This is a genomic window from Vibrio mediterranei (assembly GCF_900088415.1).
GTDB classification, from domain to species: Bacteria; Pseudomonadota; Gammaproteobacteria; order Enterobacterales; family Vibrionaceae; genus Vibrio; species Vibrio mediterranei.
Genome location: NZ_FLLQ01000007.1, coordinates 1 through 115343, shown reverse-complemented (window position 1 = coordinate 115343; position 115343 = coordinate 1). Strand labels below are relative to the sequence as shown.

122 protein-coding genes and 1 pseudogene (1 of these 123 running past the window's edge) are annotated in these 115343 nt (G+C 42.8%); 72 read left to right on the top strand and 51 right to left on the bottom strand.

Going from position 1 to position 115343, the window contains the following annotated elements; translation table 11 throughout:
* The 6 genes from VME0621_RS19245 to VME0621_RS19225 all read right to left on the bottom strand — a co-directional run.
* Positions 1-146 carry the start of a mechanosensitive ion channel domain-containing protein gene (locus VME0621_RS19245; RefSeq protein ID WP_062459610.1) on the bottom strand. The gene continues 1528 nt to the left of window position 1, outside the view, so only the first 146 of its 1674 coding nucleotides appear in the window; the start codon lies at positions 144-146; its stop codon lies off the left edge, out of view.
* A gap of 29 nt (positions 147-175) precedes the next feature.
* On the bottom strand, positions 176-340 hold the full coding sequence (locus tag VME0621_RS26710; protein ID WP_006070692.1) for a hypothetical protein: 165 nt from the start codon (positions 338-340) through the stop codon (positions 176-178).
* 263 nt (positions 341-603) lie between these two features.
* On the bottom strand, positions 604-960 hold the full coding sequence (hpf, locus tag VME0621_RS19240) for a ribosome hibernation-promoting factor, HPF/YfiA family (protein WP_006070691.1): 357 nt from the start codon (positions 958-960) through the stop codon (positions 604-606).
* Between the two features lie 95 nt (positions 961-1055).
* Entirely contained in the window at positions 1056-2336 is a 1281-nt protein-coding gene (locus VME0621_RS19235) for an MATE family efflux transporter (RefSeq protein ID WP_062459820.1), read from the bottom strand.
* Positions 2337-2529: 193 nt separating this feature from the next.
* Positions 2530-4446, bottom strand: a complete 1917-nt coding sequence (locus VME0621_RS19230) for a monovalent cation:proton antiporter-2 (CPA2) family protein (RefSeq protein ID WP_062459612.1) — start codon at positions 4444-4446, stop codon at positions 2530-2532.
* On the bottom strand, positions 4443-5081 hold the full coding sequence (locus tag VME0621_RS19225; protein ID WP_006070688.1) for an NAD(P)H-dependent oxidoreductase: 639 nt from the start codon (positions 5079-5081) through the stop codon (positions 4443-4445). The genes VME0621_RS19230 and VME0621_RS19225 overlap by 4 nt, the downstream gene beginning before the upstream one ends.
* Positions 5082-5245: 164 nt before the next feature.
* Here VME0621_RS19225 and VME0621_RS19220 point away from each other — a divergent pair, with 164 nt between their 5' ends.
* From VME0621_RS19220 to ihfA, 6 genes are all read left to right on the top strand, one after another.
* Complete coding sequence (locus VME0621_RS19220) at positions 5246-5722, top strand: GNAT family N-acetyltransferase (protein WP_062459615.1); 477 nt, start codon at positions 5246-5248, stop codon at positions 5720-5722.
* Positions 5715-6194 carry a GNAT family N-acetyltransferase gene (locus tag VME0621_RS19215; protein ID WP_081836378.1) on the top strand — a complete coding sequence of 160 codons (480 nt, stop codon included), beginning with the start codon at positions 5715-5717 and terminating at the stop codon, positions 6192-6194. Before VME0621_RS19220 ends, VME0621_RS19215 begins: the two co-directional genes overlap by 8 nt.
* 66 nt (positions 6195-6260) lie before the next feature.
* Positions 6261-6956, top strand: a complete 696-nt coding sequence (locus VME0621_RS19210) for a class I SAM-dependent DNA methyltransferase (RefSeq protein WP_062459618.1) — start codon at positions 6261-6263, stop codon at positions 6954-6956.
* A gap of 192 nt (positions 6957-7148) precedes the next feature.
* Entirely contained in the window at positions 7149-8132 is a 984-nt protein-coding gene (gene pheS / locus VME0621_RS19205; RefSeq protein ID WP_006070684.1) for a phenylalanine--tRNA ligase subunit alpha, read from the top strand.
* 18 nt (positions 8133-8150) lie between these two features.
* On the top strand, positions 8151-10538 hold the full coding sequence (gene pheT, locus VME0621_RS19200) for a phenylalanine--tRNA ligase subunit beta (RefSeq protein ID WP_062459621.1): 2388 nt from the start codon (positions 8151-8153) through the stop codon (positions 10536-10538).
* A gap of 521 nt (positions 10539-11059) precedes the next feature.
* Positions 11060-11353, top strand: coding sequence for an integration host factor subunit alpha (ihfA, locus tag VME0621_RS19195; protein WP_006074250.1), 294 nt, complete (start codon positions 11060-11062; stop codon positions 11351-11353).
* A gap of 95 nt (positions 11354-11448) precedes the next feature.
* Here ihfA and VME0621_RS19190 read toward each other — a convergent pair whose 3' ends face one another.
* A complete protein-coding gene (locus tag VME0621_RS19190; RefSeq protein ID WP_062459624.1) occupies positions 11449-12225 on the bottom strand; it encodes a RelA/SpoT domain-containing protein in 777 nt (258 codons plus the stop codon).
* Positions 12226-12455: 230 nt separating this feature from the next.
* On the opposite strand from VME0621_RS19190, the gene VME0621_RS19185 reads away from it, so the two are divergent.
* A complete protein-coding gene (locus VME0621_RS19185) occupies positions 12456-13109 on the top strand; it encodes a thiopurine S-methyltransferase (RefSeq protein WP_038230379.1) in 654 nt (217 codons plus the stop codon).
* A 108-nt stretch (positions 13110-13217) separates the two neighbouring features.
* On the opposite strand, the gene VME0621_RS19180 is transcribed toward VME0621_RS19185, so the two are convergent.
* From VME0621_RS19180 to ppsA, 3 genes are all read right to left on the bottom strand, one after another.
* The gene (locus VME0621_RS19180; RefSeq protein ID WP_062459627.1) at positions 13218-13589 is read right to left on the bottom strand and encodes a SpoIIAA family protein; all 372 of its coding nucleotides are present in this window, start codon (positions 13587-13589) and stop codon (positions 13218-13220) included.
* Positions 13590-13621: 32 nt separating this feature from the next.
* Positions 13622-14320, bottom strand: a complete 699-nt coding sequence (locus tag VME0621_RS19175) for a toxin-antitoxin system YwqK family antitoxin (RefSeq protein ID WP_006074245.1) — start codon at positions 14318-14320, stop codon at positions 13622-13624.
* A gap of 218 nt (positions 14321-14538) precedes the next feature.
* The gene (ppsA, locus tag VME0621_RS19170) at positions 14539-16932 is read right to left on the bottom strand and encodes a phosphoenolpyruvate synthase (RefSeq protein ID WP_062459630.1); all 2394 of its coding nucleotides are present in this window, start codon (positions 16930-16932) and stop codon (positions 14539-14541) included.
* 154 nt (positions 16933-17086) lie between these two features.
* Here ppsA and ppsR point away from each other — a divergent pair, with 154 nt between their 5' ends.
* Positions 17087-17920, top strand: coding sequence for a posphoenolpyruvate synthetase regulatory kinase/phosphorylase PpsR (gene ppsR / locus VME0621_RS19165; protein WP_062459633.1), 834 nt, complete (start codon positions 17087-17089; stop codon positions 17918-17920).
* 79 nt (positions 17921-17999) lie between these two features.
* Positions 18000-18641: a TPR domain-containing protein gene (locus VME0621_RS19160; protein WP_062459636.1), complete on the top strand. Its 642-nt coding sequence runs from the start codon at positions 18000-18002 to the stop codon at positions 18639-18641.
* A 25-nt stretch (positions 18642-18666) separates the two neighbouring features.
* Here VME0621_RS19160 and VME0621_RS19155 read toward each other — a convergent pair whose 3' ends face one another.
* Both VME0621_RS19155 and VME0621_RS19150 read right to left on the bottom strand, forming a co-directional pair.
* Positions 18667-19728 (bottom strand): 3-oxoacyl-ACP synthase III family protein, encoded by a 1062-nt coding sequence (locus VME0621_RS19155; RefSeq protein ID WP_062459639.1) that lies wholly within the window; start codon positions 19726-19728, stop codon positions 18667-18669.
* Between the two features lie 3 nt (positions 19729-19731).
* A complete protein-coding gene (locus tag VME0621_RS19150; RefSeq protein ID WP_062459642.1) occupies positions 19732-20418 on the bottom strand; it encodes a hypothetical protein in 687 nt (228 codons plus the stop codon).
* 187 nt (positions 20419-20605) lie between these two features.
* Between VME0621_RS19150 and VME0621_RS19145 the strand changes: the two genes are divergently transcribed.
* Positions 20606-21394: a ferredoxin--NADP reductase gene (locus VME0621_RS19145; RefSeq protein ID WP_062459645.1), complete on the top strand. Its 789-nt coding sequence runs from the start codon at positions 20606-20608 to the stop codon at positions 21392-21394.
* A 3-nt stretch (positions 21395-21397) separates the two neighbouring features.
* Here VME0621_RS19145 and VME0621_RS19140 read toward each other — a convergent pair whose 3' ends face one another.
* Both VME0621_RS19140 and nrfA read right to left on the bottom strand, forming a co-directional pair.
* Positions 21398-21829, bottom strand: a complete 432-nt coding sequence (locus VME0621_RS19140; RefSeq protein ID WP_062459648.1) for a hypothetical protein — start codon at positions 21827-21829, stop codon at positions 21398-21400.
* A 117-nt stretch (positions 21830-21946) separates the two neighbouring features.
* Complete coding sequence (gene nrfA, locus VME0621_RS19135; RefSeq protein WP_006074229.1) at positions 21947-23362, bottom strand: ammonia-forming nitrite reductase cytochrome c552 subunit; 1416 nt, start codon at positions 23360-23362, stop codon at positions 21947-21949.
* A gap of 495 nt (positions 23363-23857) precedes the next feature.
* On the opposite strand from nrfA, the gene nrfB reads away from it, so the two are divergent.
* From nrfB to VME0621_RS19065, 14 genes are all read left to right on the top strand, one after another.
* Positions 23858-24451, top strand: a complete 594-nt coding sequence (nrfB, locus tag VME0621_RS19130; protein ID WP_062459651.1) for a cytochrome c nitrite reductase pentaheme subunit — start codon at positions 23858-23860, stop codon at positions 24449-24451.
* Between the two features lies 1 nt (position 24452).
* Positions 24453-25139 carry a cytochrome c nitrite reductase Fe-S protein gene (nrfC, locus tag VME0621_RS19125; RefSeq protein ID WP_062459653.1) on the top strand — a complete coding sequence of 229 codons (687 nt, stop codon included), beginning with the start codon at positions 24453-24455 and terminating at the stop codon, positions 25137-25139.
* A 1-nt stretch (position 25140) separates the two neighbouring features.
* The gene (nrfD, locus tag VME0621_RS19120; RefSeq protein ID WP_006074224.1) at positions 25141-26097 is read left to right on the top strand and encodes a cytochrome c nitrite reductase subunit NrfD; all 957 of its coding nucleotides are present in this window, start codon (positions 25141-25143) and stop codon (positions 26095-26097) included.
* A 119-nt stretch (positions 26098-26216) separates the two neighbouring features.
* Positions 26217-28187 carry a heme lyase CcmF/NrfE family subunit gene (locus VME0621_RS19115; RefSeq protein ID WP_062459656.1) on the top strand — a complete coding sequence of 657 codons (1971 nt, stop codon included), beginning with the start codon at positions 26217-26219 and terminating at the stop codon, positions 28185-28187.
* Positions 28177-28593 carry a cytochrome c-type biogenesis protein gene (locus VME0621_RS19110; protein WP_006074220.1) on the top strand — a complete coding sequence of 139 codons (417 nt, stop codon included), beginning with the start codon at positions 28177-28179 and terminating at the stop codon, positions 28591-28593. Before VME0621_RS19115 ends, VME0621_RS19110 begins: the two co-directional genes overlap by 11 nt.
* Before the next feature lie 71 nt (positions 28594-28664).
* A complete protein-coding gene (locus VME0621_RS19105) occupies positions 28665-29084 on the top strand; it encodes a GNAT family N-acetyltransferase (protein WP_062459659.1) in 420 nt (139 codons plus the stop codon).
* The gene (locus VME0621_RS19100) at positions 29077-29565 is read left to right on the top strand and encodes a GNAT family N-acetyltransferase (RefSeq protein ID WP_062459662.1); all 489 of its coding nucleotides are present in this window, start codon (positions 29077-29079) and stop codon (positions 29563-29565) included. Before VME0621_RS19105 ends, VME0621_RS19100 begins: the two co-directional genes overlap by 8 nt.
* A complete protein-coding gene (locus VME0621_RS19095; RefSeq protein WP_006074215.1) occupies positions 29555-30022 on the top strand; it encodes an ASCH domain-containing protein in 468 nt (155 codons plus the stop codon). The genes VME0621_RS19100 and VME0621_RS19095 overlap by 11 nt, the downstream gene beginning before the upstream one ends.
* A gap of 6 nt (positions 30023-30028) precedes the next feature.
* Positions 30029-30556 carry a GNAT family N-acetyltransferase gene (locus tag VME0621_RS19090; protein WP_006074213.1) on the top strand — a complete coding sequence of 176 codons (528 nt, stop codon included), beginning with the start codon at positions 30029-30031 and terminating at the stop codon, positions 30554-30556.
* Position 30557: 1 nt separating this feature from the next.
* Positions 30558-31046 (top strand): GNAT family N-acetyltransferase, encoded by a 489-nt coding sequence (locus tag VME0621_RS19085; protein ID WP_006074211.1) that lies wholly within the window; start codon positions 30558-30560, stop codon positions 31044-31046.
* Positions 31047-31173: 127 nt separating this feature from the next.
* On the top strand, positions 31174-33075 hold the full coding sequence (locus VME0621_RS19080) for an alpha/beta fold hydrolase (protein WP_062459665.1): 1902 nt from the start codon (positions 31174-31176) through the stop codon (positions 33073-33075).
* Positions 33076-33121: 46 nt separating this feature from the next.
* Positions 33122-33541 carry a DUF1801 domain-containing protein gene (locus VME0621_RS19075; RefSeq protein ID WP_062459668.1) on the top strand — a complete coding sequence of 140 codons (420 nt, stop codon included), beginning with the start codon at positions 33122-33124 and terminating at the stop codon, positions 33539-33541.
* Positions 33542-33612: 71 nt separating this feature from the next.
* Positions 33613-34029 carry a GNAT family N-acetyltransferase gene (locus tag VME0621_RS19070; protein ID WP_062459672.1) on the top strand — a complete coding sequence of 139 codons (417 nt, stop codon included), beginning with the start codon at positions 33613-33615 and terminating at the stop codon, positions 34027-34029.
* A 24-nt stretch (positions 34030-34053) separates the two neighbouring features.
* Positions 34054-34800: a phosphotransferase enzyme family protein gene (locus VME0621_RS19065; RefSeq protein ID WP_062459675.1), complete on the top strand. Its 747-nt coding sequence runs from the start codon at positions 34054-34056 to the stop codon at positions 34798-34800.
* A 6-nt stretch (positions 34801-34806) separates the two neighbouring features.
* Here the strand turns inward: VME0621_RS19065 and VME0621_RS19060 are convergent, their stop codons facing one another.
* Positions 34807-35364, bottom strand: coding sequence for a lipid-binding SYLF domain-containing protein (locus VME0621_RS19060; RefSeq protein WP_062459678.1), 558 nt, complete (start codon positions 35362-35364; stop codon positions 34807-34809).
* 328 nt (positions 35365-35692) lie between these two features.
* Between VME0621_RS19060 and VME0621_RS19055 the strand changes: the two genes are divergently transcribed.
* The 5 genes from VME0621_RS19055 (at position 35693) to arfB (VME0621_RS19040) (ending at position 38616) form a co-directional block, all read left to right on the top strand.
* Entirely contained in the window at positions 35693-37384 is a 1692-nt protein-coding gene (locus VME0621_RS19055) for a mechanosensitive ion channel family protein (protein ID WP_006074200.1), read from the top strand.
* Positions 37385-37496: 112 nt separating this feature from the next.
* Positions 37497-37697: a hypothetical protein gene (locus VME0621_RS19050; protein ID WP_062459680.1), complete on the top strand. Its 201-nt coding sequence runs from the start codon at positions 37497-37499 to the stop codon at positions 37695-37697.
* Positions 37698-37771: 74 nt separating this feature from the next.
* Complete coding sequence (locus tag VME0621_RS19045; RefSeq protein WP_006074197.1) at positions 37772-38068, top strand: Dabb family protein; 297 nt, start codon at positions 37772-37774, stop codon at positions 38066-38068.
* 7 nt (positions 38069-38075) lie between these two features.
* Positions 38076-38213 (top strand): hypothetical protein, encoded by a 138-nt coding sequence (locus VME0621_RS26705; protein ID WP_370736780.1) that lies wholly within the window; start codon positions 38076-38078, stop codon positions 38211-38213.
* The gene (arfB, locus tag VME0621_RS19040; RefSeq protein WP_062459683.1) at positions 38206-38616 is read left to right on the top strand and encodes an alternative ribosome rescue aminoacyl-tRNA hydrolase ArfB; all 411 of its coding nucleotides are present in this window, start codon (positions 38206-38208) and stop codon (positions 38614-38616) included. Before VME0621_RS26705 ends, arfB (VME0621_RS19040) begins: the two co-directional genes overlap by 8 nt.
* A 530-nt stretch (positions 38617-39146) precedes the next feature.
* On the opposite strand, the gene VME0621_RS19035 is transcribed toward arfB (VME0621_RS19040), so the two are convergent.
* The 6 genes from VME0621_RS19035 to VME0621_RS26695 form a co-directional block, all read right to left on the bottom strand.
* Complete coding sequence (locus VME0621_RS19035; protein WP_062459689.1) at positions 39147-39491, bottom strand: hypothetical protein; 345 nt, start codon at positions 39489-39491, stop codon at positions 39147-39149.
* 9 nt (positions 39492-39500) lie between these two features.
* Positions 39501-39668: a hypothetical protein gene (locus tag VME0621_RS26700; protein ID WP_156750282.1), complete on the bottom strand. Its 168-nt coding sequence runs from the start codon at positions 39666-39668 to the stop codon at positions 39501-39503.
* The gene (locus tag VME0621_RS19030; RefSeq protein ID WP_062459691.1) at positions 39668-39964 is read right to left on the bottom strand and encodes a hypothetical protein; all 297 of its coding nucleotides are present in this window, start codon (positions 39962-39964) and stop codon (positions 39668-39670) included. Before VME0621_RS19030 ends, VME0621_RS26700 begins: the two co-directional genes overlap by 1 nt.
* Before the next feature lie 64 nt (positions 39965-40028).
* Positions 40029-40610, bottom strand: coding sequence for a hypothetical protein (locus VME0621_RS19025; protein ID WP_062459694.1), 582 nt, complete (start codon positions 40608-40610; stop codon positions 40029-40031).
* Positions 40607-41596, bottom strand: coding sequence for an AAA family ATPase (locus VME0621_RS19020; protein WP_062459697.1), 990 nt, complete (start codon positions 41594-41596; stop codon positions 40607-40609). The genes VME0621_RS19025 and VME0621_RS19020 overlap by 4 nt, the downstream gene beginning before the upstream one ends.
* The gene (locus VME0621_RS26695) at positions 41574-41726 is read right to left on the bottom strand and encodes a hypothetical protein (protein WP_156750281.1); all 153 of its coding nucleotides are present in this window, start codon (positions 41724-41726) and stop codon (positions 41574-41576) included. Before VME0621_RS26695 ends, VME0621_RS19020 begins: the two co-directional genes overlap by 23 nt.
* A gap of 308 nt (positions 41727-42034) precedes the next feature.
* On the opposite strand from VME0621_RS26695, the gene VME0621_RS19015 reads away from it, so the two are divergent.
* Together VME0621_RS19015 and VME0621_RS19010 are read left to right on the top strand one after the other, a co-directional pair.
* Positions 42035-42769 (top strand): hypothetical protein, encoded by a 735-nt coding sequence (locus VME0621_RS19015; protein ID WP_062459700.1) that lies wholly within the window; start codon positions 42035-42037, stop codon positions 42767-42769.
* A gap of 118 nt (positions 42770-42887) precedes the next feature.
* A complete protein-coding gene (locus VME0621_RS19010; protein ID WP_062459703.1) occupies positions 42888-43427 on the top strand; it encodes a recombinase family protein in 540 nt (179 codons plus the stop codon).
* Here VME0621_RS19010 and VME0621_RS19005 read toward each other — a convergent pair.
* Positions 43424-44698, bottom strand: coding sequence for a hypothetical protein (locus VME0621_RS19005; RefSeq protein WP_062459706.1), 1275 nt, complete (start codon positions 44696-44698; stop codon positions 43424-43426). The genes VME0621_RS19010 and VME0621_RS19005 overlap by 4 nt on opposite strands.
* Positions 44699-44860: 162 nt before the next feature.
* On the opposite strand from VME0621_RS19005, the gene VME0621_RS19000 reads away from it, so the two are divergent.
* Together VME0621_RS19000 and VME0621_RS18995 are read left to right on the top strand one after the other, a co-directional pair.
* Complete coding sequence (locus VME0621_RS19000; protein WP_062459710.1) at positions 44861-45403, top strand: hypothetical protein; 543 nt, start codon at positions 44861-44863, stop codon at positions 45401-45403.
* Positions 45379-45687, top strand: a complete 309-nt coding sequence (locus VME0621_RS18995) for a hypothetical protein (protein WP_062459713.1) — start codon at positions 45379-45381, stop codon at positions 45685-45687. Before VME0621_RS19000 ends, VME0621_RS18995 begins: the two co-directional genes overlap by 25 nt.
* A gap of 88 nt (positions 45688-45775) precedes the next feature.
* Here the strand turns inward: VME0621_RS18995 and VME0621_RS18990 are convergent, their stop codons facing one another.
* The 3 genes from VME0621_RS18990 to VME0621_RS18980 all read right to left on the bottom strand — a co-directional run bounded on the left by VME0621_RS18990 (position 45776) and on the right by VME0621_RS18980 (position 48701).
* Positions 45776-46144 (bottom strand): hypothetical protein, encoded by a 369-nt coding sequence (locus tag VME0621_RS18990; RefSeq protein WP_062459716.1) that lies wholly within the window; start codon positions 46142-46144, stop codon positions 45776-45778.
* Positions 46145-46385: 241 nt separating this feature from the next.
* Entirely contained in the window at positions 46386-46949 is a 564-nt protein-coding gene (locus VME0621_RS18985) for a hypothetical protein (protein WP_062459719.1), read from the bottom strand.
* Positions 46950-47057: 108 nt separating this feature from the next.
* Entirely contained in the window at positions 47058-48701 is a 1644-nt protein-coding gene (locus tag VME0621_RS18980) for a recombinase family protein (RefSeq protein ID WP_062459721.1), read from the bottom strand.
* A 68-nt stretch (positions 48702-48769) separates the two neighbouring features.
* On the opposite strand from VME0621_RS18980, the gene arfB (VME0621_RS18975) reads away from it, so the two are divergent.
* From arfB (VME0621_RS18975) to VME0621_RS26920, 9 genes and pseudogenes are all read left to right on the top strand, one after another.
* Positions 48770-49135: an alternative ribosome rescue aminoacyl-tRNA hydrolase ArfB gene (arfB, locus tag VME0621_RS18975; RefSeq protein WP_062459724.1), complete on the top strand. Its 366-nt coding sequence runs from the start codon at positions 48770-48772 to the stop codon at positions 49133-49135.
* A gap of 19 nt (positions 49136-49154) precedes the next feature.
* On the top strand, positions 49155-49616 hold the full coding sequence (locus VME0621_RS18970; protein WP_062459727.1) for a GNAT family N-acetyltransferase: 462 nt from the start codon (positions 49155-49157) through the stop codon (positions 49614-49616).
* Positions 49617-49728: 112 nt separating this feature from the next.
* Complete coding sequence (locus tag VME0621_RS18965) at positions 49729-49998, top strand: hypothetical protein (protein WP_231892973.1); 270 nt, start codon at positions 49729-49731, stop codon at positions 49996-49998.
* Positions 49999-50019: 21 nt separating this feature from the next.
* Positions 50020-50433, top strand: coding sequence for a GNAT family N-acetyltransferase (locus tag VME0621_RS18960; protein WP_038222917.1), 414 nt, complete (start codon positions 50020-50022; stop codon positions 50431-50433).
* Positions 50434-50553: 120 nt separating this feature from the next.
* A complete protein-coding gene (locus VME0621_RS18955) occupies positions 50554-50745 on the top strand; it encodes a CPXCG motif-containing cysteine-rich protein (protein WP_006074186.1) in 192 nt (63 codons plus the stop codon).
* A gap of 65 nt (positions 50746-50810) precedes the next feature.
* Entirely contained in the window at positions 50811-51413 is a 603-nt protein-coding gene (locus tag VME0621_RS18950) for a LysE/ArgO family amino acid transporter (protein ID WP_062459732.1), read from the top strand.
* A gap of 38 nt (positions 51414-51451) precedes the next feature.
* Positions 51452-51820 carry a GFA family protein gene (locus VME0621_RS26310; protein ID WP_082795522.1) on the top strand — a complete coding sequence of 123 codons (369 nt, stop codon included), beginning with the start codon at positions 51452-51454 and terminating at the stop codon, positions 51818-51820.
* A gap of 12 nt (positions 51821-51832) precedes the next feature.
* Positions 51833-52399: pseudogene (locus tag VME0621_RS26925) on the top strand (GNAT family N-acetyltransferase); the annotation flags it as partial.
* Positions 52385-52873 (top strand): HAD family hydrolase, encoded by a 489-nt coding sequence (locus tag VME0621_RS26920; protein ID WP_370736783.1) that lies wholly within the window; start codon positions 52385-52387, stop codon positions 52871-52873. The pseudogene VME0621_RS26925 and the gene VME0621_RS26920, both read left to right, overlap by 15 nt.
* Positions 52874-52877: 4 nt before the next feature.
* Here VME0621_RS26920 and VME0621_RS18940 read toward each other — a convergent pair whose 3' ends face one another.
* Positions 52878-53744, bottom strand: a complete 867-nt coding sequence (locus tag VME0621_RS18940) for a fructosamine kinase family protein (protein WP_006074178.1) — start codon at positions 53742-53744, stop codon at positions 52878-52880.
* Positions 53745-53922: 178 nt separating this feature from the next.
* On the opposite strand from VME0621_RS18940, the gene VME0621_RS18935 reads away from it, so the two are divergent.
* A complete protein-coding gene (locus VME0621_RS18935; RefSeq protein ID WP_006074176.1) occupies positions 53923-54267 on the top strand; it encodes a DUF3802 family protein in 345 nt (114 codons plus the stop codon).
* A gap of 64 nt (positions 54268-54331) precedes the next feature.
* Here the strand turns inward: VME0621_RS18935 and VME0621_RS18930 are convergent, their stop codons facing one another.
* Positions 54332-54793 (bottom strand): NlpC/P60 family protein, encoded by a 462-nt coding sequence (locus VME0621_RS18930; RefSeq protein WP_062459735.1) that lies wholly within the window; start codon positions 54791-54793, stop codon positions 54332-54334.
* A 145-nt stretch (positions 54794-54938) separates the two neighbouring features.
* Between VME0621_RS18930 and VME0621_RS18925 the strand changes: the two genes are divergently transcribed.
* The gene (locus VME0621_RS18925; protein ID WP_062459737.1) at positions 54939-56978 is read left to right on the top strand and encodes a methyl-accepting chemotaxis protein; all 2040 of its coding nucleotides are present in this window, start codon (positions 54939-54941) and stop codon (positions 56976-56978) included.
* 2 nt (positions 56979-56980) lie between these two features.
* Here the strand turns inward: VME0621_RS18925 and VME0621_RS18920 are convergent, their stop codons facing one another.
* Positions 56981-57793, bottom strand: coding sequence for a sterol desaturase family protein (locus tag VME0621_RS18920; RefSeq protein ID WP_062459740.1), 813 nt, complete (start codon positions 57791-57793; stop codon positions 56981-56983).
* Positions 57794-57861: 68 nt separating this feature from the next.
* Between VME0621_RS18920 and VME0621_RS18915 the strand changes: the two genes are divergently transcribed.
* Positions 57862-58608, top strand: a complete 747-nt coding sequence (locus VME0621_RS18915; RefSeq protein ID WP_172427886.1) for a tRNA-uridine aminocarboxypropyltransferase — start codon at positions 57862-57864, stop codon at positions 58606-58608.
* 151 nt (positions 58609-58759) lie between these two features.
* Positions 58760-59668: an N-acetylglucosamine kinase gene (nagK, locus tag VME0621_RS18910; protein ID WP_006074168.1), complete on the top strand. Its 909-nt coding sequence runs from the start codon at positions 58760-58762 to the stop codon at positions 59666-59668.
* A 66-nt stretch (positions 59669-59734) separates the two neighbouring features.
* Here the strand turns inward: nagK and yegS are convergent, their stop codons facing one another.
* Positions 59735-60637, bottom strand: coding sequence for a lipid kinase YegS (yegS, locus tag VME0621_RS18905; protein WP_062459741.1), 903 nt, complete (start codon positions 60635-60637; stop codon positions 59735-59737).
* A gap of 45 nt (positions 60638-60682) precedes the next feature.
* Positions 60683-61486, bottom strand: a complete 804-nt coding sequence (locus tag VME0621_RS18900) for a Cof-type HAD-IIB family hydrolase (RefSeq protein WP_006074164.1) — start codon at positions 61484-61486, stop codon at positions 60683-60685.
* Positions 61487-61634: 148 nt separating this feature from the next.
* On the opposite strand from VME0621_RS18900, the gene queE reads away from it, so the two are divergent.
* Positions 61635-62315: a 7-carboxy-7-deazaguanine synthase QueE gene (gene queE / locus VME0621_RS18895; protein ID WP_062459744.1), complete on the top strand. Its 681-nt coding sequence runs from the start codon at positions 61635-61637 to the stop codon at positions 62313-62315.
* 17 nt (positions 62316-62332) lie between these two features.
* Positions 62333-63019 carry a 7-cyano-7-deazaguanine synthase QueC gene (queC, locus tag VME0621_RS18890; RefSeq protein ID WP_062459747.1) on the top strand — a complete coding sequence of 229 codons (687 nt, stop codon included), beginning with the start codon at positions 62333-62335 and terminating at the stop codon, positions 63017-63019.
* Positions 63020-63052: 33 nt separating this feature from the next.
* On the opposite strand, the gene VME0621_RS18885 is transcribed toward queC, so the two are convergent.
* The 4 genes from VME0621_RS18885 to VME0621_RS18870 form a co-directional block, all read right to left on the bottom strand.
* Complete coding sequence (locus VME0621_RS18885; protein ID WP_062459750.1) at positions 63053-63412, bottom strand: DUF2750 domain-containing protein; 360 nt, start codon at positions 63410-63412, stop codon at positions 63053-63055.
* Positions 63413-63533: 121 nt separating this feature from the next.
* Complete coding sequence (locus VME0621_RS18880; RefSeq protein ID WP_006074157.1) at positions 63534-64157, bottom strand: OmpA family protein; 624 nt, start codon at positions 64155-64157, stop codon at positions 63534-63536.
* Position 64158: 1 nt separating this feature from the next.
* Complete coding sequence (locus tag VME0621_RS18875; RefSeq protein ID WP_062459753.1) at positions 64159-65478, bottom strand: TolC family outer membrane protein; 1320 nt, start codon at positions 65476-65478, stop codon at positions 64159-64161.
* A gap of 384 nt (positions 65479-65862) precedes the next feature.
* Complete coding sequence (locus tag VME0621_RS18870) at positions 65863-67053, bottom strand: class I SAM-dependent methyltransferase (protein ID WP_062459756.1); 1191 nt, start codon at positions 67051-67053, stop codon at positions 65863-65865.
* A gap of 150 nt (positions 67054-67203) precedes the next feature.
* On the opposite strand from VME0621_RS18870, the gene yccX reads away from it, so the two are divergent.
* Positions 67204-67479: an acylphosphatase gene (gene yccX / locus VME0621_RS18865; protein WP_062459759.1), complete on the top strand. Its 276-nt coding sequence runs from the start codon at positions 67204-67206 to the stop codon at positions 67477-67479.
* Between the two features lie 4 nt (positions 67480-67483).
* Here yccX and VME0621_RS18860 read toward each other — a convergent pair whose 3' ends face one another.
* The 6 genes from VME0621_RS18860 to VME0621_RS18835 all read right to left on the bottom strand — a co-directional run bounded on the left by VME0621_RS18860 (position 67484) and on the right by VME0621_RS18835 (position 73012).
* Positions 67484-67813, bottom strand: coding sequence for a TusE/DsrC/DsvC family sulfur relay protein (locus tag VME0621_RS18860; protein WP_062459762.1), 330 nt, complete (start codon positions 67811-67813; stop codon positions 67484-67486).
* Between the two features lie 147 nt (positions 67814-67960).
* Positions 67961-68623 carry a Bax inhibitor-1 family protein gene (locus tag VME0621_RS18855; RefSeq protein WP_038230452.1) on the bottom strand — a complete coding sequence of 221 codons (663 nt, stop codon included), beginning with the start codon at positions 68621-68623 and terminating at the stop codon, positions 67961-67963.
* Between the two features lie 217 nt (positions 68624-68840).
* Entirely contained in the window at positions 68841-69590 is a 750-nt protein-coding gene (locus VME0621_RS18850) for an amino acid ABC transporter ATP-binding protein (protein WP_031496112.1), read from the bottom strand.
* Between the two features lie 21 nt (positions 69591-69611).
* Entirely contained in the window at positions 69612-70709 is a 1098-nt protein-coding gene (locus VME0621_RS18845; protein ID WP_062459765.1) for an amino acid ABC transporter permease, read from the bottom strand.
* A 1-nt stretch (position 70710) separates the two neighbouring features.
* Positions 70711-71913 (bottom strand): amino acid ABC transporter permease, encoded by a 1203-nt coding sequence (locus VME0621_RS18840; protein ID WP_006074561.1) that lies wholly within the window; start codon positions 71911-71913, stop codon positions 70711-70713.
* Positions 71914-71983: 70 nt separating this feature from the next.
* Positions 71984-73012, bottom strand: coding sequence for an amino acid ABC transporter substrate-binding protein (locus tag VME0621_RS18835; protein WP_006074559.1), 1029 nt, complete (start codon positions 73010-73012; stop codon positions 71984-71986).
* A 457-nt stretch (positions 73013-73469) separates the two neighbouring features.
* Here VME0621_RS18835 and VME0621_RS18830 point away from each other — a divergent pair, with 457 nt between their 5' ends.
* Positions 73470-74408, top strand: coding sequence for a siroheme synthase (locus tag VME0621_RS18830; RefSeq protein ID WP_062459768.1), 939 nt, complete (start codon positions 73470-73472; stop codon positions 74406-74408).
* 41 nt (positions 74409-74449) lie between these two features.
* Here the strand turns inward: VME0621_RS18830 and VME0621_RS18825 are convergent, their stop codons facing one another.
* On the bottom strand, positions 74450-74932 hold the full coding sequence (locus VME0621_RS18825; protein WP_038230458.1) for a YajQ family cyclic di-GMP-binding protein: 483 nt from the start codon (positions 74930-74932) through the stop codon (positions 74450-74452).
* 1 nt (position 74933) lies between these two features.
* The gene (locus VME0621_RS18820) at positions 74934-75998 is read right to left on the bottom strand and encodes a 3-deoxy-7-phosphoheptulonate synthase (protein ID WP_038230460.1); all 1065 of its coding nucleotides are present in this window, start codon (positions 75996-75998) and stop codon (positions 74934-74936) included.
* Between the two features lie 261 nt (positions 75999-76259).
* On the opposite strand from VME0621_RS18820, the gene VME0621_RS18815 reads away from it, so the two are divergent.
* Together VME0621_RS18815 and VME0621_RS18810 are read left to right on the top strand one after the other, a co-directional pair.
* Positions 76260-77171, top strand: a complete 912-nt coding sequence (locus VME0621_RS18815) for a putative PEP-binding protein (protein ID WP_062459771.1) — start codon at positions 76260-76262, stop codon at positions 77169-77171.
* A gap of 128 nt (positions 77172-77299) precedes the next feature.
* Positions 77300-77779, top strand: coding sequence for a PaaI family thioesterase (locus VME0621_RS18810; protein WP_062459774.1), 480 nt, complete (start codon positions 77300-77302; stop codon positions 77777-77779).
* Positions 77780-77817: 38 nt separating this feature from the next.
* Here the strand turns inward: VME0621_RS18810 and VME0621_RS18805 are convergent, their stop codons facing one another.
* Entirely contained in the window at positions 77818-79167 is a 1350-nt protein-coding gene (locus VME0621_RS18805) for a hypothetical protein (protein ID WP_062459777.1), read from the bottom strand.
* 112 nt (positions 79168-79279) lie between these two features.
* Between VME0621_RS18805 and VME0621_RS18800 the strand changes: the two genes are divergently transcribed.
* The gene (locus tag VME0621_RS18800; protein ID WP_038230470.1) at positions 79280-80119 is read left to right on the top strand and encodes a CvfB family protein; all 840 of its coding nucleotides are present in this window, start codon (positions 79280-79282) and stop codon (positions 80117-80119) included.
* Between the two features lie 282 nt (positions 80120-80401).
* Here the strand turns inward: VME0621_RS18800 and rsmF are convergent, their stop codons facing one another.
* The 4 genes from rsmF to VME0621_RS18780 all read right to left on the bottom strand — a co-directional run bounded on the left by rsmF (position 80402) and on the right by VME0621_RS18780 (position 87664).
* Entirely contained in the window at positions 80402-81820 is a 1419-nt protein-coding gene (gene rsmF / locus VME0621_RS18795; protein WP_062459780.1) for a 16S rRNA (cytosine(1407)-C(5))-methyltransferase RsmF, read from the bottom strand.
* A 112-nt stretch (positions 81821-81932) separates the two neighbouring features.
* A complete protein-coding gene (locus tag VME0621_RS18790; RefSeq protein ID WP_062459783.1) occupies positions 81933-84569 on the bottom strand; it encodes a PqiB family protein in 2637 nt (878 codons plus the stop codon).
* 8 nt (positions 84570-84577) lie between these two features.
* Positions 84578-85828, bottom strand: a complete 1251-nt coding sequence (locus VME0621_RS18785) for a paraquat-inducible protein A (RefSeq protein ID WP_062459786.1) — start codon at positions 85826-85828, stop codon at positions 84578-84580.
* 39 nt (positions 85829-85867) lie between these two features.
* Positions 85868-87664, bottom strand: a complete 1797-nt coding sequence (locus tag VME0621_RS18780) for an ABC transporter ATP-binding protein (protein ID WP_062459789.1) — start codon at positions 87662-87664, stop codon at positions 85868-85870.
* A gap of 83 nt (positions 87665-87747) precedes the next feature.
* On the opposite strand from VME0621_RS18780, the gene msrC reads away from it, so the two are divergent.
* The 14 genes from msrC to rmf all read left to right on the top strand — a co-directional run bounded on the left by msrC (position 87748) and on the right by rmf (position 108970).
* Complete coding sequence (gene msrC / locus VME0621_RS18775) at positions 87748-88221, top strand: free L-methionine (R)-S-oxide reductase MsrC (protein WP_006074540.1); 474 nt, start codon at positions 87748-87750, stop codon at positions 88219-88221.
* A 98-nt stretch (positions 88222-88319) separates the two neighbouring features.
* A complete protein-coding gene (proQ, locus tag VME0621_RS18770) occupies positions 88320-88949 on the top strand; it encodes an RNA chaperone ProQ (RefSeq protein ID WP_006074539.1) in 630 nt (209 codons plus the stop codon).
* 17 nt (positions 88950-88966) lie between these two features.
* A complete protein-coding gene (prc, locus tag VME0621_RS18765; protein ID WP_062459792.1) occupies positions 88967-90970 on the top strand; it encodes a carboxy terminal-processing peptidase in 2004 nt (667 codons plus the stop codon).
* Positions 90971-91135: 165 nt separating this feature from the next.
* Positions 91136-91798 carry a hypothetical protein gene (locus VME0621_RS18760; protein ID WP_038230483.1) on the top strand — a complete coding sequence of 221 codons (663 nt, stop codon included), beginning with the start codon at positions 91136-91138 and terminating at the stop codon, positions 91796-91798.
* Between the two features lie 139 nt (positions 91799-91937).
* Positions 91938-94547: an aminopeptidase N gene (pepN, locus tag VME0621_RS18755; RefSeq protein WP_062459795.1), complete on the top strand. Its 2610-nt coding sequence runs from the start codon at positions 91938-91940 to the stop codon at positions 94545-94547.
* Positions 94548-94643: 96 nt separating this feature from the next.
* Complete coding sequence (locus tag VME0621_RS26305) at positions 94644-94862, top strand: DUF2835 domain-containing protein (RefSeq protein WP_082795523.1); 219 nt, start codon at positions 94644-94646, stop codon at positions 94860-94862.
* 157 nt (positions 94863-95019) lie between these two features.
* Complete coding sequence (locus VME0621_RS18750; protein ID WP_062459798.1) at positions 95020-99864, top strand: NAD-glutamate dehydrogenase; 4845 nt, start codon at positions 95020-95022, stop codon at positions 99862-99864.
* 213 nt (positions 99865-100077) lie between these two features.
* Positions 100078-101088, top strand: coding sequence for a quinone-dependent dihydroorotate dehydrogenase (pyrD, locus tag VME0621_RS18745; RefSeq protein WP_062459801.1), 1011 nt, complete (start codon positions 100078-100080; stop codon positions 101086-101088).
* Between the two features lie 159 nt (positions 101089-101247).
* Positions 101248-101793, top strand: coding sequence for a cell division protein ZapC (locus VME0621_RS18740; protein ID WP_038230493.1), 546 nt, complete (start codon positions 101248-101250; stop codon positions 101791-101793).
* A gap of 569 nt (positions 101794-102362) precedes the next feature.
* Positions 102363-104486, top strand: a complete 2124-nt coding sequence (gene rlmKL / locus VME0621_RS18735) for a bifunctional 23S rRNA (guanine(2069)-N(7))-methyltransferase RlmK/23S rRNA (guanine(2445)-N(2))-methyltransferase RlmL (RefSeq protein ID WP_062459807.1) — start codon at positions 102363-102365, stop codon at positions 104484-104486.
* Between the two features lie 6 nt (positions 104487-104492).
* On the top strand, positions 104493-104744 hold the full coding sequence (locus tag VME0621_RS18730) for a glutaredoxin family protein (RefSeq protein WP_081411582.1): 252 nt from the start codon (positions 104493-104495) through the stop codon (positions 104742-104744).
* A complete protein-coding gene (locus VME0621_RS18725) occupies positions 104722-106644 on the top strand; it encodes an ABC transporter ATP-binding protein (protein WP_062459809.1) in 1923 nt (640 codons plus the stop codon). The genes VME0621_RS18730 and VME0621_RS18725 overlap by 23 nt, the downstream gene beginning before the upstream one ends.
* A gap of 5 nt (positions 106645-106649) precedes the next feature.
* Complete coding sequence (locus VME0621_RS18720; protein WP_062459811.1) at positions 106650-108632, top strand: DUF3466 family protein; 1983 nt, start codon at positions 106650-106652, stop codon at positions 108630-108632.
* Positions 108633-108796: 164 nt separating this feature from the next.
* A complete protein-coding gene (rmf, locus tag VME0621_RS18715) occupies positions 108797-108970 on the top strand; it encodes a ribosome modulation factor (RefSeq protein WP_006075701.1) in 174 nt (57 codons plus the stop codon).
* Positions 108971-109104: 134 nt separating this feature from the next.
* On the opposite strand, the gene fabA is transcribed toward rmf, so the two are convergent.
* Together fabA and VME0621_RS18705 are read right to left on the bottom strand one after the other, a co-directional pair.
* A complete protein-coding gene (fabA, locus tag VME0621_RS18710) occupies positions 109105-109623 on the bottom strand; it encodes a bifunctional 3-hydroxydecanoyl-ACP dehydratase/trans-2-decenoyl-ACP isomerase (RefSeq protein ID WP_038230501.1) in 519 nt (172 codons plus the stop codon).
* A 71-nt stretch (positions 109624-109694) separates the two neighbouring features.
* Positions 109695-111332 carry a S16 family serine protease gene (locus tag VME0621_RS18705; RefSeq protein ID WP_062459813.1) on the bottom strand — a complete coding sequence of 546 codons (1638 nt, stop codon included), beginning with the start codon at positions 111330-111332 and terminating at the stop codon, positions 109695-109697.
* 171 nt (positions 111333-111503) lie between these two features.
* Between VME0621_RS18705 and matP the strand changes: the two genes are divergently transcribed.
* Together matP and VME0621_RS18695 are read left to right on the top strand one after the other, a co-directional pair.
* The gene (matP, locus tag VME0621_RS18700) at positions 111504-111953 is read left to right on the top strand and encodes a macrodomain Ter protein MatP (RefSeq protein WP_006075455.1); all 450 of its coding nucleotides are present in this window, start codon (positions 111504-111506) and stop codon (positions 111951-111953) included.
* A gap of 23 nt (positions 111954-111976) precedes the next feature.
* Positions 111977-112288, top strand: a complete 312-nt coding sequence (locus VME0621_RS18695; protein WP_006075456.1) for a DUF3634 family protein — start codon at positions 111977-111979, stop codon at positions 112286-112288.
* 100 nt (positions 112289-112388) lie between these two features.
* On the opposite strand, the gene VME0621_RS18690 is transcribed toward VME0621_RS18695, so the two are convergent.
* A complete protein-coding gene (locus VME0621_RS18690) occupies positions 112389-112640 on the bottom strand; it encodes a hypothetical protein (RefSeq protein WP_062459815.1) in 252 nt (83 codons plus the stop codon).
* 753 nt (positions 112641-113393) lie between these two features.
* Complete coding sequence (locus tag VME0621_RS18685) at positions 113394-113915, bottom strand: helix-turn-helix domain-containing protein (protein WP_062459817.1); 522 nt, start codon at positions 113913-113915, stop codon at positions 113394-113396.
* Between the two features lie 101 nt (positions 113916-114016).
* On the opposite strand from VME0621_RS18685, the gene VME0621_RS27020 reads away from it, so the two are divergent.
* The 3 genes from VME0621_RS27020 to VME0621_RS18675 all read left to right on the top strand — a co-directional run bounded on the left by VME0621_RS27020 (position 114017) and on the right by VME0621_RS18675 (position 114910).
* Positions 114017-114142, top strand: coding sequence for a hypothetical protein (locus tag VME0621_RS27020; protein WP_269452524.1), 126 nt, complete (start codon positions 114017-114019; stop codon positions 114140-114142).
* Positions 114143-114259: 117 nt separating this feature from the next.
* On the top strand, positions 114260-114472 hold the full coding sequence (locus VME0621_RS18680; RefSeq protein WP_062463941.1) for a hypothetical protein: 213 nt from the start codon (positions 114260-114262) through the stop codon (positions 114470-114472).
* A gap of 102 nt (positions 114473-114574) precedes the next feature.
* Positions 114575-114910 carry a hypothetical protein gene (locus tag VME0621_RS18675; protein WP_062463943.1) on the top strand — a complete coding sequence of 112 codons (336 nt, stop codon included), beginning with the start codon at positions 114575-114577 and terminating at the stop codon, positions 114908-114910.
* The last annotated feature ends 433 nt before the right edge of the window (positions 114911-115343 follow it).

Here is a 115343-nt window from a genome sequence, read left to right as displayed (position 1 = left end):
GTATTTATGTCCTGTTGAAGTGCATCCATTTGCGCGAAGAGTGGGCTTGCAGTACCTACAGATGTGGCATGTCTATCTTCGGCTAGCGTAACAGGAGAGGCACATCCAATTGCCAATGCTAAAACAAGAGTTAATTTGCTTTTCATTCGCTGTCTCTGGTTGAGTTGATGTTGGATTATCGCTTAGCGATCCATGAGTAGGTTTTTTTAGCAAGCCATACTCCGGCTTTGGCTATCGCTGTGATTAGCGTAAAAAGAAAGGAAGCAATAGATGAGATTAACTCCCCTGTGCCAACCATCAGTTTGTAAGTGTCAGTGTGTTGAAATTCTCTATATGTCATATCGTGCCTCCTAAAGCGTTAAGCACATAGTAATGACAACGCATTATTGAATTTGTCATTTTGCGCCATTGTGGTCAGAAAGGAGCGAACTTTAGAGAAATGCTGAGCTGGGTTCGATATTGTTGGCAATAAAGCAGATATTTAGAATAGAAAAGTCAGTGTAAAAATTTATGAATAGGAATGGATAAGTTATTGAACTGCAATAAGCTTTCGAGTTAAAGCCGGCTAAGAGCCGGCTTTTTAGGTTGTATTTAAAGGGTAGGCTAAGTGAGTTTCATTTCTTGAATGATGTCTGACGCGATCTCTGGTTTGGTGCTCGTCGGTTTGGCGTGCAAGTCAGTTTTTAGTTGTCCTTTTCGGTTTCGCAAACCTGCTTCAAGCTTCTTCAACGCTGCGGAAATGGCTGGGTACATAATATCGTGGGTGGCTTTAGCTGATACTCTCACACCCTCATAATTGGTGAAAATTTCCACTTCGTGTTGGCCATGCTCTTTCTTGATAATGATGTCACAGCTGATCAACTGAGGAAAGTGAGCTGATACTTTGTCAAATTTGTTTTCAATCTCTTGACGAGACTCTTCGCCAATTGAAACGTGGTGGGTCTGAACGTTTATTTTCATTAATTGTACCTCTCCTTTCACTACGTCTTTTAAACGTAGCAAAGGAGGGCTATTTTGACAAAAATAGTTAGTACAAATGGAATAGAAATTGAGCCTTATTTAGAAAGGGACTTTTCTAATTGCGTTAAAGAATAACTGTATGTGAACCAAGCGCTTAGACCCGCAAGGACATTTCCGACCAAAGCGCCCCAAAAGAGTCCTTCGATTCCTCCAAACTGTGACCCTAACCACAAGCAAGGCAAGAAGAACGCAAATAAACGAAGCGCTGAAATGGTCAAAGCGGTTTTTGCTTTGCCAAGCGCATTGGATATAGACACCATTAACATACAGATGCCCAAAGGCCCAAGGCTGAAAGGGACTAAAATAAGATGATAATTGAGGATCTGTTGTACATTGTCTTCGCTGGTCATCAGTATTGATAAGTGACCTGCAAACAAGTAAGTGATAATGGCGACTAAGAGTTGGAACGCAAGAATATAACTTACGGCAAGGTTGACGAGTTTTTTGATATCTGTAAGGTTTTTAGCCCCCAATAGCTTACCGACCATAGGCGGCATAGACATGGTCAAAGCTAATACGGTTACAATGGCAAAAAACTCGTAACGAGAGCCCAGTGCCCATGCAGCTACTGCAGCAGTACCAAATGTTGCGAGTAGTTTAGTAGCCAACATCGAGGAAAGCGGGGGAAGTAATTGACTGACCATCGCGGGTGCCATAATTTTCCATATCGACTTCAAACTGTTTACTACATTGACATCTTTCCAATCAAACGATGCCCAATTCTTATTGACCACTTTCGGTGCGACGAAAGCGATACCAATACCAAAGGCGACGATAGTCGCGATTGCCGCGCCATTGATACCCAAATCAAAGGTAAAGATAAACAGTGGATCGAGAATTAAGTTAATGATACTCGTGGCGACCATCATCATTCCTGGTAGAACCGTATTACCATTAGCGCGACAGACGCTGTAGTAGAAGTACAGCACCGCACCAACCCAAGAGCTTAGAAGCCAATAAGGCCAATAGCTGTCAATTACTGGATAGACAGATTCGGGTGCACTTAACAAGGCGAGGATTGGGTGTCGAATTAGCCAAATGAGTACGCCAATTGCCGCAACGCATAAGCTACCGAAAACAAGGATCAACCCCCCTAATTGTTTTGCGTAAGACTCGTCATTGGCCCCCAAAGCACGAGAAATGATTGCCGTTGTAGCGATACCAAGGCCTACTTGGATACCAATAATGACCATTTGCATCGGCAGTGTAAAACCTTGAGCAGCGAGAGGTAATACGCCTAGTTGTCCGATAAAGGCACTATCGACTAATTGAAAGCTCATAAGGGACAACACTCCCAGCACCATAGGAAGGGTCATGTTGAACAATTGTTTGGCTAACTGTTTTGAATCTTTATCCACGTTGTTCTCTTTATTTGTGCCTATTTACTTATCATTGTGTACTTGCGAAAAAGGAAAGACGGACTAAATGCCCGTCTCTGTTAACATCATAGCTTTTGAGCCCATTAGTTACAGGGGGCTAAACAAAGCAAAGATTAATGTTACTTACGCTTTATTCCTCGAACTTATCCGCATAACCTTTTGGAGGTGGTGTCCATCCACGCTCGCGAGAATGTTTGTCATTTCGATCGACTTGCATGGCATCCTTTATGAAGCCTTCCAATTCAATGAATAAGTCACGGTAGTTGTTATCGTAGCGTTCTTCACCATCAGCACCGTCTGCCCAAGCTTTATATAGACGGTCGGATTGTTTGTCTTCAATCGTCTTATAGATGGATTTCTGCTGTTCAATAAAGAATGGGTGAAAGCCAAGACATTTCATGGTTTTAGCACCAAGCTCTAAAGCTGAATGGTAGGTTTCAGACTCTATATAATCTGCGCCGGCTTGCCTTAGTTGGTAACCGTGCCCTCTGTCGAATGCTCGAGTAAGAATTTTGACGTGAGGGTACGTATGTTTAACGTATTTTACAAGCTCAACATTGGTTTCTTGATTATCAATAGCAATAACAAGCAGTTTCACATCTTCGATTCCTGCAGTATGCAGGATATCTGGCTTGGACGCGTCACCAAAATAAGCTTTGGTGCCAATTTGGCGCATGTTATCGACTTGTTCAGCACGTACGTCTAGTACCACCGTCTTCACATCATTGGCGACCAAAAGACGATTGACGATTTGCCCAAAGCGGCCAATACCCGCAATCAAGACAGTGCCTCGCTCTGCAACTGTGTCGGCCTCACGATCATTACTGTCTTTCTCAAATTTAGGCAAGATGACTTTATCAAACAGAATAAACAGACCAGGAGTTAAGAACATAGATAAAGCAACAACCAGTGATAGTGTTTGGGCGATATCGGTAGGCAATACATGATTCTGAACCGAGAAGCTTAACAGAACAAAACCAAACTCACCGGCTTGAGCAAGACTCAAGGTAAATAACCATCGGGCACTATCTTTGATCTTGAAAATCATCGCGAGTACGTACAGTACTGCTGCTTTTAGGAGCATTACACCCAAAGTTAAACCGATAATGACAAAGAAATCGTCAAATAGGATACCGAAGTTAATACCTGCGCCAACGGTAATAAAGAACAGGCCTAGGAGAAGCCCTTTAAAAGGATCAATATTTGACTCCAGCTCATGTCTAAACTCACTGTTTGCCAATACGACACCTGCCAGAAATGTACCAAGGGCAGGAGATAGACCGACCAAGCTCATTAAGGCTGCAATACCAATAACAAGCATAAGGGCAGTAGCTGTAAAGATTTCTCTTAATCCAGATGATGCGACGAACCTAAACAAAGGTCTACTAAGATAATGACCACCAACGACGACCACCGCAATTGACGCAGTAATGACTAATCCATAAGCCCACCCTGGAAGCCCAGCTACCAAGCTTAATTCGTCATGATGCTCAGCCGCTTGCGCCGCGGCATTTTGCGCTTGTTCAACTAGTTCTGGCAAGGCGAGTAAGGGAATGAACGCCAACATTGGAATTACGGCAATGTCTTGAAATAGCAAGACTGAAAATGCACTCTGGCCACCTTCTGTTTTCGACAGTCCTTTTTCATTAAAGGTTTGCAGAACAATTGCAGTCGAAGAAAGAGCAAAAATAAGGCCAATAGTCAGCGCAACGCTCCAGCTTTGTCCGAGCATCAGTGCTATTCCCATAACCGCTGCTGCTGTGCCACCAACTTGAATGCCACCAAGACCGATAAGTTTATGACGCATGCCCCAAAGCATCTTAGGTTCTAGTTCTAGGCCAACTAAGAACAGCATCATAACGACACCAAACTCAGCGAAATGTTGAATGGTAGTAGTTTCTTCGCCCACGAGGCCAATAATAGGTCCAATAACCACCCCAGCAATGAGGTAACCAAGTACAGATCCCAAACCTAAGCGCTTAGCAATAGGTACTGCGATGACGGCGGCTATAAGATAAACGAAAGCCTGGAGAAAGTAACCGGTCATGATGCGTCCTTATCTGATTCGATAGCCTGTTCTTGTGGCCAATAATGGTTAAGTTTTTCGAGAGGTTTTGCTCGTTCGATATCGAACTCGCTGGTAACAAGCAGGTTTAAAAGCGTTTTCCAACGCTCTCTATGCTCCGGTATACGTCGCTCTTCTTGAGCTGTACGTGAACCAAAAAGGCAGAAAGGCGGTAAATAGGTCATGCCCGTCAAACTAGCAGTCTGTTCTAATGGTTGGAGTAGTTCTCTAATAGTGAAATGGTTGTAGCCTTCTGTTTGATAAGCATCTGCCTTACCGCCAGCAGAGATTGCACATAAAAAAGTCTTACCATGCAGTGCTGTGCCATCTTGCCCATAAGCAAACCCATACTCTAATACCAAGTCTTGCCATTCTTTAAGGATAGAAGGCGTTGAGTACCAATAGAGAGGGAATTGAAAAATAACAATATCGTGATCAATTAATCGTTGTTGCTCTCTATCGATATTAATGTTGTAAGTTGGGTACTCATAATACAGATCGACCGCGGTGACTCCTTTAATGGATTGGGCATCTCTAAACATGGGAGCATTGACCTCTGAACGTCTCTGAGATGGATGTGCGTACAGCACCAGCACTTTGTTATTTTTTTCGGGCATAATGGCTTCCGGATAGCTTCATCTATGAGTTTTAATATCTAGTACACAAAAAGATATTTTTCAATTGGTTACAGTCTAGTAACCTTAACATTGAACCCCGTTAAACATCTTTAGCTTGCTACTATTAATTGCGAGAATTAACGGTCACATAAAGGAGTCTAGATATGCGATTGTCGGTTAGAGCAGCGACGCAAGACGATGCAAATGAGTTATTGGAATTATATCGGCAAACAATTCGCACTGTAAATCGCAATGATTACAATGAGATGCAGATTAGAGTATGGGCTCGTGATGAGTTAGAGACATCCGCTTTTGAAGCGTATATTGCTCGATGTAAGCCTTTTGTGGTGACAAACCAAACTCAGATACTGGGTTATAGTGATTTACAAGCCGATGGATTAATAGACCATTTCTATTGTCACCACCAAGCACAAAGGCAAGGGGTAGGGAGTGTGTTGATGCAGACCATTATGAATAAAGCGCGAGAAGCTGATATTTGTAGGCTGTATTCCTATGTGAGCATTACAGCAAAGCCGTTTTTCCTTCATTTTGGCTTTAACGTAGTGCGACCAAACCAAGCTGACATTCGTGGCGTCGTGTTAGATAACTATCTGATGGAAAGAGTATTAAAAGATGAATAACTCTATGTTTGAAGTGAAAGAGATTGCTCAAGAACAGTTACCGTTGGATATTTTGTTATTGGCTGACCCAGAGGAAGCCGCAATTAACGTTTATCGAGGCCGATGTCATGCTTTTGCTGTGTTTATGCAAGATAGGTTGATTGGGGCAACGTTAATTGAAGTGGATAAGGTTAATGGTAAAGCTGAACTGTTCAATATCGCAACCTACCCAGAGTACCATGGCAAAGGATTTGGCGGAGTTCTACTTGATGAAACATTAGCGAAGTTAGCGAGCCGAGGTATTAGAATTGTCGAATTAGGAACAGGTACATTTGGTTATCAACTCTCGTTTTATCAAAAGCACGGCTTTCGAGTAGAGAGAGTGATTAAAGACTTCTTTCTCGATAATTATGATGAACCGATCTTCGAACACGGTATTCAACACAAAGACATGTTACGCCTAGTTTGGCGAGCAGAAGAGATTGACGAGTAGTTATAGTAACGGTAGATTGCGCGACCCGAATGTGGAATTAATGGTTTGATAGTTGGAGGTATTTATATGGGTGAAATGTATACAAAACATGCAGAAAAGTACGCAGATGCGATTGAAAATAACGCGTATAACGGCCTTTATGAGCGTCCTTCAACACTAGCTTTGGTGGGTGAGGTAAACAACAAAGCGGTATTGGACCTAGGGTGTGGTCCTGGTGTTTATGCGCAGCACTTTGTTAATCAGGGGGCGAAAGTAACCGCTGTCGATCTCTCGGAACAAATGGTTCAAATTACTAAACAAAAACTAGGTGACGCTGTAACATGCTATGCGCAAGATCTATCTGATGGACTTCCTAAAGAAGCCGACGATAGTTATGATTTTGTTGTTTGCCCTTTAATGGTGCACTACCTTGAAGATTTGGTACCTCTTTTTAAAGAGGTACATCGTGTACTCAAACAAGGTGGACAGTTCATTTTCTCTACCCATCACCCACTTGTTGATTTTGAAGATAACGCTTTTAACAACTATTTTGCAGTAGAGCGTATCACCGAAGATTGGAATACCGTTGGCGAACCCGTAGAGGTTTCATTCTTTAGACGTTCGTTTACTAACTTGTTTGATAGCTTAGCTGAAAGTGGTTTTACTCTCGACAAGTTTTCCGAAGGTCAACCTGATCCCGCGATGAAAGAAGTATCACCTGAGACATTTGATAAACTTTCGCGTCGTCCAAACTTCATTTTTATTCGCGCAAACGCGAATTAACCATTGCCGAATATCGGCAAATGGTCATCGTTTCCGGTGTGATTTCTGCTAAAAGGGCAAAAAACGAGTTTTTTTTGCCCAATAACCCGTTCAAATTACAAATCAATTTGGCATTAGCGGCGGGTTTTATTAGTATGTACAGCTATCAAAAAACACCCTTATGGATACTACCGGACGGTAGACGAGGAAACGATGCAACATCTAGAAGAGATCATTGCTAACGCGAGCGCAGCGATTGAAGCTGCAGACTCGCTAGTCGCACTTGACGAAGTGCGTGTTCAGTATCTAGGTAAGAAAGGTGAGCTAACTGCTCAACTTCAAAGCCTAGGTAAACTACCACCAGAAGAACGCCGCAGTGCTGGTCAAGAGATCAACAAAGCAAAAGGCGTAGTTCAACAAACGATCGCTGCTCGTAAAGATGCACTACAACGTGCTGAACTTGAAGCAAAACTTGCAGCAGAGACAATCGACGTTACACTACCAGGTCGTCGTATCGAGAACGGTGGTCTACACCCAGTTACTCGTACTGTTGAGCGTATTGAACAGTTCTTTGGTGAGCTAGGCTTTAACACTGAGTCTGGTCCAGAAATCGAAGATGCATTCCACAACTTCGATGCACTAAACATCGCAGAAGACCACCCAGCTCGTACTGACCACGATACTTTCTTCTTCAACCCAGATTTGATGCTACGTACTCACACGTCAGGCGTTCAAATTCGTACGATGGAAAATGGTAAACCACCATTCCGCTTCATCGCACCTGGTCGTGTTTATCGTAACGACTATGACCAAACTCATACACCAATGTTCCACCAAGTGGAAGGGATGCTAGTTGACGAGAATGTAAACTTCGCTCAGCTAAAGGGCATTCTGCATGACTTCCTATGCAACTTCTTCGAAGAGGAAGTTGAAGTTCGTTTCCGTCCATCTTATTTCCCATTCACCGAGCCTTCTGCTGAAGTAGACGTAAAAGGCAAGAACGGCAAGTGGCTTGAAGTTCTTGGCTGCGGCATGGTTCACCCGAACGTACTTCGTGCTGTTGGCATTGACCCTGAGAAATACTCTGGCTTCGCGTTTGGTATGGGCGTAGAGCGTCTGACAATGTTACGTTACGGCGTAAATGACCTGCGTGCGTTCTTCGAGAACGACCTTCGTTTCCTAAAACAGTTCAAGTAATCCAGAGGGTTCATCACAATGAAATTCAGCGAATCATGGCTTCGTGAGTGGGTAAGTCCTTCGGTTACGACTGACGAGCTTACGCACCAAATTACAATGGCTGGTCTTGAGGTAGACGACGTACTACCAGTAGCTGGCTCTTTCACTGGCGTTAAAGTAGGTAAAGTGGTTGAGTGTGGTCAACACCCAGACGCAGATAAACTACGTGTAACAAAAGTTGATGTTGGCGCAGAAGAACTGCTAGACATCGTTTGTGGCGCTCCTAACTGTCGTGAAGGTCTTAAAGTAGCAGTAGCAACCGTTGGTGCTGTCCTTCCAGGCGATTTTAAAATCAAGAAAGCGAAATTACGTGGTCAGCCTTCACACGGCATGCTTTGCTCATTCACTGAGTTGGGTATCGACGTTGAGTCTGACGGTATCATGGAACTTGCAGAAGACGCTGTTATCGGTACTGATTTCCGCGACTTCCTAGGTCTTGATGACGTAACGGTAGACGTAGACCTAACAGCTAACCGTGCAGACTGCTTCAGCATTCGTGGTTTAGCTCGTGAAGTAGGTGTTCTAAATCGTGCTGACGTGACAGAGCCAGCAGTAAACGCGGTTGAAGCGTCTATTGCAGATGTTGCTTCTATCGAAGTGAAAGCGCCAGCAGCGTGTCCTCGCTACCTAGGTCGTATCGTTAAGAACGTGAACGTTCAAGCTGAAACGCCACTGTGGATGCAAGAAAAACTGCGCCGTTGTGGTATTCGTTCAATCGATCCAGTCGTTGACATCACTAACTACGTTCTACTAGAGCAAGGCCAACCAATGCATGCATTCGATCTAGCGAAGATCGAAGGTGGCATCGTGGTACGTATGGCGGAACAAGGCGAGAAGCTAACACTTTTAGACGGTACTGAAGCAGAGCTTAACGCAGATACTCTAGTTGTTGCTGATCACAATAAAGCACTGGCAATTGCTGGTATCTTTGGTGGTGAAGAGTCTGGTGTTACCTCTGAAACTAAAGACGTTCTACTAGAATGTGCATTCTTCGCACCTGACCACATCCGTGGTCGTGCTCGTAGCTACGGTCTTCACACCGATTCTTCAATGCGTTTTGAACGTGGTGTGGATTTCGCACTTCAGACAGGTGCAATGGAGCGTGCAACAGAACTTCTTGTTGAAATCTGTGGCGGTGAAGTAGCACCAGTTGTTGGTGTAGAGTCAGAAGCTGACCTGCCAAAAGCAAACACAGTAGCACTGCGTCGCACTAAGCTAGATGCGCTACTTGGCCATCACATTGAAGATGCGGACGTTGTTGAAATCCTTGAGCGCTTAGGCTTGACTGTTGAAGCATCAGAGTCTGGTTGGACGGCAACAGCACCAACATGGCGTTTCGATATCGCTATCGAGCAGGACCTGATTGAAGAAGTTGGTCGTATCTACGGTTACGACAATATTCCAAACCAGCACCCAGCAGCAGCACTTAAGATGCACAACCATGTTGAAGCGGATCTGCCTCTCAAGCGTGTTCGTAACCTGCTTGTTGACCGCGGTTATCAAGAAGCCATCACTTATAGCTTCGTTGAACCAGAGCAGCAAAAGCTAATCGTTCCTGACGTCGAGCCACTCGTCTTGCCATTCCCAATTTCTGCGGAAATGTCAGCAATGCGTCTTGGGTTGATTCAGGGCCTACTTAACACGGTTGTTCACAACCAGAAGCGTCAGCAGCCACGTGTTCGCCTATTTGAGTACGGTTTACGTTTCATCCCTTGTGAAACTGCAGAAAACGGTATGCGCCAAGAGCCAATGCTTGCTGGTGTTATTGCTGGCACACGCAGCGAAGAGCATTGGGACATTGAAACTAACACAGTTGACTTCTTTGACCTTAAAGGCGACCTAGAAGCGATCCTAGAACTGTCAGCAAACGAGAAAGCATACTCATTTGCTGCAGCGAAACACCCAGCGCTTCACCCAGGTCAGTCTGCGGCAATCGTCGTAGATGGCAAAGAAGTTGGTGTAATTGGTACTGTTCACCCAGAGCTTGAGCGTAAATTTGGTCTTAATGGCCGTACTATCGTGTTCGAAATTGAATGGTCTGCAATTAACTCTAAAGTGATTCCAGAAGCGGTACAGCTTTCTAAGTTCCCTTCAAACCGTCGTGATATTGCAGTTGTTGTTGATGAAGCTGTAGCTTCAGGTGACATCGTTGCTGCGTGTCTAGAACAGGGTGGTGAGTTCTTGAAAGACGCTAAACTGTTCGATGTATACGTTGGTAAAGGTGTTGAAGAAGGCAAGAAGAGTCTTGCCATCGCACTAACGTTGCAATCAGTTGAACGTACTCTAGAAGACGCAGATATCGCTGGTGCGGTAGATACAATCGTTGCTCACGTATCTGAGAAGTTTGGTGCTTCACTGCGTGACTAATTATTAGTTATTCACTTAGCTAAGTGTTCGAAAAGCGAGTCAATTTAATTGGCTCGCTTTTTTTTGTTTAATCACATAGAACTGATGCAACCTAAAAATATAGCTCTTTATACACTAGATTGTATAACTTTCTGTCGAGCGGGTTAAACGTGTTTCATATTGGCTGGTATCTGCAACTTACTGTTTTTATAAGATAAATGCTGTAAAACTGTGGTCTGCGTTAGGTATTTTGTAATTTGTTGTTATTTTATTTATATCTGATATATCGAAGATAATTGAAATATATGACTGTGGTTGGGCTCTGTGTGCTGTTGAAACTTTTGTTTTGTGCTATTAAAACGGTAACTTGCTAATAGATAAGAAAATATCCTGACATTTCCATGATATAAAAAAGTTGGCGAAAATCAGAAGGTTGGCTTACACTTTTCAAAGTTAGACCGTTATGTTGTTGATTGGTCAAACGAAATGTTTAGCGCTATCGCTGTGATAGTAAGGTTTAAATTAGCTTTGAGGGGAGTTTTATGGCGCTCACAAAAGCCGATCTGGCTGAGAACCTATTTGAGAAACTCGGATTCAGTAAAAGGGATGCCAAGGAAACGGTAGAAGTATTTTTTGAAGAAATCAGAAAATCACTCGAAAGTGGCGAACAGGTAAAACTGTCGGGTTTTGGTAATTTTGACTTGAGAGACAAGAATGAACGTCCTGGTCGAAATCCTAAGACTGGTGAAGATATTCCAATTTCTGCTCGACGCGTAGTTACATTCCGTCCCGGCCAAAAACTGAAGGCACGAGTCGAGAACATCAAAGTAGATTAAGTTCTTACTTTAGAAAACAAAAAGACCACAATATGTGGTCTTTTTGTTTTTTTGTCGATGAATTTACTCGTTAAAGAGTCAAGACTAAAGCGACACTATGCCGCTTTAATATTGGTAGTAATGTATGGCTGCCACGCATTTTGATAAAGCTCTAGAGATTGTCTTCTTAAGCTGGTGATTTGCGCAGTTTCAATATCGTTTAAGCTACGATCTTGTGAGGCTGCGTTGCGCTCGATGCCTTGAATTATCTCATAAAGATCATGCTCTGGACCGCTTTTCACGTCGGCAATGGCTTTCAAGTGAAGCTGAACTTCTGCAATGATTCCGGTCTTTGGAAGTTGAACCAAAATATTCAAGTCACGGTAGCCAGAAGGCGCAGGACTCTTGAAGCGGTTTTTAACACGAACGACTTTGGCTTCGCGATTGAGAGCTTCATAAGCACCAACAAGACCTTCAACATCATCGGCTACGATTGTGCCACGAGCTAAGTCGGTGATTTGATTTACTTCACCATTAAGTTCAGTACGGATTTTTTCCTGTGCACGGTCATAAGATTTCACGCCTGCGAAATAAGCGTCGGTACCAGTAAGTAGGGCGGTAGTTTTACACAGCGACTCTAATTCGTGCTGCGCTTGGTGGGCTTTGCTATACAAGATATCAAAGTCAGAGTGAGGTTGAAGTGCGTTGCTGTTAACAGCATCGATGCCATATAAGCCACTTAGGCTATGTTTGAATACAGATGGACAAACTTCGTTCTGTTCTTGGTTTCCTTTTGAAGTAGTTGAATCGGATTGATTAAGCGTTGCCGCAAATGCAGGTGCGCGGCTGAGTACCAATAGCATTAGTGCTGCGGTACGAAGAAACATGCTCATTCTCTCTCCTAGTTACGTTACGAAAACGGTATGCAAAAAGGACGATAACGTTCAGGAGTTGCACTACCTATAGTATGGGGACTAACTTACCGAACCCAACCTAAAAACACGAAACAGTGTCTGATGTGTGACCTAAGTCTCGCAATAAAGTTACCTTCAGAGGCATGACTTTTTGTCCTCATTCTGTAAACTCTACGTTAATGATTATCCATACCGAATATGAACGATAAATGAACGATTTTGAATTGTGGCATGATAAATGGGCATCGAATAAAATTGGCTTTCATCTGGAAGATGTGAACCCGTTGCTTATCAAATACTGGAACCAAGTAAAACCAAACCGCACTGATGGTGTGTTTGTGCCGCTTTGTGGTAAATCTGAGGACCTTGTTTGGCTAGCACAACGCCACGATAGCGTTCAAGGTGTAGAGCTCAGTCAGATCGCTGTACGTGCCTTTTTTGCCGAGCATTTCTATACGCCAATGGTCACTCCAATTAATGGCCAATTTGAGTTGTATCAGTTTGACGAGTTAGATATTTACGTAGGTGACTATTTCACAGCTCCTATACGACCTGTAGAGCTTATCTATGACCGTGCTGCACTCATCGCGATGCCGGAAGAATTAAGAGCCTTATACGTCGAGAACTTGAAGCGCTCTCTAATGCCAGGTGGTCGAATCCTATTGATTACACTTGATTATGTCCAAGCTGAAATGTCCGGGCCTCCGTTTAGTGTTCCGTCGAGTGAAGTAAAGGCGTACTTTGGTGAAGAATACCGTTTAACGTTGTTGGAACGGGATGAGGCAGACGATAATCATCGTCGCATAAAACAAGGCTTAACTCGATTTGCTGAAGAGGTTTGGCTTATTGAGCACCTAGATTAATGAGTGCAAGCAGTTTGCAGTTTAGCCTGACCAAGAAAACCAGACCCTAAGGATCTGGCTTTCTTATATACTGTCTGTGGACTTTCAATGATCTTATGTTGAACGCGACTACTTGGGAGCTTGAATCCAGTTCCAAGCTTGTTCAAAGTCGGCTGAGGCGAATGCTTTTTCTTGAATATCAAACATTCGAGCGATAATAGCATCCGCATTCACCAACCAAGTAATAACCTTGCTGTCAGCAACGATTGCTACTTTTTCGATTCGTTTTAGATTTGTCAGTGTCCAGACAATGTCCTTAAATCCTGCCGCAAGCGACCAATTAGCACTTTCATCAAGTATTGCCATCACACTTATTCTTTCATGTTCTGCCAATAGCTTGTCTACCTCAGCGATAATGTGTTTTTCTTGCACTAAATCGACGTTGTCATCAAATTCAATGACCAGTATATCTGGGCGTGGTGATGGTAGGGTAGTGAACATAAGCATCTCCTTCGAAAGGCTAAACTGACGGACTAGGATTTATTATCAAACCAATGCTGTTCAGAAACCATCTTGTTATCTTTGACGGTTACTTCATATTGTTTCTGTCCATCAGGTGCGTATTTGGTCACGATGCCATCATTGATGTCTCCTTGATCGTAAGTTGCTTCGTAAGCTTTGTTTCCATTTGGATAGTAGCTAATGGCTAGACCGTCTTTCTTGCCTGAATCATAGTTTTCAACTGATCGTGGTTGGCCATTCTCATACCAAGAAGATAACTTACCTTGCAGTTCGCCATCATCATACTTCGCTGAGACAAGTTTTTGACCATTATAGGACCACTCATCGAAAGCGCCATTTAATACGCCTCCTTTGTATTCAGCATCGACTTTCAACTGTCCATTTTCATACCACTGTTTCCAATCTCCGTCTGCGAGACCATCTTTGTAATTGATAGTAGAAGAGACTTGGCCATTTGGATAGTAAGTGGTTTCTGCACCTACGGCTTTACCGTTAGCAAATCGGACATGAAGTGCGTTTTGCCCGGAGTTATATTTGCGTGTAAGTTCACCGGTGAAAGGTGTGGTTTCGTTTACTTGGTAAGCGATACCGTTTCTAACTTGAACGTAGTCAACGGAATTTTCAGTATCTTGGGCAGTTGACTCGGTGGCATAAGCACCAACAGATACACAGGTAAGTACACCCGCAACAATTGCAATGGATTTTCTCATAGCGTTACCTCATATGTAGAGCTTTGGTCTGCCTATCCAGAATAGGCTTGAGATAGCGCAATTAAAAAGTGAAAAAGTCGACAAGTATTATTGCAAAAATAAAACGGAACCTTTGGTTAAAACACGTGACTAACGTGCTCAAAACTAATCAAAACAGGCGTTCTGCTAACAAAAAAGCCAGAGCAAACGGCTCTGGCTTAGTCATAACGTGCAGCTATTTATTGCTTAGCAACATTACCCAATTTCAACCAGGTATCAATAACAGTATCTGGGTTCAGGGATACTGAGCTGATGCCTTGTTCCATTAGCCATTCTGCTAAATCGTCATGGTCGGAAGGACCTTGACCACAGATGCCGACATATTTGCCAGCTTGTGTTGCTGCATCGATAGCCATTTTCAACATCGCTTTGACTGCTGGGTTACGTTCGTCAAACAGATGTGCCACGTCTCCAGAATCTCGGTCTAAGCCAAGTGTCAATTGTGTCATATCGTTTGAACCGATGGAGAAACCGTCAAAATACTTAAGGAACTCATCCGCTAAAACTGCGTTTGAAGGCAGTTCACACATCATAATGACCTTAAGTCCTTGCTCTCCACGGCGCAGTTCAAACTTAGCCAGTAAGTCGATAACCTGCGCAGCTTCGCTTGGTGTTCGCACGAATGGAATCATGATTTCAACGTTCTTCAGGCCCATTTCATTGCGTACACGTTTTAATGCGCGAGTTTCTAACTCAAAGCAATCTTCGAATACCGGTGAAATGTAGCGAGACGCACCTCGGAAGCCAAGCATAGGGTTTTCTTCGTGTGGTTCAAATGCTTTACCACCGACGAGGTTGCTGTATTCATTCGACTTAAAGTCAGACATACGAACAATCACACGTTTAGGCCAGAAAGCAGCGGCAATCGTAGCAATACCTTCAGTGAGTTTGCTCACATAAAAATCGATCGGGTCATCGTAGCCGCGAATGCGCTGAGTAATTTCAGCTTGTAGCTCTGGAGATTGCTGGTCGAAGTTAAGTAGGGCTTTCGGGTGAATCCCTATCATTTTGTTAATGATAAACTCAAGACGTGCTAGACCTACGCCCTCATTAGGGATTTGAGCGAAGTCAAAGGCACGATCTGGGTTACCAACGTTCATCATTACTTTAGTCGGTAGAAGAGGCAATTCGTCAACGGCTGAGCGTCGTACTTCAAACTCAAGCTCTCCCTGATAAACGTAGCCCGTTTCGCCTTCTGAACAAGAAACAGTTACGGTCGCGCCATCGGCAAGGCTATCTGTTGCGTTACCACAACCAACGATAGCTGGGATACCTAGTTCACGAGCGATGATTGCAGCGTGGCAAGTACGGCCGCCTCGGTTGGTGACAATTGCAGAGGCCTTTTTCATGACAGGTTCCCAGTCAGGGTCGGTCATGTCAGTCACTAGCACGTCTCCTTCTTGAACCAGTGACATCTGGTCAAGTGAATCGACCAATCTAACTGGACCTGTACCGATGCGTTGGCCAATAGCACGGCCTTCGACTAACACGTCTGCTTTGTTGTTCAGTTGGAAACGTTCGATGACATTTTGTTCACTTTGAGAGCATACTGTTTCTGGGCGTGCCTGAACGATGTAGAGCTTGCCATCAATGCCATCTTTTGCCCATTCAATGTCCATTGGACGCTGGTAGTGCTTTTCGATGATCATCGCTTGTTTAGCAAGTTCTTTGATTTCTTCATCAGTTAGCGAGAACAGGTTACGCTCTGCATCAGACGTGTCAATGATGTCGACCTGTTTACCAATTTCTTGATTGTTGGAGTACACCATTTTAATGAGTTTGGAGCCGAAGGTCTTTTTAACAATCGGCGCTTGTCCTTGTTCAAGAAGCGGCTTGTGGACGTAAAACTCATCTGGGTTAACGGCGCCTTGAACGACCATCTCACCTAGACCCCAAGCCGATGTAATGAACACGACTTGGTCAAAGCCAGATTCAGTATCTAAGGTGAACATCACGCCGGATGATGCTTGATCAGAACGCACCATACGCTGAATACCAGCCGATAGTGAGATACCGCGGTGGTCAAAACCTTGATGGACACGATACGAAATCGCACGGTCATTAAATAGCGAAGCGTATACGTGTTTAGTGGCTTCAAGAACGGCCTCGATGCCTTTTACATTTAAGAATGTTTCTTGCTGGCCAGCAAATGAGGCATCTGGTAAGTCTTCCGCAGTCGCAGAAGAGCGAACTGCTACAGATAGTTCTGTGTTACCTTCAATGAGTTCTTGGTAATTGTCTCTAATGTCCTGCTCTAGGTCAGCAGGGAATGGGGCTTCTAATACCCATTGACGGATGGTCGCGCCTGTCTTACGCAGTGCGTCAACATCATCAACATCAAGTTCGTCTAGTAAGCCATGAATGCGCTCATCCAATCCTTCGAAATCGAGGAACTGGTTGAAGGCATAAGACGTCGTCGCAAAGCCATTCGGTACTGACACTCCCGCATTAGCAAGATTGGAAACCATCTCGCCCAGTGAAGCATTCTTACCGCCGACCTTATCGACATCGTCCATGGACAGGCCATTGAACCAAAGGGTGTTGTTTTGTTGCATGTCTATCTCCAGAAACATTGCAGCTGTAGGATATAGCAATCGATTACGTATTCAGTAAAAAAATAGTTAACTATTTTTCAAAACTGTGGGGGAACGTTATTGAATGCTAGGGTTTGTTATCGATATTATGTAATGCATCCTACTTAAATTTTTTTGAAAAATTAAATAAAAAATGAAAAATAATGGTCAAAGTCGTGACGTGTTCTACGTTTCTGATGGAACAGCGATTACTTGCGAGACATTGGGACACGTGGTTTTAGGGCAATTTCCGTTCACTGCGAATGAGAAAACGTTTCCATTTGTCGAAAGCGAACATAAGCTTGATGAACTCATTAGGGAAATTAATCAATCTTATGAACGTAACGGTGTAAAGCCGTTAGTGTTTTTCTCCATTGTTGTACCCGAAATTCGCACAGGTCTTATGCAGTCTTCTGCGTATTGCTACGATGTGTTGGAGAGTATTGTGGCGCAAGTAAAGGACGATTTGCAGCTAGAACCGAAACCTAAGTTGCAACGTTCTCACAGCGTAGGGAAGGATACGGATAAGTACTTCGATCGTATTGCAGCAATTGAGTATACTCTTGCTCACGATGATGGGATTTCACTCAAGAACCTTGAGCAAGCTGATATTATACTGCTTGGTGTCTCTCGAAGCGGTAAAACACCAACAAGTCTTTATCTAGCCATGCAATTCGGTTTGCGTGTGGTGAATTATCCTTTTATCGATGATGATATTAAGCGTCTTCGATTGATGCCTGAATTTGAAATTCATCGTCACAAACTGTTTGGTTTAACCATTGACCCTGGGCGATTAACCGAAATACGAGAAAATCGTTTGGCAGGCAGTGATTACGCAAGTACTGAGCAGTGTCTTCAAGAGCTGGCAAGTGTGGAGTCTTTATTTAGACGAGAAGCAATTCCGTACATCAATACATCCTCATTATCCGTTGAAGAAATTTCAACCAGAATCCTCGAAAGAGCTGGGCTAAAACGCCGAGTGTTCTAGAAAACGACCACGAACTCACAGTGAATCTTAACGGGAACCGATATAATGTCGGTTCTTTTTTTATCTTGAGTAACAAGCATTGTCCTTCAATATCTATCTGTTTGCTTTACTTTGCGGCATTGTCGTTTTCATTATCGCGTTGCTGAGTCTAAAAAGCATAGCTAGCGGTAAACAACGCTTTTTGTTTTCGGCTGTCGCTAGCGTCCTCGTTTGTGGCGTTTCTTTGGGTATTTGGTCACAAATGCGCAGTACACTTCCTGAGCCCGAACCTGCTGCACCATTTAAAAATGGTGAATCCATGATGCAAGAACTGCAGCAAGCATTAAAACAAAACCCTAATGATGCGAAAGATTGGTTTAGGTTAGGGCAGCTTTACATGCAAAGCTCTGAGTTTGATGCGGCGATTACTTGTTTTGACTACTCAATTCGACTGTCTGAGACTCCTTACGCAGGTCAGTACGCGGCAATAGCGACGGCGAAGTACTTCGATGAGTCGCAAACGATCACACCTGAAGTGCAGCAGTTTCTTGATAAAGCGCTCGAAATGGATGAGTACAACGACACCGCATTGCTACTTGTTGCGTCTGACTATTTTCTACATTCAGAACACACTAAAGCGATTGAAATTTGGACGAAAATCCTTGATTCAAATCGTCCAGGAATTGATAGAGCGGCTATTATTGAGAAAATTAATCAAGCGAAACGCATGAGCGGCAATTAAATGCTTATTGGTAATCTTTAGAGCTTCAACTTTTGTGAGTATAGATAAAGCCACCATACATGTATTTAGTGGCTTCTGCGCCTAGAATCACGACCTTACTTCCCACCGTAAGCTTATCGCTATGAACTAGATTCGAAAAGCTACACCAAATTGCAGCAGAGCCTAGATTTCCCCAATGTTTAGCATCATTGATGATCTTACTCGGGTCTATATCCAAAGCTTCAGCCAGCATGCTATCGATTCTCCCACTTGCTTGGTGGGGGATGATGTAGTCAAAATCGTCCAGCTCAAAACCTTGCTCTCTCAGCGCGAGAATACTCGCTTGAAACAAGGCTTCACCACTTTTACGGACATCGGTTGCGCTATGATGAAAGCGCGCCTTTCCCGCTTGAGTGTAAACAGATGCAGAGCCGCCGTCGAGAGATAAACCCGGTGACTTATCTATACCAATCTGACCAGTAAAACAGTGCGATATCGTACCTATTCCTTCGCTTGTCTCAGACCCAATAATAACCCCTCCAGCACCGTCTCCCATTTGCATGTAATTCACCAACTGAGACTGGTCGAGAAAACCTTTGTCGTAATCGAAATACACTGACCCTGTTTCACTACCCACAATGGCGATGGGTTTGTTGAGCATAGCAAGGCGCGGAATGGCTATTTGTAAAGCACTTGCGAAACCTGTACAAGCTTGTCGCAGTTCCATAAATGGACCTTGGTATCGAAGCTTTTCGGCTACCCATGCGATGTTGGGAGGAAGCTGAGTGTCTGGCGTTGTCGTATGGCCAATAAGATAATCAATATCAGAGAGAGTATGTTGAGAGTTTGCGAGCAAATCTTTAATGGTATGAACTGCAAGATCAGAGTTGCTCGGATTTGGCTCGCTAGTATGAGTCTGAATGCTGCGTGAAAAATGACGACCTTCAATGCCTAGAAAAGGCACTATCCTTGCTGCCACTCTGGCAAAGCGTTTTCCGGAAAGTTGCTCAAGTGCTCCGAGTAGTTCCCCATTTGATAAGTGTTGTTCGGGAAATTGATGGCTGGCGGCAAGCAGTGAAACGCGCCCGGGTAGAAAAGTTGCAGTCATAAATTATCCCTCTTTAGTCTCGAAAATCATGTCTAGATTTACTCCAAGTACTTCAAACGCGTCACGTTCGGTATTGAGTAGCTCATATAGCTTGTCTGAGATGTTGATGTTCAGCTCACGCCATCGAGATTTATCGTATCCAAGTTCTATGGCGTGAAGCTTCGATACAGAGACATGCCTGGCCTCATCCTGTTTGATGGCGCGGCAAAGGAGAGTAAAAGGATGATGTGGTCCCAAAGAGCCTTTCTCAATAAACAGCATCAACTTACACACTAGGGCATCCAAACAAGCGATTTGAGCAAAGTGCTCTTCGAATGTTTTTCTTGCTCCCAATGAGGCAAAGAATCGCTGGCTGCGTCTTTTTATTGCAAGTATATCTGCAGGTTCTTCAATTTGATGACGAACCCACTCTAGAGCCTCTTCATGGTATTTCTCATCGGCAACGATACGCTCAAAATCGTTGGCGGCAATTGCTAAGGGACTTTCTTTTTGCCTCACTGATTCGTTGTAAAACACCCATTGAGAAGATTGTTCACCACATACTAGCAATGGCAAAAGGCGTGAAAGTGCCTTGCGTTCCATGTCGGTAAATTCAAGTAGTCGATGTTGGTATTCGTGCAACCAGTAGCGAACTGGACTTTCGCTAGGCACATCTAGTGGCACAGCTGGAAAACAAGGTTTCATGGTCACTAACACATCCTTTTTACGACACACAATATAGTTAGACCGGAAAGTTGAGAATTTCTTTCATCTGTTATTTAAATCTATGATGAAATGGTTCGAAAGTCCTAATTCCCTCATAAACTGTAGTTTAAATTTTGTCGGATTTAGCTCTATGATGAACAGAAGCTTATGTTTTCTTCATCGGAGGTAAAGTATGGCGAACATAGATAATGTGTTGGTTCCTAACGGTTTGGTTGAAGGGCGTGTACTCGCTAAGAAGCAGTGGACAAAAAAGCTCTTCAGCCTTGAAGTGGCAGCATCGATAGAGACTTATGTCGCTGGTCAGTTTACTAAATTGGGTCTACTGAACTCAGACGGCGAATGGGTTCGTCGAGCTTATTCTATGGTGAATCACCCGAAACATCCTTATGGCAAAGATCATCTGGAGTTTCTCATCATTGCCGATGACAACGGTCAACTGTCGCCGAAATTAAACGACCTAGAGGTGGGAGACAAACTGTTTGTCGGTAAACAGCCTTCGGGTTTTATGACTCTAGAAGAAATACCGGATTATGCCAAAGCGCTTTGGATGCTCTCTACTGGTACGGCGATTGGTCCCTTTCTCTCTATTTTAGAAGATGACTCGATTGCCAAACGCTTTGATAGCATCGTTCTTGTCCACGCCGTCCGAACCCAAAGTGAATTAGTATACTCAGACTCTATCGAATGCGTGAAAAACGCGTTGGGCGACAAGTTTCATTTCGTTTCTGTGGTGTCAAGAGAAGCGCATCCCACTAGTCTTAGAGGTCGAATTCCCGAGTTACTACTTAATAGGGAGGTTCAGAAACAGGTGGGATTAGCGCTGAGTGCGCCAGACAGCTTTGTATATATTTGTGGAAACCCTGCAATGGTCAAAGATACAAGTGAGACACTGCTAGAGCTAGGACTTACTAAACATCTGCGTCGTAAGCCGGGTAATTTTGCGAGTGAAAATTACTGGTAGCCGCTAATAGGTGTAGCCTACACCAAAGTAAGCAGCCTCAAGACCGGTGTTATAACCTACATCAGCGGTGAAACCGGTGACGCCAGTTTTAAACAACAATCCAATATTGCCATTAAAACGGAGTGATGAGTCATAAGTTTTGATTGGAGAACCATTGAACTGCTCTTCGCTTCGGTTGGCAATTCCGGCACCAACATAACCGACAAAATTCTCACTAAAAGATTTTACTAGACCCACATTAAGAGCGAAATCATCATTGTTAGGGCCCGTTCCACCAGCCAAGTTGCTGTAAAAGCCGAAGCTTAAATTACGATCGTGATAAAGACCTACGCCAAAACCACCGTCACTAGTTGTGCCGACAGAAACGCTGTTGTAAGTGCCTGCAAGTAGGGGAGAGCTTACTACGCAGAGAACAAGTGCGAGATGCTTTTTCATAGAGCGCCAATTTAGGTGTCTGATAGTCATAGACTTAATGGTAGCAAAAAGCCCCAACTAAGTGGTTGGGGCTTTAACTAATAATCGAATAGATCACAGAATCATATTAGTGAAATATTAGTACTTCGCTTCTCTTGCTTCTGCTTCTTTGTCCCACTCAGGTACGACGGTTTCTAAGAAGTGCTGTTTCTCAGCGTTCATCTTATCCATATCCATACCTAATGCTGCTTGAGCTTTCTCTTTAGTCGAGATATCAGGGATTTCTACCGGATCAGTGATACCTTTCTTAGCAAGCAGTCGGATAAGTTTCGCACGTGCATCTGCTGCTTTGTCTACTGATGTACCAAGCACCTCAAGTGCCACTTCTGGAGCGTGCATATGCACACCATGAGAAGCGATGGCATAGTCCCAGCGCCATTGTGCATGACGAATATCCATCAAGATAGGTTTCATCTCTTCTTCTGTCGCACCTGCATCCCATGCAGCACCAGCTTCAAAGTGAGCGGCAACGATTTGCTTTTCAGCGGTAAGCTTCATATTAAGAACCTGAGCTTTGCGCGTTGAAACGATGCCTTGTAATTGCTCTTTCGTTTGAGTGTGACAATTAGCACAAGTATCTTCGAAGCGATCAAATGGGTTACCAACTTTGTGGTCAGTAAAGACCGTACCGTCTTCTTTGGTCACTTTAGGCATATGACAGTCAACACAAACTACACCGTTCTTACCGTGGATACCATCACGCCAAGTTTCGTATCCTGGGTGTTGAGCTTTTAGCATTGGCGCTTTAGAAACTGCATGTTGCCAATCTTTGAAGTTCAATGCATCGTAGTACTCTTCCATTTCACCAACAGTTGTTCCCATATCCCACGGGAACTTAACCGCTTTCGTTGGGCCAGTGAAGTAGTACTCTACGTGACACTGAGCACAGACAGATGCTTGTTGGTCTAAGCGAGATTGTTCGTCAAACTTCTTGCCAATAGCTTCGAATGCACGTTCTACATACGGCTTTGCGATTGCCAATGCAGGCTCGCCGTTTTTAAACGCGTCACTGCGAGTATCGTGACAGTCAGCGCAGCCTATAGGGTTAGAGATTTCTGCACCTAGTCTTGCCCATTTGCCTTCAAAGTAGCCATCTTCGCCACGTTCATCGATCACACGACCAACATCTGGGCTTTTACAGCTCCAACATGCCATCGGCATAGGGCCTGATTTAGGATCTGTTGGACCGCCTGTTCTCAGTGTTTGTCTTACATCGTCTAACGCATAAAAGTGACCGCGCGCCTTATTATAGTCTTTAGCAAAGCCATAGCCTGCCCATAGGATGACCATATTAGGGTCATGCGCTAACGCATCTTCTATTTCTTCACTTTCACTTGTTTCTTTCCACGTTTTATATTGATCGGGATGATCTTTTTCGTAGGCTTGATTTCGAGGGTCAATCAACCCTTCTTCTGATGCTGCATAAGCTGGCACACTCGCGGCGCCTAATAGAGCTATTGCAGCAACGGAACTTAGAATCCAGTGCTTTTTCACAGTGTTATCTCCATATTCTAATTTTTGAAATGCGTTGTGGGGCTATTTCCCTAAATAAGATTTGGAGACGTCTTATCTTATTAAGACCTTGTTAATATTAGCTCATATTCATTAATACTTAATTACATGTCGGGGCGTTTACTGTTTTAGATCAATTTATCTAAGTGATTGAGTTCACATCTATTTTCAACTAACCCTAAAGGGGTAGGAGTCGTTGTTTGTTATGATATTAATTATCATTTCTAAATGGAAGTTATGTAAAAATTCACACACAAACATTAGTGATATTGCTCACTAATTACCTCTAAAGTGATAGGCAAATAACACATCGGAAACTATGATCGTCCTGTGAAGCGTTGTGGCTCATCCTAAATAAGAATTGATTACATTTCGTTGGTAATGACTTAATTCAAGTAATTACTAGAGGAAAGTTATTAATTATTAATCTGACTTTGTAGGTTTTACCTTCAATATTGGGTTTAAGGAAAGGATACAATGGGCAATGTTAAATTGACCATGGTGATAATGCTTCAGGCCCTCCTAGCATTTACTCTCTATGGTTATTCACTCAATGCCTTAGCTGATGAAGCAGCCCTCGAAAAAGAAGGGGTATCTCAACGGCATAAGGTAGAGTTGATTCGTGACAAGGACTATAAATGCGTTCAGTGTCACAAAGACTCTAAACAGACACTTGCTGGCTCTCACGGAGAGGACGCAATCGAAATCATTGGCAGCGAAGTTAATTGTACTCAATGCCACAGTAATATCGGACCAGATCACCGTGACGGTGGTTCTACGGTCATTAAATATCATCCTGCGCAGTCTCAGCCGGGTTCCGATAAAACATGGTTAGACCCTGAAGCTATCCTCAAAGCAAACAGCCGATGCAACGAATGTCATCAGCCGCAATATTTGCGCGAAGATAGCTGGACTCATGATGTGCATGCGAAAAACCTAACCTGCACCAATTGCCACTCAGTGCATGCCGAGAAAGCGAAAGTACTTTCTTACGACCACAAAGCAACTATTAAGATGTGTGTCGATTGCCACAAAGACTTCAACGAAAAACGTGAAGAGGAGGGCAAGTAATATGAGTTGTTCAAGACGAAATTTTCTCGCTGGCACAGGCGCTGTCATCTTTACCACGGGGGTGGCAACAACTTCAGTGTTAACTTCTCGACAGTCGGTAGCGAGTGATGACACCAAAAAAGCGGTGCGCTATGGCATGTTGCATGATGAAAATGCCTGTATTGGTTGTACCGCTTGTACAGACGCTTGTCGTGAAGTCAACAAAGTACCGGAAGGTGTTTCCCGCTTGGAAATTCACCGCTCAGAGCCTATTGGTGAGTTTCCAGATGTGGAGTATCGATTTATTCGTGATTCCTGCCAACATTGTGAAAACCCTCCTTGTGTTTATGTGTGCCCAACAGGTGCAGCTTATAAAGATGAAGAAACAGGCATCATCGATGTACACAATGAAAAATGCGTAGGTTGTGGTTATTGCTTAGCAGCATGTCCTTACCAAGTGCGCTTCTTCAATCCGGAAACTCGCTCTGCAGATAAATGTAACTTCTGTCGTGACACCAATTTAGCCGAAGGCAAGTTACCGGCGTGTGTGGAAAGTTGTCCAACTAACGCTTTGGTGTTTGGTGATTTGAATGATCCAAACAGCGATATTAATAAGATGAAGAGTATCAAGGTGATATACCGTGATAAAGAACAATTAGGGACTAAGCCTAAACTGTTCAAAGTTCCGTTCCATAAGGGGGAGGTATAGTATGAGTACTTGGGAAACTGCCTTTCATTTCGACTCTCTTGTGTGGGATTGGATTATTGCGATCTATCTATTTTTGGCTGGTATGTCCGCGGGTTCTGCACTGATAGCGATTTATCTTAAGCGAAAAGTCATAGAAGGCGATCCAGCGCAAAATGGCATCCTGAAAGCTATGGCCTGGTTGGCGCCATTTGGCATTATTGTTGGTCTGTTGATCTTGGTATTCCACTTAACCAAGCCACTCGAGTTTTGGAAAATTATGATTTACTTCAACCCAACGTCAGTGATGTCGATGGGTGTGATCTTATTCCAAGTCTACATGGTTGTCTTGTTTGTGTGGATTGGCATGATTTTCAGAAAGCCAATTATGGATGTTTTGGGAAGCAAGTTCGATTTTGTAGAGAACATTCTGATTAAGTTCGAGAAAATTGAGAATGGTTTGGAGTTGTTTTTAGGTTTCTTAGCTATCGTATTAGCGGCTTATACTGGCTTCTTATTATCGGCACTGAAAACCTATCCAATGCTTAACAACCCCGTGCTTCCGATTTTGTTCTTGTTCTCAAGTCTGTCGTCGGGTGCCGCTGCAAGTCTATTGTTTGGGATTTTGGTGTTTAAAGAAGATGCGCATAGCCCAAGTGTCAAATGGGTACACAGCTTTGAACGTCCTGTCGTTTTGTTCGAACTGTTTGTCATCGTTACCTTCTTTACCGGTCTTATCTTTAGTGGTGGTCAAAACGAAGCGGCCGCTTGGAATGCTATCGGCGGTGGATTCTGGTCTAACTGGTTCTGGTATGGCGTTATCGGTATGGGTATGTTGTTACCTTTGGCAATGAACTTCTTTAGTTCTGAAAAGGCAAAGCATAACCACGGCTTTATCCTAGTCGTCACAAGCCTTAGCTTAATCGGTGTTTTGATGCTACGTACGTTTGTGCTTTATGCAGGCCAAATGACGGTAGTCTAAATATACTATCCCCGTGAAAGCGGGGATCTTCTAAAGCACTCTCTGCACAAATCTATATCGAGTGTGTTTTAGAAGAGTAACAGAGTCGTTTTCACTCTTGGCAACAACATAGAGGTTACATGATCGGGTACATTGGATTATTCACTTTGATAGTCGTTGCTGTCACGAGTAGTTTAGCGAGCATGAGCGGAGTCGTCTCCTATCGACTGCCGGTGCAACACAGACTGCACCTAGATAAAGTAGTGCAGTTACTGACATTACTAAGCATGCTATTTGCGGTTGCTGCCATCGTAATACTTGCTGTCGCCTTCGCTGTTGATGATTACTCAATAAAATACGTTTCAGACAATTCAAACAGTCAACTTCATCTTGGTTACAAGATTGCTGCCACCTGGGGTGGCCATCAGGGGTCGATGCTATTCTGGGTTGTGACACTGTCACTGTGGGGTGCGGCTCTTACTTTCATTCAAGGCTCTGTCAGGCGACATGCTATGTGGTTAATGCAGCTTATCGTCGCCATATTCGCTTGGTTTACATTGCTTGCGTCTAATCCATTTGAATTAAATGCCGTAATACCAACTCAAGGCAGAGACTTAAACCCCATGCTTCAAGACATTGGCCTGATCATTCACCCGCCATTGTTGTACGTCGGCTATGTCGGGTTTGCATCGGTATTAGCGCTAGCCTTGGGTTCACTGTTTACTTCGTCTTTGGGAACTTCGGCCAGTTCAACCCAATGGGTGGTAAGCGCAAGAGTGTGCGCTGTGGTTGCGTGGCTATTTTTGACTGCGGGTATCGCTGTCGGCTCTTGGTGGGCGTATTACGAACTCGGTTGGGGAGGCTGGTGGTTCTGGGATCCTGTGGAGAATGCCTCATTGCTACCTTGGTTAACCAGTTGCGCGCTAATACACACTATGATGCTTGCTAAACACCGTCAGTTGGTGTTCTGGACCTATTCTCTTGCATTCATTACGTTCTGCTTGAGTATCCTAGGCACCTTTATTGTTCGCTCAGGCGTATTGACTTCTGTTCATGCATTTGCGGTCGACCCAACCAAAGGTTTCAGTTTGTTGGCGATCTTAACCATCATCTTTGTTCTGGCTTTTGTTTCTTTGATATTACGTTCGGATAGCCTTCATTCTAAGGCTATCACTGACATTCGAACCAAACCTTTTCTGATACTTATTGCTGCAAACCTGTTTACGTTGGCGACTATGGTTGTGGTATTTGGTACGTTTTATCCTATGGTGTATGAGCTTTTGGGCTTAGGCAATATTTCTGTGGGTGCACCGTATTTCAATTTGTTGTTTGGTCCACTCTCAATTTTTGCTTTATTTGTCATGGGTTTTGTACCGTTTTGTCGGTGGAAATCTGATGAGAAACGAGTGCTTACCCCACTCATGGCGGTCTTGTTTGTTGCCAGTTTAATCGCCGCATTTGCCGTCGTATTGTATTACTCACAACATAACGCACATGTTGGTGCAGAGTGGTCGTTTTGGGCATTTATGACGGTCTGGGGCAGTGTGTGGGTGATGCTGTCTCATCTGCGGCTATTGCACAGTCATAAGATGAATCGTGGCCTGTATGCAGTAATATTGGCACATGTTGGAATTGCGGTGGCCGCATTTGGCTCTGCGATGAATGCTGAGTATTCGTATGAAATGACAAGAAAGCTAGGACCGGGTTCTAGTGTAGAGTTTGGTGATTTTAACGTGCGCTATCTTGATACCCACCTCTATGTTGCTCGCTCGTTCAGTTCAGAACAAGCTGAGATTGAAATTACTCCACTATCGAATCCTTCAAAAATACAACGTGCTTATCCTGAGAAGAGACACTATCCCGTACGCGTGATGAACATGACAGAGCCTTCTATGACGCCAAAATGGGATGGCGATATATACATATCATTGGGTGATAAAGTGGATGCTGAGCACTACGCGGTTCGCATCCAGTTTAAAGCTTTTGTGCGATGGATATGGTTTGGGGCGTTTTTGGTTTGTTTATCTGGAGTTTGGATGCTCTTGTCTCAGTTATTCTCTATTAAGCGTGTGCAATGTGAAAATAGTGTAGGAGACACTAATGTTGTTTAGGAATATCGTAATCACTGGCTTCCTCTTATTATGTTCAATCCTAGCGCCAGTTGTTCATAGCTCGGAGAGCCAATTCGTGGAACTGTTTGAATTTGATTCACCCAAGCAGCAAAAACAAGCGATAGAACTGGCTAAAACACTACGTTGCCCGATGTGTCAAAATCAGAACTTAATTGAGTCAAATTCTCCGGTCGCGAAAGACATTCGTCTAAAAGTGTTCGAATTAATCAAACAAGGGAAAACAAACCAAGAAGTGAAGGACTTTATGGTTGCTCGTTACGGTGAACATGTTCTTTATCGACCATCCATGAGTCGTCACAATGCGTTGCTATGGGGAGCGCCTATCATGTTTGCACTGGGGCTTGTCGTGGTTATCTTTGTTAATGTAAAACGAAAGTCTCAATAATATCTAGTTGATCTTTCAACGGTAATTGTATATTCCTTTAACCCTATTGGTACAAGTAGGGACGGTTGTACATGTCATATTTCATTTCCTCGGACAAACGTTTATTAGATATTCCTCTCATCCATAGAGAGTTAGCTAACAGCTATTGGGCTAAAGGCATTCCTCTCGACGTGGTCGAAAAATCCATCGAACATTCTCTTTGTTTTGGTGTGTATACCGCCTCTAACGAGCAAGTTGGCTTCGCTCGAATGATAACTGATAGAGCGACGTTTGCTTATTTAAGTGATGTATTTGTAGTTGAAAAAGCAAAAGGAGAGGGGGTGGGTAAGCAACTCATTAAAGCCATTGACGAACACCCAGAGCTGCAAGGGTTAAGACGTATCATGCTCGCGACAAGCGACGCTCATGGATTGTATCGGCAGTTTGGTTATCAAGAGGTTAGTAACCCGCAAATCTTAATGCAAAAATGGAATCCTGCGATATATGACTAAATCTGCTGTCACGTTCGACACTATCTCTGAACACCCTGAGTTTAAGGCTACCATTGTTGATTGGTATTATCATCAGTGGGGGAAAAGAGATCCTAACAATTCACTTGAAAGCTATACGACCAAGCTTGATGATTTACTCGAGAATGGCGGCATCCCTGTTAGTGTCGTCGGTGTGCAAGATGGTGAATTGGTTGCGACCGCACACTTGAGACTAAATGAAATTCCAAGTTTCGAGAATTACGAGTTTTGGTTGGGTGGCGTTTATGTGCATCCATCGCGTCGAGCGTCAGGGGTAGCCTCGCAGTTAGTGAAGCAAATGATAGCAGAAGCCAAACAGCTCGGTATCGAGACACTCTACCTTCAAACAGAGAACCTGACAGGTGGGCTCTACGCCAAACTAGGGTGGGAGAAACGGCATCAACTCAATAATAAGGGTGTTGAAGTCATCGTCATGGTAAAGGAGTTAAGCAGTGACGCCTAAACAGCAAACATTTCTAAACCAGTATTTAGAACAGTTAACTACCTCAGAGCGAGCAAGCATAAAAGATGTGATTGCCGAGCATTTTTGTGGCGATGAATACAATGCCAACAAATGTGCGAAGCTAATTAATGAAGGTATTAAAACCGCTTCATGTAGCCTAAAAGCGGGGTATGAGATTGAGCAAGAACCATTGCCTCAAGTTGGGCGGTTGTCTGTTGTTTTGGACTGGGACCAAAATCCTATATGTATCATCAAATTGACATCGGTTGAGGTTTGTCCGTTTAATCAGGTATCTGAAGCGTTTGCTTACGCAGAAGGTGAAGGTGACAGGACCTATCAATGGTGGAAGCAAGCGCATCTACGTTTCTTTGAATGGTACGCGAATGAACTGAACATCACATTTAGTGAGTATGATGACTTGGTGCTTGAGCGTTTTGAAAAAGTGTTTCCGAGGTAATTAACCATGCTTACTCTAGAGACACCTCGATTGCAGCTGAGACAAATTGGTCGTAGTGACTTCAAGCTTTTCCGACTATTACACCAAGATCCAGAGATTATCCGTTTGTGTTTTGATGCCCCTTCGATGGACGAAATTAAACAACGATTCGAAGAGCGACTACCGGTTTGGCAGCCAGGTAGCGATCAGTGGTTATGCATGACAATTGTGTTAAAAAGTAATCAAGCTAAAGTCGGTGTTACAGGGTTCAAGGTATCAAATCGTGTTGCAGAAGTCGGTTACCTCATGCTCACCGAATATCAAGGGATGGGTATTGCTACAGAGTCGCTAAAATGCGTTCTAGATTGGGGAATATCGCAACTCGACGTCTCAAAGTTTAATGCTGTCGTAACTCAAGGTAATCATGGCTCCGAACGAGTGCTAGAGAAATGTGGATTCCACATTAAAGCGATAGAGAAAGAGGCGTATGTTATCGGAGGAAAAACGTACGACGATATTATTTATCAGCGCAATGTGACGAAGAGAGGAGAGTAAAGTGATAAGAAATGTTCAAGAGACAGACAGTATAGCTATTGCTAGGATCTACAATCACTATATTGCTCATTCGACATGTACGTTTGAGGAACACCCTGTAACCGATGCAGACATGGCTGAGCGTATTCGCGTTGTTGTTGATTCCGCTCTACCTTGGTTGGTGTATGAGCATCAAGGACAAGTGGTTGGCTATTGTTATGCAAAAAGATGGAATGCACGCAGTGCTTACCGATTTACAGTTGAGTCCTCTGTGTATGTTGACCATGAAACACCAATAAAAGGTGTAGGTTCCAGATTATACGATGCACTGTTTAATGACTTACAGACACGTGGTGTTAAGAATATTATGAGCGTTATCACCTTACCAAATGACGCCAGCGTAAAGTTTCATGACAAGATGGGAATGCAGCAGGTCGGTCACTTTAAGCAAATCGGATTTAAGTTTGAGCAGTGGTTGGATGTGGGCTATTGGCAAAAGGTTTTAGATTGATTAACGCCCTATAAATTTTCTTGAATTTATTTTGGTACTGTCCCCATATTATCCTTAGTTCACACTTTTTTTAGGCAACACATTCTGAACTGAGTGATTTTAGCGTTTAATAGATTTTGGAATCATCATGGGCAAGCGATACATCATAAGCAGCAAACATCACGACAACTTTATGTTGCGCCAACAACATGTAGATAAAATAGCCTTGGTGACCGAAGGTGGAGGGCAACGAGGAATCTTTACCGCAGGTGTTCTTGACGCTTTTTTACGTGCCGACTTCAATCCATTTGATTTGCTTATTGGTACGTCCGCTGGTTCGTTGAATCTCGCTTCCTATATCTGTGGACACCAAGGTCATGCCTATAAAGTCATAGCAGAAGCAACTCGCCATCCCGAGTTTTTCAAGCTCACTAAATACCTCTTAAGTGGCGAGGGGTTGGATTTAGACTTTTTGGTCGACAGTGCGGAAGTCAATATTCCACTGAATTGGGATAAGGGCTCGGACCTGTTGAAGACTAAACAGGTTATAGCGGTCGCCACACATGCTCAAAAGCTGACCTCAGAGTGCTTTGATGTCACGGTTGATAACTGGAAAAATGTGCTAAGGGCGTCATGTGCTATTCCCGCATTGCATAAAAACCCCGTTGTGTTTGATGATGCACGGTGGCTGGATGGTGGTGTTTCAGCTCCAATCCCGGTAGAGGAGGCTTATCGTCGAGGCTACAAACATATTGTGGTCGTTCGTACTATGCCTATCGATTTTGACGACCATCATCCGCTGTTGGAAGCCATTTTAAAACGAGCGCCAACTAAAACGATGAGTGAACTATCAGCAATTCTTATCAAGCATGAGGAAAGCTATCGTAAAACACAGCGTTTTCTCGCATCACCACCTGATGACGTTAACATTTACGAAATCTCGCCGGCAATAAATCTTAAGTCTTCAGTTATTGGCAGTACTAAAAAACAACTTGATGCGGATTATATGCATGGTGTGCGTTTAGGGCGCTTATTTGTGGAAAGCGTCGGCAGAAAACTCGATATTCCCTATACACCATATAAACGGCATAAAATCGTGACATCAGAATTTGCCAATGATGATGCTTATCACCAAAAAATCGATGAGGTTTGGGAGAATCGAACTCGCGGTCATTTTAAAGGCGCGATGGATTGTGATATTGCTTGGGTCAATGTCAACCCACAAAACCTGAATCGAGCGTTGGTTTTAGTACAAGGCCGCAATGAGTCGTGTTGGAAATATAAAGAGTTAATGTATGAACTCAGCCAGCATTTTAGTGTTTACTCTTTTGATCATCGAGGGCAAGGTGAGTCAGAACGATTGGTTGAAAATAGCGAGTTGGGTCATATTGATCAGTTTGTCCATTATGTGGATGATTTAGCGCAGTTTGTCGAGAATGTGGTTCGCAACAAAGACAGCGATGAAGTGATGATGTTGGCGCACTCAATGGGCGGAGCGATTGCGACGCAATTTATTGCAAAATACCCTGACACGATTAAAGCGTGTGCGTTGACGAGTCCAATGTTTGGAATCAAGCTACCTAAGGTGGTAGGTGGCATACAAACCGCAACGATTAAGATGATCAGTCAGCTGCAGAAAACGCCGCACTTTGCACCCAAGCAAACTGCGTTTGTAACCAAAACGTTTGAAGGAAATGATCATACAAGTAGTCCAACGCGTTTTAAAGCATACAGTGACCTATTGAATAATCACCCCAAACTAAGACTTGGTGGAGTGAGCCCCAAGTGGATTACGGAAGCGATGGCTGCGGGTAAAACATGTATTTCCCAAGCGAAAAACATCAAAACGCCAATCTTAATTATTCAACCAGAAGGTGACAATGTCGTTTCCCTATCGGCACAAGATTCGTTTAATGAAAAGTGTACGAGCTCTCGAATATTGACCATACCTCACGCAAGACACGATGTGCTCATTGAAGCGGACCGCTATCGAGATTGGGCATTGAAACACGTTATGAATTTTTATGACCACAAGCATAAATTCATGTAGTTCGCGCAATGTGAGAACACGCGGGACCATCTGATAAGGAATAACGATGACCACGCTAAAAACTCGTCCTACAACAGAAGACCCCAGTGCTTTTATTGAATCAGTTAAGAATGAGCAAAGAAGGAGAGAGGCTGAGACTTTGCTCACAATGTTTACCAAAGTGACTGGGCGGCAACCTGTTATGTGGGGAGAAAGCATTATCGGCTTTGGCGAATACCGTTACACTAACACTCGAGGAACGTATTCTTGGATGATGACGGGCTTTTCGCCACGGAAACAGAACCTGACCCTTTATATCATGCAAGGCTTTGACAATCTCCAATCCGAACTGGAGAAACTTGGCCAGTTCAGAACGGCAAAGTCATGTCTTTACATAAATAACCTATCAAAAATCGACCTGAAAGCTTTAGAGTTACTGCTTGTAAAAGCAGTAGCAGAAATGGAGTCTAAATATCCTTGTACCTGAAAGCAGGCTCTAGACAAAAAGAATGACCTGAGTAAAAAGGAGTAACTCAAGTGAGCGTAACTTTCCGCGAGATGCAAATCGCCGACTACGATAACGTGATGACTTTGTGGCGGCAAACTGATCATATGGTGATTCGAGAGGCGGATAACCGCGACAACATCATTGCTTATCTAGATAAAAATCCGAATATGAGTTTTGTGGCCATCCTACATGGAGAAGTAGTGGGTGCTGTCTTAGCAGGAACAGATGGGAGGCGTGGCTACCTGCAGCATTTGGCGGTTGCATCCCAGCATCGTGGAAAACGAATAGGTAAAACACTGGTGGAGAAAGTGACGGACTCTTTTGCTCAAATTGGTATCGAGAAAACGCACTTATTTGTTAAAGCTGACAACGAGGCTGTACAAGAGTTTTATCGTTCTATGGGGTGGGAAGTGCGAAAAGAAGTCAAAATGTATTCATTCAATGCCTCTGCAAACGTCGATATTTAATTTTAACCTTAATGAGTGAAACCAATGAGCCCCATTGTAGTAAAGACCGACACGGTTATCAGGCCTGCAAGTCCATGGTCTCGTTCTGTACATATTTTCCTTAAGTTCTTAGAGCAGCAAGGCATCCATTACGTTCCTAAAGTACTCGCTCTGGATAACGATAATGAGACACTTTCATTGGTAAAAGGCAAAACATTTAACTATCCGTTACTTGAGGAAATAGCCAGTCTACAGGCACTGGAAACAGCGGCGAGACTGCAAAGGCGGCTTCATGACGCGAGTGTTGGATTTATTGAGCAGTATGATGTCGCACGTTTAGATTGGATGCTGAGCTCAGACACCGAATCTGAAGTTATGTGTCATGGGGACTTTGCACCCTACAACGTGGCATTAGAGGCGAATAATGTCGTCGGGGTATTTGATTTTGATACCGTTCATCCAGGCTCAAGGTTGTGGGATTTATCGTATTCTGTCTATTGCTGGGCACCTTTCAAAACCAACTCGGTAGATAAACTCGGTGATATCGTTCAACAAGTACGTCGGGCAAAAGCATATCTGGATGCGTATGAAATAGATACAGTAAGCCGCTTTAAATTGGTTGAAACGATGGTGTCTCGTTTAAGGTATCTCGCCAGCTTTATGGAAGACAAGGCCAATGAGGGGGATCAAGGTATGCAGCAATGCATAGAGGAAGGTCATAGGCGCAGCTACCTCAACGATATTGATTATCTGCTACGCAACTATGATGAGATTACTCGTGGCATTCGATAGGCTTGTCTAGTCAGTAAGTGACTGGTTAACTTTAGCGCGAATAACTCTGGCTGTGACAGTTGCTGACGCTCCGCCGTCAGACAACACATGCAGAGTGAACTCGGGGTTCATATCACCAGAAGAACCTTGTGCTGCGGCGCTGCCTGCAGAGGCTTCCGCTCCAATTTCAAATTTCCATTCACCGTCTTTCCAATCATCGACCAACTCTTGTGTGTTTAGAAGAATCAATACTTTGTATGAACGTGCACCCCAGCCAGCACCGAAATCAAGTCGTTTGACCGTAAAGTAGATATGTGGCTCAGCACCTTTTATTACCATAACACCTTCGCCGCCTCCGACACCCACAACAGGGACTTTGGTCACTTTCATGTTTGCAACACCGTACGCTAATGCTTCATTCATTTGAGCTTGCAAGTGTGGTTCTTTTTTTAGTAACTCCGATATAGTGGTTTGCGCCATAGTGTCGAGTTCATTCCGCTCGGCTAATTTTTGCTGTTCACTCAATGATGAACATCCACTGGCGATGAGAATAATAGCTAGGAATAATAATCGGCGAAACTTCATGTTACATCCTCATCTTAATGTGATGAATTGAATCGAACTAATCTGTGGCACGCATAATAGGGTAGAACACTAGGTGATAACAATGGCCGTCAGGTAAAATCATGGCATTTTATAATATGAGAAGGATAAAGCGCATTGGCCTCGAATCACATAGGCGTGTTGTCAGAATCTACCTAAGCATAGTCGATAGTTTTCATACAGATGACACCGAAGACTATGGCAAGGGTGATCATGTCATCAATCTCTATCTAGAGATGCGTGTACAAATGGTTTTATGACCTATCATTAAAGCAATTAATCTAAACTTAACACCTTCAGGGAGTTGTGAATGAGTGTTTGTTTCCCTCAATTTTTAAAGACTAATGCTATTGCAGTATTTGTTGTATTCGTAATGTCGATGATGAGTGGCATTGCCTTAGCTCAAGATGATACTCCTACTAGGGTACCACCTCCAAAGGCTCAAGTAGCCTTAGACAAAATTAACGCGGAGATAAGAGATCTTTCGGAATCACTCAAAGCTTCTAGTGGAGATCAAAAAGACGCTATTCAATTCCGCCTCTTCAATAAAAACAATGAGCTAAGAGATGTCATCGGTAGCGCGGTTGAATCTAATGATTTACCAAAAGATATGCTCATTGAACAGGTACGGTTCCAGCAAAAATATACAGAAGGCGCGAAAACTTATCTAGAAGATAAGTTAAAAACGGTTGGAGAGCAGTTCAATAGCGCTAAAGCTGAGAATAAACTGTCCATTTTAAATACTTATAGTGAAGTTCAAGACTATTTGAACGCCACCTTTAATGCGGCATGGCAAAACCTGATGTGGCTGAACAAACTTGGAGTTCAGGATGAGAGTGGTGAAGCGCAGTTTGAAGTACTAGTCGCGAAAAACCTGAGGTTAACGTCAGCGTCGATTGAATATTTCAACCAACAGGTGGAGGCGATCAATTCTCAGTTGGCATCGGCGCCAGAAGGAGACAAAGCTGCACTTCAAACTAGTCAGTTAGTGCTTAAGCAGCGTATTGGCATTGAAACAGAAAGTCTTCGTAATTTGATCGTTCTAGGTGATGACGTTGGTTTAGAAACGTCTGAATATAAAAGACAAGTATTCTCTGTAACTGGGAATATCACTCAAGACATTTTAGATTCAAAAGTGTTGATTTCGCTGTTGAGTTATTGGTGGAGTGCCGCCGTTGATTGGCTAGGCGATAACGCACCACAGCAACTATTCCAAGTGTTTATATTCATTCTTATTCTTTTTGTTACACGCGCCGTTGTAAAACTGGTACGCAAGATTGTGACAAAAGCAGTTCATAACAAGAACTTGAAGCTCTCTCACTTGATGCAGAACTTCTTTGTGTCTATGTCGGGAAATATTGTTTGGATTATCGGTATCATGGTTGGGCTGTCACAGATAGGGCTTAATTTAGCGCCTATCTTGACGGGTTTCGGTATCGCAGGTGTGATTATTGGTTTTGCGCTACAAGATACATTATCTAACTTCGCAGCGGGTATGATGCTTCTTATCTACCGCCCATTTGATGTTGGTGATTTTGTTTTTGCTGGTGGTGTAGATGGTAAGGTAAGTCATATGAGTTTGGTCAATACCACGATTCGCACCTTTGATAACCAAATTATCATTGTTCCTAACAGTAAGATCTGGGGAGACGTTATCAAAAACGTTACTCACGAGCGTACTCGTCGAGTAGATATGGTGTTTGGTATTGGTTATGGAGATGACTTGCTCAAAGCTGAATCTGTTTTACATGAGATTATCGAGGCTCACCCTGCGGTTCTTAAATCACCAGAGCCTAACATTCGAGTTCATACACTGAATACCTCATCAGTAGACTTCATCGTTCGACCATGGGTAAAAACAGATGATTACTGGGATGTGTATTGGGATGTGACTAAAGAGGTTAAATTACGCTTTGATAAAGAGGGCATTTCTATACCTTTCCCTCAACAAGACGTGCATTTACATATGGTGGATAAATTGAAGTCTGAGTCTAACGCATAGTATCAACACAATTATTCATTGATAGGGCTCTAATTTCATAAATTAGAGCCTTTTTATTATCTGTAACATTAGTTATTAAATAAGTTGAATATAAAAGCTCAGAGGTACGATTATGACGGAAGAAAATACAAAGAATAGCGAAGTGACAGTCGTAGACATCAAAATGCCATTTCTATCTATGGTGATATTTATGGTCAAGTTCGCCATCGCATCAATACCAGCTATGATCATCCTTGGGTTGATATTTAGCCTCTTTGGTATGATATTTGGTGGCATTTTTAGCGGCTTTCATGGCGGAATAGGGCACTACTAAAATGTCCTTGTCTAGTCACTGTGGTTGAATTTCTGTAGTATCGAGTGATTGATTCGCTAAGTAGAACTTTAGTAATGATTAGACATATCTTGTTGATTCGATTCAACGAAAAAGCAACAGAGCAAAGCATTAACGAACTTATGGCTTTGTTTGAGGCTATGCCCAAAAAAATAGCAGGAGTGGAAGCGGTAGAGTGGGGTGTGAACGATAGCCCAGAAGGTAAAAATAAATCCTATACGCACAGCGTAATGATGACATTCAAGGATGAAAATGGTCGACAGAACTATCTGCCTCACCCCGAACATGATGCTCTAAAATCGGTGTTCAGACCGATTTTAGACGACATTATCGTATTCGATTACTCAGTTTAAATTCAGCATGTTACAGATTTCTAATACGGTAACGTTGGCAGATTGGGAAATCGAGCTAAATGCAATTCGTTCGATGGGGAGCGGTGGACAGAATGTTAACAACATCTATTACATACTAGAACCACAGAGAAACCCGAATGCTTAAGATATCCAACACAGTGGAACTCGCTGAGTGGGAAATTGAGCTCACTGCAATTAGAGCGATGGGTGCTGGTGGACAGAAGGTAAATAAGACGAGTAGTGCCATACACTTAAGGTTTGATATTCGTCGCTCTACATTGCCTCAGTTTTACAAAGAAAAGCTTTTAGCTTTGACTGATTCTCGAATCACCAAGGACGGAGTTGTGATAATCAAAGCTCAGCAGTTCAGAACTCAAGAACAGAACAGAGAAGACGCTTTAGAGCGCCTTAAACAATTGATACTCTCCGCTACAGTTGTCCAAAAGGCACGAAGACCAACGAAGCCAACAAGGGCTTCACAGAAGCGCAGAGTAGACGCTAAGAAGCGAAAGGCTCAAACTAAGTCTTTAAGAGGCAGGGTTCAATAGAACAGCCCTTGCAACCAAAGGCTGTTGATTAACTAGTTCGATCCTACGCCTTACTCATTAGCAGAAACGCTGAGATGACAGCAGCGGCATTTGCCATTGGTTCAAGAAGAGTATTGGCAAGTTCAAAGTAGAAAATAAGCGAATGTGCGTCCATGGTAATAACCTCTCAGTTAGGTTATCTAATTCCACAATTCGCTCATTGCTGGACAATAGCTTGTCAACGCAGAACTTGACTAGAATTTGATAATGTTAATTGTCACTACATAATGTATCTCAATGCACTAATGAGAGCAACATGTAGTATTAAACTAGTTGCTTTTCTATTGCATTCCAAACACTCTGAAATGATATAAGAAAAGCCCTAACTCAAAGAGCAGGGCTTAAGCTAACGGTACAATTACTGAAAAGGCATACAGATCAATTATTTAATAATTAATTGACCAACTGCATACGGTCTAACTAACGGCTGTTAACCGAAGTGTCAAAGAACCGTATCGATTTACTCCTAACTCCTAGCATAGACTAGACAGCTATGTCTCAATGTTCCCAAATCGGCTATGCAGTTCTTTATATAGTTCTAGCATTGTTTCAGTGGTAACAGGTTTGTGCTCTTCAGTTTGCTCTACCTCTACAAACTGTTTGTCATTCCCAAAACTCAGCATTTCCTTTAACAGTGCTACTTTAATACGGTCGTCCTCAGTTGAACGATATAGCCTCTTAGCTTCTTGCATGGGGTGAAACTCAAGTCCTTCAGAGTCCTCCCTCATCAGTTCATCCATCATAGCAACCGTATAACGATTCCTGCTTCCCTTGGGTCTGCCCTTGCCGTAAGTATTACCCTTACCAAACTGTCCGTTTGATTCTCTTCCAGTCATAAAGCCTCCTTAATCCAAGTAGCTATCGCCATAAAACTCATACTCAGCTCGCTCAATCAAATCGAGCATTGCCATTAAGCAATCAGCTTTGAACCAATCATCTTTGGCATATCGCTGTGCCGCTTCTTCCAGTTGATCCTCTGCATACCCAAGGAGACGAAACTCATCTTTATCCATTACTTGCCCCCTTTAGCTTCTAAGCCTTGTTTGACAAACTTACGCATAGCGCCATTGAACAAGCCGACCTGACCGTTAGCATTGGCTTTAAGGATACGTCTGGTATTTCGGTTTCGGATAACTCCAGTTACCTTGTGCTTCTCGTAATTAGGGAAGTCTTCAATTGGTTCATAGTCGTTCAAGCTAGCGCTCAGTAGAATAACCATTGCTTCAGCTGTAACTCCAAACTCTAGAGCTAGCTCTTTGATTACCTTGATAAAACGAGAACGATTGCCCTCAAGGATATCTAAATTCATATATTACTCCTGCCTCACGGCGTTAGTTAATCGGGCAGGGCAGCATTACGCTACCCGTTACGCCCTAAGTATTATTGCGTAATTGCGTAACGCATTGCGTTTCGCTTACGGTTTCTCTATTAATATCATCAACACTCACATCCAAGCAGTCTTCAAACTCGGCTTCGAACTCCGAGATAGTTCTGAACTCAACACCCAACCCTTTAGCCTTGTTCAAGACCTTTAAATAGTCAGTGTCAGTCATGTGTTTGTTCAGTTGAGGGTCAACCACTAAAACTCGGTCATAAACCTGAGCCATGCCTATTAGCCTATAGATTGAATGGTTCCACCCCATCTTAGCCTCTGCATTTCTCTTTCTGGCTTCCCAGTTACCCCAGCTACTTGAAAGGTAATCCATTTTCTTCTTCTCAGCAGCTTGCTTACCTTTCCTTGCACCGTCTGTATTAAGCTTGTTGCCGTGTTTGTACTCTATCAAGCAACGATTCCCTTCTGAATCTAAAACAACGCAATCAGGAACGACCCAATGTCCTCCGTGTCCTTTTGAGTCCAAATCTTTCCAGTGACTAGGAACCCTTTCTAGGTTAGGCTTTAAGCCAGTTCTCTCTAGGAACTCTTGCTCACCTTGTGAGCCTCCTAAACCAATCACAAAACCTCCAATGGGCTATCTAATTCTTCCCAGTTACCAGCAATAGCGTTATCAAAGTCTTCTCTAGTCCAGAAGTCGTCAAACAGATACTCTACAGCGCCCCAAAGCTTGGTATTGGTAACGCTGTTACCTAAGCCAGCATTGATTAGCTTATTGATCTTTAATCGCTTTTCTCTCTTTCCGTTGGCACAGCTTCTTCTGTCTTCAGAAAGCAAATCAACAATAGCCTCCATCTTCCAGCTATCCATTTGAGTTTGGGTTCTAACATTCAGCTTCCCGTATTCACCAGCAAAGAATACCAACTCTTCAAGCCAATCTCCCCAAGCTGCATTACGACTCTTCTGTCCGTGTAGTTGCTTGTATTCTTGACCACTTATAGCCAGCGTCCTGTCAAAGACGGTAATAGCATTGGTACTTCCTGAGTATGTAGGTATCTCTCCATCACTCTTATTAGCATGGTGGATAACTAGGACAGAGCAGCCCACACCACGCAAGGCAACAACCAGCTTGTTAACCGCTCTCCAGCTCTCTGCGTTGTTTTCGTCAGTTAACCCAAACAAGACCCTTACTGAATCTAGAACGACTATGTCATAGCCTCTAGACATCTCTATTAAGTGAGCTCTTTGGTCAGCTAGAGTCAAGTCTATGACTTCCTCGTTAACTTCAGAGGCTATATAGTCAATCCTGCCAAGCATATCGAGCATACTAGGGTCTACCCTAGAGCCAATGCTGTTAGTGCTCATCTCTCCGTCTAGGTACAGAACCTTCTGGTTTATAGCGCATTCTTGACCAAGAAACTGTCCTTTATCAGTAGCAAGGCACTCAACAAGGTTGTAGCTAAACAGGCTCTTACCAACACCTGAACCAGCAAATACCATCATGGTTTCACCCTTATCCCACAAGCCATCAACTAACTGTTCAGGCTCTCTCATACCAGCTACGATCTCTGCCATCTTGCAAGGCTTAAATATCTGATTTAATTCCATTATTCAGCTCCTTGTAAGCTCGCTCGATTAGGTCAATGACTAGTGTGGTTGGTGATACTTGCTTAGCTTCAGCTAATGCTTTCAGCTTCTCAATATGCTCCAGCTTTTGCAGCTGTAGTCTCATTCTCATTTTTTCCTCCTGCTTCACAGCGTTAGGTAATTAATTGAAATAACAGTAGAAAGTGTATTAGAAGTTAAATAAAGAAGGACTAATATTCTTCTTAATCCTTTTCTAAGGAACACTTCTTATATTAAGTAGTACCAGTAGTAATTGCTTTATGTGACACTATTTACCACTTCTCTTTATATAGTATGCAGTTAGAGAGGATATGTGACTTCTAACTAGCTCCTTTTATATAGACTCCTGCTCAGCTAAAAGTGTGACCACCTTTTACCACTTTCTTCAAATGGACTTTACTGTAAGTAGAGCTGTACCTTATGTGGTATAGTGGCGATAAATCAATAGGTTGTGGAGAAAATAACGATATGGTCGACTTGACTGAGATACTTGATAAACCGTTGCCGACAACGAGCTATTTTGATCTGACCTACAAACTTCTAAACAGTCTATGTAGGAGTACAGAGCAGGGCATTCAACAAAATATCGAGGACTACCAAAATAATGGTGCTGAGTTTGTAGAAGTCGATCATGACCCCCAATACGGCCCAATTGGATTCGAACATTACAATAATATTACTCATTTTGATGTATTAGATCTGGACGATACCGTTACTATCCATTTTCCAAGTATGCAGAGGCGTTCAGTTTTGTTGACTATTTTCGGTATCTTTGAGCATGAACTAGAAGAGTTTTGTAAGGCGTATGCTAAAAAGTACCAACTTAAAGTAAAAGTTAGTGACTTTAAGGGGAGTGGAATCGAACGATCAACAACTTATATCAAAAAAGTTCTGGAGATCAGTGTTCCCTCCAGTGAACTTAGGAAAGTCCAAGTACTAAGAAATGCTTGTGCTCATCAAGACGCTAAATATATGAAACCTGATGGTCAGAGGATTACTGAAATAGTTGCACTAGTCAATGAGCAATCAGCATTCCTAGAGCTTGATTCTCTTGAAAACAAAGTCATCGTAAAAACGGGTTTCTTGGACTGGGTGTTGAAGCTTTTTAAGAATTACTTTCAAGCCCTTGAACAGCAGTTAAAGGACAGGGCATAGACAATCTATCTCAAAAGTATACTTTTTGACATAAGCCACAAAACCTATCTCAAATACTTCCTTTTCTAGTTTTGATATAGCACAATCTAAATACTTTAAGACTTTATGAGATAGAATAATGGCGAACGTAGGCTATAAGCGAGTATCAACAACAGACCAGAACACTGATCGTCAGCTAGCAGATATCCAGTTAGACAAGGTCTTTGAGGAGTATTGCAGTGCATCTACCATAGAACGCCCTGTGTGGCTTCAGACATTAGATTACTTAAGGGAAGGGGATAAGCTATACATTCATAGCTTAGACCGTGTGTGTCGCTCTGGGGCTGGTGATGCTGTTGCTATTGTAGAAGACCTAACGGCTAAGAAGGTCTCAGTAGAGTTTGTAAAAGAAGGTTTAATCTTCAGCTCTGAAATGACAGCTACCCAAAAAGGAATGCTAGGCATCCTTGCTTCAGTTGCCCAAATGGAAAGAGAGCTTATCAGAGAACGTCAAAGAGAAGGCTTAGAGCAAGCAAAACTCAAAGGAAAGAAACTAGGGCGGCCTACAAAAGCCACCCCAGATCAGGTCAAAAAGCTAAGAAAGACACTATCAATAGCAGAGACAGCCAAACAGTTAGGCATATCTCCAGCTACCGTTAACAGGCTTCAGAAAAGCTAACTGAGTCTAATCAGCTCTTTTAACAAACATGCTTGCTTCAACTGTTTGTTGAGATTGTCTTCATGCTCTAGCATCTTGACACTAGTTGTAGGCAAATCTAACAAGCTCTTGATGTCTTCATCATATTTCACTTTCAGCATGATATCGAGGATGAAGAATATATAATGTCTGATATAGCCGTAGAGCATGTACGCATACTCTTCAGATTGATTAAACTGCTCGCCACTGTGGATCGCAATATTTCTCTTTTGCCTTAATAATTCGAGTTCATGGCTTGCTATCACTTTATCTTTGAACAATATAAGTGTTCTATTGATCGTAGTGGTGTAGTTGTCTTTCTGCGTAAACGTAAGCTTCTCTAGCAACGCCCACAAACTAAGAAAGACTTTCTGCATATCATTTGTCTCTAGTGCGTCAGTTAAGCGACCAAATACTATTTTAAAGAACCTGTATCGCTTACTCTTCATTATATCTTTGTGCACCTTCCTGAAGTGCTTACAAGCATCTTTAAAGTCTTGGTCATATTGATAAGTAGAACCTTTTGATGAAAAGTGAGGCTCATACCAGCTCAACTTCGTTGCTAAAGAGCCATCAGGGTTAAACAGGTAATGCAAAGGATACTTCCTCACTTTGCTCATAGGGGCTGCTCTTCCGAAGCTCTTTCTACGCCCACCTGAAATGAGGTAATGATTGATTACTCCGAGGAAATAACTCAGTTCTTCCAGAGCTAGGTTTGCACCAGAATAAAAACACCTTGCAGATACTTTCACAACAACCCATGAGAATGCTTCAAGATTCATGTTGGGGTATGTCTTTTTAGCATCCCCGAAGTCATAGTCACCCTTGAACTTCTTAGGAAAGCCTTTTGATATAGAAATTTCGGCTAACTCTGTCTTGACCTTTAAGCTGGATTTCAAACCATTGACGCTGATACCAGTTACTAGGAAAAAGTCTTGAAATGGCTGAGCTAAATACCTAACTTCCTCTTGTTTTAGTATGTTAGAGACATATCCAGTGTTCAACTTACCTTCATCGGCAGCTTTGAAAATAGCGGTTGTCAGTGCTCGATCTCTAACATTACTCGGAATATCGCCAAATCTAATGTTTTCTTGCAGAAGGTTCATGTAATTTTCGAACTCAAAGCCATCGAATGAAGACTTAAAATTCTGATTTGAGTGCTTTATACCAGAGCTTTGGCTCGACTGGCACTTAGCTATGCGGTGTATCAACTCCCTAGCAGTATTTTCATCCATCCATTTTGATTTAGCCATCATTTGCTCCAATTAAAACCAATGCCTTATCTTACATCGTTGGTACTGGCAACTACTAGAAAACAATAACAATGTGAGCTAAATCAGAAAGCTAATAGAAGTGGGGGATTGAAGTTTCTAGCTAACCACCTCATATGATATTAATCAGATAAAGGAGTGTATATGATTGGTCAAAGATTCAGCATGGTGTATCTAAACAGAGATGAGCCAGCTAGAGATAGTGCACGATTTAGGAATCGTCTGAAAGCATTCTATTGGGATGAACTACATAACGGTTACAACGCCCCAGTAAAAACAATCCTACAGAAAGAAGCTGGTATCGAGATTCCGTTCATCGTAAACACGTTTTCTGTGCCTGAAATGTTTGTAAAGAATGACATTAGGGACGTCCTAGACAGTATAACGCTAATCTATAACTGCCTTATTCAAGAAAGATCTCCTCACCTTTCCCAAAGATGGAAGGACTTCGTTGCAAGAGCACTCAAAGAAGAGCACGTTGGCTACCAGCTAGATGAGCGTTGTGGCGTCCATTACTTTGTCGATGAAGAGTTTGAGCGCAATAGAGCTTCGTCGCTTTTTGCCTTAAACAATCCTGTACATAACGGGGTAAAACAGCATATGAAGATGCTTATCGTCATATGGATAGTGTGCCACAAGACACAAAGGCTTCAGTTAGATCTATGTTTGAAGCTATCGAGATTTTAACCAAGCAGTTGGTAAAAACAAATAACCTCAACAAATACATACTTGAAAACGATCTCAAAGACTTAGCTATCCAAACGCTTGCGCCTGATGATGTTCAAAACAAAGTGATATCAGGTATGTTTGACAGTGTAGCCCTTTGGGTAAATGCATTGCATAACTACAGACATGGCCAAGCAGAGGAAGATCCTGTTGCACCATCCGAAGAGTTAGCTGTTTATGTTCTGAGCAGCGGCAGTGCCTTTTTAAGGTTATTACTAGAAGTCTGGAAAGTAGCTAAGCAATAACAACATTCTCAACGATATGCTTTATGTAATAGAGCATACAAGCGTATCCATAGGAAAGCCCCAAAGATTAAGTTGGGGCTTTAGATAACTAGTCGTACTTATGGCCATGTATGCTCATTAGGTAGCTTGAGCAATGGTTGTTCTGATAGGCATTAGAAGGCGACGTTTTCTGTAAATCTGCATGTCCTTTCTCTTTACCCCAGTTATAGAAATCTCTTGTCCTCGTATCAACATAATGATCAATAGCTGACTTCAAAGCTTCTTGTCTTGATTCTGTCCAAATGTCTCGTGTAGATTTCCCTTTTACTTCAAACATCTCGTAAACGTCACCTGATGATACAAATGTTTCACACATCCCTATAATAAACGCATTTCGACCTAGCTCAGCTTCGACAGGTACAGTTGAATGTGCAGAAGTAGCAAGCAAACCTAGCAGTAATAACAGTGTTCTTTTCATGGATTCTCTCTAACACAACTCATAAATTAGAGATCCTATCTCATGTCAGTTGACCATAATTACCATATCGTGCCACTAGGAAATATTCTCAATCAATTCCCCTTTTTGCTCTAAAAGAAAAGCCCCATTAGGCAAACACCTTGGGGCTTAAATTCTCAGCAAGTAGTAAGTAGTGTAATAACCGTTACGCAAGGCGTTACGCTCTATGAAATGATGCGTAATTGCGTAATCCCAGCGGTGCCTATCTAAGCAGTTCTAAAAGCTCTTCTTTCTGCTTAGGGGATAGGTTTGGAATATCTGCTTTCAGCTTTGTGAACCTGTTAGTGTCTTGTTTGAGGTACTTTTCAGCATTTAGCTTTCTGTCCAAGTCATCAGCTTTGATAGTCCCTTCTCTAAATTGCTTTAACAGCTCTTCATGCTTTCCTTCCATCAGTTTATAAATGTTGGTAAATCCGACAGAAAGACAAAGCTCTAACCTTTTATCAAACTCATCAAATTCTTGACTGAAGTCAGCTAACTTTCTGTACCTATTGAGAGTTTTAGGCGTAGCCTTCTTTATTCCAGTAGGACATTTTTCAATAATGTCCGACTTACACCAGTTGCCAAACTCTTTGTCGCTTGCGAATTCTTCACGAGCCTTGGCGAGGGCAATACCTATCTTCAAGGTAGCCTTCTTCTTATCTCTGGGTTTTGGTGCTATGTGATGGGCTGTATTCAACTCTGTATTGATAGTCTCTAAGAGTGACTCAAGTTCAGAAACTTCAATGGTTTCTGAGGCATCTTCTACTGATAATGACTCTGACATAATTGCTCCTATTAGCTACTACATCCGTGTTTAAAAAGTCCGCAGGTAGGGTAGCAATATTGACAATAGTTCCTAATGACAATTCTTGATAAGAGTTATTTGTCTACCTTATATCTTATGCTGTTCAATAACTTGTGCCTTCTGTTCTTCAGTTAGCACTATCTTTTCTTTGCTACTTGGAACAAACCAAATCTCTCTTCTTTTGGCATTCTGTAAAGCAGTAGGAGCGTCAATACTCTTGTATTTAAAAGAGTCTCCCTTGAAGCCAAGCTCGATTGAATACCACAATACCTTTCCGTTATCAGAATCGACTCTAGTCATTTCGAAGTAATCAAAACAAGCATTCAGCAGTTGCTTTAACTTAACCCTCGCCTTAATTATCTCTGAGTTGTCTTCAGGACTAAAAGCAAGATCCAACAGCTTTACTGTCTCTTCCAAGCTCTGCCGCTTATTACCAGAACCCTTGCTATCTTCAAACTCAGCTATAGTATCAGAACGCTCTTTAACACTTGCTGATAGCTCAGAAACCTTTTGTAATATCAGTGGATTAGGATTGCTTTCGATGACGCTTAGGAGCCCTTGTAGAGCCTTGTTTGACTCTTCTTGCTCTAGCCTTAACCTGTTGATTTCCCTTTCAATATCAAGATTGGCTTGGTCAGCTGATACCCACTGGTTGTGAAACATTGGGCTAATAAAGTACTGTCTTAAAAACTTCTCAAAAGCATCCATCTGAATAGCTCTTATCGAACACACACTAGACCTGTTGCCAATGCACTGAAGGTAATACCTCGACCTCTTCTTTACTAAACTCAGATACTTGCCACAACTACACTTTCCAACATCCCTTAAAACATTCCTATGAGTAGTCGTACTTCCACCTCTATGGGTCTTGTACTTCTTCAATCTCTGGTTGATACCAAGCTGAACCTTATTAAACAGCTCTTCAGATATTGCACTAGGGTAGTAGTCTTTAATCGGCTCTCCGATAGGAGTAGCAATCTTATTCTCTACAGTACAAGGCTGGTACTCTCCAATAACTTGTCTATATCTCAATAGATTAGAGACACTAGAACCGTTCCAATCCCTTCCTGTTGGACTCGGTATTTGCTCTTTGTTCAGTATCCCAGTGATTGTATAGTGTCCCAAACCATCAGAAGCCATCTCAAAGATACGTTCAACAGTTGCTTGGTGCTTATTCAGGTAATAGCCATCTGGTCTGTCTGGATCACCTTTGACTCTATCTAACCAGAAAGGAGCTTTACTATGCATATCTTGCCTAGACCTCTTCTTAGCCCAAGCTGCTTTTAACCTCATGCTCTTGGTAAGACTCTCTTCGTGGCTACGCTCCATGATTAGTCCAGCCATCAAGAAGTCAGTGAAGTCCATATCCTTGGTGTACTTTTTCTGGTCAAGTAATGTAACAACAGTCACGTCGTAGTCTGTAATACGCCACAGTTGGTTCATCGCTACCTTAATCTTTGCCCTAGAAAGCCTATCAAGGCTCTCAACTAGCAGATAACAAGGTGTTTTAATTACTTCATTTTCTAATGCTGATAGGAACTGACCCAAGCCTGCATCTTCTTTGGTATTCGCTTGAGTCCAAGCACTCACCCCGAGATCTTCAAAACTCAGTGTACTAAGCTCTAGTTGATGCTTAGCACAGTAGTCTTCAGCTAACTTAGTTTGCCTTTCTATCGAATTACCTTGGGCTTGGTGCTTGCTACTGAATCGCTTATAGGAATATGCCAACATAACTTTACTCTCATATGGATTGAGTCCTTATATCACAGCGATTACAATGAGTTTTACCATTACACGCCATAGATACACGACTCTTTAATAGGGGGTCTAGTATCCAAGACAATAAGGTTTCCTCTGCTATCCATCTACGTTTTGATATTAGACGCTCGACACTACCCGCTATATATAAAGAACGTTTGCTTGCAAGCAACGACTCTAGAATCTCTAAGGAAGGTGTCATTGTGATTAAAGCGCAATCACATCGTACTCAAGAGAAAAACCGGGAAGACGCACTTGCGAGGCTAGCTGATTTGATTCGGTCAGTGATGGTCGTGCAAAAGAAACGTCGTGCAACAAAGCCAACTCGTTCATCGCAAATAAGACGCGTGGATAATAAGAAGAAGCAAGGGCAGAAGAAGTCCCTACGTGGAAAGCCAATATTGTAAATCTAGTTAAGGAGAGAAAGTGAAAATAATTAAGGATGATTTGACGGGTCCAGAAATAAAAGCCCTTTTACAAGCTCATTTGGATGACATGTACGCGACTTCTCCTCCAGAAAGTGTTCATGCTCTTGATATTGATGCTCTTCGTCAGCCAGAGATTACGTTCTGGACTGCATGGTTTGAAGATGATTTGGCAGGATGTATAGCCTTAAAAACCATTGAGTCGGGACATGGTGAAATAAAATCGATGCGCACGACAGAGAGTGCTCGTGGCAAGGGAGTAGCAAGAAAACTGCTTGCTCATCTAACCAGTAAGGCCTCAGAAAACGGCTTGACGCGACTGAGTTTAGAGACAGGAACCGAAACATTTTTCGAACCAGCAAGAAACCTATATCAAAGAGATGGCTTTGTAGAGTGTGAACCATTTGCTAGCTACTCGCTTGACCCTAATAGCGTGTTTATGACGAAATCGCTGACAATATGAGCATGATCGGATTGAAAGAAGCCTTTTGAATATGGGCTCTCTATTTCGCTTCGTTTTCATAGCGAATATAAGTTCAGGGATTGTGGTCTGCATAGCTGGCTACATTTTCCCTATGCTGAAAACATCCGAACTTTCTGATTTCTCATTTTACGTCGCTATCGTGTTATGGGGCGTGGCTGGTTTAGCTTGGGATGGAGGAAGAATAAGCCGAACCTATGACGTCGATGTTGTGTCACAAAAGATCAGAGCAATGGTTAGAGACCATAATCTTGAAGCTGAAAAACATAAGCACTATCGACAAAACTACTCTTTTGGTTTTTCTTTATTTGTTGCAGGCGTTTTCCCTCTGCTAATTTCCGCAACTCTCGCTTGGTTAAATTAAAAAGTAGGTAATAATAACGTGGTGAAAATATCTTTAGTTGAACTCGAACAGGTCCTACCTATTCGTCAGCAAGTTCTGTGGCCCGATTTACCAATAGAGAGCTCGCTGGTAGAAGGAGATAACCGAGCGATACATATCGGTGCATTTGTGGATGATAAGTTGGTCTGTGTTGCTTCGATATTTATCGATGGTAATCAAGGTAGGTTACGTAAATTTGCAACGCTTCCTGATTACCAAGGTCAGGGTATTGGCTCACAGGTCATCGAGTTTGTCTTGAACATGCTTGAAAGACAAAATATTGAGGTGTTTTGGTGCGATGCGAGGGAGTCTGCGCTGGATTTCTATAAAAGATTTGGAATGGTTATTGAAGGGGACATCTTTTACAAAAAAGGCGTGGCATACAAAAAGGCGTCGTTAGTTTTATCAACGCCATGATATGAGTAGCAGCACTGCGTTAGTATTGAACACGTTAGCGACAAATATCTTTGACTGCCATATTTGAGTATCTCTTTTGGCGATTCTACACTTTGATAAAACCTACCATGGGTGTAATCGATGGAAGCATTAAAAGAGTGGCGAGTAAACTGCCCGTATTGTGGAGAGGCTTTTGAAACATCAATCGACTGTTCCGTTGATGAGCAAGAGTATATTGAAGACTGTTATGTATGTTGTCGACCAATCTTGTTTGAGGTCACATTAGACAGTGATGATGTGTTTGTAACAGTAAGACACGAGAACGAAACATAACTTGAAATTCAATTAATTACGCGTTACAAGATAACCTCTCCTCGATAAAGGATTGTGAGGTTTACTTGGATGTAACGACTTTTTTGACAGGCTTTTCCTTGGGTCTGTCGTTGATACTTGCAATTGGTGCTCAAAATGCGTTTGTTCTAAAACAAGGGCTAAAGAAACACTATGTATTTGCCGTGTGTTCTGTATGTGCAGTTTCTGATGCCATTCTCATTTCTGCGGGTGTCGGCGGCTTCGGTGTCATTATTGAGCGGTTTCCGCAAATCGAAATAGTAGCTCGTTATGCGGGGGCTGCTTTTCTTACTGTATACGGGATCCAAAGCTTGCGTTCTGCTTTCAACAGCAAACATCAACTCGACCCTGAAGGGGATTCAAGTGCAAGTTTGCTAAAAACCATTCTGATTTGTTTAGCGCTAACTTGGCTAAACCCACATGTCTATCTAGATACCGTTGTTTTGCTAGGCTCTATTTCTACCCAATATGCTCCGAATCAGTTCTCTTTCGGGCTCGGTGCCGTGATGTCTTCCTTCGTGTTCTTTTTCTCCTTGGGGTATGGTGCTCGACTGCTAACGCCTATCTTTCATAAACCAATATCATGGAAAGTATTGGAGCTCTTTGTTGGTGCTATTATGTTATCCATCGCCCTTAGCTTGGTTTTGTAACCTAGCTAGATATCGTCAATTTAAACAGGGAAGAAATAATGTCTCACCATGCCGCGCAATGTCATTGCGGAAATATAACTCTCCGTTTTGCCAACTGGCCGGCGGATTTAACAAGTTGCAACTGCTCTGTATGTCGTCGTTATGGGACATTATGGGGCTATTATGAGCCTGATTCGGTGACAGTTTCAGTTTTACGTCAACCTACAACGGCGTATCAATGGGGTGATGGTTTTATCGACTTTCACCACTGTCCAGAATGCGGATGCGTGACGCATTACACTTCAACGGATAAATCGCCAACCCAGAAAGTTGCTATCAATTTCAAAATGGTGACCCCAGAAGAGATAAGTACCATACACATTCGCTATTTTGATGGTGCAGATAGTTGGAAGTATCTTAATGATTAGATAAGGATTTCGATGAATAATACCAAACTAAGGTTTCAGGATATTACCTTACGCAAGGCGTCAGCCGAAGATCTAGAACCGCTTTATCAACTTATGACGGCTGACGAAGAGTGGACAAAATACAACGGCCCTTACTTCGGTTATGTTCGGCCAACACTATCCGAATTTAAGCAGCAACAGTTCCAAAAGTTCCTAGATGGTAACACAGGCTTGGTTATAGATTATTTGGGGCGAGCAATAGGCAGTGTTAGCTACTATTGGGAAGATAAAAACACGCGTTGGCTTGAAGCTGGTGTGGCCATTTACGACTCATCACTTTGGGGTAGGGGTATCGGGTTGAAAGCGCTGATTCCATGGGTGGAGCATCTTTTTGCAACATTGGAGATCGAGCGAGTAGGCTTTACTACTTGGTCTGGAAACCCTGGAATGATGCGATGTGCCGAGAAGCTTGGAATGACGCTAGAGGCAAGGCTGCGCAAAGTTCGCTATTACTTAGGTGAGTACTTTGATTCGATAAAGTACGGTGTCTTGCGTGAAGAGTGGCAAGACCTCTACAAGCGTTGGTTGAGTCGAGACCGAGTTTACTTGTTTGATTGGGGTGACACTCTAATGGTCGATGACCCTACACAAACTGGAAAAATGTGTGATTGGTCAAATGTTGAAGTAGTTTCTGGTGCCGTGGAGTTGTTGTCAGCGCTTTCTAAGCAGTATCCCATTTATGTTGCGACCAATGCACAAGATTCTAATGAAATCGATATAAAACAGGCATTTGAACGTGGTGGTTTAGCTCAATACATCACAGGCTACTTCTGTTTTAACAATCTTGGCGTTTCTAAAAATAACCCAGAATTCTATCGGCTCATCGCAGGCAAGTTAGGTATTCCGGCAAACAAGTTGACGATGACCGGCGATCAAAGGGACAAGGACATAGTACCCGCTAAATCCGTTGGTTTAGTCACCAACTGGCTTAATTCGAGTGGTGTGTCCGACCCGTATGATGTTGGCTTCGCCTCGTTGCTTGAGATATTAGATAAAGAGGTGAAGGTCGAGTAAACCTCTAAGAGGCTTGAATCGTTGAGATTAGCTCTTCAGCTTGGTCGAGGTAGCTGCCCCCAAAAAGGTTGCAGTGATTGAGCACATGATAGAGATTATAGATGTGTTTTCTATACTCGAACATAGGCTCAATGGGCAGTACACTTTCATAACCGTCATAAAATTCCTGCCTGAAACCACCAAAGAGTTCTGTCATAGCGAGATCGCACTCTCGATCTCCCCAATAACTGGCGGGGTCATAACAGATAGGCCCAAAGGCTGAGTTAGCCACATTGCCGTTCCAAAGGTCGCCATGCAGCAAAGAAGGTTTAGGGTTATGGCCAGAGAGCTGCTCGTTGATAAGGGAGACAAACTGGTCGATATCGGTAAAGCTGATTTGTTTCTCTTTAAGTAGCTGTAGTTGCCAGCCTATACGTTGTTCAGAGAAAAAGCGGGACCATTTTTTATGCCATTGATTAGGTTGTAAAGTAGCACCAATATAGTTGTCTTGATCAAAGCCAAATTCGGCTTGTTCACCCCATTTGTGCAGTTTTGCTAACTCAATTCCAAACTGATGACTGGCAGTACTCACGTCTAAAGGTTTGACAGGGATGTAATTAAGAATGATGAACGCGCATTCTTTAGTTTTGCTAATTAACACCACCTCGGGTACATGAACCGTATTAGTGTCACGGAGCGCTTTGAGGTTATCCGCCTCAATCTCAAATTTAGCAAGGAAGTCTTTGTGATTGGTTTTCACGAAGTAACGCTGATCACCATCGCTAATCATATAGCATTGGTTAATATCGCCACCGCTCATTTTGACACGTTCTTTGATAGAAAAGTTGAACATGAGTGCATCGGATAGCTGATCTGAAATCGCTTGCCACATAAGTTACTCCCGTCTGCCAATCTATGGCTAGTGTAGAACAATATTGACTACATAACATACTGCCAGCGCACAGAATCATTGACGTGCAGCGCGATTTTTCGTACTAGTTCTTACAAACGTGAACTAGGTTTGCTATGTTTAAGTTCTTGTCATTTAAACAATTGCTAGGAGTTCAGTCGTGGTTGTAGATACTGACGGCTATCAGGCATTAATCGAACATCTCGCCATGAATCTTGATGTATTCACTTCAACTTCTGGAGATACGGGCGAAGAAACAATAGAAGATGTGTCCACGGACATGGTCGCGTCCAACATTATGGTGTTGTTTGAACAAAACCCAGAACTTCATTCAAGTGTGCGATTTAAGTTGCTAAAAGAAGTAGATTTAGTGATTCAAGACTTAGAAGAAGTATTGGCTGGAGTTTGGAACAAGCCGGCCACCAATGAGCAGGTTGCATTTCTTGAAGAGTATATAGCGTTAGTCAAAAATCTTTTTGATACTGCTGTTGCAATATATGATTAAAGAAATTAACAAAAGGATCGTTCCCTCTCAGGATATTTTATTTCTTTGAGAGGGAGGCATTCTATTACTGAATATTTCTAAAATGCCAAAATGTTGATGCCCAATAAGGATTGTCAAGTCGAGAAAGGACCACACCTTTAGATGTTGAGGCATGCATAAATGTATTCCCACCTAAATAAATACCTACGTGTCTAGTTTTTCTTCCCGTTTTAAAAAACACTAAATCTCCGCTTTGAGCATTATTGTAAGCTACTTTGTGACCTATTTTAACTTGCTGCGCAGTGGTTCTGGGTAAGCTAACAGCATAAGCATCTTGATAGACAGCCTGTACAAATGCCGAGCAATCGACTCCAGAATAATTGGTGCCACCAAGTCGATAAGGAACGCCTTGCCATTTCTTGTATTCAACCAAAAATGGTGCATTTTCAGCACTTCTATAATTAACTTGTGTGTGTGGTGCTTGGCTTGAACAAGCCGTCAATAATGCCACTATACCGTATGGAATCAATAATTTAACAATTTTCATCTGTCACACTGCTTACATTTATGTGTAATAAATATGTCATTAACGGCCTCTACCATTTCCGAATAATTTTATACCAAATTAACGGTTTATACTATTTATCCGCAAAATTTGGTCGCAATTTTACGATTGATGCAACGGAATCGCTATGACATCGTCAACACAACGAAAACGTCCAACCTCAATAATTCACTCACTCAGCGCAATATTCATTTTAATCTGTATCTTCTTTATTGCTCTAAGTTGGCTAAGTTCAAGTGGATTAACACAAGTAAAACATCAATTCGATAATTTATCGGATCGCGTACTCCCTCTGGCAATGAATAATGCAGCCTTAACACAAGATACGTTGGAACAAGTAAAGTTACTGAACTATGGAAGCCAGTTATCTTCTGAGGCAGAGTTAAATGCTATCCAGGAACGTATCGCGCTGCTGACTAGCCTTAGTGAAACCCGGGTCAATAGTCTGTTCGAGATTGCAAAAAAGATAGATGGTGCCGTGACTCAAGATCAAAGAGCTCAACTCAGGGAAAAAATAGCTGAATTGCAATCCGTTACTGAGTCCGTATTGGCGTTTCAGTCTCAACTCATTGCAATGAAAGGTCGTATAGATAAGCAAGTGACGGGATTCCGTTATGGGTTAAGTTCTATTGGCCCTGAAATGAATCGTATTAGCCTAATTCTGTCTCAAGACAATCCATTGTCTTCAGATGCGGCGAGTCGATTTATTGCGAGTGCTAGCTCAATGGAGAGCACGTTCTTAGTCATGATGATGCAAGAAGAACTGAGTAAAGCGAAAAGTGAATATCGTGAAATGCGTAATCGAATCGCTGGAATCAACCTAGCATTTGCAGACTTCTCTGATTGGCACCCTGAAGTCAAAGAGTTTGCCAGTCTTATTGCACCATATGAAATGGTTCAGGACGGATTCAAACAAAGTGGTGTACTAAGTCAAATACTCGACAGGCTAGAAGTGGTTGAAAAGCAAAAAGTGGAGTTGGAACGTGCTGTTGTGATAGCCGATGATACGGTACAACTCCTACAGCAAATCTCTGATACTGCCTCGACACTAATAAAAGATAGTCAATCCGTAGTGAATCATACTCTTGATACAACCTCACAATGGTTAATTGCTGCTACAACATTTCTAATTGCAACAATCGTCGTAATCTTCTTCTCTCTGCGTCGATGGATAAATCGACCTTTAAAGAACATCATCTCTCAATTGAAAGGGCTCACAGAATACGAACTAACGGGCAAAGTGATGCTAGCGGGGCCTGCTGAAATGCAAGATATCGCCAGAAAGTTGAACCAAGTTATCGAGTCGACTCATGATTCGATTGAGGTGGTAACGAGAAACTGCGAAACACTCTATCAAACGGCGGAGATAAGTCACGGTGCGGCAGAGGAAACTCGTCTGAGTTTGCGTTCACAAAACGCCTCCCTAGATAGCATGGTGACAACGGTTACAGAACTGGAAGCATCGATTAAGGAGATAGCTCAAGTGACGACTGCGTCGTTTAACGATTCTCAACAAGCGGATAGTTATGCCAACCTTGGTTTGGAAGCGGTATCTGACAACCAAGAACGACTTCATATGTTGGATACGACGTTAGGCAACAATGAAGCGTCAATGACTGAGCTAGATGGCAAAGTGAAGCAGATACAAGAGATGGTGGATATGATCAGTGGGATTGCAGATAACACTAATCTATTAGCATTAAATGCGGCTATTGAAGCTGCAAGGGCTGGCGAGAAGGGCAGAGGCTTTGCTGTTGTGGCGGACGAAGTTCGTAAACTCGCTAGTGATACTTCTGCACAAACCACAAACATTCGACAAATGATGTCGGAGCTCATCCAAGCAGCCCAAGACTCACGTCAATCGGTTGTCGAGTCACGCAAAGAAATGTCTTTTGCTTTGGAATCCAGCGAGCGAGTAAAAACGTCTTTTACTGACATCGCCCATTCAGTGAATCAGATACGTAACAGGGTAGAGCAAGTTTCTGTGGCTACTGAACAACAAGAGCGTGCCACGGCAGACGTGGGCCGCTCAATCGTTCAGGTTACTGAGCAAGGTGAACATTCGAGCATGCAGTTGGAGTCTATGGTAGAAAGTGCTGAGCAAGTAGCGGAAATTGCGGGCCACCAGCAATCGATGTTACATAAATATCAATTGAACCAAGCTTAGTTCTACTGAGAATGGCTAGCGTCGTTCTCATCGTTCCTAAAAGGTTGGGTAAGCAGTTTGTCCAACCTTTGTTCTTTTGGCTCGACAAAGGCTGGAATACCGATTACCACGCCATCATGCCCCAACTTAGGTTGAGCACGATAAGTTCCAAACCAGATGTCCCAGATGGATAGAAAGAAGCCAAAGTTGGAATGAGTTTCTTTGACGATTTCCGAGTGATGAACACGGTGAAAATCCGGTGTTACGATAACTTTTCTCAGCAAGGCATCAAACTTCAAAGGCAACTTGCCGTTGCTATGGTTAAACATTGCACTGGCATTGAGTACAATTTCGAAAATAAGTACTGCGATTGGAGGTACGCCTAAGGCAATAACGATCACTATTTTTATCCACATGGAGAGGATGATTTCAATAGGGTGGAATCGAGAACCTGTGGTGACGTCGATATCCCGATCAGCGTGATGCATTCTATGCAATCGCCAAAGGATTGGAACGCGATGAAAGACTATATGTTGAAAGTAGATTGCTGCATCCAACAGCACTACGCAAAGTGGGGCAATTAACCATGAGCTCACTTCGAACTGGTTAAAAAGCCCAATACTATGTTTCTGAGCAAAGAGTGCAGCTTCTATGGCAAGAAGTGGCATGACTAAGGCGAGAATTAGAGAGTTAAGGCCAACTAGGCTGAGATTGTTAATCCAACGCAAACGTCGTGTCCTTGTACGTTGTTTTCTAGGTACACACCATTCCCACACCGCACAAATTATGAGTACAGAGAGAAAGATCGACAATCGAATAGAGTCACTGTGTTCCATTGAATAGGGTTTCCTTTTACTTACAAAGTGTACCAGAGTAGAATCCCGCCACCTTTCGCTAGAATACCATGAAAATGAGACGTCACGCCTTCCATAAAATGTACGATGAGCGCCTAGCCGCGGCAACTAAACCATTTAATGCTCGTGGAGCGAAAGTCATACGTTGTAAAAGCTGCCAAATTGCGCAACAGTATTGTATTTGTGAGTACCAGCCAAAACCGAGCAATGACTTTGCAGTATTGCTGTTGGTTTCTGATGCGGAAATTCTGAAGCCAAGTAATACAGGCCGCCTGATACTTGATACGGTCGAAGAAGGTTATGCGTTTCCTTGGCATCGAACTGAAACTCAACCAGAACTCCTTGCACTGCTAAAAGATGAGACCTATCAACCCGTCATAATCTTTCCAGAAGATTATGTTGATGATAAAAAGCGTTTAATCGACCAAAACCAGTTCGAAGTAGAGGGAACTAAGAAACTCTTGTTTATCCTTTTGGATGGCAGTTGGCGTGAGGCTAGACGTATGTTTAGAAAGTCACCATATCTCAATCAGTTCCCTGTGTGTTCGATTAAGCCTGATGCTTTATCTAACTATATGATGCGAAAGTCAGAGAACGAAGATCATCTTGCTACCGCAGAAGTTGCGAGTATTGTCTTTGAGCAATTCGGGTCATTGCGTCATTCGATGATATTGAGAGAATGGTTCGCGGTTTTCCGCGAAAGTTACATGTTGAGCAAAACGCGTCTCTCTCCAGATTTGTCGCGACCAGCACTGAATAATTTCATAGGTCTAATAAAAAACGAGAACTCGCTCTAAAGTTCCAGTTCTAATGTGATGGCTTGTTGAACAAGCAGTTCGAACAAGGGCATAAATCCGCTCTACGTCACGGTTTGAGGGGGTAGGGATATGGATAATGCCAACAGTTATCTATTTTTTGCCTCAAGTTGAGGTTAGCAAGGAGAGTTGCATGTATTACGGCTTTGATGTCGGTGGCACTAAAATTGAATTTGGTGCATTTAATGAAAAACTTGAACGCGTTGCGACAGAACGTGTACCTACACCAGGCGATGATTATCCGCTACTAGTAGAGACCCTAGCAGGTTTAGTGGCTAAGTACGATGCAGAACTTGGAACCGAAGGTAAAGTAGGTCTTGGTCTGCCTGGTATGGAAGACGCTGACGACGGAACTGTACTCACCGTAAACATTGCATGTGCGAAAGGCAAACCTCTGCGTAGTGACTTAGAAGCGAAGATTGGTCGCGAAGTGAAACTTGAGAATGATGCAAACTGCTTTGCATTGTCTGAAGCATGGGATGACGAACTGAAAGATGCTCCATCTGTAATGGGTCTAATTCTTGGAACTGGCTTTGGTGGTGGGTTGATCTACGAAGGCAAAGTGTTCTCTGGTCGTAACCACGTAGCCGGTGAACTAGGTCATATGCGACTGCCTATTGATGCTTGGTTCCACCTTGGTGAAAAAGCGCCGCTTCTTGATTGTGGCTGTGGTAAGAAAGGGTGCTTAGATAACTACCTATCTGGACGTGGATTCGAGCTACTTTATGCAAATTATTACGGCGAAAAGAAGAAAGCTATCGACATAATTAAAGCACGTGAAGCCGGTGACGCCGATGCTATTGAGTTTGTTGATATGTTCATGGAACTTTTGGCTATTTGTTTCGCTAACATCTTCACGGGCAACGATCCGCATGTGGTTACTTTAGGTGGTGGTCTATCTAACTACGACCTTATTTATGAAGAAATGCCTAAGCGTATCCCTAAATATCTAATGTCTGTGGCGAAGTGTCCGAAAATCGTCAAAGCGAAGCACGGCGATTCTGGTGGTGTTCGTGGTGCAGCATTCCTTAACATCAAGTAGAGTTGATTGGATTGAAAAAAGCGACCAGAAATGGTCGCTTTTTTGTTACTTGCATTAAGCTGAAAATCAGTGACTAACTAGCATTGGGCAGTGTTCTGGTAAAACCAATTGGATTGTGTTCGGCAGCACACAAAACTCGATATTGGTAGCTTCGATAGGTTCACCATCTAAATTTACAGGCATGATACCATCGGAAATCCATTCAATGGTTTTTACCTGATTACGTTTAACGAACGTTCCACTATAACCATCATCTTGCATCAACTCCTCAATTACGGCAGGGATATCGCTGGGGGTGAATTCCTCAAGCGACACCACATCTAAATAGCCGTCGTTGATAAAGGAGGTTGGAGAGAGCGCTTGGCCACCACCGGCCATTCTCCCATTGCAAATAGCGCCGACAACCACATTGCTTGTGACAGTTTGACCATCAAACTTCACCGTGCCTTTAAAAGGTTGGAAGTTGATGGCTTGAACGAGGCCTGCGAGCGTGTAGGCTCCTCCGCCAAGGAAGTTTTTTAGGGCAATAGGTGTGTTTGCTGTAACTTGCGCACCAAACCCAGCTGTAGCGATATTCACAAAGTGACGGTCATTCGCTCTCGCTGCATCAACTGGCTTAGACGTTCCCGAAACAGCTAATAGCAAGGCATCGTAAGCAGAATTGGTTGGGATGGAGCAGGCGGTCGCAAAGTCGTTAGCGGTTCCAAGTGGCAAAATCGCAACTTCCATTGTGGTGATATTGTTTTTTAGAAGTGCATCGACTACTTCGTTTATGGTTCCGTCGCCACCTCCAGCAATGAGCCTAGAGACGCCTTGATCCGCCGCTTCTTGTACTAATCTTTCAATATCGCCTCCTTCCCAAGTCACACGGACTTCTATAGGGTAACCTTCACCACGGAGTTGATAGATGGCTTCTCTAATATCATCTTGAGCAGCTTTCTTTCCGTTAAGTAGGAGGCGATAAGTCATATTTTTTCCTTAAAACAGTATGTTATCTAGTCAACACAATGAAAACTATAGCACAAACTTTTCAATGGCTTTCGCTACACCGTCATCGTCATTACTGTCAGTAATATAGTCGGCAATGGATTTAGTTTCTGGCATGGCGTTCGCCATCGCAACACCTTTACCAGCGAATTTGATCATATGATGGTCATTTTCTGCATCACCAAAACACATGGTTTGTTCGTACGGGATATTTAAGTGATCGGCAATAACTTTAACACCTTCACCTTTGTTGCTTAAAGGGTTCAAAAACTCAAGGAAGAATGGGGCGCTTTGTACAATGGTATAGTCGTCGTGGTAGCGCGCTGGGATTTTACCGATGCCCTCAGTTAGTTGAGCTGGCTCACCAACAATCATCGCTTTGATGATCTCGTGATCATCCTCTAGCTTATTAAAATCATAGATGGTGATATCTAGCTTATTGATCTCAGCTTCGTGGTCGGTGTAAGGATTCGCTTCTGTAGCAATCAAACCCAATTCGCGGCTAAAGGCATGGCAATGCAGGCCGAGCTGTTTCGCTAGGTTCGCTACTTCTTTAGCGCGACGACCATCGATGATTTGTTGATGAAGTATGTCACCTGATACTACCTTCTGTACAAAGGTACCATTGAAATGGATGACATAATCTTCTTCACCGTTCAAACCAAGCTCATTAAGGGCATCTAACATACCGTTGAGAGGGCGACCAGATGCAAGCACCACTTGGACGCCTTGTTGTTTGGCAGATTGGATAGCTTGTTTAGTACGCGGAGAGATTTTTTTATCAGATGTTAGTAGGGTTCCATCCATATCGATGGCAATGAGTTTATACACGTTACTTACCTAAAAAAGAAATAAATCAAACGCCTCTAGGATATGAAAAAGCGCGTTACACTACCAGAGATTTAGTATGACACTTTGTATTGAATTTCTTGGTCGCATCCTTTAAGGTCTGCTCATCTTATATAATTGGCATGATTTGATGAGTAATACTCGATTTAAAATCAACGAGATGTTTGAAACCATCCAGGGTGAGGGCATGTTTACCGGCGTCCCGGCGGTATTTATCCGACTTCAAATTTGTAACGTAGGCTGTTCGTGGTGTGATACGAAGCAGACATGGGATGCGAATAATGAAGACCAGCGTTCGTTTGGAGAAATCATAACTAAACAAGGTGATAGCCCTACGTGGAGCGATGTCGACGCAGCGGAAATTGTGGCTATGTATCAATTGCAGCAGTTTAACGCAAAGCACATTGTGATTACTGGAGGCGAGCCTTGTGAGTATGATCTAACCGCGTTATGTGAAGCCTTTGAAGCCATTGGATGTCGTTGCCAAATCGAGACCAGTGGTACTTCAGAAATAAGAGTCACGCCAGCAACCTGGGTTACGGTGTCACCAAAAGTGGCAATGAAGGGAAAACTTCCTGTACTTTCCTCGTCGTTAGAACGTGCTGATGAAATCAAGCACCCAGTTGCGACGCAAAAAAACGTCGACCAATTAGATGAGCTATTACAGGGTGTACAGTTAAAGAGTGATGTGGTTATTGCACTTCAGCCAATCAGCCAGAAGCCACGTGCAACTGAATTGTGTATTGAAACTTGTATTCAGAGAAATTGGCGTTTATCAGTTCAAACACATAAATATTTAAGTATTGCTTAAAGGGCGAGGAGATATTGATGAAAAAGGCAGTAGTCGTTTTTAGTGGTGGACAAGATTCAACAACTTGCTTGGTCCAAGCACTTGAGCAGTACGATGAAGTACATGCAATTACGTTTGATTATGGCCAACGCCATAAGCTAGAGATTGAAGTAGCGGAAGCATTGGCAAACAAACTCAACGTAAAAGCACACAAAGTTATGGACGTTAGCTTGCTCAACGAGCTTGCGATTAGCTCATTAACTCGTGACGATATTCCTGTCTCGCACGAGCTTCAAGAAAATGGTCTGCCGAATTCATTCGTGCCGGGTCGCAATATACTGTTTCTGACACTGGCGGGTATTTACGCCTATCAAATCGGCGCGCAAGCTGTCATTACCGGTGTATGTGAAACGGACTTTTCTGGCTACCCTGACTGTCGAAATGACTTTATCAAAGCTATGAATAGCGCTCTGGTGCAAGGGATGGACAGGGAGTTTGATATTGTTACGCCACTTATGTGGTTAGATAAGGCAGAGACATGGGCGCTGGCTGATAAGTTTAATGCACTACCGTTAATACGAGAAGAGACGTTAACCTGCTATAACGGTGTTATTGGCGACGGTTGTGGAGATTGTCCGTCGTGTGATCTTCGAGCGAACGGACTGAATCATTATTTAGAGAATAAGTCCCAAGTCATGGCTTCTCTGAACGAGAAGTCAGAATAAAAAAATAGAGGCTTAAAGCCTCTATTTTTTCGTTTACTTAGCGGTTAAGTACAACTTAGCGATAGCTGATGGTTCCATTTCCTTACCGTCTAGCTGACTGTTCCAGTTGGTACCGATTAGCACACCATCTTCATCGAGAGTTAGTAGCCAATCTTCTACAAAGATATCAAGTGGGATGTGTAACACTTCAAAATCAGCCCACTCTTCAACGTTGTGTGTTTTTGCGTCTTCCTCAGACGACCAAAACGGCATAACTTCTGTGTTTTCGAACTCAGTAGAATCGCACGCTAACCAACCATCTTCATTACGCAGGCCCCAAACAAGCTGGTTTTGGGTGGTTTCCTCAATAAACAGGTTAAGGTTTTGTTCGATATCTGAAGTTAATTTACTCATCACTTTATACTCTTAATAAGAATTGCTACAAGGTTAGCATGAGATACCGAATATCTAAATGAAATAAAACAAAAAGAGCGCTAATACATAGCGCTCTTAGTTTAACTGAGTGAAGAGTGAACTATTTACCGATAGTAGTAAAGATAGTCCATTCTTTTTCTACTTCACCTTTATAACCAACAACGGAAGCAACCACTTTTCTGTTCATCGCATGTGCAAACTCGGTATCACCAAGCTCTTCTGGCTGGGTATCGCCATAGCCCACAATAGTTAGGCGTTCTGGGGCAATACCGTTGTTGATGATCGCTTCACGAACAACCTCAGCGCGATTCTTCGAAAGTACCAAGTTCTTCTCTGGGTTACCAACAACACTCGCATAGCCTTGAATTTCAATAGTGGTATCTGGGTATTCCTTTAAGAAGTCTGCCATTTGGCTGATTTGTGTTTGGAATACTGGCTTGATATATGTTGACGCGTTATCAAACAAAATTCTCAACGCCATAGTATTCGACACGTCGACATATTGTTCACAACCATCGTTATCTAACGCAGCGCCCTCCGGAGTTGCAATACATAAGTCGCGGGCATTAATAACGCCATCACCATCATCGTCGATTAAATCGGCTTTTTGATCGGCAAGTGGAGTTGCGATGTAGTCGTATTTATCATTTTCAGGAGTTGTTGCTGATGCAAAAAGCGGCAGAGAAACAAGGCCACATAGCAGTAATTTGGTCTGTAGTTTCATATTAATACTCCACCTTCTCGTTCCACTCTTTTGGAGTGTCAACTCGTAATGCTGCAAGTAAATCACCAGTAGCATTCATCACTCGATAGCGAGCAAATTGCTCAGCGTATTTAGCGTCTAAATATCCTTTACGAGCCTCGAACAGTTCGTTTTCGGTGTTAAGAACATCAAGAAGAGTACGTTTGCCTATCTTGTATTGTTTTTGGTAAGCAACAACAGTGTCAGAAGCAGAGTCTACGTGATCGGACAAAAATTCGCGTTGTTGAATGGTGAACTCTAAACCTGTCCAAGAGAGTTTTAACCCTTCTTCAACCATACGGTAGGTTCTGTCACGAAAATCTTTGGCTTTGTTGAGTTGGTATGCTGCAGCTTCAGTGCGATCGGAATCCGAGCCGCCATTATATAAGTTGTAACGCATTCGAAGCATAGCGCGAGTTTCATTATCGGTACCGATATTACCACCGGCATCGTCACGCCAGTTATGGCCCGCATCGATATAGAAGGTAGGGTAGTTAACCCCTTTAGTTTGTTGGTATTGAAAACGAGCAGAGTCTACATCCACCTGAGAGACTTTGATTACTGGGTGATGTTCCATGGCGATTTTTAGTGCGTCATCTACGGTTGGTGGAATAGCAACTTCATCAGCTCTAGGATATTTGAGGCCTAAGGGGGCTTGCCCTACTAGGCGTTTAAACTGCGTATGTGTATCGAAAAGGTTGTTCTGCGCGGCTAGTAAATTACCATGAGCTTTTGCAATACGAGCTTCGACTTGTGAAAGGTCTGCGGTTGAACCAATACCTGAATCAACACGCTTTTTAATGTCTTTATATATTTTCTTGTGTACTTCTAGATTAGCTTCAGAGAGTGCCAATATTTCGTAGGCTTTGGTCGCGTCGAGATAAATCTGAGCAACTTCTAGCGCAATGTCTGAGGCATCAGCGAGTAATTGGTATCTTACAGACTCTGCTTCCGCAGCAGTTCGATCCATATCGTTTAATGTCTCGTTACCATCCCAAATTAATTGAGTAAGACTAATACCAACTTCCTTTCTAGTTAAGCTCTCGTTTCGACTATTCAAAGAGTTTTCACGGTCATAGTCCGTTCTTTCGTAGCCGATACCACCGTCCAAATCGACTTTAGGTCGATACGCACCCACAGAAGCTTCTGCGTCATATCGTTTACTGACGTATTCATTATAAGCGGCTTTAATATCAGGGTTGGTAGCAAGTGTGTTTGCTACGGCTTGCTCTAATGTTTGACTGCTAACCGGAAGGCTAAGGGCTACAAAACAAGCGGCTGCTGTTAGAGTGAACCTGTTCAATGTTATTCTCCTTAATCCTTGGCTAGACGAATTGCTGATTTTTGGTTTTGAGCTCGCAAATTCATCACTTCTACTCACTACTATTTATTCGAGTCAAGTCATAAACTTAGGTAACGCACCATAGAATTACTATAGCGCACAACCTTGTTCTTTCAACCTAGCTCGATCACACCTTGAACCTAAAGAGGGATAGGTTCAGGCTAGATGTTAGCTTTGTTATACATTGCCACATACTATTGAAAATAGTAGAGAAATTCGTTAATTCAATTAGGGAAAAGGAAAAATGTCTTATTTTTGAGACAGTTCAATCAAAAAAGCCATTCTTTTCGAAAAAAGAATGGCTTAGAAAATGTCATAGAGTCTTGACTCTAAAGTGCTTTGGGTCTAAAGAACTTTACAAGCAAACCCTTTCAAGTAGAAGCCTTCCGGGTAAGCGGTATCTGTTGGGTGGTCTGCGGCTTGTTCAAATCGTTCTACAAACTTAACTGAACGGTTAGCATCTACAGCGGCATCTGCGATTATTTTTTGGAATAAGGCACCGTCCATTAACCCTGAGCAAGAGTACGTAAGAAGGGTACCACCTGGCTTCAAGATCTGCATTGCTAGCATGTTGATATCTTTGTAGCCGCGACAAGCGCCATTGAGCTGAGCTTTCGATTCGGCAAACTTTGGTGGATCCATGATAACCACATCAAACTTGGTTCCTTGATCTCGGTATTCACGCAATAACTTGAAAACATCTGCATTGAGGAACACTGCTTTTTTCTTTTCGGTGAAACCATTCAGCTCGGCATTGTGTTTCGCGGTATCAAGCGCCAGTTGAGAAACGTCGGCATTAATGACACGCTTGGCACCGCCTTTTAATGCATACAGTCCAAATCCACCGGTATAACTGAAGCAGTTTAGTACTTCTTTATCTTTTACATACTTCTGAGCTTGATAACGGCTATCCCGCTGGTCCAAATAGAACCCCGTTTTGTGACCGTTAATGATATCGACACTAATTTTTACGCCATTTTCTTCAATGACGACTGGTTTTGATGGTGTTTCTCCATGCAGTACGCCTGTACGTTCTTTTAATCCCTCTTTTTTACGAACCGATACATCAGAGCGCTCGTAAATAGAGCACTCTGGGAAGCACTGCGTAAGCGCTTCTACAAGAGAATCCTTTTGGAATTCTGCTCCAGCGCTTAGCAATTGGCAAACTAGGAAGTTTTCATAGCGGTCGATGGTAATACCCGGTAAGCCATCCGACTCTGCAGCGATTAAGCGATATCCGGTCAAGCCATCTCGTTCAATAATATCTTCCCGTAGTAACTGTGCTTGGTTGATACGGCTGACGAAAAAGCTAACGTCAATATCTTGCTTTTCGAAGCTCCATACACGTGCTCTAATCTGAGAGTTAGGAGAGTATGCGGCCTTAGCTAACCATTCGCCATTGCTAGCGAACACGTCGACTGTTTCGCCGAGTGACGGTTGGCCATCGACGTGAGAAATACCTCTAGAGAAAATCCAAGGATGTTTGCGTCGAAGTGACTTGTCGCGACCTTTAACAAGATGAATAGCTGGAGCCATGGGATGCCTTACGAAGTTGAAACAGAGAAAAGGTTGGCTATTTTGTGTGAAGATTCAAACAAATGCAAATAGAGTTCCGTTAACCTGACTTAGAAACTGTATAGATGAACTAAAATCAGCTTAGCACGCTGTTCATGCAGGAGAGAAGATATGACTCACATTTGTCAGAAGGTTGTCGTGAAAGGAATGGTTCAAGGAGTAGGGTTTCGTTACCACACTTGTCATGAAGGGTTAAAATTGGGACTGACTGGGTATGCTAAAAATCTATATGATGGTTCGGTTGAGGTGGTAGCGTGTGGTGATCAAATCAAAGTTGAAGCTTTGTTTGAATGGTTAATGCAAGGCCCAAGGACCGCAACGGTTGATTCGGTGACCAAAGAGCCTTGCGAACAAAGTACTGTTTACAGTGGTTTTAAAATTCTTTAAGAGCTTATAAGCACTTTGCAGGCTTTGGTAAACCCGCAAGTTTGGTAGCTTGCTTTGCCGGGCCTTTTTTGAACAGCTTGAATAGATATTTACTGTTTCCTTTTTCCGGACCATGCGCCTTTTCCATCGCTTTTACCAGCATTCGTACCGCAGGTGAGGTGTTAAACTCCTCATAAAAGTCGCGGACAAACATCACAACCTCTATATGGGCATCGGTCAATTCAATACCTTCTTCTTGCGCTAGAGTTTCGATCATTGCTGGTTCCCAATCTTGATGATCGAGCAAATACCCTTCGGCGTCGGTTTCGATAGCTTTACCGTTAAATTCAAACATGTTTTTGATCTTGTAATTGAAACACGTGGCAAGGTTAGCCTAGTTACACGCTTTTTTTCAAGAGTGGTAGGGCGGTTTTAATCAGTATTTAGATACAAAAAAGCCCAAGAACGTGTCTTGGGCTTTCCTTAACATCCAGCGACTTGATTAGTCGTCGTTCATAATACCTAGGATAGATAGTAGGCTGATGAAGATGTTGTAGATAGAGACATACAAGCTTACGGTTGCAGAGATGTAGTTAGTCTCACCGCCGCGAACAATTTGCTGAGTTGTAAGCAAGATAACACCGGTTGAGAACAGGATAAACATTCCGCTCATCGCTAGGTATAGCATTGGCATTTGTAGGAAGATGTTTGCAACCATACCTACCAATAGCACAACGAAACCAGCTAGTAGCATACCATTAAGGAACGATAGGTCGCGTTTGGTTGTTAGTGCGTAAGCTGATGCGCTTAGGAACGCTAGAGCAGTACCACCTAGAGCGGTCACAATAACATCGCCCATACCAGCGCCAACATAAGCGTTAAGGATAGGACCGATTGTATAGCCTAGGAAGCCAGTAAATAGGAACGTAAATACCAAGCCCATGCTGTTGTTGCGGTTCTTCTCAGTGAGGAAAAGCAAACCGTAGAAGCCAACCAGCATAATAATCAAACCTGGGCGAGGCAGGTTCATAGCCATAGAAAATGCTGCAACGACCGCAGACCAAAGTAGCGTCATAGATAGCAGCGCGTAAGTATTTCGCAATACTTTGTTAGTTTGCAGTACACTCGCTTGAGATGAACTGCGAGATACCATAGGATCGTTCATAATCTTCCTCATAGATGATTGTCTTTACTTATATGACTATTTATGGGGCTGTTTGTTCGAAAAATCAAGTCCACAAATACAAGTCATTGAACAAAATCATAATAAAAATAATTGGTTAAGTGTGTAGTAAGTTGTAACACGATATTTCTACGTTGCAAATGGCAAAACAATGTAAAAATGGCGACTTAAAAAAGCCGCCATTTATCATCCAGAGCAATCAGTGATGAAGTATCTGACTCAGGAAGTTTTGCGTTCGATCTGATTGCGGATTTTCAAAGAAATCAACAGGATTGTTCTCTTCGATTATCTCCCCGGCATCCATAAATATCACTCGGTCGGCAACCTCTTTTGCAAAACCCATTTCGTGCGTTACACACAGCATGGTCATGCCTTCCTCTGCGAGTTCTACCATTACGTCCAGTACTTCTCTAACCATTTCTGGGTCGAGAGCTGACGTTGGCTCGTCGAACAACATAACTTGCGGGTTCATACACAACGAGCGAGCGATAGCTACGCGTTGCTGCTGTCCACCAGATAGCTGACCAGGATATTTGTCAGCTTGATCTGGGATTTTAACGCGCTCAAGATATTTCATCGCAATGGCTTCCGCTTCTTCTTTTGGCATCTTTTTGACCCAAATAGGAGCAAGCGTGCAGTTCTCCAGCACCGTGAGGTGAGGGAATAAGTTAAAGTGTTGGAAGCACATGCCCACTTCACGTCGCACCGCCTCGATGTTTTTCAGGTCTTCAGTCAATTCGTTACCAGAGACAAAAATGTGTCCTGCTTGATGCTCTTCTAATCGGTTAATACAACGAATCATCGTTGACTTACCTGAACCAGAAGGGCCACAAATTACGATTTTTTCACCCTTTTTAACGTCAAGGTTGATATTTTTCAGTACGTGAAACTCGCCGTACCACTTGTTCATGTCCTTTAACTGGATCATGTAATCTTCTTGTTGCGTCATAATACGTCCTCGAATTTCCGTTTATCGTTTGTGACCGGTATGCAGTTTGTTCTCTAGCCAAATCGAGTATCTCGACATGCCAAAACAGAACACCCAGAACACTAACGCGACAAATACATAACTTTCCGTAGCAAAACCAAGCCACTCGGGGTCGGTGTTTGCGGCTTGACCAATACCCAGTACATCAAACATACCAATGATGAGTACTAGACTGGTATCTTTAAATAAACCGATGAAGGTGTTTACGATTGAAGGAATGGTAATCTTAAGTGCCTGCGGTAGCACAATAAGCCCCATTTTTTTCCAATAAGTAAGACCTAGCGCGTCTGCTGCTTCATATTGGCCTTTTGGAATAGCTTGTAGACCACCACGAATAACTTCCGCCATATAAGCCGCACTGAACATGACAACACCAATCAATGCTCTAATTAGCTTGTCAGTTTCTACACCCTCTGAGAAAAATAACGGTAGCATTACCGACGCCATAAACAGAACAGTGATAAGCGGTACGCCACGCCATACTTCGATATAGACAGTACAGATACTGCGAATAATTGGCATCTCTGAACGTCGACCTAATGCTAACGCCACACCAATAGGTAGAGAGACGATAATACCCACAAGAGCAATGATCAGTGTGACAAGTAGTCCACCCCATTTATGTGTTTCTACGACTTCAAGCCCAAACACACCACCGTATAAGAGACCAGCGGCGATGAAAGGATAGATGTTGACGAAGAACAACCAAATCCATAAACGTTTAGGCGTTCGCTCATAAGCAAGCAAAGCAACGAAAATTGCCAGTGTTGCGTAGAACAGGCGAGGGCGCCATAACTCAGCTTGAGGGTAGAAGCCATACATGAACTGTTCCCAGCGAACGCTGATAAACACCCAGCACGCGCCTTCTCTCGAACAAGCGTCGCGAGTAGTACCAACCCAATCTGCTTTGAGAATAGCCCAATCGAACGTATACCAAAGTAGAGAGAGAGCAAAGTAGCCTAAAACAATCGTTAGTAGAGAGTTGGCGGGGCCATTAAATAGATTCTTTCGTAACCAACCAACCACACCAACAGTATTGGCTGGAGGCGGAAGGTCCGGTTGAAATTGATGCTGTGACATATTACCTCTCCACCAATGCAACTTTCTTGTTGTACAAGTTCATCAATGCAGACGTCACCAAACTCAAGGTTAGGTAAACGGCCATAGTCATTGCGATGATTTCAATGGCTTGTCCAACTTGGTTTAACGTAGTACCAGCGAACACAGATACTAAATCTGGGTAACCTATCGCCATAGCTAAAGAAGAGTTCTTTGTCAGGTTAAGGTATTGACTGGTGAGTGGTGGAATGATGATCCTCATTGCCTGAGGAATAACGACCAGTTTTAATGTGCGAGATTTAGGTAATCCAAGAGACATTGCTGCCTCGGTTTGACCGTGGTTTACAGCATTAATGCCTGAACGAACGATTTCAGCAATGAAGGAAGCGGTATAGATACTTAAAGCAAGAGTCAAAGCCGCGAGCTCAGGAATAATACTGATACCACCTTTAAAGTTGAAGCCTTTAAGAACGGGGTACTCTGCCGTGATAGGCATGCCCATAACAAAAAATACAACAACAGGAAGGACAACGATTAAACCCAAACCAATGCGAAACATTGGTGTTTGTTGACCAGTAAGCTTTTGTTTGTTCTTAGCCCAAATATTAATAATGATGGTCGCAATAATACCGAGTATAAAAGCGCCGATCACCACGCTACTGCCTTCTCCAAACACTGGAGCAGGGAAGTAAAGACCGCGAACATTTAAGAAAATAGCTTCACCTAGGCTCATACTTTGACGAGCGGAAGGTAAGGCTTGAAGGACCGCAAAGTACCAGAAGAAGATCTGTAACAATAAAGGAATGTTTCGGAAAATCTCGATATACACTGCAGCAAATCGACTAACTAGCCAGTTAGAAGAAAGTCGAGCAATACCGATGACAAATCCGAGAACAGTAGCTAACACAATGCCTAGCACAGAGACTAGCGCCGTGTTTAAAAGCCCCACGAAAAAGGTTCGGCCATAAGAAAAGGTTTCGTCATACTCGATAAGAGTAAGACCGATTCCAAAGCCCGCTTCTTGGTTTAAGAAATCAAAACCCGTTGCGATACCTCGAGCAGCTAGATTGTTTAACGCATTGTTAACGATCGTATAGAAAAAGAGTCCTAAAGCGAGAACGGCGATAACTTGGAAAACAATAGAGCGGAAGGTGGGGTTGTATAGTAGATTTGCGCTTTTCGCAGGTTTGTTCTGCGGTGCGACTTGAGTCGTAGTAGGTTTCATACAGCTATAACCTCAAATCCTTTTAAAAAAAGGGCGGATGAACCGCCCTTATTTGAGCACTTAATAGTTATTAGCGGATTGGTGGCGCGTACATGAAGCCGCCAGCATTCCATAGTGCGTTTACGCCACGTGAGATTTGAAGTGGTGAACCTTCACCAACTGTACGCTCAAAACTCTCGCCGTAGTTACCTACTTGTTTAATGATTTGGTAGCCCCAATCATCACGGATACCTAGGCCTTTACCTTTAGGACCATCAACACCAAGAATACGCTTGATGTTTGGATCTTTAGATTTAAGCATTTCATCCGCATTCTTAGACGTGATGCCATATTCTTCAGCGTTCACCATTGCAGCTAGTGTCCACTTAGCGATGTTGAACCACTGGTCGTCGCCTTGACGAACTACTGGGCCAAGAGGCTCTTTAGAAATGATCTCTGGAAGAACGACCGCTGAACTTGGATCTTGAAGGTTTAGACGAAGTGCATATAGACCAGATTGGTCAGTTGTTAACACATCACAACGACCTGAGTCGAAACCTTTTGACGTTTGAGCTGCAGTATCGAATACTACTGGCTTGTATTCCATACCATTGTTACGGAAGTAATCAGCTAGGTTCAGCTCAGTAGTGGTACCTGATTGAACACAAACAGACGCGCCGTCAAGCTCTTTAGCGCTAGAAAGACCTAGATCTTTCTTAACCATAAAGCCTTGACCATCGTAGTAGTTAACACCAACGAAGTTTAGACCTAGTGCAGAGTCACGGTGTAGAGTCCATGTTGTGTTACGTGATAGTACATCAATCTCACCAGATTGAAGTGCAGTAAAACGTTCTTTTGCAGTCAATGGAACGTATTTAACTTTGGATTTGTCACCCAATACCGCAGCAGCAAGAGCTTGGCAGTATTCTACGTCAATACCTTCCCACTCACCTTTTGAGTTAGGGTTAGAGAAGCCTGGAAGACCAGTACTAACGCCACAGGTTAAAACGCCAGCTTTAGTGACTTTGTCGAGAGTGCCGTCAGCAGCAGATGCTGATGTACTCATCATTGCAGCAGATGCCGCTACTAAAGAAGCAATAAGAGTGAGTTTCTTTGCCATTGTGTATCCTTCCTGTTATTTCCGTGTAAATCAGGTCCAGCCTGAATACAATGTGCTAGTTATTGTTGTGTTGCATCATAAGTCGTTAAAATTGAACTGATTTGGTGCAATTTGTAACGACCGTTTAAAGCGTAGATAATGATTTGTGATTTCTCAAATTATTAATTTAAATAGTGTTTTGAGTTGCCACATACGTCTAAACAGTAGTTAGAATGACGAAATGTGATGATTTTGTAAATAGTGCAGCTTGGCACCAAAAAGGTGCTTTAGAGAGTGGTATGTTATATTTGTGTTAAATTAACATGATCGGCCGTTTTATTGATTTTGGTTCAAATTTTTGACTAATAAACATTAAAAATTCAGTGAAAAATTGTTTTGTGACCAATGTCTCGGTGACAAATATGCACCGTAATGGTGAATATGAATGAATAGTTATTTCGTTTAGAAAAGGAAATTTATGCGTTACTTTCCACTGTTTATGGATTTACTAGATCGACCAGTTTTGGTCGTAGGGGGCGGAGAGGTCGCGTGCCGAAAAGTGGATACTTTAACGAGAGCAGGGGCTCGCGTAACGATAGTATCACCTCAACTAGAGCCTTACCTTGCTGATTTAGTCGAGCAAGGTAAATGTTTATGGGTAAAGCGTTTCTACGAAGCTGAGTTAATGCATCAGGACTTTGTGCAAGTTTGGGCGACAACTGATAACCCAGAACTTAACCATCAGGTGCATAAAGATGCTAAAAAAATGGGTATTTTGGTAAATGTCGTTGATGATACTCCGTATTGCGACTTTATTACTCCATCAATAATCAATCGCGGCCGCGTTCAAATTGCCATATCAAGTGGTGGTGCCTCGCCAGTTCTAATTAGAGGTATTCGTGAAAAGCTTGAGTCCATACTTCCCATGAATACGGCTCAGCTGGCGGATTTTGCCGCAAGCAAACGTGGTGATATTAAACAGCATTTCGCTACCGTTGATGAGCGACGTAAGTTCTGGGAGCTGTTTTTCAACGAACCTAGGGTAGTGGAATGTAAGAATAATCATGAGCTTGAGCTCGCCTATCAACAGCTCATAAACAGTGACACAGAGTTTTCCAATGCCTGTACGTGGATCAAGTTTGGTGTTGACCCTGAACTCCTGCCTATTAAAGCACTAAGGATTATGCAAGAGGCTGAAGTGGTGTTCTTTGACAAGAGTTGTCCATTCGGATTTGTTGATTTAGTTCGACGGGACGCAGAGCGCATCGAGTTTCAAGATATCGCACAAGTCTCTCAAGACATTCAGAAACGCAAAGCAAACAAAGAACGTATAGTAGTGTTTGTAGACCCGCAATCTTCCTCACATAGGCTTCTTAAAGAGGGCGATGAGGAAATTGGCTTGGCGCAGATAAAATAAAAGGGCGTTAACGCCCTTTTATTTAAAACGACTAACTCGAGTTAGTCGCGGAAGTTATTAAACTGGAATGGTTGACCCAGTTCGCCATTCTTAACTAACTGCATAGTTGCTTGCAGGTCATCGCGTTTCTTACCTGTTACGCGGACTTTGTCACCTTGAATCGCGACTTGAACTTTAATTTTCGAGTCTTTTACCAGTTTCACGATTTTCTTTGCAACGTTGGTTTCGATACCTTGCTTGAACAATACGGTTTGGTGCCATTGTTTACCTGATTGTTCAGCCGTTTGTGATTCCATCGCGTTTACATCAACGCCACGCTTAGTCAGGTTACCACGCAAAATATCGCGCATTTGCTTAAGCTGGAAATCGCCTTCACATGAAAGTTTTACGGATTCATCGTTTTGAGAGAACGATGCTTCGACGTTCCTAAAATCAAAACGCGTCGCCAGTTCACGGTTTGCATTGTCTACAGCATTACGCAGTTCTACTGTGTCGATTTCTGAAACAATATCAAATGACGGCATGTTAACCTTCCTTCTCGTTACGTTGTTTTACAGCATCAGCAAGAATGTCTAGCATTTGAACGGTATCATTCCAGCTAAGGCAAGGATCTGTGATTGATTGTCCATAAGTTAAGTTATGGAGATCTTCCATGCTCTGGTTACCTTCTTCTATGAAGCTCTCAGCCATGATGCCTGAAATCTTGTTGGAACCAGAGATGATTTGACCAGCGATGTCTTTTGCAACGTCGAGTTGCTTACGGTGTTGTTTTTGGCAGTTTGCGTGACTGAAGTCAACAACTAGGCGAGCTGGCAAGTCGAATGATGCTAACTGATCGCATGCTTTCTCGATAGACGCTTGATCGAAGTTTGGTCCTGTGTCTCCACCACGTAGAATCACGTGACCGAATGGGTTACCACTGGTGCGGTATACTGTCATACGACCATGTTTATCTGGTGAGTAGAAATAGTGCTGTGCTCTCGCGGCGCGAATCGCATCAATAGCAATTTTGATGCTGCCGTTGGTACCGTTTTTGAAACCAACAGGGCAAGATAAAGCTGAGGCCATTTCTCGGTGAATTTGCGACTCAGTAGTACGCGCGCCAATTGCACCCCAAGTGATAAGGTCGGCGATGTATTGGCCGGTAATCATATCTAAAAACTCAGTTGCCGTAGCCAAACCAAGTTTGTTGATGTCTAGAAGCAAACCACGAGCTTTGTTCAAGCCAGTCTCAAGCGCATAAGAACCATCAAGATTAGGGTCCGTAATTAAGCCTTTCCATCCAACAACAGTGCGTGGTTTTTCAAAGTAGGTACGCATGACGATAAATAGTTCGTCTTTATACTCGTTTTGAATTGCACTTAAACGCTTAGCATAGTCTAGTGCAGCTTCAGTATCGTGGACTGAACAAGGGCCCACAATGCAAAGAAGACGATCATCTTCTCCACTTAAAATACTTTCAATTTGACGGCGAGAATTAGCAATGCGCTCTGCAACGTCATCCGTAATTGGGTGATTCGTACTCAATTCTGACGGAGTCGGCATTGGACCTAATGCCTGTGTTCTTAGTTCATCTGTCTTTAATGGCATGGTGCAGCCTGCAAATTTATTACGAAGCGGTAAAGATAAACGAAATGACAGTTAGAATAAACCTCTAATCCGGAGATAACCGTATCATTTGCATTGATTCGTCCTTCATAAAACACACATTGGTTAAATTAGAATCAAAGTTTGGCTTTATCCTCGTGCTACAAAAATAGTGGTCACATTTAATTAAAAGGAATCCCTTGTATTCATTGGCGGGAGTCGGTATTTTTCCTTTAAAGCAAATAACAACAGCACGGAGCAGCAATGGGGTACGACACTATCCAAACTGGCCAAGAAGAAGCCGAATCAACAACCAACCTGAACCTTGGAAATGTACTGCCTAGTTTTGGCGAGCAGCAGCAACCTGCTACCCATCTTTATGTATCTATTTCTGAGCTCATTATGGAAAAGATATTCTTTCACCCCAACTATGCCTCAATGGTTGACTCTCTCGATACCGTAGAGCTCGAGGCAATAAATGCTATCTTAGGTGAGCAAAGTGCTTCAGAGTTTTTTGTTGAGACGTTGGTGAATGCAATTAAAGCGGCGAATATTGCTTCTTACGACACCGTACGTCTTGAACTCAATGATGCAAATAGCTACGAGATGAGCGCTCTACTAGGTGGAGGCGCGGAACCTGATGAGGTTAACCCTTGTCTGGGACTCCGTGGTGTCTCCCGATTTGCTTCTGACGCTTATAAAGCGTGCTTTGCGCTTGAATGTGAAGTGATAAAGCGTTTGAGAGCAGACGGTATTAATGTAGAAATCGTTGTGCCTTGTGTACGCGCCTTGAGTGATGCCGCTAAAATCATTGACCGACTCGCTGAGCAGGGCTTGCCACGAGGCCTTAATGGTCTCAAAGTACTGTTTGCTTGCGACACTCCTTCTGCAGTGCTGCTGTCTGAGCGTTTGCTACAGTATTTCGATGGATTGGTAATTAAAGTTGAGAGCTTGACTCAATTGACCTTAGGTGTCGACATTAATCAAGAAGAGCTGGTTCATCTATACGACCCTCAAAACGAAGCGGTACTAAAGCTAATTAAAGAAGCGGTTACCGCCTCTAAAGAAGCGAGAAAACCGGTTCTACTAACGATTGGGGCACTTGACGACTATCCAGTCCTTAAAGACTTCATTGCTGAACTGGGTAGAATCGACGTGTATTCCACCGCAGCTTAATCACGGCAGTATTTAAAGTGAAAAGCTCCTACCTTCATAAGAAGTTAGGAGCTTTTTATTAACAATTTTTTGACATCTTCGTGGCTTTCTAGTTTACTGGTCAGACAAGTATAGATGAGGGAAGTCGTATGTTATCGCCGTTACAAAAGGCTAATTTTTACCTTAACGCGTTCGGGTTTATGAAGGTGCCGTTAATTTGGTTATGCCGTCCAAAATTATTGGAGCTGAACGAGGAAAAGGTCGTAATTAATATTCCATTAAGGCGACGTACGAAGAATCACTTAAACAGTATGTATTTTGGCGTGCTTGCGGTAGGTGCTGATGTGGCCGGCGGATTTATGGCGATGAATAAAGCGCAAAAACGGGGTAATAAAGTGTCGTTGGCATTCAAAGAGGTCGAAGGCAAATTTTTGAAACGTCCAGAAGCTGACGTTCAATTTGTATGTTCTGACGGAAAGCTCATTGATGAAATGTTAGATGAGACGATAAGAACGGGAGAGCGTGTAAACAGACCGGTAAAGATTACCGCCATCTGTCCATCACTACATGGCGACGAACCAATGGCGGAGTTTTCGTTGGTCTTGTCATTAAAAGCTAAGGCTGCGTAACCTAGCCAACCAAACTGTGTGCACTCAAACTTTTAGTACTACAGCGAGATCTGTTCTATATCGACAATTTTCGAACGGCTGAGCACAATTTTCCAACGATAGTAAACGGGTTCGTTACCATGGTTGTGCTCCTTCACAATTAGGTTGAGCAAGTGACGTTTTTCTAACGATTCTTTCACTACTTGACCGTCTTGGAGCTTATAAAAGCGGTTGTTGGATTTGTCCATCAATCTCGTCAGCGCCCGGAAGTTAATATTGAGGATTTCGCGAGTTTGATCATAACCACTGGTAAATTTTGAGGTGGCCATGTCGGTCAGCGCGCGATAGTGCAAGATTTCTTCTTCTCTTTGAACCACGCGTTTCTTACGAATAGACTTAATTCTATCAGGCATCTTTTCGAACGTTGTATAATCCAGCCACTCAATTTTCCTGCCTACATCTTTCTTTGTAGTTGCATCGATATAACGTCTGCGCCACTTAGGTTTTCCTCTTTGTATCCAGCGCCACATAATATCGCGTAGGTCATCTTTAAATACTTCACGCAATGCGTAGATAACAGATAGAACAAGAATAAATGAAGCGGTAATCTCGCCCAGATAATCGCGTGCTAATATGACCGCAGACGTTACGAATAACATCACAAGTCCAGTCGCTGTACCTTTGATAACCCGTTTAGTATTACTGCCGACGGAGGTTGACTTTTCTTGCAGTACAACAGGATGTTCAATCAAGCGGCGCAATAACCTCATCTTGTTGCTAAGACGGGTCGGATCTTTGCGAACTTTTTCGGAGTTGTAGTTGTTTAGATTTCGATGTGCCTGTTCTTTCTCGACAATGGTAATAAGCCGATCTTTTAAAGGGGTATATGCCTTACCATTAGGGATATAGACGACGAGTTCGAGAAACTTCTGCCCGGTATACCAAGATAAGTAATTATCAATGTTGGCATAGTGACGTTTAAGGCTTTCTTCGTAAGGAATCGAACGGCGCATCTTCTTAAGAATATCGAGAGCGAGCTCAATGACTTCATCTATCTCATCTGCAGTGACGTCTTCCTTCGCCGTTTCTTTTAAGGTTGCCACAGCTTTATCGAGAGCGATAACGTATTGGTAGGCGAATAGGCTCAAACTGACGCGGTATTGAGTATTAGAAAGGCGTCCTCGTTTTGCTAGTCGCGAGTGAACGAGCGGCAGAAGTGTTTCATTACTATAATAGGCTCGCTTCTGCGAAATTGAATCGTAGTAGAAATCTGTTTCTGATACTAAATGTGACTTCATCCCTAGTTCGTTCGGGACGAATAAGTAAACATCTAAATCTAATCTTTTTGAGTTGGCCATCACGTGTGCAATTTTGAGTGTAATGGCGTCTTGCTTGTCGACGGTGATCAAACAACTTCTCCGTGTGCTTTGATAACGTTAAGCATATCAGAACCAAGGTAAACTAGCATCTTAAAGCGAGTCAGGTATAATCGCGCCAATTACCCCAATAGAGATAAACACAATGATTAACGTAGGTCGTATCAACCAGCTAGAAGTAACAAAAGAAGCGGATTTTGGTTGGTTTTTAGACGGAAAAGATTACGGTTCGATTTTATTAACCAAGAAGCACGCTCCTGAGGGTGTAGCGGTTGGTGATGTTGTTGATGTTTTTCTCTATTTTGATGCGGACAACCAAATTGCTGCAACCACAGAAAAACCAGTTGCACAAGTTGGTGAGTGGGGCCTGATGAAAGTTGAAGGCGTAAACAGCATCGGCGCATTTGCCAGTTGGGGAATTAAAGAGAAAGACTTACTTATTCCTTTTAGCGAACAGCGTGGTCGCCTGTCAGCAGGACAAACGATTCTTGTTTACGTGTACACCGACAAAGCATCCGGCCGTATCGTTGGTACCACGAAATTTAACAAGATTCTAGACAAAACACCTGCACAATATACAAAGAACCAGCAAGTTGATTTGCTCATCGCTGAACGCAGTGACTTGGGTTACAAAGCGATCATTAATGGTGAACACTGGGGAATGATTTTCCCTTCGGATGTATTTGGTAAGTTATTTATCGGTAAGCAGTTGAAGGGCTTTATCAAGCAAGTTCGTTCTGATGGTAAGATAGACTTGACGCTTCAAAAAGTGGGCGTTGCGAAAATGGATGATTTAAGTGAAAAAATCCTAAGTTTACTAGAGAAGAAAGGTGGCTTCTTACCATTGAGCGATAAATCTACGCCTGAAGCGATTTTTGCCACCTTCAAAACCAGTAAAGGTACATACAAGAAGAGTATCGGTGGTCTATATAAGCAAGGTAAGATCAGTATTGATAAAGATGGTATCCGTTTGATTCAAGACTAATCAAAACTAGCGATAAAAGTTCAGACCAAAAAGAGGCCCAAAACTGATCCTGATTTGGGCCTAGGGGAATGGCTCATGGAGAGCCTACGCTAACTGTTTTAAACAAACCTGCCTTCAAGAATGCGTCGCTATGCTTCTTTACGTCAGTGCTTAGAATCTTTACTTTAAACGGCCATTGCGTTTAATTGCCTATGTGTTGATAACCTTTAAAGTGTAGTACAGAACAGGAAAAAAGCGATGTGACCAGCGGTTTTAGCTAGCTAAAACCGCTATGTATTTGGCTTAAAACAGGTTTTTGTCGCGCACCAACTCTCTTGGAAGGCCATTCTTTACTCTATTTCCAACCCATTTACCCAAACCAATAATAAAACCGTTATAACTAACGAACACTTCACCTTTGCCGGATAAGCCCTCAGGCCTTACGTCTCTACCCATAAACCACTCTCTTGCGTCCTCTTTAGATAGGGGAACAGCGGTTGTATCAGTATTAGTCAGAGCCGTTGCGACTTGGTGTTGCCAGCGATAACCTTTTTTATGTTGTTCCGCGATCTTGATACCCATGCGCGAGAAACGAAACTCTCCCAACATTGGTTCTAGCGCTTCTGGGAATAACCAAATGTCATTGTCACGCTTCCATAATGTGCTGTGTTGTGGAACGGAAATACTCATAGTTTGTTGCAGTTGAGTGACAACGTCACTTGATTCTTTTCGAGTTAATGGCTGAAAAGGAAACTTACCGAGCCGTTTCTTTACCGTTGGAGCAGGATGAGTTCCTGTTTTCTTAAACTTGGCAATAAAGAAGCCTTCGCTGTCGTAGGTTTGCGGGAAAACGTGCAGAAACCCTTCTTGTGTTGTCGCTTTTTCTGCATCAGGGAACAGCTGTTGCAATGACGTGATTTCAACAGCATCTCCAAACGTTTGTGTGAGATGAAGGGCAACCTGTTGGTTTTCTTCTGGACTTAAAGCACAAGTAGAATAGACCAGAGAACCACCTACTTTTAGGGCATGAAATGCACTTTCAATCAGGTCTTTTTGGGTTTGAGCAATATCTTTGGTAGACGCTAAACTCCAGTTTTTCATCGCATCGGCATCTTTACGAACGGTTCCTTCCCCTGAACACGGTGCATCTAAGAGAATGGCATCAAACTGTTCTGGCAACCATCCGCCAAACACGCGAGCATCGTAGTTACTCATTGCAACATTACTGACGCCACAACGTTCGATATTGGCGTGCAATACTTTAACGCGGCTAGCAGCAAACTCATTCGCTACCAATACCCCTTCGTTATTCATCAATGCGGCAATCTGAGTCGTTTTTGAGCCGGGAGCGGCGGCCATGTCCAAGACGGCTTCAAATTTTTCATCACCACAAAATAAAGCACTAGGCGGCAGCATAGAACTGGCTTCTTGAATATAGAATAATCCGGCCATATGTTCGGCGGTGTTGCCAAGAGGAACGATGCTTTCGTCAGCATCAATCCAAAATCCCTCTTCACACCAAGGGATGGTCGTTAATTCCCAACCATTTGTCTGCGCTTTTTTTAAAAAGTCATCAATTGAAGTTTTAAGGGTATTAACGCGAATACTCTTTCTTAAGGGTCTTTGACAAGCGGCGATGAAGTCTTCCATGTTGAGAGTGCTAGGGAGGAACGTTTCAACATGTCTTAAGAAGTCTTCTGGGAGGTAAACATTGGCGTGCAAAATGATGCCTTTCGATAGCTGTGTTTATTTAGCAGCGAATTATATACCTAGCGGTAATCAAAGCAAATAAAAGCCCGCTATTGCGGGCTTAGGAAAGGCGTCTTTTGTTCGATTAAGGAGTAGGGATCGGCGTGCGCCATTTTTTCCAGTTTTCTTCTGCAGACTTGTTTAAATAAAACGACTGTCCAGCCTCTGCTTGAGGTTGAAGCTGTTTCCCTTCTGGAGTAGAGAAAGTAATCCCTCCTCGAATCAGGCTATCAACCGTACCAGCCTTGATGTTAGCCCCGGAGAGGCCAATTTGCACATCTAAACCAGACACATTCCAAAACACGCTATTGGAACGGACTAAATACGCATAGTGAGGATCAATTTGAATGGTGGAGATAACACGATCAGCGAATGTGCCAAGCTCGACGTCAGTGACACGACCTACTTCAATGTCTCGATATAGGATAGGTGTTCCTGGTTTAATTGAGCCGCGAGTTTCACTTTGCAGTGTATACTCAACGCCGTTCTCTACTTTAGGAAAATCGTTAAGATCGAAAACCTTAGAAGCTTTTCCTTTACCAGGTTCTACCGCTATGTATTGGCTAACAATAGCGCTTAGATTCTTCACACCGTTAAGACCGATTTGCGGTTTAACCATCCAATAATACGTGCCAGATGTCGCCAATTGATTGACATATTCCGGCAGAATCCTTGCTATTACTTCAACACGCTCTTTATCGAAATCTGGAACGGTAAGCATCACTTCACCAACTTTTACCCCTTGGTATTTTAGCGGCATACCTTTACTAACTTGTTGGTCCGTTGTCGTGGTATAGAGAGTAATAGATTGACCAAATTTACGAGCTGAATTGAAGTCCTGATATAGTTTCCAGTTCTTTCCTGTTTTGTTGTTGATACCCGGCATGCTATCAAATGCGATACCACCATCGATAAGTGTTTTGAGTGGCGCAGCTTTAACATTAATTCCAGATAAAGAGGCTTCAACTTCAACGCCAGAACGATTCCAAAATACGGTTTGCGGTGTAACGAGGTGCTTGTATTGGTTATCGATGCTCGTTTGAATATAGACACCGCCATCGGTCAATGAGTAGTTTGATACGCTACCAACCTGCATATTTCGATATAGAACAGGACTACCTTCTTGGATTGGAGGAAGCTCATTAGCGAATAGTGTCAGGCGCATTGAACCCGTTTGGTCATGTTTTGCTAACTCAGCCAACGATTTGGTCTGGAACAAGGCAAATTCCGCACGGTCTGTTTTTAAACCTTCACTGACAAAACTGATAGAGCCTGTGAGAAGTTGTTTTGCAGGTGGGACAGTAACGTTGAGTCCTGCTTTAGTTAACTCAGCGGTAGCACTGCCTGTTACGAAAAAGCGGTTTTGCGAGCGAATCAGATCTTTGTACTCAATATCAATGGAGATATCCATTGCCACTTTGTCGTCCACCAGTTCCACGCTATTTAACGTGCCCACAGGAATACCTCGATAAAGGACGCTGCTACCAGGCTCAAGACCAAATGAGTTCTCAGAAAGTAGGCGTATAGCGATAGATTTCGCTTGAACGCGGTCGAGCTCGTCTTGTTTAACCGCCACAAAGTCACGGGCTTGTTCGCCACTTCCAGGGACGAGCGTTAAAAAGTTTCCAGTAATCAGATTTGATAGGTTTTCAACCCCAGACAGTGACACTTTGGCTTCTTCCAATAAGAACAATGTGCCCTGATTGAGCATATCACTGAAGGCTGGCTCGATAGATGCTGAAGCAATGATAGAGTCTCGTTCCCCGCTTAGTGCCAAATTGTTGATACGACCGATCTCAAGGCCGCGATACATAATCGGTGAGCCATTGGCCTTCAGGTTGCTGTTGTCGGGAAGGGCAATGCGAATTGGAATACCTCGACCAGCGGTTTTAAGATCTTTGTACAGTCTAAAATCTGTCCCAGCTTTTACCGGTTCACCACCGTCGGGAGAGTCTACGGCAATGGCACCTGCGAGAATAGCACTCAAGCTCTCAAGACGAATGTCGACACCTTGAAAACCAACATTAGCACCGATGCCACTCACATTCCAAAAGCGGCTCTTGTCAGTGATGATGTGACGAAACTCGTCTTGAATGGATGCTTTGATAATTACGGTTTCAGCATCATTATCAAGTTTGAAGCTATAGACTTCACCAATTGGAATTTTTCTGTAGACGATTTTTGAGCCTACTGAAATGCCCCCTAAGTCTCTTGCCTTTAAAGTAACGGTTAACCCGTCGTTAACGGCCAGTTCTGTAGGTACTGACTCAAGAGCCACGTATTTGGATTTCGCGCTATCGGATTCGGTAGCAGGGAAAATCGATATGTAGTTGCCGGATACCAGAGCGTCCAATCCAGAAATGCCAGATAGCGACGCGGAAGGTTTTACCAACCAAAATTTCGTGTCTTCACCCAGTAATTTGGTTGCTTCAGGATATATATCAGCATCGACATAAATGTTACTCAGGTCTGCTGATAGATTGATGTCTCGCACCATACCAACCTCTAAGCCTTGATAGCGAATAGTCGTTCTACCTGCTATTAATCCTTGCGCATCAGAGAAGTAGATTTGCACTCGTTGACCGGCATCATGTACGGCTTTTGCTAATAACCAACCAGCCAAGGCGATGGTCAAAACAGGCAAGATCCAGAGAGGAGAGATGCGTCGATCTTTCTTAATCTCTGGGCTATAGGACGGTTGTTGTTGATTCTCGTTACTCATTAAAGCTACTACTCAACTTTGGTTTCAGGTTGCAAGGAAGGTTTCGAATTATGTCTGTCCCACAGTAATCGTGGGTCCAATGTTTCGGCCGCAAACATAGTTAATACAACCACTATACCGAAGGCAACGGCACCAAACCCTGGGGTGAAGTTCAAAATCTGGCCACGGTCTACTAGGGTAAGCATGATTGAAATGACGAACAGATCAGTCATCGACCATTTTCCGATCCATTTAATCGCTCGGTAAATGCTCATTTCGACTTTATGATTTTTAACCTTGTCGAATTGAATGCAAAACATCAGATAGCTGAGGCCAATAATCTTAGCTACGGGTACTACGATACTTGCCACAAAGATAATAATGGCAATGCCTAGCATGTCATTGTTAATAAGCGATGCGACCCCAGAAAAAATAGTGTCTTCTAGGCGTTGTCCATTGGTAATTAGGATTGAAATGGGCACAAGGTTGGCTGGGAATATTGCGACGGTAGCGGCAATAAGCAGTGCCCATGTCTTTTGCATAGAGTTGGGCTTGCGGTGGTGCAATGGATTGTGGCAACGAACGCAAAACTCAGCGTCGGGTTGTGATAAATGGCATGTGTGGCAGTGGATTTCTTTTGCTTCTACTGGCAATGAGCTTTCTGCTTGCCAACTTTCCCAATAACGTCGTGTGCTTACTCGGTTCACTAGAACAATAGTAAGTACTTGTAGGATCACCAAACTATATAGTGCATTACCAACGTAGATATCCGAATAATCTTGGAGCTTAAAACAGGAAATCGCAACACTAATCAGGAAGACATCCAACATCACCCAGTGCTTACTGTGCGAAAGAATGTTGAGCGATATTTTTAGCATATTAAACCAACGATACTTCAGTGCGACATGAGCAGTTAGTACTGTGGCACACATAGCGAGTGGGGCAATGGTGTGGCAAAAAAGGGTTAACAAAGCAAGCCCAGGGTAGCCTTCCTTAATGAGGGCAAAAACCCCTTCCATTAAGGTACCTTCAATCATCATTCCTACAAGTCGGATAGTAATAAAGTCGAAATAATGAGACGGTACAAACAGAAGTAGGCAGGTTATTGCTAGCGCGAGGTTGCCACCAATTGAGTAACTTTCGCTGCGATATAGTTGAGTACCGCAACGAGGGCAATCAGCACTGTAGCCTTTTTTTAGGTCGACGATGTCAACAGGCAGTTCACAGCATTGGCATAAGCGAACTTGGGTAGGTGTTCGCGCGTGAGAACAAGCACTCATCTTTCATTACCTGCAAAAGATGAGTGTGTTGCTGTGGAGTTAACTTGCTGATTGCACTGAGCCATAAAGTGTCTGATACAGTCCTTCTGCTTCGACCAATTCGACGTGCGTTCCTGATTGAGTAACTTGTCCATCTTCCAGAACATAGATGAGATCGGCCTGTTTTACTGCTGATAGTCGGTGCGCGACGATCAACGTGGTGCGGCCTTTCAAAAACTCAGTCAATGCGGTGTGTAAAGCCGCTTCGGTAGCAGTATCGAGTGCAGACGTCGCTTCATCAAGGATGACGAACTGCGGATCGCTTAATATCATTCTAGCAATAGCGAGTCGTTGACGTTGTCCTCCAGACAACCGAATACCATTGCGACCAATTTGTGTTTCCAGACCGTCGACTAACTTGTCAGTGACGTCTTGTAGCTGAGCAACTTTGAGCGCATTCCAAATGGAGAAGTCGTCATACTCTCTGCCAAGTGTCAGATTATGCCTCAAGCTGTCATTAAAAAGTATAGGTTGCTGTAAAACAACAGCAATTTTATCTCGAATTATGTCGAAACCTATGTCGTCGGTGTTAATACCATTGAAGCAAATTATGCCACTGCGTTGTTTATAAACACCGATAAGTAACTGAATGAGAGTTGACTTGCCTCCGCCACTTGCTCCCACTAGAGCAACCTTCTTACCCGCTGGGATATGCAAGTTGAGTTTATTGAGTACGTCTTTATCCTGATCATAAGAGAAGGAGACGTTTTCAACAGCGACATCAACCTCGCGATCAGCTTTGAATGGGTTGACTTTGCTATTGGCGCGCGGCTCTTCTTCCAATTCGAGTAAGCTGTTGATTCTTGTTAGTGCGGCTTTTGCGCTATACCATGAGAATTGAATGCCTAATAATTCCTGAACAGGACCCAGCATGAACCACAAGTAACCAAAGACAGCAAAGATTTGCCCGATGGTGAGATCGCTAAATAGCACCATGACCATTGCTATAGCTCTGAATAGCTCGAAGCCAATTAAGAAAAGGAGAAACGACAGTCTACCTGCGGCTTCAGACTGCCACGCGTATTTATCGGCGTTACTGCGAACTTCATTGGCTTGTTCTTTGAGCTGTTGTAAGAAATCTCGTTCTCGGTTAGCTGCTCTAAGTTGATAAATACCATCAAGTGTTTCAACTAGGCGATTTTGAAACTTTTCGAACGCTTGGTTTTCTTGTTTTTTTAGATGCTTAACCATTCCGCCCAATTTTCGGGAGAAATAGACGACGATTGGGTTGACCAATAGGATAAACAGGCCTAGGCGCCATTCTAGCCACAGCAAGACAATAGCGGTGCCAAAAACGGTTAGGAAGCTAATAATAAACTTGCTTAACGTTGAGCCAATGAACTGGTCAATGGTTTCAATATCAGTAATTAAATGCGCATTAATACCGCCACTACCACGAGTCTCATATTGTTTGATGCTGATACGACCGAGCTTGTCTATCATCTTGCATCGGATTTTATAAGTAATAGTCTTGGAAACCAGCGTAAACTGGCGACCTTGAAGAATATTAAGACCTTGACTGACAGTACGCATAAGAACGACGAGCACTAAAGTAACAGCGATGTAACCTATAGATGTCTGCCAACTGTCTAGCATGATCATATTCATATACTGCAAACCGGTGGAAGGTTGGTTGAGCAGCACTTCGTCGACCATCAGTGGCATTAATAATGGGATAGGGACGCTAATGAGCGTAGCAATGAGAGCGATAATATTCGCCGCAATAAGTCGAGACTTATGATTTTTTACTTGAGTTATTAACCAGGAACGGCTAATAGTGTCTTTCGTACTTGTCATGCTTTTGAGAATAGTTCCTATTACGATTTTGAGGCATTGTACTGGTATTGTAAGATATTGAAAGTGTTATTGATGGACGTATCATGAATCTAGAAAACTATGAACGCTTGGCGAAACAGGCCACAGCACTCATTGAATCCGAAACGGATTTTATTGCTAACCTATCTAATATTAGTGCACTTCTTTTCATGGAGTTAGATGATCTTAACTGGGCCGGCTTTTATTTAATGAAACAGGGCGAGTTAGTGTTAGGCCCTTTCCAAGGAAAACCAGCGTGTGTTCGCATTCCAGTCGGTCGTGGTGTCTGCGGCACTGCGGCAGAAACCAACACCATACAACGTGTATACGATGTACACGCGTTTGAAGGTCACATTGCATGTGATGCTGCAAGCAACTCAGAGATTGTGATTCCATTTTCGATCGGTGGTGAAGTAGTCGGCGTCCTAGATATTGATAGCCCAACAATTGGTCGATTCAGCGAAATAGATGAAGAGGGACTAAAAAACTTCATGAATTCGGTAGAAAAGGTGCTCAATTCACATACAAACGCGGCTTAAAATGAAATTTGCCTGTGGTTTTTCTAGTGCAGGTCACTATAATACCAAGAATATTTTTCTTAATGCTTCGCGGATAACCGCATTAACCAGGAACCCACATGGAAAACACTGAGAAGTTGAAGAACAGCAAAGAAATTATCGCGTATATTGCTGAATGTTTCCCTAAATGCTTTACTGTAGAAGGTGAAGCAAAACCACTTAAAATTGGTATCTTTCAAGATCTTGCTGAACGTTTAAAAGATGACGAGAAAGTCAGTAAGACTCAGCTACGTGCAGCGTTAAGACAATACACTTCTTCTTGGCGTTATCTACACGGTGTAAAACCGGGTGCAGTGCGTGTTGACCTAGATGGCAATGAATGTGGTGAGCTAGAAGCTGAGCATGTTGAACACGCGCAAGCTACACTGGCTGAAAGTAAAGCTAAAGTTGCAGCTCGTCGTAAAGAACAAGCTCAGAAAGCTCGTGAAGAAGGCAAAGCAAAACCTAAAGCTAAAAAGCCTCAAGCACGTAAGCCACAAAACAATACTAAGAAACCAGCGAAAGTAAATACGCCAGTTGAAACGCGCGCTTTGAATGCAGATGAAATGATCATCGGTAAGCAAGTAAACGTAAACATGGGCAAAGGGAACATGGCTGCGACCATTGTTGAAATCAATAAGGAAGATGTGCGCGTTCAGCTAGTAAATGGCCTACAAATGGTTGTTAAAGCGGAGCACCTGCGCGCATAAAGGAGAAATTCCTACGCATGAAGTGCCGTTCAAAATTATCGATAGTTGCTGCTAGCCTTTGGCTAGCAGCTTCATCAGCTCACGCTTTGGAAGCGAAATTTGAAAAATCAGATATTCCTACCTTGGCTCCCGAAGTACAACATGAAACAGCCAGTAAACGCGTAACTTCTCGTTTTACTCGTTCTCACTACAAACACTTCACTCTAGACGACGAATTTTCAAAAGCGATTTTTACACGTTATTTGGAAATGCTCGACTACAACCGAAATATCTTCACACAAGCCGACATAGACAAGTTCAACTCTTGGTCGACTCAACTTGATGATCAACTTAAAGCTGGTAACAACCAAATTGCATTTGATGTGTATAACCTTTCGATGCAGAAACGTTATGACAGATTTGCATACGCGTTATCTCTATTAGACAAAGAGATGAAATTTGATGTTGATGAAAGTATTACGTTAGATCGTTCAGAGGCAGCTTGGCCAAAGGATGAAACAGAGCTAAATGAGCTTTGGCGTAAACGCGTTAAGTATGATGCGTTGAATCTGAAGTTGGCTGGCAAGAATTGGGATGAGATAAAAGAAACGCTTGGTAAACGTTACAACAACGCAATCAAACGCCTAACTCAATCACACAACGAAGATGCATTCCAAATTTATATGAATGCGTTTGCTCGAGAAGTTGATCCTCATACTAGTTACTTATCTCCTCGTTCTGCAGAACAGTTCCAGTCAGAGATGAATCTGTCTCTGGAAGGTATTGGTGCCGTTCTCCAACTCACAGATGACTATACTGTTATTCGTTCTCTAGTAGCAGGTGGTCCGGCATCTAAGAGTAAGCAATTAGGCGAAGGCGATAAAATCATCGGTGTTGGTCAAGATGGTGAAGAGATCGTAGATGTCATCGGGTGGCGACTTGATGATGTAGTACAACTTATCAAAGGTCCTAAAGGCACCAAGGTCAAGTTACAAATTTTACCTGATGGCAAAGACGCTAAGGCGACCGTAGTTGAAATCGTCCGTGACAAGATTCGTCTAGAAGACAGAGCGGTTAAGTCTGAAGTTATCGAGAAAGACGGTAAGAAAATTGGTGTGCTTGAAGTACCGAGTTTCTACGTTGGCTTATCTAAAGACACAGACAAACTAATTACTGAGCTGAAAGAGAAAGGTGTCGACGGCATTATTGTTGATTTGCGCAACAATGGTGGTGGAGCCTTGACCGAAGCGACCGCAATGTCGGGTCTATTTATTGAAAATGGTCCAGTTGTACAAGTACGAGACAGTTATGGTCGAGTTAATGTAAACAGTGATACTGACGGAAAAATCAGTTATCAAGGCCCATTAACTGTACTTGTGAATCGTTATAGCGCTTCTGCCTCTGAAATTTTCGCAGCTGCAATGCAAGACTATGGTCGCGCAATTGTGTTAGGTGAGAACTCATTCGGTAAAGGTACAGTTCAGCAACATCGCTCGCTAAACCATATCTATGATCTATTCGATAAAGAGTTAGGATACGTACAATATACCATTCAGAAATTCTACAGAATTAATGGTGGGAGTACGCAGAACAAAGGCGTAGTTCCAGATATCGCCTTCCCAACGCCAATCGAACCTGCTGAAACTGGTGAGAGCGTTGAAGATAACGCACTACCATGGGACAGCATAGATAAAGCGAAATACAGTGAGTTACAACGTAACGATGAAATGATCGCGTCGCTTACGACTAAGCACGAAGAACGCATTAAATCAGATATGGAATTTGGATTTATTTCTGAAGACATTGCTAAGTACAAGGCTGAAAAAGACGATAAAACGTTATCCTTGAGTGAATCTGCACGTAAAGCAGAAAGTGATAATAATGATGAGCTTAGATTAGAGCGTGTCAACTTGCGTCAGAAAGCGGCAGGAGAAGAACCTTATAAAACTCTGGATGATATCCCGAAAGATTATGAAGTCCCAGATGCTTACTTAGATGAAGCCGTGGCTATTATGGTCGACATGGTAAACGCCAAATCTTAACCTGTTCAAACTAAACAAAAGCGAGCCTAGTGCTCGCTTTTTTAATGCTTGTTCTCGCTTGCCTCAGATTTGATACTTAAAATTAAAAATCGTGATTTAGATCAAAAAATTTCGCAATCTCGTATTATCCCACCTAAGCTTAATGTAACTGTGAGGGGGATACATATGAGATGGATTACACTACTTTTATGTGTTTTGTCGTTTGGAGTACTGTCGGATACACGTAAAGATAACAATGACTTAACTCAGTTTGACCAACCGTTTCTGTTGGGAGATTGGTACTTAGTAAACCCAAGTCCAGATGAAGGACCGGACACCTTTTTAGCAATCAAACTATCGCTGGGTTCCAACTACACTTTTTCGATAGACATTCAAAAACAAGACTACAGTATTGAACATTGGGAAGGGTTGTTTACCGCCAATGATGATACGATTATTCTCGGCCTAAACAGTGATGAACCTCAGGTCTATAATTACAGCGGCAACCACAATATGCTCAATCTAAATGGAGTCGTCTTTACCAAAGCGTTGCCTAATGCACTCGCTGGTATCTGGTCTTCGGTGAGTGTGAGTGGTGATGACAAACATGCTCAAGAAATTGCGAGAATGGATTTAATCCTCCAGCCAGATTTCGTGTTTACGTTTCGTGTCAGTTCAAGCGATGGAGATGAAGCGATTCATAGTGGCGTCTACTACACCGAAAATGATCACATCGTGTTGCTTTATAAAGACGGTGAACACGATGCAACGTATACATTAAATCAGGATGAACTGACTTTAGAGGTAGAGGACGGTGATATGTTTGCTGTCCTCAACCGCATTCGCTAGCAACACAGGCAGTTAGTCAAAAGCGTCAACTTAGTTTGACGCTTTTTTTGTGTCCAATTCTGCACAGTAACAGTTCAAAGGTATATAATCGTCAAGGATTAAGCTAACTATGCTAACGATAATAATATAAGGACAAAGGATGACCGAGTCAGCACCTAAAGCCAAATACCGTAGCGACTATCAAACACCGTCGCACACTATCACAGATGTAAACCTTACTTTCGACCTTCATGAAACCCAAACTAAAGTGACCGCCGTTTCCCAAGTTAAGCAACTTGGTGATGCAACAACCATGGTACTTGATGGAGAAAATATCGAACTTATTCAAGTCAGAGTGAATGGAGAAGCTTGGAGTGATTTCATTACTACTGATTCCGGTTTGGAGATTTCAAATCTACCAAAAGAATTTGAATTGGTGATTGAAAACCACATTTCTCCGTCAACGAATACTGCTCTTGAAGGTTTATATATTTCTGACGGTGCTTACTGCACTCAATGTGAAGCCGAAGGTTTCCGACGTATTACTTATTTCTTAGATCGACCAGACGTTCTCGCTAAATACACAACGAAAGTCATCGCAGACAAAGCAGCTTTCCCATACCTCCTAAGTAACGGTAACAAAATCGAAGAAGGTGAATTGGAAAGTGGTCAACATTTTGTTACCTGGGAAGATCCACATCCAAAGCCTTCCTATCTCTTTGCTCTTGTCGCCGGTGATTTTGATGTATTGCGAGATGTATTTAAAACACGTTCAGGCAGAGATGTCGCACTGGAAATATTTGTAGACAAAGGCAATCTCGATCGTGCTAATCATGCGATGGTTTCATTAATTAACTCGATGAAGTGGGATGAAGAACGGTTCGGTCTTGAGTATGACTTAGACATTTATATGATTGTAGCGGTCGATTTCTTCAATATGGGTGCAATGGAGAATAAAGGCCTCAATGTCTTTAACTCTAAGTTTGTTTTGGCTAACGACCAAACCGCTACAGATACTGACTACTTGGGAATCGAAGCTGTTATTGGTCATGAGTATTTTCATAACTGGACAGGTAACCGAGTAACTTGTCGCGATTGGTTCCAATTGAGTTTAAAAGAAGGCTTAACGGTATTCCGTGACCAAGAATTCTCTTCGGATTTAGGCTCTCGCTCTGTTAACCGCATTAATAATGTTCGTATTATTCGTGGCCCTCAGTTTGCTGAAGATGCTAGCCCAATGTCACACCCAATAAGACCTGACAAAGTCATTGAAATGAATAACTTCTACACTTTGACGGTTTACGAAAAGGGAAGTGAAGTTATTCGAATGATGCATACGTTGCTGGGTGAAGACAAATTCCAAGCGGGCATGAGATTGTACTTTGAAAGGCATGATGGTACTGCCGCGACGTGTGAAGATTTTGTTTCCGCAATGGAAGATGCATCGGATATCGATCTGAAGCAATTCCGTCTTTGGTATAGTCAATCGGGTACGCCAACATTAACGGTTACCGATAGTTACGATGAATCTGCGAAGACTTATACGCTTAAAGTCTCTCAACAAACTCAACCGACTCAAGATCAAGTTGAAAAGCAAGCGTTACATATTCCGTTTGACGTAGAACTGTATGATGAGAAAGGAAATTCTCTAGAGTTACGCTGTAACGAAATTGAGTTGAATAACGTATTAAACGTGACTGAGAGTGAACAAGAATTTGTGTTTGAGAACATATCTTCGAAACCTGTGCCTTCAATGCTTCGCGAGTTTTCAGCTCCGGTTCGTCTCGAATTCGATTACAGCGATGAGCAATTAGCCTTTTTAATGATCAATGCGAAAAACGATTTTGCTAAGTGGGATGCTGGCCAAATGTTATTGGCAAAGTACATTAAGTCGAATGTTAATTCCATTCAAAGTGGCAATAGTGTAGAACTACCGAGCCTAGTGATTGATGCATTTAGAGGTGTGCTACTGAACAAAGATTTAGAAGAGGCGTTCATTGCTGAAGCATTATCTTTGCCAAGCTTTAATGAAGTAGCCGGTTGGTATAAAACTGTAGATGTCGATGCAGTCTGCGACGTGTTGAAAGATATCAAGTCACTGCTAGCAGAAGCCTTACAAGATGAGCTGTCTGCGCTATACCATACGTTAACTCAAGCTGATTATTCGATTGAACATGACGCAATTGGTAAACGTTCGTTAAGAAATCTTTGTCTACAGTACTTGGTAAACGTTGATGAATACCAATACTTGGCCGAGCAACAATATCGTGATGCCAACAATATGACGGACACGATCGCCGCAATGACTGCAGCAAATAGTGCATCACTTTCATGCCGCCAGTTATTGATGGACGACTACAGTGAGAAGTGGTGTCATGATGGATTGGTTATGGATAAATGGTTTGCCTTACAAGGTGCCAATCCATCAATCAACGCTCTAGAGAATGTTAAACATTCTATGTCACACAAAGCGTTTAGTTTAAGCAATCCAAATCGTACTCGCAGTTTGATAGGGTCTTTCTTGAACATGAACCCACGTCGCTTCCATGATATCTCGGGTGAGGGCTATCAGTTTGCTGGTGAGATATTGACTCAGTTAAATGAATCAAATCCACAAGTAGCGTCGCGTTTAATTGATCCGTTGCTCAAGTTGAAAAAGTACGACGAAAAACGTCAGGAACTTATCAAAGTCGAATTGAATAAGTTACGTAGTTTGGACAACTTAGCTAAAGACTTATTTGAGAAAGTCACAAAAGCATTAGAGTCATAATCGACAAAAAGCCAATACTGTATATGTAAACAGTATTGGCTTTTTTCTTAAATAAACCTCAGGAAAACCACCTAAATTGCTCAACATTCAAACAATATGAAACAGTACTACTTCAATCTCAGTATCTCGTATCAGAATTACCTTTCTCATTATACTGGTTATGCATCCAGTATTTTAGTGGTCACCGATGAGCGTTTAAAACTGCAGCTTCCCGCAAGTCGGTTTCGCCCGTTTTTGACACAATCAGGTATTAAAGGTCGCTTTAGATTGATAACTGACCAGAACAACAAGTTTATACGGTTAGAATCACTGTAACTGCTCCAAATTATAGTGATATGAATAAGTGCATCAGTCACACTATCAAACATTTCCCTGAAACTTCTTCCATTTTTTATTAACTCTTTCTCAATAAAACTTTTACAATATAGAACAAGCCTACATCCCTCATAAAAACAAAAAGTGGAGCGTTTCTATGACCACGCGTGAACCAGTTGTTCCGGTTCTACTGGAGAAAGTATACAAGTTGATTGAATCCAAAGTTGAAGGGAGCAATCAGCCTTTAGTAACTAAACTCGCCAAACATATTTTTAGCAATGTTTCCCCCGATGATTTGCTACAAAGAAATGAATCAGATCTTTACGGTGCTGTTGTTAGTTTATGGCATCATCTCAATGAGAAAAAATACGATGAAGTGTCGGTTCGGGTATTCAACCCGGCGGTCAGTCGTCATGGGTGGCAATCAACTCACACTATTTTAGAAATCGCCGTTCCAGATTCTCCGTTCTTAGTTGACTCAGTCAAGATGGCTCTTAATCGAGTAGATTTGACTTGTCACATCATGCTTCATGGTCCGACTCAATTTGAACGCGATGAACAAGGGCAGATAACATCAGTTAATGAAGGGAAAGGGCACTTACAATCGATTTTCCATATCGAAATTGACCGTTTAAGTGACAAAGCTGAAATGTCAGCGCTTAAGGATGAGTTGGTTTCTATATTCGAAGACACTAGTTTGGTCGTTAACGAGTGGGAGGCGATGTCGGATAAGCTTAAGCAAATCACAAAAGATCTGGTTAAGAACAAAAAGAAACTTCCAATGGAAGCCGATCGTTTTGATGAAACCATCGCGTTTTTAGATTGGGTTGGTAACCACAATTTTACCTTTATGGGCTACAAAGAGTTTGATCTCATCAATGAAGAGGGTGACTCCATACTCAAACCTACTGAAGATAAAGGCTTAGGCCTGTTCGCCAGTGAAGAACGTGTCCGTTCGGTAAAAATTTCTGAGTTTTCCGACTCGGCACGTCTAGAAGCGAAAAAGCCTTTCCTACTTATTCTTACCAAAGGTAATAAAGCAAGTCGTATCCATAGGCCCGCGTATACAGATTACATCGGAATCAAGAAATTCGATGCAAATGGAAAGGTTGTGGGAGAACATCGATTTACTGGACTGTATACATCAGCCGTGTACAACCAAAGCGTATCCACCATTCCACTAATTCGCGAAAAAGTTGATCGTATCTTGGATGCTAGTGGATACCGAAATGGATCTTATTCATACAAAGCGCTTCGCAATATATTAGAAAACTATCCGCGTGATGAACTACTTCAAGCAAAAGAAGAAGAATTGCTTGAGATAGGTATGGGTGTGGTTCAAATGCAGGATCGTGACTTGATCCGCTTATTTGTTCGTAAAGATCCGTTTGGTCGTTTCTTTAGCTGCATGGTGTACGTTAGCAAAGATCGGTATAACACTCAGCTTCGAAAAGATACACAACGGATCCTTCAAAACTACTTTGGCTGTGAGCAAGAGGTTGAGTTTACGACTTATTTCTCCGAAAGCCCTCTGGCTAGAACCCATTACATCGTAAGGGTTGATAACAATAATATGGATATGGATGTGAAGGCGATAGAAAGAAACCTAATGGAAGTATCAGCGTCTTGGGATGATCGTCTTTCGGAAGCTATTGTTGCCAATTTTGGTGAGAGCAAAGGGTTACCGTTATCGAAAGTATATTCAAGAGCATTCCCGCGTTCATATAAAGAAGACATGATGCCGACCTCTGCTGTGGCGGATATTGAACGACTTGAATCCCTTGATGAAGATAATAAGTTGGGCATGCTGTTCTACCGACCACAAGAAGCAGCGGCGGATTCCAAAGAAGTTAAACTGAAACTATATCATCGTGATGAACCAATACACTTATCCGATGTAATGCCAATGCTTGAAAATCTTGGTCTGCGAGTGATCGGTGAATCACCGTATGAGATCGTTAAGTCAGATGGCGGAACATACTGGATCCTTGATTTTGCGATGCTACATAAGAGTGATGCGGTTGTCGATCTTCGAGAAGCTCGCGATCGATTCCAACAAGCATTCGCTGCAATTTGGTCTGGTGGTTTGGAAAGTGATGGTTTCAACCGACTGGTACTAGGTTCCGGTTTAACTGGTCGTGAAGTGTCAATCTTAAGGGCGTATGCGCGTTATATGCGTCAAGTCGGCTTCCCATTCAGCCAACACTATATTGAAGACACTCTGAATCATTACCCAGATCTAGCAAAAGACCTAGTTGAGTTATTTGCACAGCGTTTTATGCCTTCTCTAAAAGGAAGTAAGAAAGGGCAACAACGTGTTATTGATAAGATCCACAAACAGTTAGATAAAGTAGAAAGCTTGGATGATGACCGTATCATCCGCCGCTACGTCGAAATGATTTCTGCTACGTTGCGCACTAACTACTATCAGAAAGATAGCAATGGTGTTAACAAGCCTTGGTTATCTCTAAAACTCGAGCCAAAGAACATTCCAGAAATTCCAGCTCCAGTACCTGCGTTTGAAATTTTCGTTTATGCACCGGACATTGAGGGTGTACACCTACGTGGTGGCAAAGTTGCTCGTGGTGGTTTACGTTGGTCAGATCGCCAAGAAGATTTCCGTACTGAAATACTTGGGTTGGTGAAAGCGCAACAAGTTAAGAACACGGTGATCGTACCTGTAGGGGCAAAAGGTGGTTTTGTTTGTAAACGTCAGCCACAGCTATCATCACGTGATGAGATATTTGCTGAAGGGCAACGCTGTTATAAACAGTTCATTAGAGCGTTATTGGATGTATCTGACAACATTATCGAAGGTGAAATTATTCCACCGAAGAGTGTGGTTCGACATGATGAAGACGATCCGTATTTAGTAGTAGCTGCGGATAAGGGGACTGCGACGTTCTCTGACTTGGCTAACTCGGTATCAGATGAATATAACTTCTGGTTGGGTGATGCGTTTGCTTCCGGTGGTTCCAACGGATACGACCATAAAGCAATGGGTATTACCGCCAAAGGTGGTTGGGAGTCGGTTAAACGTCACTTCCGTGAAATGGGCATTGATTGTCAGAACGAAGACTTTACTGCTATTGGTGTTGGTGACATGGCAGGGGATGTATTCGGTAACGGTATGTTGTTATCGAAGCACATCAAACTTCAAGCTGCGTTTAACCACATGCATATCTTCATTGATCCAAACCCACAATCTTCAGCGAAAAGTTGGGAAGAACGTAAGCGACTATTTGATCTCCCACGCTCGAGTTGGGAAGACTATGATCCGAAATTGATCTCAAAGGGCGGTGGTGTTTTTGCTCGCAAAGCAAAATCGATCACGTTAACTCCTGAGATCCAAAAAATGCTTGGGACCAAGAAAGCATCCATGGCACCAAATGATCTTATTAAGATGATTCTCTCCATGGAAGTCGATCTACTTTGGAACGGTGGTATCGGTACTTATGTTAAATCTAGCGCTGAAACGCATACTGATGTAGGTGACCGCGCTAACGACGTATTACGCATCAACGGCAACGAATTGAAAGCCAAGGTAGTTGGTGAGGGCGGTAACTTAGGTATGACTCAGCTGGGGCGTATTGAGTATGCTTTAGCTGGTGGTCGTGTTAATACTGACTTTGTAGACAACGTAGGTGGTGTAGATTGTTCCGATAACGAAGTGAATATTAAGATCTTCTTGAATGGTCTTGTGTCTAACGGTGATCTGACAGTCAAACAACGCAATGAAATCCTTGAGTCTATGGAAGATGAGGTTGGCGAAATTGTTCTAGATGATGCCTATTGCCAGTCAGAGTCTATCTCAGTAACCGAATTCCAAGGTGTATCGCTAGTCAAAGAACAGATTCGTTTCATACACACGCTAGAAAAAGCAGGTCACTTGGATCGTGGTTTGGAATATATCCCATCTGATGAAGAGCTGATTGAGCGCGAGAAACAAGGTATTGGAATGACAAGACCTGAGCTCTCAGTACTGGTGGCTTACGGTAAGATGGTATTGAAAGAAGAACTGGTGACTGACGAGATCGCGACCGATGCGTATCATCAGCAGCAACTGACACAATACTTCCCATCTGAGTTACGCCGTAACTACATAGAAAGTATGTCAACGCATCCTCTGAAGGCTGAAATCATCTCTACAATGCTTGCAAATCAGATGGTTAACGAAATGGGATGTAATTTCGTGACTCGTCTACAAGAAGAGACGGGTGCCACAGTGGTTGATATTGCCAATGCATACGCAGCATCTAGAGAAATCTATGGTTTTGCATACACCTTCGAGCAAATACGTAAACTTGATAATATTGCCAGTTCAGAAGCGCAATATGAGCTGTTGTTTATTGTGCGGCGCACATTACGCAGACTTGCTCGTTGGATCTTGAGAAATCGACCTGGCAAACAGTCGGTGGAGCAACTCGTTGCGCGCTACCGTGATGATGTTATGAAAGTAGAGGAAACACTTGAAACTTGCCTTGTAGCTGAAGAAGTAGCGGAACATCGTCTACAAGCTGAAAACTGGGTGGAGCAAGGAGTAGGGAAAGAGCTGGCCAATTATGTAGCTCGTTTATCTAGCTTACTATCCGCTGTTGATATTTCGGAAATCGCTGCAGAAGCTAACTTTAGCGTTGAGCAAGCCTCTAAACTCTATTTCCATCTCGGTGATCGTCTATCACTACATTGGTTCTTAAACCAAATAAACAGTCAAGGCGTTGACAATAATTGGCAAGCTCTTGCTAGGGCAGCATTCCGCGAAGATCTAGACTGGCAGCAACGTTTGTTGACTGCGCAAGTTCTTAAATGTGGTTGCGGTGGTGATAATGACGACGTTATCCTGTCACTTAACAACTGGATGGAAACCAATGCAAGTAGTTTGCTTCGCTGGGAAAATATACTCAACGAGTTCAAAGTAGGTAATGTTCATGAATTTGCTAAGTTTTCTGTAGCTCTCCGTGAACTGAGCTTATTGAATTTAAACTGTGCAAACACGCAATAAATAGATACTGTTAACCAGTCTCATTAATAATTAGCGCCTTTTTAGGCGCTTTTTTATTACCGAGAGAATAATGAGTGACAATGTCACATGATTTGCGTCTTTATTCACCTAATCGTTTGCGTTTTCGCGAGAAAACTAAAAACTTCATTGCATGTTCAAACAAATAAGTAAATAATACCACCCCGTTTACACGGGTTTTCTATCGGAGGCACAATGCTTTACCGTCTTGCCAGAACTGGCTTTTTCCAACTTGATGCCGAAAAGGCTCATGATCTCGCTATTCAGAACTTCAAACGTTTTACTGGCACTCCTCTTGATCTAGCATATCGTCAACAACTTCCTAATCGTCCTGTTGAATGCATGGGGCTGACTTTTAAGAATCCTGTAGGTCTTGCTGCCGGTCTTGATAAGAATGGCGAATGCATCGAAGCATTTGGCGCTATGGGGTTTGGTTTCGTGGAAGTAGGGACTGTGACACCTCGTCCTCAACCAGGCAACGACAAGCCTCGTCTTTTCCGTTTAGTTGAAGCAGAAGGGATTATTAATCGCATGGGTTTCAATAACCTAGGCGTCGATAACCTTGTAGAGAACGTAAAGAAAGCAAAATTTGACGGTATTCTAGGTATTAATATCGGCAAGAACAAAGACACTCCGATCGAAAAGGGTGCTGAAGACTACATTATCTGCATGGAAAAGGTATACGAGCACGCTGGTTATATTGCCGTAAACATTTCCTCTCCAAATACTCCGGGACTTCGCAGCCTTCAATATGGTGAAGCACTTGATGAGCTGTTAGAAGAACTGAAAGCGAAACAAGCGGAACTGGCTGAAAAACATAATAAATATGTACCTTTGGCACTTAAGATCGCTCCGGATCTTAGTGACGATGAGGTTAGCCAAATCTGTGAATCGTTGATCAAAAATAAGATTGATGGTGTGATCGCCACGAACACTACATTGGATCGTTCTATCGTAGAAGGAATGAAGCATGCGAATGAAGCTGGTGGCTTAAGTGGCCGTCCAGTTCAATCACGTAGTACAGAAGTAGTCCGTCTACTTGCTGAGAATTTGCAAGGTAAGCTGCCAATTATCGGTGTTGGTGGCATTGATTCCTATGTTTCTGCGAAGGAAAAGTTGATGGCAGGTGCAACACTCGTCCAAGTTTACTCCGGTTTCATCTACCATGGTCCAAAACTTGTTAAAGACATCGTTAAAAACCTGTAATTACTGAAAAGTTACTGGGTCTAACATAAGAGAAGGGGAAAATTGTTTTCCCCTTTTTTTTTGCGTAATCGTTTGTAGAATTATATTCAACTGACAAAAAAGGTAATTAAGCGTTTTACCTAACAGTCTGATTATTCTTTAAATATAAGAGACGGAACGATGCTTAAACCCAGCGATACATGGATCTGGTATATGGATGAGGACGAAGGTTCTCTCATGCTGGATTTGGGAGATGAGATGGTTTTTAAAACCAATCTTTCCCGAAAGCTCCTTGTCGACTGCGCGATGGGTCAGAACAACTTTACCGTAGATGACGCATCCGCGTTCCAAACCTTTAAAGACCAAATAAGCATATTGGGGCTATCTGAGCCTCGACAGGCTGAACTCACACTCTATTGTGTTGCAGCCAAGCGCTTCCATAAGCCCGTTCAGCCAAAGAGTTGGTTCTTTGACCATCAAAATGGCAGCTATCAACCCCAAGAAGGCGATTTAGTCCGATTAGTTAATCAACATTCGGAAGGTTTCTTTATTGTCCTAGAAGTCGGTGAGAGCGCTAGCTTATGTGCCTTAGTAGATTTAGAGTCATTTAGTTTGACTCCAAGTAAAGGTGTTCAATTTGGCCAGAGCATTAAAGTCATGCATGACAGAATGGCTTGTGCACACCAATTTATGAGAATTAACCAGCCCATTGCTCTTGTCGGTTAAGAGCTTAGTAGGGTAATTAGAGCGCAAAATGCGCCAAATAGAAAAAGCAGTGGCAGCTTTTAGTAGTACACAACGATTCCAAAAACGTTCCTCGTAGAAATTTGTCGGCCTTCATGGCCGATTTTTTTTGCCTCAATCCCAGAGGGTACACCTCGTATTTCCCACCATCTTCCTATCTTGTTTCTAAGAAACCTATACCTTTGAATCCTATCTGGTGATATTTCGCATATTTTTTTATCTAAATAGTGACTCTTTTTCTGCTTAAAACAGGGCGTTTTACCGCTATAAATTCCTCCTTTAGCTAAAAATGTAATAAAATTACGCGCCAGAACATCTATTGGTATAGACCAGAATTGGTGTAAATAAGTATTCACTTCGTCCCTTGGTCAATAAATACGACTGGTATATCATTAACGGCTAATGTAATGATGGTGACGGTGTTTATGAGTTTCATTCGGTTAAAGCTTGTTCGAACAAACGAATAACTAAGGGATTAGAGTAGGTTTGTTTAGTGAGAAGGCCGTTTGTCAGGTATAATCAACACCATTTTTCACAGTCAGATGAACACTATGAACCAATATCTTGCCGTTACTTCTAATGGACTCGAAAACCTACTGGCTCAAGAGCTTGAGCAATTGGGTTTAACTTCAGTAAAACCTGTACAAGCGGGAGTGAAGTTTAAAGCGTCAAATGAGCAGATTTATCGAGCTTGTTTATGGAGCAGATATGCTTCTCGCTTTGTTAAAGTGCTTTCGGAGTTTACTTGCCAAGATGATATGGACTTATATCTGGCTGCGTCTTCCATTAACTGGATTAATCACTTCCATAGCTCAAAGAAATTTATCGTAGACTTTAACGGTACCAACCGTGAGATTCGCAATAGCCAGTATGGCGCGATGAAAGTCAAAGACGCCGTAGTAGATTGCTTCAATAAGAAGAATTTACCTCGCCCAAATATCAGTAAAGACAGCGCGGATGTGCGTGTTCATGTGCGCCTACATAGAGATAAAGCGCTTATTGGCTTAGATATGGTTGGCTCAGGCTTACACCAACGTGGCTATAGAACAGAAGCAGGTCGAGCGCCTTTAAGAGAAACATTGGCCGCTGCCATTGTTGCTCGTAGCGGCTGGAAACAAGGGCAAAACATGCTCGATCCTATGTGCGGTTCTGGTACGCTGCTGATAGAAGCGGCCATGCTTGCTGCAAATATGGCTCCTGGTGTTAAGCGTCAAACATGGTGTTTTGAAGCACTTGAAGATTTTGAACCGGAGGTATGGGCAGAGGTTAAATCAGAAGCTAATGTCCAAGCTCGACGCGGTGTCAAAAAGACTGACAGCAGATTTTGGGGATTCGATAACGACCCTAAAGTATTGAGAACCGCTAAAGAAAATGCCAAACGTGCAGGCGTTGAAGAGTTGATTAACTTTGAGCTTGGCGATGCGAGCCAAGTGACTAAACCTGCCGAGTTCGGAGAAGGTGTTGTGGTGTGTAACCCTCCATACGGCGAGCGCTTGGGCACGGAACCAGGGCTTATCGCACTTTATACCGAATTTGGTAACCAACTAAAAACTCAATTTGGCGGTTGCCAAGCCTCTATCTTCTCTAGTTCAGACGATTTGTTAAGTTGCTTACGTATGCGAGCAGAAAAACAATTTAAACTGAATAATGGTGCGTTACAGTGTCACCAGAAAAACTATTCAATTTCTCAACGCTCCGAAGACGAGTTAGTCGGCAATAAGGACGCACAAGTTGTAGCTCCGGACTTTTCTAACCGTCTCAAGAAGAACATTGGCAAGATTGGAAAGTGGGCTAAAAAGGAAGGCTTAGATTGTTATCGCATATATGATGCTGATCTACCTGACTACAATGTTGCTGTTGACGTTTATCAAGACTATCTGGTTATTCAAGAGTACGCAGCTCCCAAAAGCATTCCTGAAGAGACAGCAAAGCGTCGATTAACGGATGTTATTCGTGCCAGTATCAAGGTAACCGGTGTTGATACCAACAACGTGGTTCTTAAAGTACGTGAAAAGAAAAAAGGTTCATCGCAGTACAACAAACTGGCGGCTAAGTCATCAAAGCTTCACGTAAAAGAATACGGGGCTCAGCTAATCGTCAATCTTTACGACTACTTAGACACTGGCCTGTTCCTTGACCATAAAATCACTCGCCGTAAGCTTGGTGAAATGGCGAGCAACAAAGATTTTTTAAACCTATTTGCTTATACAGGATCTGCAACTGTCCACGCAGCATTGGGTAGCGCTAAATCAACGACAACAGTCGATATGTCAAATACCTACTTAGAGTGGGCGAAAGAGAACATGAAACTCAATGGCCAAGTTGGCCGTCAGCATCAATATATTCAAGCAGACTGCTTACAATGGTTAGAAAAAGCCAATGGTAGTTACGACCTTATCTTTATTGATCCACCGACTTTCTCGAACTCTAAGCGAATGGAACAATCATTTGATGTTCAGCGTGACCACGTAACGCTAATGACGAACTTGAAACGACTACTGCGCGAAGAAGGTACGATAGTATTTTCGAACAACAAACGACACTTCAAGATGGACTTGAAAGCGCTGGAAGAACTTGGCCTTAAAGCCGAGAACATTTCAGATAAAACTCTGCCACTTGATTTTGCTCGTAACAAACATATTCATAACTGTTGGGTTATTACTCACCAAAAGTAAAGGATTATGGAAAAGGAACTTATTCTATACAGTACTGAAGGATGCCATCTCTGCGAGATGGCATTTGAGCTCATATCTCAGGTTGGATTAACTGAGCAATTACAAGTGATTGATATTGCTTTTGATGATGAGCTATTTTCTCGTTACGGCGTCACTATACCAGTTGTAAAAAGCGAACAATCTGAAATTAACTGGCCTTTTGACCTTTCTCAACTGAAACAATGGTTAACAGCTAATGGCATTACTTACCATTCATAATGGGCAACTAGCATTTGGTGATCATCCATTGCTAGACAAATCTGATTTCGCACTTCAAGAAAACGAACGTGTGTGTTTGGTTGGCCGCAATGGAGCGGGCAAATCAACGTTAATGAAAGTGCTTGCGGGTGAAATCGTCATGGACGATGGCAAACTGCAGATCACTCAAGATGTCGTGGTATCACGACTTGAACAGGATCCTCCGCGTGATCAGGCTGGTACGGTAGCTGATTACGTCGCTGAAGGACTGGCAGAAGTCGGTGAGTTATTAAAAACTTATCATGCTCAACTGGATTTGGTCGCGCAAGACCCGTCTGAGCGAAACATAAATCGATTGGCGAAAACTCAAGAGAGCTTAGAAGTTGCCGGAGCGTGGCGTTTTGAAGACCGCATTAAGAATATTCTTGGGGCTTTAAAGCTAGATGGCAACACTCTGTTAACTGACTTATCTGGTGGATGGCAGCGTAAAGCTGCGTTAGCTCGTGCTCTGGTCTGTGATCCTGATGTTTTACTACTCGATGAGCCTACCAACCATCTAGATGTAACCACAATCGAGTGGCTGGAAAATTTCCTTAAAGATTTTCGTGGCTCAATTATCTTTATTTCGCACGACCGCGCCTTTATTCGCTCGATGGCAACTCGCATTGTCGACCTTGACCGTGGTCAATTGGTTTCTTATCCAGGTAGTTACGAAACCTATTTGGTTGAGAAAGAAGAAGCATTACGTGTTGAAGAAATGCAAAATGCTGAATTTGATAAGAAGCTTGCGCAAGAAGAAGTATGGATTCGTCAAGGAATTAAAGCACGTAGAACGCGTAATGAAGGACGAGTAAGAGCGCTTAAAAAGCTGCGTGAGGAACGCCAAGGTCGTCGCGAAGTTCAGGGTAAAGTGAATCTTAAACTGGATGATAGTGCTCGTAGCGGAAAAATCGTTTTCGAAGCTAATGACCTCAATTATCAGATTGAAGGCAAAACCATAGTTAAGAACTTCTCCTTTAACATCCAGCGTGGTGACAGAATTGCGCTTATTGGTCCTAATGGTTGCGGCAAGAGTACTCTAATCAAGCTTCTCCTTGACGAATTACAGCCGACATCTGGAAAGTTGAAATGTGGTACTAAGCTAGAAGTGGCTTATTTCGATCAATATCGTGAAGCTCTTGACCCAGAGAAGACGGTGATTGATAACCTTGCTGACGGTAAGCAAGAAGTCATGGTAGGCGGTCGAGAACGACACGCGTTGAGCTATCTTCAAGACTTTTTATTTGCCCCAAAACGTGCCAGAACTCCGGTTAAGGCATTATCTGGCGGCGAGAAAAACCGCTTATTATTGGCGCGTATCTTCCTTAAGTCGAACAACTTATTGGTGCTTGACGAACCAACCAACGATCTAGATATCGAAACGTTAGAGTTACTCGAGGAATTACTTGCTAACTATCAGGGCACGCTGCTCTTAGTGAGTCACGATCGTCAATTTGTTGATAATACTGTGACTACGAGCTGGATTTTTGAAGGTGAAGGGGTTATAGAAGAGTTTGTTGGTGGTTATCATGATGCCCAACAACAACGAATGCAGGTCATCGAAGCAAGAAAAGCTTACGAACCTGTGAAAGAGACTAAAAAGCAAGCAGTTGAACCAGAAAAGAAAGCAACTGCTGTGAACTCTAAACCTAAAAAGCTGTCGTATAAGCTGCAAAGGGAATTAGAGGCACTACCTGCGTTACTTGAGCAGCTAGAGCAAGAATTAGAACAGTTGCAGGAAACCGTGAATACCCCTGAGTTTTTCACTAAACCTGTCACTGAAACACAACCAATTTTAGATAGTTTGTCTGCCAAAGAGCAGGAACTGGAAATTGCCTTTGAGCGATGGGAAGAGCTCGAAGCAATGCAACAGGAAAGTTAGTCTTCATGAGTCGTATTAATTTCAAAATTTCATTAATTGCAGCCGGTGTTATGGCTGCAACTTCAAGTCAGGCAGCGTTGTATAAGGTTGTTGAGATTGGGCCTGCTAGCGGTTATGAAGCGGGCTTCTCCAATGGTGTTGATATCACTGAGTTCTATGGTTCGGCCATTGATAAGTCCAAACAGACGGGTACCAATAAAGGTTGTTTTGGAGAGGACTGCTCTTCTAATGCAATAGTAACCTATGGTGATTCGCGTGCGGGATCTGAAGGTCATTCATATCGTCAAGAAGTGCCATTCAATTACGATTCAAGCTTTTATTATACAGACTGGAATCGCAACAGAGACTATTGCCGAAATGAATTAGGCTATCAAACTTGTGATCCAGCATGGACAAATAAATTGTGGTATAGCTTTAGTGATCACGGTGGTTTAGGTCGTGAACGCGATGCATGGGACTCCGCGACTTATAAGTCAAATGCACAAGTATTTAAAAATGGTAGCTTGTTCGCTCTGGGTCAACCTCTATCAGCAGCCTATTCGCCGAGTGGGTTTGCCTATACACCAACCTCAAGTAACGCAGTAGTTAATGGAGTTGATAGTAATGGTGTAGCAATTGGTAACACGAGCAGTGGCTATTATAACAACGGTTCTAATAGTGCTCTGATCTACCGTCATCGAGGATTCTGGGGTGATGGTGCAACCCCGTCCATTCTGCTGCCTAAACAAGACGGAAATATTACACAGAAGATGGGTCGTACAATGGCGTTTGACTCATTTAAGCTGGGCAGTAATGAATATGTTGTTGGTAGTGCTGCTGTAGCGCCTTTTGATTACAACGATTCTAATAAGAACTATCGTGGATCCGTAGCAAACTGTATTAACAACAGTACTATTAATGCTGATCCTGCCGCTTACGTTGATTGTCAAAATTTTGCGTTTGCCACTAAAGCTACAATTTGGGATGTCACAAGCGTAAGTTCTGCTACAGAAGTCCAACCTGATACGTTCTATGATTGGCAAAACACTGGCGATAACAATATCGATAAAAAGGCAAGCCAAGGTAGTATACGTGGAGTCGCTGTTTCTTCGGCTACCGCGTATTCAGGTAAACCAGTCTTTGTCGGTCTTAATACGACGAAAGACGGAAGCAACTTGTTTATGCAAGCTACCGTATTCACTCCAGAACCTGATTTTGCGGCTGATAAGCTTGGAAGTGTAAGTTCACGAGTCATTTCTCGAGCAACAGTGAAGGATGGCGATGATTTCGTTTACAGCAACTCAGTAGCTACTGATATCAACAAAAACCTTGTTGTAATCGGCGAAGCAAAACGTCGAGGCGATAAACGTGAAAATGGCGCCGCACCTAACCGAATGTTCTTAACCTCGATCGACTCTAGCGGTAACGTTGGTTCTGCGCAGTACTTTGATGAACTTAACGGTAATAGCGGGATTTTCTTCCGTGGTGTTGGCGGTGAGACGGGGGCGATTAACAACTTTAACGAAATTGTCGGCGCTGTTGATGCTGAACAGTCTACAGAGTATTTCGGTAAGAAACGTCGTCAACGTGGCTTTATCTATCCGTATAGTGTTGCTGACTCTGGTGATCAGGACATGATAGACAGACGAGCTATTTTCAAAAATAAACCATGGTTGCTAGATGACTTAACGAATGGTGGTAGTGAGTCTACTAACAATAACCAGTTCCGAATTGTCGATGCAGCTGATATTAACGATGACGGCGTTATTGTAGCGACAGCGCTAAAATGTGAAGGCGGCTATGATACAACTGGCCACAACTCATATTGCGGCAATGGTCAAAAACGTGAGAAAGTAGTAGCGGTTAAGTTGATCCCGATCGCAAATGCAACATCTGCTGACATCCAGACTCGTGCATTAGAAGCCGCACCTGTAGAACGCCAGGGTGGTGGTCTCGGTTGGATGGCGATGATTTTCTTAGGGTTCTTAGGGTTACGACGTAACAAATAGTCACAAGTGACAAAAATCCCAGGTTCACACTTCTGAATCTGGGATTTTTTGTACCTTGTGATCAGCGGAATAATGCGCAATTATTAAAGAGGAGTCACAAAAGCTCCACAAATCTTTAATGGTAGAAAGCTGGGAGACTGGCTTTGTATAATGAGGACCGTACTATGAAGAGACAAAAACGTGATCGTCTAGAGCGAGCTCAATCACAGGGTTATAAAGCTGGATTGAATGGTCGATCGATGGAAACCTGTCCCTATCAACAAATGGATGCTAAGTCTTATTGGCTAGGCGGTTGGCGTGATGCCCGAGATGACAAACATTCAGGACTCTTCAAGTAGTCGGGAGCAAAATTGAAGTATTTTAAGGCCTCATCTTGAGGTCTTTTTTGTGGTTGTTACTTCTAATGCACTATAACTAAATGTGTATGAGTAAAATAAACGACTCCAGAGAGTCGTTTATTGAAAACTTCGATTTAGAAAGTTGATGTGTCTTTAAAGAGGCCGACTTTTAGGTCTTTAGCAACATAGATCTCTTTACCATCTACTAGAACACGTCCGTCAGCGATACCCATAACAAGCTTGCGATTTACTACGCGCTTCATGTGTAGCTCATACGTTACTTTTTTTGCAGTAGGAAGGATTTGACCAGTGAATTTTAGTTCACCTACACCAAGAGCACGACCTTTACCTTCGCCACCAATCCAGCCAAGGTAGAAGCCAACTAGCTGCCACATTGCATCTAGACCAAGACAGCCTGGCATGACTGGGTCACCAATAAAGTGACAATCAAAGAACCATAGGTCAGGGGTGATATCTAATTCTGCAACAATTAAACCTTTACCAAAGTCACCCTCGGTTTCTGACATTTTAGTTACACGATCCATCATCAGCATGTTTGGTGCTGGTAACTGAGGGTAGCCTTCGCCAAATAGTTCACCACGGCTAGAGGCTAGAAGATCTTCACGACTATAAGATTCACGTCTGTTTTGCATTATTAAATTACTCCAAATTTTGGTATGAGCATCTTAGTGAACAGGTGTACGCTAGACAAGTCCGACCACGACTAGACAAACCAGTTTTTAACCCTTTCTAACAAAGTTTCCGGGAGTTCAAGTTTTTCAAAATTTTCAATGCGTTCGGCTATCTTTCCAATAACGCTATCTTCGTCTTCACTCTTGAAAGGCTTATTAAGAAGTAGAGGAACCACTTCGTCAACGTGTGTGGCTGACCAAATATGGAATTCACCTTGCTTAATACTTTCTACCACCTCAGTGCTGAGTGCTAGGTGTTGAAGATTAGTTTTCGGAAGCACTACACCTTGTTTACCCGTAAACCCTTGGTGTTTGCATACGCTGTAAAAACCTTCGACTTTCTCATTGAGGCCACCGACGGCTTGAACGCGGCCAAATTGGTCGACAGCACCTGTGACCGCTATTTGTTGATCGATAGGATAGCCAGATAATGCACTTACAAGAGAACACAACTCAGCTAACGACGCACTGTCACCATCAACCTCGCAATAAGATTGCTCAAACACAATAGAGGCAGAATAAGGGAGCGGGGCATCAAGATCCAACTCGGAAGAAACGAACGCCTGCATAATCATCATGCCTTTCGCATGGATGTTACCGCCAAGATCGACTTTTCGCTCGACATCAGAGACATCACCATCGCCAAAGTGCACTACGCAAGAAATTCGAGCTGGTTCACCGTAGGATACTGGGTGCCCAGGTATATCGATAACAGTTAATCCGTTGACCTGGCCAACTTGTTGTCCCTGAGTTTCGATAACAACTTGTCCCTCGAGAATATCGTCAATTGCACGTTCAGGAAGATAGGCTTCTCTGCTTCGTTTCGCACAAATCGCTTCCTCAATATGAGCGGATGTTATTACTTTGTCATGACTAAAAGATGACGCTTCACCAAGCAGTGCTGAATGCCAATCGATGGACAAAGGAAGGTACTGTTTATCTTCTGTTTCACGAGCTCCGGCTTGGAGAAGGCGCAGGTAGGCTGAACTATCTAGGCTATACTCGGGAAGCTGCTTCTCTAGTAGACCATTTACAAAACCGAAGTAAGTCGAGATAGTTTTTTCGGAGACCTTTAGATCACTTTCCAGTTCCGTATACTGCATAAAGCCAGAACGAAAATCATTATCAGCATAATCAAATTCAGCAAGTTGGTCTCGGTCACCAAGAATGATCAATTTAAAGTCTGATTGGAATTGTGGTGGAGATAAAACAGTGGACCGCTTATCAATGGCCACACTATTTAGTGACGCTCCTGATAGCAAAGCCTTAATATTTCCCCAAGTGCTTAACGTACTTAATGCTGCTTGGGTTGAAGCCACAAGAAACCCGTTATTGGCTTGAGAAATTAATCCAGCGGAAACTTCAAGTTGGTTATCAACCTTAGCGTAATGATCAAACAGTAGCGCTGAGTTTGTATCCTTTGTCACGACAACATGTTTGCCTAATGCTTTGAGTGAAGCAGCTATTAGTTCACGGTACTTTAGATTGTCACCATCTTTAACGACTAACACTTTAGATTTACAAGCTTGTGATGTGAAGAATGTAAGGGCAGCTTGTAAACGAGGTTGCAAATCAAGCAGCGATGCTGGTGCAATGTTCGGTGCTTGTTCAATAGTGGTCTGATAGTTGTTGTACTGCGGACAAACGTCTTGCCAAGGGACTAGATTCATTAAGATGCTACTTATTTAAAATTTGGAAGGAGTATACAACGAAACCCGAAGTAACGTTAGTAATAGAACACGGTTAATCGGGAGCAAATTCTCAGATTTAGTGTTCTTTTATTGAGTTGTCACGTGACTTGGGTTACGCTGTCACTGTAAACAGAGTAGGGACGCAAACCAATGAAATACCAACAGCTTGAAAACCTAGAATGTGGTTGGAAGTGGCAGTATTTATCTAAAAAGTGGCGCGAGGGTGAGAATATCACTCGCTATATTGATACCAGTGAAATCGAGCAGGCCGTTGCGACTTTTAAATCATTAGAACACGAGCCTACTCTGGTTCTTGATTGGATTGATGAGCATATGTCTGCAGAGCTTGATAATAAACTCAAGCAGGCAATTCGTGCCAAGCGCAAGCGTCACTATAATGCAGAACAAGTTCATACCAAGAAAAAGTCTATCGATCTTGACTACCGAGTTTGGGAAAAGCTGTCTTACCGAGCAAACGAACTCGGATGTACGTTATCCGAAGCGATCGAATACTTGTTAAGTGAAGCGTCGCGCAGTGAGAAAGCGACCAAGACAGTGAGTAGCCTGAAAGAGGACTTAAGTAAGTTACTGTCTGATTAGCCAGGGAATAGGGAGTAGTTGCGATGTTATACGTTGTTCTGATAGGTGCACTTGTTGTTTTCTGGCTTGTTGCCGTTGACCGTCCAGTTTTAACTGTAAAGTTTGATAACGGTGAACTAGGTAACGTTAAAGGTCATATTCCTCCATCTTTTCGACATAATCTTAAAGATATTGTCGAGCGTGATAAAGCGACAGGTGTTTTAAAAGTTTACCAAACCCGTACCGGTATGAAGCTCAAATTTAGCAACTCAGTAGCGAAAGCGTGCCAACAACGAATTCGAAATGTATTCCCACATCAAGGATTCAAGTCAAAAGGCAAAAAGAAATCTCGATGAGTTCCAATTGGTTTAGAAGTGTAGGCGCTGTAAGAAGCGCCTTTTTTAATCCACCTAATGCACTATAACTAAATTAAATTGACTCGATAAAAATAAACAATTATCCGTGCGCCGCTATTTCTCTTTCATCCCAAATTTTCATCAGGGTACGCCTTGACTCAGAATCCAGCATTTGTATACGGCGACAAGTCCAGTTCTCCGCAATGTAGTCAGCCATCTCTAGTGAGATAGGGTTGTTATCTGTTAAATAGGTTTCTAGGGCTGCTTCTGCCTCTAATAATGATAACCCTTCGACATCCCATTTTTGAATTCGCGTATAACTCGTTGTAAACCATTCAATAGGTAAAGACATAGAATATTCCTTTTCTAATAATTCTTGTTGTTCTCGTTGGTGAAATTAGAATTAAACATCTAACTCATTTTGTAAAGAGAATAACTTAGAAAAACACAATAAAAGTTTATAAATATCTAAATCTATAATCAGATTCTATTTATATAGGTGGTGTTATATATACATTGCTATTTCTTTCGTTATAGCTTTGCGACATTTAATTTACATAGTCAATAGCTCGTTCCTGCCATTGTTTCAAGTTCCTATGCCTATAGAGAGTACGAAGGGGTTTGAAGTATAAGCTTGTATGTGTAATCTTTCTTTAATATTCGTGAGGTTAATCGATTCTCGTAGTTTAAATATAGACTAGAGTAATAATGGCATCGAATATGACTGACTCTAATGACATGTATGTTGAAAATTCCATTGATTTAAATTAGATGTCAAACACTTCGTGTCTCTGAGTATATAAACGAAAGCGATTTATAACAACGAAGATATAAAAAGTTAATTTAAATGATAAGTTAATTAAAAGGCTAGGGAATGGATAGCTTACCTAGCCAAACTATTAATTTACTAAGCTGTCGATTAATTTCTTACAACAAGTATTTGCGAACGCCTAAACAGATAGTTCGGTTATTTTCAGCACGATGTTTTCTGTTTACACTCCAGTTTCTTTGGGACGTACGCGTCGAAGTGTTATGACTTCGCTGAAGCGATAAACAATCGAGGTAGCGTGTTCCTATAATTGGTTAAGTTGCTTGTTGTAGTCGTTTAGCGCCAAAAGAAAAGCCATGCAGCTGGAAAAGAAAGACTAAACAAACGAAAACGTCCTTCAAACCAGTCATGGTGCGAGCCATCAATTTGGATCAGTTCACCTAAGCAGTCTCTGCGATAACGAGGTTGATAAATTCGAGGTTTTCTCTTGGAATGTGGGACCCAAAGAGCATCAGCGATCATCCATTGGCGAAGCGTTTCCAAGGAGATATTAAATCCGTGAACCTCTGTAAGCTTTTCATGTACGAGCGTTGGGCCAAAATCTAGATAGTATTCTGAGATAAGTTTGAGTACGTGGAGCTTGGTGTCATCGCTGATGCGATTGCACGAAGGTTTACCGCGGTTGCCATGAGCTAGGGATTCAACGCCAAGTTCCTTAAAAGCTTTAAGTATGCGAGACAAGTGTCGGTAGCTTATTCCAAGAATCGATGTGGCATCCCGGCGCTTTAACTTATTGTTTAACACATCTTGGATAATGAAGAAGCGTTGCAATTCATGGTCGTTCATCGTAACTAACATCCTAAATACCTCCAAGCAAACATAGGACAGATTCACTTGGAAATATTAGGACATTATCGCTTTGGGTTCACAACCTCAGTGCGCATTATGTGGTTAGATTTATGTTGAGTGGTTTGCTGAAAGCCAAGCGTGGTAAAGGGTGGGCGAGTGATTGGCTCATTGTCGGCGCGGTGGCGTCGTACATGCTAGGAAAGAGAATCGCTTTACTAGTGAAGCCCGTAACATAAATCCTGTAATACGCACTGATCAAATAAACGTCGTTTTTATGCAGTCAGGCACTTGGTTTTTTATACAGTTATCCCAATAACTTATGATGACATTTCGATATAATGTGGGATAACAGCATGAGTATTATGAGTAAAGAAGAGTTCGACGCCATTTCTAAAGAGCTTGCCGAACCAATAGACTTTGATGAACTAGTTGCCTCCGGTGCATTAAAGAAGAGTGGTAAAAGCTATTACCTGTGTAATCAGGATCTCTTGCCAAAGCATGTTAGACGTAAGATTAAATCTCTTGAGCAAAATAAACTGGGTATTAAAGTGACTTTTTATAAGTAAGGATACTCTAGCAGTTCAACCTAGTTCGTTATTGTGACTAACTCAAACACACACGTATGCTGACAGGTGATATGGTATGTTTTTTATTGATGGAGTTATGGTGTGACGACAGTATCTAGAATCAAGGCTGGTCAATATTCGGTTTCTGATGGTCGCTTTATCATTAAGCAAGGATCTAGTTGGTATATCATTCAAGGTAATGGAGACCATGATTTTGGTCCTGTACCTACTTTAGCTGCTGCGAAATCATACGTATCAACAGGCTCTATTCCTTTAGGAAATCACAATAGAGCATCACAACATAGTCGAAGACAAAGTAAGAAAGAGTTTAATGCTCACTTAGCCGCTGAGGCAAAGAATGGTAACCCTGCACCTCTAATTCTTTGGGTACTTGTCTTAATAGGTCTAACAGTATTATTTACTGCACTTGGTAAGTAATATCGCGTAGCGATAAAAGGGCGCTCGACTTAGTTCGGCACTGCGACTAACTCAAACGCCCGAAGCCAACCTCCCTTCAACCTAGTCGGTAAATCCCTTCCTTTCTGCCAAGCCAGCCTTGCAGAGACTCACCACATAAAAGGCGATTCATGCCACAGCAACCCATCGATGTTTAGCGCGCCAGCTGTGCGAACAAGGGAGGGACCCGCGCCCCGCGGGAGGGTTCCCTTATGTCGTGCAGATAAGCGCAATCATGTTTATCTGTACATGAAAAATCTTTTGGATCGAGAGATGAACAAGGAAGAGTGCACAGAAGGCAGAGGAAAACCCCCGTCTAGTATTACGGGGGTACTTTCGGTGATGTATCGGTTTTCGATGCTCTCGCGATCTATCGTCTTCCGACTAGGTCTATTACGTACATAAATCGTTAAGG

Bases quoted from the DNA above. Each gene is read 5' to 3' on its own strand.
- VME0621_RS26710 (WP_006070692.1), bottom strand. From the start codon at position 340: ATGACATATAGAGAATTTCAACACACTGACACTTACAAACTGATGGTT.
- hpf (WP_006070691.1), bottom strand. From the start codon at position 960: ATGAAAATAAACGTTCAGACCCACCACGTTTCAATTGGCGAAGAGTCT.
- VME0621_RS19235 (WP_062459820.1), bottom strand. From the start codon at position 2,336: ATGACCCTTCCTATGGTGCTGGGAGTGTTGTCCCTTATGAGCTTTCAA.
- VME0621_RS19230 (WP_062459612.1), bottom strand. From the start codon at position 4,446: ATGACCGGTTACTTTCTCCAGGCTTTCGTTTATCTTATAGCCGCCGTC.
- VME0621_RS19225 (WP_006070688.1), bottom strand. From the start codon at position 5,081: ATGCCCGAAAAAAATAACAAAGTGCTGGTGCTGTACGCACATCCATCT.
- VME0621_RS19220 (WP_062459615.1), top strand. From the start codon at position 5,246: ATGCGATTGTCGGTTAGAGCAGCGACGCAAGACGATGCAAATGAGTTA.
- VME0621_RS19215 (WP_081836378.1), top strand. From the start codon at position 5,715: ATGAATAACTCTATGTTTGAAGTGAAAGAGATTGCTCAAGAACAGTTA.
- VME0621_RS19210 (WP_062459618.1), top strand. From the start codon at position 6,261: ATGGGTGAAATGTATACAAAACATGCAGAAAAGTACGCAGATGCGATT.
- pheS (WP_006070684.1), top strand. From the start codon at position 7,149: ATGCAACATCTAGAAGAGATCATTGCTAACGCGAGCGCAGCGATTGAA.
- pheT (WP_062459621.1), top strand. From the start codon at position 8,151: ATGAAATTCAGCGAATCATGGCTTCGTGAGTGGGTAAGTCCTTCGGTT.
- ihfA (WP_006074250.1), top strand. From the start codon at position 11,060: ATGGCGCTCACAAAAGCCGATCTGGCTGAGAACCTATTTGAGAAACTC.
- VME0621_RS19190 (WP_062459624.1), bottom strand. From the start codon at position 12,225: ATGAGCATGTTTCTTCGTACCGCAGCACTAATGCTATTGGTACTCAGC.
- VME0621_RS19185 (WP_038230379.1), top strand. From the start codon at position 12,456: ATGAACGATTTTGAATTGTGGCATGATAAATGGGCATCGAATAAAATT.
- VME0621_RS19180 (WP_062459627.1), bottom strand. From the start codon at position 13,589: ATGTTCACTACCCTACCATCACCACGCCCAGATATACTGGTCATTGAA.
- VME0621_RS19175 (WP_006074245.1), bottom strand. From the start codon at position 14,320: ATGAGAAAATCCATTGCAATTGTTGCGGGTGTACTTACCTGTGTATCT.
- ppsA (WP_062459630.1), bottom strand. From the start codon at position 16,932: ATGTTTCTGGAGATAGACATGCAACAAAACAACACCCTTTGGTTCAAT.
- ppsR (WP_062459633.1), top strand. From the start codon at position 17,087: ATGAAAAATAATGGTCAAAGTCGTGACGTGTTCTACGTTTCTGATGGA.
- VME0621_RS19155 (WP_062459639.1), bottom strand. From the start codon at position 19,728: ATGACTGCAACTTTTCTACCCGGGCGCGTTTCACTGCTTGCCGCCAGC.
- VME0621_RS19145 (WP_062459645.1), top strand. From the start codon at position 20,606: ATGGCGAACATAGATAATGTGTTGGTTCCTAACGGTTTGGTTGAAGGG.
- VME0621_RS19140 (WP_062459648.1), bottom strand. From the start codon at position 21,829: ATGAAAAAGCATCTCGCACTTGTTCTCTGCGTAGTAAGCTCTCCCCTA.
- nrfB (WP_062459651.1), top strand. From the start codon at position 23,858: ATGGGCAATGTTAAATTGACCATGGTGATAATGCTTCAGGCCCTCCTA.
- nrfC (WP_062459653.1), top strand. From the start codon at position 24,453: ATGAGTTGTTCAAGACGAAATTTTCTCGCTGGCACAGGCGCTGTCATC.
- nrfD (WP_006074224.1), top strand. From the start codon at position 25,141: ATGAGTACTTGGGAAACTGCCTTTCATTTCGACTCTCTTGTGTGGGAT.
- VME0621_RS19115 (WP_062459656.1), top strand. From the start codon at position 26,217: ATGATCGGGTACATTGGATTATTCACTTTGATAGTCGTTGCTGTCACG.
- VME0621_RS19110 (WP_006074220.1), top strand. From the start codon at position 28,177: ATGTTGTTTAGGAATATCGTAATCACTGGCTTCCTCTTATTATGTTCA.
- VME0621_RS19105 (WP_062459659.1), top strand. From the start codon at position 28,665: ATGTCATATTTCATTTCCTCGGACAAACGTTTATTAGATATTCCTCTC.
- VME0621_RS19100 (WP_062459662.1), top strand. From the start codon at position 29,077: ATGACTAAATCTGCTGTCACGTTCGACACTATCTCTGAACACCCTGAG.
- VME0621_RS19090 (WP_006074213.1), top strand. From the start codon at position 30,029: ATGCTTACTCTAGAGACACCTCGATTGCAGCTGAGACAAATTGGTCGT.
- VME0621_RS19080 (WP_062459665.1), top strand. From the start codon at position 31,174: ATGGGCAAGCGATACATCATAAGCAGCAAACATCACGACAACTTTATG.
- VME0621_RS19075 (WP_062459668.1), top strand. From the start codon at position 33,122: ATGACCACGCTAAAAACTCGTCCTACAACAGAAGACCCCAGTGCTTTT.
- VME0621_RS19070 (WP_062459672.1), top strand. From the start codon at position 33,613: ATGCAAATCGCCGACTACGATAACGTGATGACTTTGTGGCGGCAAACT.
- VME0621_RS19065 (WP_062459675.1), top strand. From the start codon at position 34,054: ATGAGCCCCATTGTAGTAAAGACCGACACGGTTATCAGGCCTGCAAGT.
- VME0621_RS19060 (WP_062459678.1), bottom strand. From the start codon at position 35,364: ATGAAGTTTCGCCGATTATTATTCCTAGCTATTATTCTCATCGCCAGT.
- VME0621_RS19055 (WP_006074200.1), top strand. From the start codon at position 35,693: ATGAGTGTTTGTTTCCCTCAATTTTTAAAGACTAATGCTATTGCAGTA.
- VME0621_RS19050 (WP_062459680.1), top strand. From the start codon at position 37,497: ATGACGGAAGAAAATACAAAGAATAGCGAAGTGACAGTCGTAGACATC.
- VME0621_RS19045 (WP_006074197.1), top strand. From the start codon at position 37,772: ATGATTAGACATATCTTGTTGATTCGATTCAACGAAAAAGCAACAGAG.
- VME0621_RS26705 (WP_370736780.1), top strand. From the start codon at position 38,076: ATGTTACAGATTTCTAATACGGTAACGTTGGCAGATTGGGAAATCGAG.
- arfB (WP_062459683.1), top strand. From the start codon at position 38,206: ATGCTTAAGATATCCAACACAGTGGAACTCGCTGAGTGGGAAATTGAG.
- VME0621_RS19035 (WP_062459689.1), bottom strand. From the start codon at position 39,491: ATGACTGGAAGAGAATCAAACGGACAGTTTGGTAAGGGTAATACTTAC.
- VME0621_RS26700 (WP_156750282.1), bottom strand. From the start codon at position 39,668: ATGGATAAAGATGAGTTTCGTCTCCTTGGGTATGCAGAGGATCAACTG.
- VME0621_RS19030 (WP_062459691.1), bottom strand. From the start codon at position 39,964: ATGAATTTAGATATCCTTGAGGGCAATCGTTCTCGTTTTATCAAGGTA.
- VME0621_RS19020 (WP_062459697.1), bottom strand. From the start codon at position 41,596: ATGGAATTAAATCAGATATTTAAGCCTTGCAAGATGGCAGAGATCGTA.
- VME0621_RS26695 (WP_156750281.1), bottom strand. From the start codon at position 41,726: ATGAGAATGAGACTACAGCTGCAAAAGCTGGAGCATATTGAGAAGCTG.
- VME0621_RS19015 (WP_062459700.1), top strand. From the start codon at position 42,035: ATGTGGTATAGTGGCGATAAATCAATAGGTTGTGGAGAAAATAACGAT.
- VME0621_RS19010 (WP_062459703.1), top strand. From the start codon at position 42,888: ATGGCGAACGTAGGCTATAAGCGAGTATCAACAACAGACCAGAACACT.
- VME0621_RS19005 (WP_062459706.1), bottom strand. From the start codon at position 44,698: ATGGCTAAATCAAAATGGATGGATGAAAATACTGCTAGGGAGTTGATA.
- VME0621_RS19000 (WP_062459710.1), top strand. From the start codon at position 44,861: ATGATTGGTCAAAGATTCAGCATGGTGTATCTAAACAGAGATGAGCCA.
- VME0621_RS18995 (WP_062459713.1), top strand. From the start codon at position 45,379: ATGTTTGAAGCTATCGAGATTTTAACCAAGCAGTTGGTAAAAACAAAT.
- VME0621_RS18990 (WP_062459716.1), bottom strand. From the start codon at position 46,144: ATGAAAAGAACACTGTTATTACTGCTAGGTTTGCTTGCTACTTCTGCA.
- VME0621_RS18985 (WP_062459719.1), bottom strand. From the start codon at position 46,949: ATGTCAGAGTCATTATCAGTAGAAGATGCCTCAGAAACCATTGAAGTT.
- VME0621_RS18980 (WP_062459721.1), bottom strand. From the start codon at position 48,701: ATGTTGGCATATTCCTATAAGCGATTCAGTAGCAAGCACCAAGCCCAA.
- VME0621_RS18965 (WP_231892973.1), top strand. From the start codon at position 49,729: ATGCTGAAAACATCCGAACTTTCTGATTTCTCATTTTACGTCGCTATC.
- VME0621_RS18955 (WP_006074186.1), top strand. From the start codon at position 50,554: ATGGAAGCATTAAAAGAGTGGCGAGTAAACTGCCCGTATTGTGGAGAG.
- VME0621_RS26310 (WP_082795522.1), top strand. From the start codon at position 51,452: ATGTCTCACCATGCCGCGCAATGTCATTGCGGAAATATAACTCTCCGT.
- VME0621_RS18940 (WP_006074178.1), bottom strand. From the start codon at position 53,744: ATGTGGCAAGCGATTTCAGATCAGCTATCCGATGCACTCATGTTCAAC.
- VME0621_RS18930 (WP_062459735.1), bottom strand. From the start codon at position 54,793: ATGAAAATTGTTAAATTATTGATTCCATACGGTATAGTGGCATTATTG.
- VME0621_RS18925 (WP_062459737.1), top strand. From the start codon at position 54,939: ATGACATCGTCAACACAACGAAAACGTCCAACCTCAATAATTCACTCA.
- VME0621_RS18920 (WP_062459740.1), bottom strand. From the start codon at position 57,793: ATGGAACACAGTGACTCTATTCGATTGTCGATCTTTCTCTCTGTACTC.
- VME0621_RS18915 (WP_172427886.1), top strand. From the start codon at position 57,862: ATGAAAATGAGACGTCACGCCTTCCATAAAATGTACGATGAGCGCCTA.
- nagK (WP_006074168.1), top strand. From the start codon at position 58,760: ATGTATTACGGCTTTGATGTCGGTGGCACTAAAATTGAATTTGGTGCA.
- yegS (WP_062459741.1), bottom strand. From the start codon at position 60,637: ATGACTTATCGCCTCCTACTTAACGGAAAGAAAGCTGCTCAAGATGAT.
- queE (WP_062459744.1), top strand. From the start codon at position 61,635: ATGAGTAATACTCGATTTAAAATCAACGAGATGTTTGAAACCATCCAG.
- queC (WP_062459747.1), top strand. From the start codon at position 62,333: ATGAAAAAGGCAGTAGTCGTTTTTAGTGGTGGACAAGATTCAACAACT.
- VME0621_RS18885 (WP_062459750.1), bottom strand. From the start codon at position 63,412: ATGAGTAAATTAACTTCAGATATCGAACAAAACCTTAACCTGTTTATT.
- VME0621_RS18880 (WP_006074157.1), bottom strand. From the start codon at position 64,157: ATGAAACTACAGACCAAATTACTGCTATGTGGCCTTGTTTCTCTGCCG.
- VME0621_RS18870 (WP_062459756.1), bottom strand. From the start codon at position 67,053: ATGGCTCCAGCTATTCATCTTGTTAAAGGTCGCGACAAGTCACTTCGA.
- yccX (WP_062459759.1), top strand. From the start codon at position 67,204: ATGACTCACATTTGTCAGAAGGTTGTCGTGAAAGGAATGGTTCAAGGA.
- VME0621_RS18860 (WP_062459762.1), bottom strand. From the start codon at position 67,813: ATGTTTGAATTTAACGGTAAAGCTATCGAAACCGACGCCGAAGGGTAT.
- VME0621_RS18855 (WP_038230452.1), bottom strand. From the start codon at position 68,623: ATGAACGATCCTATGGTATCTCGCAGTTCATCTCAAGCGAGTGTACTG.
- VME0621_RS18850 (WP_031496112.1), bottom strand. From the start codon at position 69,590: ATGACGCAACAAGAAGATTACATGATCCAGTTAAAGGACATGAACAAG.
- VME0621_RS18845 (WP_062459765.1), bottom strand. From the start codon at position 70,709: ATGTCACAGCATCAATTTCAACCGGACCTTCCGCCTCCAGCCAATACT.
- VME0621_RS18840 (WP_006074561.1), bottom strand. From the start codon at position 71,913: ATGAAACCTACTACGACTCAAGTCGCACCGCAGAACAAACCTGCGAAA.
- VME0621_RS18835 (WP_006074559.1), bottom strand. From the start codon at position 73,012: ATGGCAAAGAAACTCACTCTTATTGCTTCTTTAGTAGCGGCATCTGCT.
- VME0621_RS18830 (WP_062459768.1), top strand. From the start codon at position 73,470: ATGCGTTACTTTCCACTGTTTATGGATTTACTAGATCGACCAGTTTTG.
- VME0621_RS18825 (WP_038230458.1), bottom strand. From the start codon at position 74,932: ATGCCGTCATTTGATATTGTTTCAGAAATCGACACAGTAGAACTGCGT.
- VME0621_RS18820 (WP_038230460.1), bottom strand. From the start codon at position 75,998: ATGCCATTAAAGACAGATGAACTAAGAACACAGGCATTAGGTCCAATG.
- VME0621_RS18815 (WP_062459771.1), top strand. From the start codon at position 76,260: ATGGGGTACGACACTATCCAAACTGGCCAAGAAGAAGCCGAATCAACA.
- VME0621_RS18810 (WP_062459774.1), top strand. From the start codon at position 77,300: ATGTTATCGCCGTTACAAAAGGCTAATTTTTACCTTAACGCGTTCGGG.
- VME0621_RS18800 (WP_038230470.1), top strand. From the start codon at position 79,280: ATGATTAACGTAGGTCGTATCAACCAGCTAGAAGTAACAAAAGAAGCG.
- VME0621_RS18790 (WP_062459783.1), bottom strand. From the start codon at position 84,569: ATGAGTAACGAGAATCAACAACAACCGTCCTATAGCCCAGAGATTAAG.
- VME0621_RS18785 (WP_062459786.1), bottom strand. From the start codon at position 85,828: ATGAGTGCTTGTTCTCACGCGCGAACACCTACCCAAGTTCGCTTATGC.
- VME0621_RS18780 (WP_062459789.1), bottom strand. From the start codon at position 87,664: ATGACAAGTACGAAAGACACTATTAGCCGTTCCTGGTTAATAACTCAA.
- msrC (WP_006074540.1), top strand. From the start codon at position 87,748: ATGAATCTAGAAAACTATGAACGCTTGGCGAAACAGGCCACAGCACTC.
- proQ (WP_006074539.1), top strand. From the start codon at position 88,320: ATGGAAAACACTGAGAAGTTGAAGAACAGCAAAGAAATTATCGCGTAT.
- prc (WP_062459792.1), top strand. From the start codon at position 88,967: ATGAAGTGCCGTTCAAAATTATCGATAGTTGCTGCTAGCCTTTGGCTA.
- VME0621_RS18760 (WP_038230483.1), top strand. From the start codon at position 91,136: ATGAGATGGATTACACTACTTTTATGTGTTTTGTCGTTTGGAGTACTG.
- pepN (WP_062459795.1), top strand. From the start codon at position 91,938: ATGACCGAGTCAGCACCTAAAGCCAAATACCGTAGCGACTATCAAACA.
- VME0621_RS26305 (WP_082795523.1), top strand. From the start codon at position 94,644: ATGAAACAGTACTACTTCAATCTCAGTATCTCGTATCAGAATTACCTT.
- VME0621_RS18750 (WP_062459798.1), top strand. From the start codon at position 95,020: ATGACCACGCGTGAACCAGTTGTTCCGGTTCTACTGGAGAAAGTATAC.
- pyrD (WP_062459801.1), top strand. From the start codon at position 100,078: ATGCTTTACCGTCTTGCCAGAACTGGCTTTTTCCAACTTGATGCCGAA.
- VME0621_RS18740 (WP_038230493.1), top strand. From the start codon at position 101,248: ATGCTTAAACCCAGCGATACATGGATCTGGTATATGGATGAGGACGAA.
- rlmKL (WP_062459807.1), top strand. From the start codon at position 102,363: ATGAACCAATATCTTGCCGTTACTTCTAATGGACTCGAAAACCTACTG.
- VME0621_RS18730 (WP_081411582.1), top strand. From the start codon at position 104,493: ATGGAAAAGGAACTTATTCTATACAGTACTGAAGGATGCCATCTCTGC.
- VME0621_RS18725 (WP_062459809.1), top strand. From the start codon at position 104,722: ATGGCATTACTTACCATTCATAATGGGCAACTAGCATTTGGTGATCAT.
- VME0621_RS18720 (WP_062459811.1), top strand. From the start codon at position 106,650: ATGAGTCGTATTAATTTCAAAATTTCATTAATTGCAGCCGGTGTTATG.
- rmf (WP_006075701.1), top strand. From the start codon at position 108,797: ATGAAGAGACAAAAACGTGATCGTCTAGAGCGAGCTCAATCACAGGGT.
- fabA (WP_038230501.1), bottom strand. From the start codon at position 109,623: ATGCAAAACAGACGTGAATCTTATAGTCGTGAAGATCTTCTAGCCTCT.
- VME0621_RS18705 (WP_062459813.1), bottom strand. From the start codon at position 111,332: ATGAATCTAGTCCCTTGGCAAGACGTTTGTCCGCAGTACAACAACTAT.
- matP (WP_006075455.1), top strand. From the start codon at position 111,504: ATGAAATACCAACAGCTTGAAAACCTAGAATGTGGTTGGAAGTGGCAG.
- VME0621_RS18695 (WP_006075456.1), top strand. From the start codon at position 111,977: ATGTTATACGTTGTTCTGATAGGTGCACTTGTTGTTTTCTGGCTTGTT.
- VME0621_RS18690 (WP_062459815.1), bottom strand. From the start codon at position 112,640: ATGTCTTTACCTATTGAATGGTTTACAACGAGTTATACGCGAATTCAA.
- VME0621_RS18685 (WP_062459817.1), bottom strand. From the start codon at position 113,915: ATGTTAGTTACGATGAACGACCATGAATTGCAACGCTTCTTCATTATC.
- VME0621_RS27020 (WP_269452524.1), top strand. From the start codon at position 114,017: ATGTTGAGTGGTTTGCTGAAAGCCAAGCGTGGTAAAGGGTGGGCGAGT.
- VME0621_RS18680 (WP_062463941.1), top strand. From the start codon at position 114,260: ATGAGTATTATGAGTAAAGAAGAGTTCGACGCCATTTCTAAAGAGCTT.